Origin of the sequence: Achromobacter marplatensis (assembly GCF_002209535.1) — a bacterium.
In the GTDB taxonomy this organism is placed as follows: Bacteria; Pseudomonadota; Gammaproteobacteria; order Burkholderiales; family Burkholderiaceae_B; genus Achromobacter; species Achromobacter marplatensis.
Genome location: NZ_NJIG01000019.1, coordinates 1 through 103,824 on the forward strand (window position 1 = coordinate 1; position 103,824 = coordinate 103,824).

General features: G+C 66.6%; 94 protein-coding genes, 1 tRNA gene and 1 riboswitch. Of the genes, 49 read left to right on the plus strand and 46 right to left on the minus strand.

Annotated features, from left to right (window positions below):
- Positions 1–863 precede the first annotated feature (863 nt).
- Positions 864–4,472 (minus strand): indolepyruvate ferredoxin oxidoreductase family protein, encoded by a 3,609-nt coding sequence (locus CEY09_RS27065; RefSeq protein WP_088590972.1) that lies wholly within the window; start codon positions 4,470–4,472, stop codon positions 864–866.
- Between the two features lie 197 nt (positions 4,473–4,669).
- Between CEY09_RS27065 and mutY the strand changes: the two genes are divergently transcribed.
- The gene (gene mutY / locus CEY09_RS27070; RefSeq protein WP_088590973.1) at positions 4,670–5,749 is read left to right on the plus strand and encodes an A/G-specific adenine glycosylase; all 1,080 of its coding nucleotides are present in this window, start codon (positions 4,670–4,672) and stop codon (positions 5,747–5,749) included.
- Here mutY and CEY09_RS27075 read toward each other — a convergent pair.
- Entirely contained in the window at positions 5,746–6,579 is an 834-nt protein-coding gene (locus CEY09_RS27075) for a helix-turn-helix transcriptional regulator (RefSeq protein WP_088590974.1), read from the minus strand. The two genes, mutY and CEY09_RS27075, sit on opposite strands and share 4 nt — an antisense overlap.
- A 93-nt stretch (positions 6,580–6,672) precedes the next feature.
- On the opposite strand from CEY09_RS27075, the gene CEY09_RS27080 reads away from it, so the two are divergent.
- The gene (locus CEY09_RS27080) at positions 6,673–7,443 is read left to right on the plus strand and encodes a class I SAM-dependent methyltransferase (RefSeq protein ID WP_088590975.1); all 771 of its coding nucleotides are present in this window, start codon (positions 6,673–6,675) and stop codon (positions 7,441–7,443) included.
- A 12-nt stretch (positions 7,444–7,455) separates the two neighbouring features.
- On the opposite strand, the gene CEY09_RS27085 is transcribed toward CEY09_RS27080, so the two are convergent.
- The 9 genes from CEY09_RS27085 to CEY09_RS27125 all read right to left on the minus strand — a co-directional run bounded on the left by CEY09_RS27085 (position 7,456) and on the right by CEY09_RS27125 (position 16,162).
- Positions 7,456–9,009: a mannitol dehydrogenase family protein gene (locus CEY09_RS27085; RefSeq protein ID WP_088590976.1), complete on the minus strand. Its 1,554-nt coding sequence runs from the start codon at positions 9,007–9,009 to the stop codon at positions 7,456–7,458.
- Entirely contained in the window at positions 8,997–10,208 is a 1,212-nt protein-coding gene (gene manD, locus CEY09_RS27090; protein WP_006227995.1) for a D-mannonate dehydratase ManD, read from the minus strand. The genes CEY09_RS27085 and manD overlap by 13 nt, the downstream gene beginning before the upstream one ends.
- A gap of 69 nt (positions 10,209–10,277) precedes the next feature.
- Positions 10,278–11,090 carry an amino acid ABC transporter ATP-binding protein gene (locus CEY09_RS27095; RefSeq protein WP_088590977.1) on the minus strand — a complete coding sequence of 271 codons (813 nt, stop codon included), beginning with the start codon at positions 11,088–11,090 and terminating at the stop codon, positions 10,278–10,280.
- Positions 11,087–11,746 (minus strand): amino acid ABC transporter permease, encoded by a 660-nt coding sequence (locus CEY09_RS27100; RefSeq protein ID WP_006227993.1) that lies wholly within the window; start codon positions 11,744–11,746, stop codon positions 11,087–11,089. The genes CEY09_RS27095 and CEY09_RS27100 overlap by 4 nt, the downstream gene beginning before the upstream one ends.
- Entirely contained in the window at positions 11,743–12,408 is a 666-nt protein-coding gene (locus CEY09_RS27105; RefSeq protein WP_088590978.1) for an amino acid ABC transporter permease, read from the minus strand. Before CEY09_RS27105 ends, CEY09_RS27100 begins: the two co-directional genes overlap by 4 nt.
- A gap of 26 nt (positions 12,409–12,434) precedes the next feature.
- Positions 12,435–13,472, minus strand: coding sequence for an L-idonate 5-dehydrogenase (locus tag CEY09_RS27110; protein WP_088590979.1), 1,038 nt, complete (start codon positions 13,470–13,472; stop codon positions 12,435–12,437).
- A 10-nt stretch (positions 13,473–13,482) separates the two neighbouring features.
- Positions 13,483–14,331 carry a transporter substrate-binding domain-containing protein gene (locus CEY09_RS27115; RefSeq protein WP_006227990.1) on the minus strand — a complete coding sequence of 283 codons (849 nt, stop codon included), beginning with the start codon at positions 14,329–14,331 and terminating at the stop codon, positions 13,483–13,485.
- A 139-nt stretch (positions 14,332–14,470) separates the two neighbouring features.
- Positions 14,471–15,337: a substrate-binding periplasmic protein gene (locus CEY09_RS27120; protein ID WP_088590980.1), complete on the minus strand. Its 867-nt coding sequence runs from the start codon at positions 15,335–15,337 to the stop codon at positions 14,471–14,473.
- Positions 15,338–15,433: 96 nt separating this feature from the next.
- Complete coding sequence (locus tag CEY09_RS27125; protein ID WP_088590981.1) at positions 15,434–16,162, minus strand: FadR/GntR family transcriptional regulator; 729 nt, start codon at positions 16,160–16,162, stop codon at positions 15,434–15,436.
- A gap of 216 nt (positions 16,163–16,378) precedes the next feature.
- Here CEY09_RS27125 and iaaH point away from each other — a divergent pair, with 216 nt between their 5' ends.
- A complete protein-coding gene (iaaH, locus tag CEY09_RS27130; protein ID WP_088590982.1) occupies positions 16,379–17,845 on the plus strand; it encodes an indoleacetamide hydrolase in 1,467 nt (488 codons plus the stop codon).
- A gap of 77 nt (positions 17,846–17,922) precedes the next feature.
- Here iaaH and metH read toward each other — a convergent pair whose 3' ends face one another.
- Positions 17,923–21,696 carry a methionine synthase gene (gene metH / locus CEY09_RS27135; RefSeq protein ID WP_088590983.1) on the minus strand — a complete coding sequence of 1,258 codons (3,774 nt, stop codon included), beginning with the start codon at positions 21,694–21,696 and terminating at the stop codon, positions 17,923–17,925.
- 452 nt (positions 21,697–22,148) lie between these two features.
- Here metH and CEY09_RS27140 point away from each other — a divergent pair, with 452 nt between their 5' ends.
- The 6 genes from CEY09_RS27140 to CEY09_RS27165 all read left to right on the plus strand — a co-directional run bounded on the left by CEY09_RS27140 (position 22,149) and on the right by CEY09_RS27165 (position 29,238).
- Positions 22,149–24,194 (plus strand): TonB-dependent receptor, encoded by a 2,046-nt coding sequence (locus CEY09_RS27140; RefSeq protein WP_088590984.1) that lies wholly within the window; start codon positions 22,149–22,151, stop codon positions 24,192–24,194.
- 52 nt (positions 24,195–24,246) lie between these two features.
- Positions 24,247–25,158, plus strand: coding sequence for a cobalamin-binding protein (locus CEY09_RS27145; protein ID WP_088590985.1), 912 nt, complete (start codon positions 24,247–24,249; stop codon positions 25,156–25,158).
- A gap of 154 nt (positions 25,159–25,312) precedes the next feature.
- A complete protein-coding gene (locus CEY09_RS27150) occupies positions 25,313–26,122 on the plus strand; it encodes a thiazole synthase (protein WP_088590986.1) in 810 nt (269 codons plus the stop codon).
- Positions 26,119–26,961, plus strand: a complete 843-nt coding sequence (thiD, locus tag CEY09_RS27155) for a bifunctional hydroxymethylpyrimidine kinase/phosphomethylpyrimidine kinase (protein WP_006227982.1) — start codon at positions 26,119–26,121, stop codon at positions 26,959–26,961. The genes CEY09_RS27150 and thiD overlap by 4 nt, the downstream gene beginning before the upstream one ends.
- Positions 26,962–27,146: 185 nt before the next feature.
- Entirely contained in the window at positions 27,147–27,827 is a 681-nt protein-coding gene (locus tag CEY09_RS27160) for a protein-L-isoaspartate O-methyltransferase family protein (protein WP_006227981.1), read from the plus strand.
- Between the two features lie 79 nt (positions 27,828–27,906).
- The gene (locus CEY09_RS27165; RefSeq protein ID WP_006227980.1) at positions 27,907–29,238 is read left to right on the plus strand and encodes a TolC family outer membrane protein; all 1,332 of its coding nucleotides are present in this window, start codon (positions 27,907–27,909) and stop codon (positions 29,236–29,238) included.
- A 316-nt stretch (positions 29,239–29,554) separates the two neighbouring features.
- On the opposite strand, the gene CEY09_RS27170 is transcribed toward CEY09_RS27165, so the two are convergent.
- The 6 genes from CEY09_RS27170 to ubiE form a co-directional block, all read right to left on the minus strand.
- On the minus strand, positions 29,555–30,043 hold the full coding sequence (locus tag CEY09_RS27170; protein ID WP_006227979.1) for an adenylyltransferase/cytidyltransferase family protein: 489 nt from the start codon (positions 30,041–30,043) through the stop codon (positions 29,555–29,557).
- Between the two features lie 111 nt (positions 30,044–30,154).
- Positions 30,155–31,033, minus strand: coding sequence for a ferritin-like domain-containing protein (locus tag CEY09_RS27175; protein WP_088590987.1), 879 nt, complete (start codon positions 31,031–31,033; stop codon positions 30,155–30,157).
- Positions 31,034–31,213: 180 nt separating this feature from the next.
- A complete protein-coding gene (ubiB, locus tag CEY09_RS27180) occupies positions 31,214–32,767 on the minus strand; it encodes a ubiquinone biosynthesis regulatory protein kinase UbiB (protein ID WP_006227977.1) in 1,554 nt (517 codons plus the stop codon).
- A gap of 3 nt (positions 32,768–32,770) precedes the next feature.
- On the minus strand, positions 32,771–33,409 hold the full coding sequence (locus CEY09_RS27185; protein WP_006227976.1) for a ubiquinone biosynthesis accessory factor UbiJ: 639 nt from the start codon (positions 33,407–33,409) through the stop codon (positions 32,771–32,773).
- 186 nt (positions 33,410–33,595) lie between these two features.
- Complete coding sequence (locus CEY09_RS27190) at positions 33,596–34,606, minus strand: Tim44 domain-containing protein (RefSeq protein WP_088590988.1); 1,011 nt, start codon at positions 34,604–34,606, stop codon at positions 33,596–33,598.
- Between the two features lie 178 nt (positions 34,607–34,784).
- The gene (gene ubiE / locus CEY09_RS27195; protein WP_006227195.1) at positions 34,785–35,561 is read right to left on the minus strand and encodes a bifunctional demethylmenaquinone methyltransferase/2-methoxy-6-polyprenyl-1,4-benzoquinol methylase UbiE; all 777 of its coding nucleotides are present in this window, start codon (positions 35,559–35,561) and stop codon (positions 34,785–34,787) included.
- 162 nt (positions 35,562–35,723) lie between these two features.
- Between ubiE and phoB the strand changes: the two genes are divergently transcribed.
- The 9 genes from phoB (at position 35,724) to serA (ending at position 44,886) form a co-directional block, all read left to right on the plus strand.
- Positions 35,724–36,422 (plus strand): phosphate regulon transcriptional regulator PhoB, encoded by a 699-nt coding sequence (gene phoB, locus CEY09_RS27200; protein ID WP_006227196.1) that lies wholly within the window; start codon positions 35,724–35,726, stop codon positions 36,420–36,422.
- A gap of 12 nt (positions 36,423–36,434) precedes the next feature.
- Positions 36,435–37,742 carry a phosphate regulon sensor histidine kinase PhoR gene (phoR, locus tag CEY09_RS27205; RefSeq protein ID WP_088590989.1) on the plus strand — a complete coding sequence of 436 codons (1,308 nt, stop codon included), beginning with the start codon at positions 36,435–36,437 and terminating at the stop codon, positions 37,740–37,742.
- 56 nt (positions 37,743–37,798) lie between these two features.
- A complete protein-coding gene (locus CEY09_RS27210; protein WP_006227198.1) occupies positions 37,799–38,473 on the plus strand; it encodes a heavy metal response regulator transcription factor in 675 nt (224 codons plus the stop codon).
- Positions 38,470–39,870: a heavy metal sensor histidine kinase gene (locus CEY09_RS27215; RefSeq protein ID WP_088590990.1), complete on the plus strand. Its 1,401-nt coding sequence runs from the start codon at positions 38,470–38,472 to the stop codon at positions 39,868–39,870. The genes CEY09_RS27210 and CEY09_RS27215 overlap by 4 nt, the downstream gene beginning before the upstream one ends.
- 72 nt (positions 39,871–39,942) lie before the next feature.
- Entirely contained in the window at positions 39,943–40,431 is a 489-nt protein-coding gene (locus tag CEY09_RS27220) for a cupredoxin domain-containing protein (protein ID WP_088590991.1), read from the plus strand.
- A gap of 19 nt (positions 40,432–40,450) precedes the next feature.
- Positions 40,451–42,163, plus strand: a complete 1,713-nt coding sequence (locus tag CEY09_RS27225; RefSeq protein WP_088590992.1) for a copper resistance system multicopper oxidase — start codon at positions 40,451–40,453, stop codon at positions 42,161–42,163.
- 3 nt (positions 42,164–42,166) lie between these two features.
- A complete protein-coding gene (locus CEY09_RS27230) occupies positions 42,167–43,096 on the plus strand; it encodes a copper resistance protein B (protein WP_088590993.1) in 930 nt (309 codons plus the stop codon).
- 36 nt (positions 43,097–43,132) lie between these two features.
- Positions 43,133–43,591 (plus strand): DUF411 domain-containing protein, encoded by a 459-nt coding sequence (locus tag CEY09_RS27235; RefSeq protein ID WP_088590994.1) that lies wholly within the window; start codon positions 43,133–43,135, stop codon positions 43,589–43,591.
- A gap of 98 nt (positions 43,592–43,689) precedes the next feature.
- On the plus strand, positions 43,690–44,886 hold the full coding sequence (serA, locus tag CEY09_RS27240) for a phosphoglycerate dehydrogenase (protein ID WP_006227204.1): 1,197 nt from the start codon (positions 43,690–43,692) through the stop codon (positions 44,884–44,886).
- 227 nt (positions 44,887–45,113) lie between these two features.
- On the opposite strand, the gene CEY09_RS27245 is transcribed toward serA, so the two are convergent.
- The gene (locus tag CEY09_RS27245) at positions 45,114–45,977 is read right to left on the minus strand and encodes a LysR family transcriptional regulator (protein ID WP_035214059.1); all 864 of its coding nucleotides are present in this window, start codon (positions 45,975–45,977) and stop codon (positions 45,114–45,116) included.
- Between the two features lie 145 nt (positions 45,978–46,122).
- Here CEY09_RS27245 and CEY09_RS27250 point away from each other — a divergent pair, with 145 nt between their 5' ends.
- Genes CEY09_RS27250 through CEY09_RS27265 form a run of 4 tightly spaced genes read left to right on the plus strand, consistent with a single transcriptional unit; the run spans position 46,123 to position 49,084 of the window.
- Positions 46,123–46,554 carry a VOC family protein gene (locus tag CEY09_RS27250; protein WP_088590995.1) on the plus strand — a complete coding sequence of 144 codons (432 nt, stop codon included), beginning with the start codon at positions 46,123–46,125 and terminating at the stop codon, positions 46,552–46,554.
- A 24-nt stretch (positions 46,555–46,578) separates the two neighbouring features.
- Positions 46,579–47,313: a 5-oxoprolinase subunit PxpB gene (pxpB, locus tag CEY09_RS27255; protein WP_088590996.1), complete on the plus strand. Its 735-nt coding sequence runs from the start codon at positions 46,579–46,581 to the stop codon at positions 47,311–47,313.
- Positions 47,310–48,320: a 5-oxoprolinase subunit C family protein gene (locus CEY09_RS27260; protein ID WP_088590997.1), complete on the plus strand. Its 1,011-nt coding sequence runs from the start codon at positions 47,310–47,312 to the stop codon at positions 48,318–48,320. The genes pxpB and CEY09_RS27260 overlap by 4 nt, the downstream gene beginning before the upstream one ends.
- A complete protein-coding gene (locus tag CEY09_RS27265) occupies positions 48,317–49,084 on the plus strand; it encodes a LamB/YcsF family protein (RefSeq protein WP_088590998.1) in 768 nt (255 codons plus the stop codon). Before CEY09_RS27260 ends, CEY09_RS27265 begins: the two co-directional genes overlap by 4 nt.
- Before the next feature lie 42 nt (positions 49,085–49,126).
- On the opposite strand, the gene CEY09_RS27270 is transcribed toward CEY09_RS27265, so the two are convergent.
- The gene (locus tag CEY09_RS27270; RefSeq protein WP_088590999.1) at positions 49,127–49,828 is read right to left on the minus strand and encodes a GntR family transcriptional regulator; all 702 of its coding nucleotides are present in this window, start codon (positions 49,826–49,828) and stop codon (positions 49,127–49,129) included.
- A gap of 126 nt (positions 49,829–49,954) precedes the next feature.
- A complete protein-coding gene (locus tag CEY09_RS27275) occupies positions 49,955–50,593 on the minus strand; it encodes a trimeric intracellular cation channel family protein (protein ID WP_035214041.1) in 639 nt (212 codons plus the stop codon).
- 262 nt (positions 50,594–50,855) lie between these two features.
- Between CEY09_RS27275 and CEY09_RS27280 the strand changes: the two genes are divergently transcribed.
- Positions 50,856–51,713 carry a universal stress protein gene (locus CEY09_RS27280; protein ID WP_006227212.1) on the plus strand — a complete coding sequence of 286 codons (858 nt, stop codon included), beginning with the start codon at positions 50,856–50,858 and terminating at the stop codon, positions 51,711–51,713.
- 173 nt (positions 51,714–51,886) lie between these two features.
- Here CEY09_RS27280 and CEY09_RS27285 read toward each other — a convergent pair whose 3' ends face one another.
- The 3 genes from CEY09_RS27285 to metX form a co-directional block, all read right to left on the minus strand.
- Positions 51,887–53,200, minus strand: coding sequence for a muropeptide transporter (locus tag CEY09_RS27285; RefSeq protein ID WP_272938473.1), 1,314 nt, complete (start codon positions 53,198–53,200; stop codon positions 51,887–51,889).
- A 47-nt stretch (positions 53,201–53,247) separates the two neighbouring features.
- Positions 53,248–53,862, minus strand: a complete 615-nt coding sequence (gene metW, locus CEY09_RS27290) for a methionine biosynthesis protein MetW (RefSeq protein ID WP_006227214.1) — start codon at positions 53,860–53,862, stop codon at positions 53,248–53,250.
- On the minus strand, positions 53,859–55,121 hold the full coding sequence (metX, locus tag CEY09_RS27295; RefSeq protein WP_175216775.1) for a homoserine O-succinyltransferase MetX: 1,263 nt from the start codon (positions 55,119–55,121) through the stop codon (positions 53,859–53,861). Before metX ends, metW begins: the two co-directional genes overlap by 4 nt.
- A riboswitch (SAM riboswitch) is annotated at positions 55,111–55,192 on the minus strand. (Overlaps the previous gene by 11 nt.)
- A 134-nt stretch (positions 55,193–55,326) precedes the next feature.
- Between metX and CEY09_RS27300 the strand changes: the two genes are divergently transcribed.
- Positions 55,327–56,334 (plus strand): Ldh family oxidoreductase, encoded by a 1,008-nt coding sequence (locus CEY09_RS27300; protein WP_088591000.1) that lies wholly within the window; start codon positions 55,327–55,329, stop codon positions 56,332–56,334.
- A gap of 26 nt (positions 56,335–56,360) precedes the next feature.
- Here CEY09_RS27300 and CEY09_RS27305 read toward each other — a convergent pair whose 3' ends face one another.
- Positions 56,361–57,260 carry an AEC family transporter gene (locus CEY09_RS27305; RefSeq protein ID WP_088591001.1) on the minus strand — a complete coding sequence of 300 codons (900 nt, stop codon included), beginning with the start codon at positions 57,258–57,260 and terminating at the stop codon, positions 56,361–56,363.
- 258 nt (positions 57,261–57,518) lie between these two features.
- Here CEY09_RS27305 and CEY09_RS32760 point away from each other — a divergent pair, with 258 nt between their 5' ends.
- Positions 57,519–57,722, plus strand: coding sequence for a LuxR C-terminal-related transcriptional regulator (locus tag CEY09_RS32760; protein ID WP_167390177.1), 204 nt, complete (start codon positions 57,519–57,521; stop codon positions 57,720–57,722).
- Here CEY09_RS32760 and CEY09_RS27315 read toward each other — a convergent pair.
- Positions 57,712–58,269, minus strand: coding sequence for a hypothetical protein (locus tag CEY09_RS27315; RefSeq protein WP_088591003.1), 558 nt, complete (start codon positions 58,267–58,269; stop codon positions 57,712–57,714). The genes CEY09_RS32760 and CEY09_RS27315 overlap by 11 nt on opposite strands.
- Positions 58,270–58,329: 60 nt before the next feature.
- Here CEY09_RS27315 and CEY09_RS27320 point away from each other — a divergent pair, with 60 nt between their 5' ends.
- The 3 genes from CEY09_RS27320 (at position 58,330) to CEY09_RS27330 (ending at position 61,430) form a co-directional block, all read left to right on the plus strand.
- The gene (locus tag CEY09_RS27320; protein ID WP_175216776.1) at positions 58,330–59,223 is read left to right on the plus strand and encodes an alpha/beta hydrolase; all 894 of its coding nucleotides are present in this window, start codon (positions 58,330–58,332) and stop codon (positions 59,221–59,223) included.
- A gap of 32 nt (positions 59,224–59,255) precedes the next feature.
- Positions 59,256–60,827, plus strand: a complete 1,572-nt coding sequence (gene gshA / locus CEY09_RS27325) for a glutamate--cysteine ligase (protein WP_088591005.1) — start codon at positions 59,256–59,258, stop codon at positions 60,825–60,827.
- An 81-nt stretch (positions 60,828–60,908) separates the two neighbouring features.
- Positions 60,909–61,430 (plus strand): lipocalin family protein, encoded by a 522-nt coding sequence (locus CEY09_RS27330; protein ID WP_088591006.1) that lies wholly within the window; start codon positions 60,909–60,911, stop codon positions 61,428–61,430.
- Positions 61,431–61,750: 320 nt separating this feature from the next.
- On the opposite strand, the gene CEY09_RS27335 is transcribed toward CEY09_RS27330, so the two are convergent.
- From CEY09_RS27335 to CEY09_RS27390, 12 genes are all read right to left on the minus strand, one after another.
- The gene (locus CEY09_RS27335) at positions 61,751–62,695 is read right to left on the minus strand and encodes a M14 family metallopeptidase (protein WP_088591007.1); all 945 of its coding nucleotides are present in this window, start codon (positions 62,693–62,695) and stop codon (positions 61,751–61,753) included.
- Between the two features lie 63 nt (positions 62,696–62,758).
- The gene (locus CEY09_RS27340) at positions 62,759–63,751 is read right to left on the minus strand and encodes a Bug family tripartite tricarboxylate transporter substrate binding protein (protein ID WP_088591033.1); all 993 of its coding nucleotides are present in this window, start codon (positions 63,749–63,751) and stop codon (positions 62,759–62,761) included.
- 144 nt (positions 63,752–63,895) lie between these two features.
- Positions 63,896–64,810 (minus strand): LysR family transcriptional regulator, encoded by a 915-nt coding sequence (locus CEY09_RS27345; protein ID WP_088591008.1) that lies wholly within the window; start codon positions 64,808–64,810, stop codon positions 63,896–63,898.
- 52 nt (positions 64,811–64,862) lie between these two features.
- Positions 64,863–65,747, minus strand: coding sequence for an alpha/beta hydrolase (locus CEY09_RS27350; RefSeq protein WP_088591009.1), 885 nt, complete (start codon positions 65,745–65,747; stop codon positions 64,863–64,865).
- Complete coding sequence (locus tag CEY09_RS27355; protein WP_088591034.1) at positions 65,740–66,501, minus strand: GntR family transcriptional regulator; 762 nt, start codon at positions 66,499–66,501, stop codon at positions 65,740–65,742. Before CEY09_RS27355 ends, CEY09_RS27350 begins: the two co-directional genes overlap by 8 nt.
- A 64-nt stretch (positions 66,502–66,565) precedes the next feature.
- Positions 66,566–67,258, minus strand: a complete 693-nt coding sequence (locus CEY09_RS27360) for an ABC transporter ATP-binding protein (RefSeq protein WP_006227228.1) — start codon at positions 67,256–67,258, stop codon at positions 66,566–66,568.
- Positions 67,245–68,015, minus strand: coding sequence for an ABC transporter ATP-binding protein (locus CEY09_RS27365; RefSeq protein WP_006227229.1), 771 nt, complete (start codon positions 68,013–68,015; stop codon positions 67,245–67,247). Before CEY09_RS27365 ends, CEY09_RS27360 begins: the two co-directional genes overlap by 14 nt.
- The gene (locus CEY09_RS27370) at positions 68,005–68,991 is read right to left on the minus strand and encodes a branched-chain amino acid ABC transporter permease (RefSeq protein WP_088591010.1); all 987 of its coding nucleotides are present in this window, start codon (positions 68,989–68,991) and stop codon (positions 68,005–68,007) included. Before CEY09_RS27370 ends, CEY09_RS27365 begins: the two co-directional genes overlap by 11 nt.
- On the minus strand, positions 68,988–69,902 hold the full coding sequence (locus tag CEY09_RS27375) for a branched-chain amino acid ABC transporter permease (RefSeq protein ID WP_006227231.1): 915 nt from the start codon (positions 69,900–69,902) through the stop codon (positions 68,988–68,990). Before CEY09_RS27375 ends, CEY09_RS27370 begins: the two co-directional genes overlap by 4 nt.
- Entirely contained in the window at positions 69,899–71,092 is a 1,194-nt protein-coding gene (locus tag CEY09_RS27380; RefSeq protein WP_175216777.1) for an ABC transporter substrate-binding protein, read from the minus strand. Before CEY09_RS27380 ends, CEY09_RS27375 begins: the two co-directional genes overlap by 4 nt.
- Before the next feature lie 60 nt (positions 71,093–71,152).
- Positions 71,153–72,064: a fumarylacetoacetate hydrolase family protein gene (locus CEY09_RS27385; protein ID WP_088591011.1), complete on the minus strand. Its 912-nt coding sequence runs from the start codon at positions 72,062–72,064 to the stop codon at positions 71,153–71,155.
- 91 nt (positions 72,065–72,155) lie between these two features.
- Entirely contained in the window at positions 72,156–73,280 is a 1,125-nt protein-coding gene (locus CEY09_RS27390) for a cupin domain-containing protein (protein WP_088591012.1), read from the minus strand.
- 197 nt (positions 73,281–73,477) lie between these two features.
- Here CEY09_RS27390 and CEY09_RS27395 point away from each other — a divergent pair, with 197 nt between their 5' ends.
- The gene (locus CEY09_RS27395; RefSeq protein WP_006227235.1) at positions 73,478–73,723 is read left to right on the plus strand and encodes a hypothetical protein; all 246 of its coding nucleotides are present in this window, start codon (positions 73,478–73,480) and stop codon (positions 73,721–73,723) included.
- 55 nt (positions 73,724–73,778) lie between these two features.
- On the opposite strand, the gene prpR is transcribed toward CEY09_RS27395, so the two are convergent.
- Positions 73,779–75,716 (minus strand): propionate catabolism operon regulatory protein PrpR, encoded by a 1,938-nt coding sequence (gene prpR, locus CEY09_RS27400; protein WP_088591013.1) that lies wholly within the window; start codon positions 75,714–75,716, stop codon positions 73,779–73,781.
- Positions 75,717–75,894: 178 nt separating this feature from the next.
- On the opposite strand from prpR, the gene CEY09_RS27405 reads away from it, so the two are divergent.
- The 6 genes from CEY09_RS27405 (at position 75,895) to CEY09_RS27430 (ending at position 80,372) form a co-directional block, all read left to right on the plus strand.
- A complete protein-coding gene (locus CEY09_RS27405; protein WP_088591014.1) occupies positions 75,895–76,875 on the plus strand; it encodes a Bug family tripartite tricarboxylate transporter substrate binding protein in 981 nt (326 codons plus the stop codon).
- Positions 76,876–76,949: 74 nt separating this feature from the next.
- The gene (locus tag CEY09_RS27410) at positions 76,950–77,951 is read left to right on the plus strand and encodes a quinone oxidoreductase family protein (protein ID WP_088591015.1); all 1,002 of its coding nucleotides are present in this window, start codon (positions 76,950–76,952) and stop codon (positions 77,949–77,951) included.
- Positions 77,952–78,029: 78 nt separating this feature from the next.
- On the plus strand, positions 78,030–78,533 hold the full coding sequence (locus CEY09_RS27415) for a hypothetical protein (protein WP_167390173.1): 504 nt from the start codon (positions 78,030–78,032) through the stop codon (positions 78,531–78,533).
- Positions 78,530–78,970, plus strand: coding sequence for a DUF3806 domain-containing protein (locus tag CEY09_RS27420; protein ID WP_088591017.1), 441 nt, complete (start codon positions 78,530–78,532; stop codon positions 78,968–78,970). Before CEY09_RS27415 ends, CEY09_RS27420 begins: the two co-directional genes overlap by 4 nt.
- Before the next feature lie 110 nt (positions 78,971–79,080).
- On the plus strand, positions 79,081–79,440 hold the full coding sequence (locus CEY09_RS27425) for a DUF1294 domain-containing protein (RefSeq protein WP_234818418.1): 360 nt from the start codon (positions 79,081–79,083) through the stop codon (positions 79,438–79,440).
- Between the two features lie 116 nt (positions 79,441–79,556).
- Positions 79,557–80,372 carry an MrpH family fimbial adhesin gene (locus tag CEY09_RS27430; RefSeq protein ID WP_088591019.1) on the plus strand — a complete coding sequence of 272 codons (816 nt, stop codon included), beginning with the start codon at positions 79,557–79,559 and terminating at the stop codon, positions 80,370–80,372.
- Between the two features lie 119 nt (positions 80,373–80,491).
- Here the strand turns inward: CEY09_RS27430 and CEY09_RS27435 are convergent.
- A tRNA-Arg gene (locus CEY09_RS27435) sits at positions 80,492–80,566 on the minus strand.
- A gap of 231 nt (positions 80,567–80,797) precedes the next feature.
- Between CEY09_RS27435 and CEY09_RS27440 the strand changes: the two genes are divergently transcribed.
- On the plus strand, positions 80,798–81,709 hold the full coding sequence (locus tag CEY09_RS27440) for a c-type cytochrome (protein ID WP_088591020.1): 912 nt from the start codon (positions 80,798–80,800) through the stop codon (positions 81,707–81,709).
- A gap of 129 nt (positions 81,710–81,838) precedes the next feature.
- Here the strand turns inward: CEY09_RS27440 and CEY09_RS27445 are convergent, their stop codons facing one another.
- From CEY09_RS27445 to CEY09_RS27460, 4 genes are all read right to left on the minus strand, one after another.
- Positions 81,839–83,362 carry a 3-hydroxyacyl-CoA dehydrogenase gene (locus tag CEY09_RS27445; protein ID WP_088591021.1) on the minus strand — a complete coding sequence of 508 codons (1,524 nt, stop codon included), beginning with the start codon at positions 83,360–83,362 and terminating at the stop codon, positions 81,839–81,841.
- A gap of 97 nt (positions 83,363–83,459) precedes the next feature.
- The gene (locus CEY09_RS27450; protein WP_088591022.1) at positions 83,460–84,689 is read right to left on the minus strand and encodes a CaiB/BaiF CoA transferase family protein; all 1,230 of its coding nucleotides are present in this window, start codon (positions 84,687–84,689) and stop codon (positions 83,460–83,462) included.
- A gap of 238 nt (positions 84,690–84,927) precedes the next feature.
- Positions 84,928–86,076 carry an acyl-CoA dehydrogenase family protein gene (locus CEY09_RS27455; protein ID WP_006227245.1) on the minus strand — a complete coding sequence of 383 codons (1,149 nt, stop codon included), beginning with the start codon at positions 86,074–86,076 and terminating at the stop codon, positions 84,928–84,930.
- Positions 86,077–86,143: 67 nt separating this feature from the next.
- Positions 86,144–86,767, minus strand: coding sequence for a TetR/AcrR family transcriptional regulator (locus CEY09_RS27460; protein ID WP_006227246.1), 624 nt, complete (start codon positions 86,765–86,767; stop codon positions 86,144–86,146).
- Between the two features lie 205 nt (positions 86,768–86,972).
- On the opposite strand from CEY09_RS27460, the gene CEY09_RS27465 reads away from it, so the two are divergent.
- Both CEY09_RS27465 and CEY09_RS27470 read left to right on the plus strand, forming a co-directional pair.
- Entirely contained in the window at positions 86,973–87,944 is a 972-nt protein-coding gene (locus tag CEY09_RS27465) for an NAD(P)H-dependent flavin oxidoreductase (RefSeq protein WP_035214045.1), read from the plus strand.
- A complete protein-coding gene (locus tag CEY09_RS27470; protein ID WP_088591023.1) occupies positions 87,941–88,678 on the plus strand; it encodes an enoyl-CoA hydratase-related protein in 738 nt (245 codons plus the stop codon). The genes CEY09_RS27465 and CEY09_RS27470 overlap by 4 nt, the downstream gene beginning before the upstream one ends.
- A gap of 38 nt (positions 88,679–88,716) precedes the next feature.
- Here the strand turns inward: CEY09_RS27470 and CEY09_RS27475 are convergent, their stop codons facing one another.
- Positions 88,717–89,550 carry an enoyl-CoA hydratase/isomerase family protein gene (locus tag CEY09_RS27475; protein WP_006227249.1) on the minus strand — a complete coding sequence of 278 codons (834 nt, stop codon included), beginning with the start codon at positions 89,548–89,550 and terminating at the stop codon, positions 88,717–88,719.
- Positions 89,551–89,664: 114 nt separating this feature from the next.
- On the opposite strand from CEY09_RS27475, the gene CEY09_RS27480 reads away from it, so the two are divergent.
- From CEY09_RS27480 to CEY09_RS27490, 3 genes are all read left to right on the plus strand, one after another.
- On the plus strand, positions 89,665–90,525 hold the full coding sequence (locus CEY09_RS27480) for an NAD(P)H-hydrate dehydratase (protein ID WP_088591024.1): 861 nt from the start codon (positions 89,665–89,667) through the stop codon (positions 90,523–90,525).
- 139 nt (positions 90,526–90,664) lie between these two features.
- Complete coding sequence (locus CEY09_RS27485) at positions 90,665–90,898, plus strand: hypothetical protein (protein WP_006227251.1); 234 nt, start codon at positions 90,665–90,667, stop codon at positions 90,896–90,898.
- Positions 90,899–91,305: 407 nt separating this feature from the next.
- Positions 91,306–92,919 carry an ABC transporter substrate-binding protein gene (locus tag CEY09_RS27490; RefSeq protein WP_006227252.1) on the plus strand — a complete coding sequence of 538 codons (1,614 nt, stop codon included), beginning with the start codon at positions 91,306–91,308 and terminating at the stop codon, positions 92,917–92,919.
- Between the two features lie 110 nt (positions 92,920–93,029).
- Here the strand turns inward: CEY09_RS27490 and CEY09_RS27495 are convergent, their stop codons facing one another.
- Positions 93,030–93,950 carry a LysR family transcriptional regulator gene (locus CEY09_RS27495; protein WP_088591025.1) on the minus strand — a complete coding sequence of 307 codons (921 nt, stop codon included), beginning with the start codon at positions 93,948–93,950 and terminating at the stop codon, positions 93,030–93,032.
- Positions 93,951–94,130: 180 nt separating this feature from the next.
- Between CEY09_RS27495 and CEY09_RS27500 the strand changes: the two genes are divergently transcribed.
- The 8 genes from CEY09_RS27500 to CEY09_RS27535 all read left to right on the plus strand — a co-directional run bounded on the left by CEY09_RS27500 (position 94,131) and on the right by CEY09_RS27535 (position 102,975).
- Positions 94,131–95,102: a M14 family metallopeptidase gene (locus CEY09_RS27500; protein WP_006227254.1), complete on the plus strand. Its 972-nt coding sequence runs from the start codon at positions 94,131–94,133 to the stop codon at positions 95,100–95,102.
- 96 nt (positions 95,103–95,198) lie between these two features.
- Complete coding sequence (locus CEY09_RS27505) at positions 95,199–96,830, plus strand: ABC transporter substrate-binding protein (RefSeq protein WP_088591026.1); 1,632 nt, start codon at positions 95,199–95,201, stop codon at positions 96,828–96,830.
- 45 nt (positions 96,831–96,875) lie between these two features.
- Positions 96,876–97,853: an ABC transporter permease gene (locus tag CEY09_RS27510; RefSeq protein ID WP_006227256.1), complete on the plus strand. Its 978-nt coding sequence runs from the start codon at positions 96,876–96,878 to the stop codon at positions 97,851–97,853.
- 6 nt (positions 97,854–97,859) lie between these two features.
- Entirely contained in the window at positions 97,860–98,777 is a 918-nt protein-coding gene (locus tag CEY09_RS27515; protein ID WP_088591027.1) for an ABC transporter permease, read from the plus strand.
- Positions 98,778–98,909: 132 nt separating this feature from the next.
- Positions 98,910–99,893: an ABC transporter ATP-binding protein gene (locus tag CEY09_RS27520; protein WP_088591028.1), complete on the plus strand. Its 984-nt coding sequence runs from the start codon at positions 98,910–98,912 to the stop codon at positions 99,891–99,893.
- The gene (locus CEY09_RS27525; RefSeq protein ID WP_006227259.1) at positions 99,890–100,900 is read left to right on the plus strand and encodes an ABC transporter ATP-binding protein; all 1,011 of its coding nucleotides are present in this window, start codon (positions 99,890–99,892) and stop codon (positions 100,898–100,900) included. Before CEY09_RS27520 ends, CEY09_RS27525 begins: the two co-directional genes overlap by 4 nt.
- Positions 100,900–101,805: a prolyl oligopeptidase family serine peptidase gene (locus tag CEY09_RS27530; protein WP_088591029.1), complete on the plus strand. Its 906-nt coding sequence runs from the start codon at positions 100,900–100,902 to the stop codon at positions 101,803–101,805. The genes CEY09_RS27525 and CEY09_RS27530 overlap by 1 nt, the downstream gene beginning before the upstream one ends.
- Positions 101,806–101,844: 39 nt before the next feature.
- Positions 101,845–102,975, plus strand: a complete 1,131-nt coding sequence (locus tag CEY09_RS27535; RefSeq protein WP_088591030.1) for a M20 family metallopeptidase — start codon at positions 101,845–101,847, stop codon at positions 102,973–102,975.
- The last annotated feature ends 849 nt before the right edge of the window (positions 102,976–103,824 follow it).

The window sequence follows — 103,824 nt, forward strand, 5'->3', positions numbered from 1 at the left end:
ATCAACCAGATCTGCCGGGATCGACGGCAATTCCCTCAGGGGAGGTTTCTTCTTTGTGGCCATACATGTGCTCCTTGAGCGGTATGTTAGGCCTCAAACACAAAATTTATGACACTCCCATCGATGATGGGTTACGTGCGGCATACATCCGTGTGCTCAGGCCTATCGGGACGCACTCCACCCATCCTACGACGACGAACACCCCCACCCACCTCAATCGTCAACCGCCACCCGCCAACCGGCAACCGGCAACCGCCGACCGGCGGTCGTAGGATGGGTGAAGCGCGGCAAGTCCGGCATTAGAACGAGCACGTGCATCGCGCGTAACCCATCGTAGAGGCATACGTCGAAAGGGTTCACGTGCGCAATGCGCCCAGAATCCCACCAGCATCCTCACGCCGCAAGACACCGACAAGGGACAACCCCGCAAGTCATCCCCAAACCCAAACCACCCCAACCGAAAAACACCCACAACGCCCCCACACGCGAAGCGCCAAAAGCCTCAACGCAAGACAACGCGTACGCTCCCAAAGGCCGCCCGCGCGGCCGGCCGGGAGCGGGCCCCGCAAGACCTTCCACCCCTCCCCGCCGTGGAGAAGAACCCTAAGCACACCGCCCTCCCCAGCGACCGAGAAATTGCGCTCAACGGAGTCCGGTGGGTTGGTGGCCGGTGGGGCGCGGGGCGTCGATAAGCCCGAGGGAATCTGAAGGCAGCCGCCGTAGGCGGCAACGAAGATGACGACGGGGCAGTCCGGAGCGAAGGCTCCGGACCGCAATCGTTGACCCGCGCCCCACCGGCCACCAACCCGCCGGGCGTCTCAAGAACCACAACCGCCATCACACCACCAATAACAACCACTCCATCAAGCCGCCCGCACCCCAATCGCCACCACCCTCGCACTGAACTCCCTCAGCAACTCCTCCCGCTTCCCAGCCACCTTCTCCATCGCCGCCTCCTTGATATGTCCGTAGCCCCGGATCTCCTCCGGCAGCCCCGCTAACGTCACCGCCTTTTCCAGATTCCCGCGGTTCAATTTCGACAAGATCGCCGTCATCGTCTCCCGGTACTCCCGGATCAGTTCGCGTTCCGCGCGCCGTTCCGCCGTGTAGCCGAACACATCCAGCCGCGTCCCCCGCAACCGCCGCAACTTCGCCAGCACGCCGAACACCTTCAGCATTCCCGGTCCGTAGCTGCGCTTGATCAGATGGCCTTGCTTGTCGCGTCGGGAGAACAGCGGAGGAGCCAGGTGAAAGCGCAGTTTCCAATCACCTTCGAACTGCTCGCCGACTTTCTTCACGAACTCGCCGTCCGAATACAGCCGCGCCACCTCGTATTCGTCCTTGTAGGCCATCAGCTTGAAGGCGTTGCGCGCCACGGCCATCGCCAGGCGGTTCGTTCCCGTGGCTTCCTGTTCCGCTCGGGCCACCTTGTCCACCAGGTCCGTGTACTGCTTCGCGTAGGCCTCGTTCTGGTATTGCGTCAGGAACGCCTTGCGCACCGCCACCAACTGCGCCAATTCGCCAGCGGGTTTCTTCAGTTCGGTCACGGGTGCGGCGCGCGGGCGTTTGATTTCGATGATGTCTTCGGGCGGGGCAATCGGCATGCCGCCGTTGGCCAAGATCCGCATCACATCGGCCATGTCGTGCGCGGCGCGGCGGCCCCAGGCGAAGGCGGCCTGGTTGTTCGCCACTTGCTGGCCGTTGAGCTCGATCGCGCGCAGCAGCGCCTCTTGCGACAGCGGGATCCAGCCCTTCTGGTACGCGTAGCCCATCATCAGGGGGTTGGCGTAGATGGCGTCGCCCAGCAGCACCACCGCCATCGCGGCCGCGTCCACCGTGTGCAAGTTCTCCTTGCCGCAGGCCGCCTGCAGGTCGGCGGTCAGGTTGGCGCCGGGCAGCGTCCAATCAGGATTCGAGACGAAAGCGGCAGTGGGCGCGTTGTCGCGGTTCAGCAGCGCGCGGGTGCGGCCCGGGCGCAGGCGCGCCATGCTGTCCGCGCTGGTGGCAACCACCAGGTCGCCCGCCAGCAGCAGGTCGGCCTCGCCCATGGCAACCCGTGTATTCATCAGGTGCTCGGGCGATTGCGCCAGCACCACGTGCGAATACACGGCGCCGCCCTTTTGCGCCAGGCCGGCCATGTCCAGCACCGAACAGCCCTTGCCTTCCAGGTGCGCCGCCATGCCCAGCAATTGGCTGATGGTGACGACGCCCGTGCCCCCCACGCCAGCGATGAAGACGCCGTAGGGCTGATCCAGCGCGGGCGCGCGCGGGGCGGGCACGGCTTCGTCGATGCCCCCTTCCTGCGACAAGGCCTTGGGCTTTCTCAGCTTGCCGCCTTCCACCGTCACGAAGCTGGGGCAGAAGCCCTTCAGACAGGAGAAGTCCTTGTTGCAGCTGGATTGGTTGATGGCACGCTTGCGGCCGAATTCGGTTTCCAGCGGCTCCACCGACAGGCAATGCGACTTCTGCGAACAATCGCCGCAGCCTTCGCAGACGCGTTCGTTGATGACGACGCGGCGCGCCGGGTCAGGATAGGCGTTGCGCTTGCGGCGGCGGCGCTTTTCGGTGGCACAGGTCTGGTCGTAGATCAGCACCGACACGCCAGGATGCTCGCGCAGTTCTCGCATCACCGCGTCCAGTTCGTCGCGGTGCATTACCGGCACGCCCGGCGCCAGGTCGGTGACGTCGTTGTACTTGTCGGGGTCGTCTGTCACGACGACGATCTTGTCGATGCCTTCGGCGGCCATCTGGCGGCTGATCATCGGCACGCTGATCGGGCCATCGACGGGCTGCCCGCCCGTCATGGCGACGGCGTCGTTGAACAGGATCTTGTAGGTGATAGGCACCTTGGCTGCCACGGCGGCGCGGATAGCCAGCAGCCCGGAATGGAAGTACGTGCCGTCTCCCAGGTTGGCGAAGACGTGCTTTTCCTCGGTGAACGGCGCCTGGCCCACCCAGGGCACGCCCTCGCCGCCCATCTGCGTGTAGACCTCGGTGTTGCGGTCCATCCACCGCACCATGTAGTGGCAGCCGATGCCCGCCATGCCGCGCGAGCCTTCGGGCAGGCGGGTCGATGTGTTGTGCGGACAGCCCGAACAGAACCAGGGCTTGCGCTCTTCGACGACGCGCGGGCGCGCCAGGGCCTGGTCGCGACCGCTGATGAAATCCAGCCGGGCGAGGATGCCGGCGCGCACGTCCTCGGGCAATTCAAACCGCAACAGGCGCGCGGCGATCGCCTTGGCGACCATCGCCGGAGAAAACTCGTAGTGCGCGGGCAGCAGCCAATTGCCTTGCGGGACCGACCATTCGCCGCCGTCCTTGTCGTCGAACTTGCCGGCCACGCGCGGAATCTTCTTGCCGCTGCCGATCCAGCTGAACAGCTCTTCCTTCAACTGGTATTCCAGCACCTGGCGCTTTTCCTCGACGACCAGGATCTCGTCCAGGCCTTCGGCGAACTGCTGCATGCCAGTGGATTCCAGCGGCCACACCATGCCCACCTTGAACAGGCGCAGGCCGATGCGCTGGCAGACGGCTTCGGACAACCCCAGGTCGGACAGCGCTTGGCGCGTGTCCAGATACGCCTTGCCGGAAGTCATGATACCGAAGCGCGCATCACGCTCGGGCACATGCCAAAGTTGGCGATTAAGCTTGTTGGCGCGTGCGTAGGCCAGCGCGGCGTATAGCTTATAGTCGAGCAGCCGAGCCTCTTGCTGCAGCGGCGTGTCCGGCACCCGGATGTTCAGGCCGTCGGCCGGCATCAGAAAGTCTTCGGGCAGCTGAATGCGCACGCGGTGCGGGTCTACATCCACCGAGGCCGACACTTCGACGATGTCGGTGATGCATTTCATGCCCACCCATACGCCGGCGTAGCGGCTCATCGCCCAGCCGTGCAGGCCGAAATCCAGCACTTCCTGGACGCTGGCCGGAAACAGCGCCGGGATCATGCAGGCCTTCAGGATATGGTCGCTTTGGTGCGGCAGCGTGGAGGACTTGGCCGGATGGTCGTCGCCCGCCACCACCAGCACGCCGCCGTGGCGCGAGGTGCCGGCCGCATTCGCGTGCTTGAAGACGTCGCCGCAGCGGTCCACGCCGGGGCCTTTGCCGTACCACATGCCGAACACGCCGTCGTACTTGGCGCCGGGAAACAGGTTGACCTGCTGCGACCCCCACACGGCGGTGGCGGCCAGGTCTTCGTTGATGCCCGGTTGGAACTCGACGTGGTGGGCCTTGAGGTACTTGGCCGCCTTCCACATGTTCTGGTCCACGCCGCCCAGCGGCGACCCTCGGTAGCCCGACACGAAGCCCGCCGTGTTCAACCCCGCCCGCACGTCCCGCACGCGCTGCATCATCGGCAGGCGAACCAGGGCGTGGATGCCGCTCATCCACGCGCGGCCGGATTCCAGGGTGTATTTGTCGTCCAGCTGGACGGATTCAAGCGCGGCGCGCAAGGCGGGCGGCAGGGGGGCATTCATGTCTCGACTCCAAGATCTGGATGCCCCCACCAGCTTCGCGTCGCGCGCCATGCGCGCCCGCGGGCCAACAAGGGCCGTGAAAGTGAAGTGATGGCGCTTTCGCGCTCTAGGTAGGGCCTGGCAACACCCAAAAGCGCGTCGCACAGGCTCTTAGTTGTAACCGGTCGCCCCGACCCCGGCAATAGGGCGATGCGATAATGAGCGCCATGGAATTCGCCCCTCGTATCGTCGCCTGGCAGCGCCAGCATGGCCGCCATGATCTGCCCTGGCAAAACACGCGTGACCCGTATCGGATCTGGCTGTCCGAGATCATGTTGCAGCAGACGCAAGTGGCCACCGTGATCCCCTATTACGACCGCTTCCTGCAACGCTTCCCGGACGTAGCCGCGCTGGCCGCCGCCGCCCAGGAAGACGTGATGCCGTACTGGGCCGGACTGGGCTACTACGCCCGCGCCCGCAACCTGCACCGTTGCGCGCAGGAAATCGCGCGCGACTGGAACGGCCGCTTCCCGCCCACCGCGGAAGCCATCGCGACCCTGCCCGGCATCGGCCGGTCCACGGCGGCGGCGATTGCGGCGTTCGCCTACGGCGAGCGTTCGCCCATCCTGGACGGCAACGTCAAGCGCGTGTTCACGCGCCACTTCGGCATTGCCGGCGATCCCGCCAAGCGGGAAATCGAAACGCGGCTATGGGCGCTGGCCGACGCCCAGGTCGAGGCGGCCCCCGGCCTGGACATGGCCGCCTACACGCAAGGGTTGATGGATCTGGGCGCCACGCTGTGCACGCGCGGCAAGCCCGCTTGCGACAAATGCCCGGTGGCCGACAGCTGCGTCGCCCGCCGCGAGGGCCGCCAGGCCGAACTGCCCACCCCCAAAGTGCGCCGCGCAATACCGGAACGCGAGACCTGTATGTTGGTGCTGCAACACCAAGGGGCTTTCCTGTTGCAGCAACGGCCCGAACCCGGCATTTGGGGCGGCCTGTGGAGCCTGCCCGAATTCGACGTGGCGGGCGACCCCGACGCCGCATCGCGCGCGCTGGGCCTGGAGCCCGAACAACGCTTTGAACTGGCCGCCTTCGCCCACACCTTCACGCACTACCGCCTGCACATCCGGCCATGGCTGGTGCCTGTGCGCGCAGCCAGCCTGCGCGAATCGGCGCTGCCGGAACGCTGGGTCCATGCGGATAAGCTGGCATCCATGGCGCTGCCCGCGCCGGTCAAGAAGCTGCTGCAGGGGCTGGTGGACGCGGGGATGCAGGACAGCTTGTTCCGCGACTAGGCCTCGGCCTGCGCCGCCCCGCTCAGCAGCATCACCAGCTTCAGGTCCGGATGGGTCGCCAGCCGGAACGTGATCTGCTGGAAGGCCAGCTTGCCGTCCCGGGGGTGCTGGAATTCACGCAACCCCCCCTCGCGCTCCACCACGGCGTGGCGCGTCCACCAATGGGCGAACACGGGGCTCTGGCGGCTTAATGTGTCCAGCAGGCCCAGCACCGCTGGTTCGTCCAGGTGTGCGCCGGCGTCCGCGCGAAACTCCGCCACGACGCGGCGGGCGCGCTGGTCCCAATCCACCACCAGTTCGCGCGCGGCCGGGTCCATGAAGATGTAGCGCAGCAGGTTCGGTTCGGGGTCGCGCGTGGGCCAGTCGTCGAACAGGTCGCGCAACGGCTCGTTGTAGGCCAGCACGTTCCAGGCGCGGTCCAGCACGTAGGCGGGCGCGTCGATGGCGTTCACGCATTCCTGCAGCGGACCGGGCGCGGCACCCGCGTCGTCGCGCGCGTGTTGCGGGTCGGCGCAGTCGGCCAGGTCGAACAGGTAGGCCCGCTCGGCGCGGGCCAGTTGCAGCACGCCCGCGATGCGTGACCAGACCGAGGGCGACACCGAAACTTCCCGCCCCTGCTCGATCCAGGTGTACCAGGTGACGCTGATGCCGCACAGTTGGGCGACTTCTTCGCGCCGCAGCCCCGGCGTGCGGCGGCGCATGCCTTCGGGCAGCCCGGCCATCTGGGGGGTGATGCGGGAACGGGCGCTGCGGACGAATTCGCCCAGCGCCTGTCGGCGCAAGGGGGAACCGTCCTGATTGGCGGCGCCGGCAAGGGGGGAAGTAGTCATACCAGGATAAGCAATGGGCTTGTACGTGTATACGGGCCCGCCTATCTTAGCGCCTGCACCCGTTGTTCCGTACCCAGCCCCTTGAGGATATCCATGACCGCCAGTACCCACGACGCCGCCGTCGACCGTCAATTCAGCCCCCGCGCCACCGCCTACCTGACCAGCGCCGTCCACGCCCAGGGCGAAGACCTGCAGCAAATGGCCGGCATTGCGCGCCAGCACCCCGATGCGCGCGTGCTGGACCTGGGCTGTGGCGGCGGCCACGTGAGCTTTCACGTCGCGCCCGAAGTCCGCCACGTCACCGCCTACGACCTGTCGCAGCAGATGCTGGACGTGGTGGCGGCCGAAGCCGCCAAGCGCGGCCTGGCCAACCTCGTCACCTGTCAGGGCAAGGCCGAATACTTGCCGTTCGCCGACGGCGAATTCGACCTGGTGATGTCGCGCTATTCCACCCACCACTGGCAGGACGCCGGACGCGGCCTGCGCGAAGCCTTCCGCGTGCTCAAGCCCGGCGGCATCGCCGTGTTCGCCGACGTGGTCTCGCCCGGCGAGCCGCTGCTGGATACCTGGCTGCAGACCATCGAAGTGCTGCGAGACACCTCGCACGTGCGCGACTACTCGGTGGCGGAATGGACGCGCATGCTGACCGAAGCCGGCTTCACCCTGCAAGGGCTGTCGCCGCGCCGCCTGCCGCTGGAATTCCAGACCTGGGTTACGCGCATGCGCACGCCGGACACGCTGGTGGCGGCGCTGCGCCACATGTTCGGCATTGCGCCGGACGTGGTGCGCGCGCACTTCGACGTGCAGGAAGACGGCTCCTTCACCAGCGACACAGCCACGATCGTGGTGAAGAAGCCGGGCTGATCCGATCCCGGATCAGCGGGGTGTGGCGGCTGCCAGCGCGGCCAGCGCGCCGGCCACGCCCTGGCTGCGCAAGGACTGCGCCGCCTGCGCCACGGCCCGCACGAAACGCGGGTCCTGGCCCAGATCCCCGAACACCGGCGCCAGGCTCGTCATCGACCCGGCCCAGGCCAACATCGCCGCCGGCCCCTCCCCCGATCGCTGCGCCGCCTGTTCCGCCAACGCGTACTGCTGCGCCAGGCGGTCGGCCATGGGGTCCTGGATCTCGTAGCGGCGTCCCGCCTGATCCACGCCCCGCAAGAAGTGCAGCCACCCCGCCACGGCCAGCGCCAGGCCGGGTATGGGCAGATCCGCCGTCAGCCGCGCGCGCACGGTGTCCAAGAGGCGCTGCGGCAGCTTCTGCGAGCCATCCATCGCAATCTGCCGGGTCTGGTGCTTGAGCGCCGGGTTCTGGTAGCGCTGCAGCAAGCGGGCTTGATACTGCGCCAGGTCCAGGCCCGGCAACGCCGGCAGGGTCGGCACGATCTCGTCGCCTATCAGCGCGGCCAGATAGGCTTTCAAGGCAGGATGGGCCATCGCCTGGTCCACCGTCTCCCAGCCGGCCATCACCGACAGATAGGCCAGCGCCGAATGCGCGCCGTTGACCGTGCGCAGCTTCAGCGTTTCGAAGGGCGCGGCCTCGGCCACGAAGCGCGCGCCGCCCGCGGTCCAGTCCGGCCTGCCGGCGGCAAAGCGGTCTTCCATCACCCATTCCAGATACGGCTCGGCCAGCACCGGCCATGCATCGTGTGCGCCCAACGCATCGGCCACCGCGCGACGGTCGTCGTCCGTCGTGCGGGGCACGATGCGGTCCACCATCGAACACGGAAACGCGCAGGACGACGCGATCCATGCCGCCAGGGCGCGGTCGACCTGCTCGGCAAACGCCAGCACCATGCCGCGCAGCAGATGACCGTTGCTGGGCAGGTTGTCCAGCGACATCAGTGTGATGGGTCCAAGCCCCGCCGCGCGCCGCTGTTGCAAGCCCCACGCCAGAAAGCCGATCGTGCTGCGCGGGGCCAACGGCTGCCCCAGGTCGTGCACGATGTCGGGGTGGTCCAGGTTCAGCCGGCCACTGGCCGGATCATGGCAATAACCCTTCTCGGTCACGGTGACGCTGACGATGCGCGTGTCCGCATGCGCGATGCGCGCCAGCACCGCCTGCGGATCTTCCGGCGCGACCAGGGTTTCCAGCAGGCAGCCGATGACCGCGACGTGCTGGCGCGGTTGGCCCGCTGCATCGGCGCTGCGCAGGGCCAAGGCGTACAGCCCGTCCTGCGGCGCCAGCGCATCGCGCGTATCGGCCTGGCGCAGCGAGACGCCGCAAATGCCCCAGCCGCGATCCGCGCCGGCATGCAGCGCGGCTTCGTTGACCGCCGCCAGGTGCGCGCGCGCGAACGCGCCCAGCCCCAAGTGCACGATGCCCGCGCGCAAGGCGGCCCGGTCATAGCCGGGGCGCGCCACCGTGTCCGGCAGCGCGGACAAGCCCGCGGGCGACAGGCGCGCCGCGCCGGCGGCTACCAGTTCCATAGCGTCCCGTCCTGCTGCAAGCGGTTCACCGGCAGGTAGGCGCGCTTGTACGGATACTTGGCGGCCAGCTTCTCGTCGATGTCGACGCCATGGCCCGGCACGTCGCCGGGATACAGCATGCCCTGGTCGAACGTATAGGCGTGCGGGAAAACGGCATCCGTCTCATCCGTGTGGCGCATGTATTCCTGGATGCCGAAGTTGGGCACCCACAGGTCGAAATGCAGCGCCGCGCCCATGCAGACGGGCGACAGGTCGGTGGCGCCGTGGCAGCCGGTGCGCACCTGATATAGCGACGCCAGGTCCGCGATGCGGCGCAGGTGCGTGATGCCGCCCGCGTGCACCACGGTGGTCCGGATGTAGTCGATCAGCTGGTTCTGCACCAGGTCCTTGCAGTCCCAGATGGAATTGAAAATTTCGCCCACGGCCAGCGGCGTGGTGGTGTGCTGGCGGATCAGGCGGAACGCCTCCTGGTTTTCCGCCGGCGTCGCGTCCTCCATCCAGAACAGGTTGTAGGGCTCCAGCGACTTGCCCAGGCGCCCGGCCTCGATGGGCGTCAGGCGGTGGTGCACGTCATGCAGCAGGTGGTGGTCGAAGCCCAGCTTTTCGCGGATGCGTTCGAACAGCTGCGGCGTGTGGCGCAGATACTTCTCGGTGGACCAGTCGTGCTCGCTGGGCAGGTCGGCATCGGCGGGTTCATAGAATAGATTCCCGCGGCCCACGCCGTAGACCTTGTCCAGGCCCGGCACGCCGCTTTGCGCGCGGATGGCACGGTAGCCCATGTCGGCGTAGCGCAGCACTTCGTCCACCGTGTGCTCGATGTCCGACCCGTTGGCGTGCCCGTAGACCATCACGCCGCTGCGGCTCTTGCCGCCCAGCAGCTGATACAGCGGCAGGCCGGCCGCCTTGGCCTTCAGGTCCCACAGCGCGGTGTCCACCGCAGCGATGGCGGTCATGGTGACCGGCCCCCGGCGCCAGTACGCGCCCTTGTAGAGGTACTGCCAAATGTCTTCGATCTGGTGTGCGTCCCGCCCGATCAGGCAGGGGATGACGTGTTCGGTCAGGTAGGCCGACACGGCCAGCTCGCGTCCGTTCAGGGTGGCGTCGCCGATGCCGGTCAGCCCCTGGTCGGTCTCGATTTTCAAGGTCACGAAATTGCGGCCCGGCGAACAAACGATCACGCGTGCGTTCGTAATTTTCATTTTAGATTTCCGTAGAGACAGGAAAAGGTCTTAGGCCCCGTTGATGCCAAAAGGAGCCCCGTTCAGGCCCTAGCCTTCCCAGCCCAGATGGCTGAGGAAGTCGCGGGTGCGGGCGACTTGCGGGTTGTCGAAAATCTGCGTGGGCGGGCCCTGCTCCAGGATGGCGCCGTTCTCGAACACCACCACCCAATTGGCCACGCGCCGCGCAAAGCTCATCTCGTGGGTCACGACGATCATCGTCATGCCTTCCTGCGCCAGCTTCTTCATCACGTTCAGCACTTCGCCCACCGTTTCCGGGCCAAGCGCCGACGTGGGTTCGTCGAACAGCATCACTTCGGGTTCCATCGCCAGCGCGCGGGCGATCGCCACGCGCTGCTGCTGGCCGCCGGACAGGTTGGCGGGAAAGTTGCCCGCCTTGGCAGCCAGACCCACCTTTTCCAACAGCCCCATGGCGCGGGCGCGCGCCGCCTCTGGCGCCATGCCCAGCACCGTGATCGGCCCCATCGCCACGTTGTCCAGCGCAGACTTGTGCGGGAACAGCTCAAAGCTCTGGAACACCATGCCCATGCGCTGGCGCACGCGGCGCACCTCGGATTCGGATTCCGGCAACGCCACGCCGTCTAGCAACACGCGCCCGCCATCCAGTTTTTCCAGCGCGTTGGTGCAACGCAAAAGCGTGGACTTGCCGGAACCGGACGGGCCGATCAGGCACATCACCTCGCCCTTGTTCACTTGCAGCGACACGTCGGCCAACGCCACGAAATCGCCGTAGACCTTGCGCACGTGTTCATAGACCAGCACGGGCGGCTGGTCCGCGCCCTTGCGCGCGGCCGACGCCGTGCGCGCCGTGGCCGGCTCTTGCTCCAGGATCATGTCGTTCATTCCTTGACTCCGTATTTGCGATGGATCCAGTCGACCAGCTTGGCCTGGGGATAACCCATCAGCCAATAGATCACCGCCATCGCGGTCAGCATTTCCAGCACGCGGAAGCTCTGCGCGCGCACCTGCATCGAGGCGTAGGCCAATTCGCTTACCGCGATCACCGACACCAGCGACGTATCCTTGAACAGCGAGATCCAGGTGCTGGCCAGCACCGGCAGGATGCGGCGCCCGGCCTGCGGGATCAGCACCTTGAACATGGCCTGCCGGCGCGACATGCCCATCGCCAGCGCGGCTTCCATCTGCCCCTTGCGAATCGAATTGATGCCGGCGCGGAACGTTTCCGAGTTGTAGGCCGACACGTTCAGCACCAGCGCCACCAGCGCCGTGGTCACCGCCGAGAACTGCACGTCCAGCGCCATGGGCATCACGTAGAACGCCCAATAGATCACCAGGATCAGCGGCAGGTTGCGGAAGAACTCCACGATGGCGACGGCCACGCCGTTGGCCAGCCGGTTCGACGACAGGCGCATCAGCGCCAGCACCATGCCGCCGGGCACGGCAAGCGCCATCGTCACCACCGTCAGCATGATGGTCATCGCGGCGCCTTGCAGCAGCGCGTCGCGCGAATCCCAGATGATTCCCCAGTCCAAGTTCATGAGCGCCCCAGGTGTGCGTAGCGTTGGTACAGCCGGTCCACGCCGCGGGTGACCGGGAACAGGATCACGAAGTACGCCACGATGACGGCGGTGAAGACTTCGATGGGCCGATAGCTCTGGCCCGCGATGGTCTCGGCCTTGTGCATCAGTTCAGGCACCGCGATGACGGTGGCGATGGCCGTGTCCTTGATGGCCACCGTCAGCACGGAGCCGAAGGCCGGCAGCATGCGGATGGTGGCTTGGGGCAGGATGATCTTGCGCAGCGCCTGGGCGCGCGACATGCCCAGCGCCAGGCCCGCGCGCATCTGCCCCGGCCGCACCGATTCGATGCCGGCGCGGATCACCTCGGCCGAGTAGGCCGCGATGTGCAGGGTCAGCGCCACCAGCGCCGCCCAGAAAGGCGCGAAGTTCACGCCGGCCAGCAGCGGGAAAGCGAAGTAGATCCAGACCAGCACCACCAGCACGGGGATGGCGCGCATGCTGTCGATGTAGAACACCAGCAGCCCGCGCAGCCAGCGGGGCCCATACAGGCGCAGCAGCGCGATCACGAGGCCCAGCAGGATGCTGGACACCGCCGTGACCGCACTGAGCGCCACGGTGACGCCGAGGCCGCCGGCGAAGAATCGCCAGTTCTCGACAAGCGGGGAAAAATCGAAATCCATGAAGTCTCCGGGGGACTAAGGGCGCGTCAGAACGTCACCATCACTTTCATGGCCTGGTGGCGGTCGGCCGCCAGCGCGAACGCGTCGTGCACGCGGGCGACCGGCACCGCAGCCGTCAGCAGCGGCGATACGTCGAGCACGCCGCGGCTCAGGTAGTCGACGGCCCAGGCGTATTCGTCGACGAAGCGGAAACTGCCGATGACCGACAGGCTCTTGACCATGATCTGGTTGAAAGGGCATTGCTCGCTGCTGCCACTGAGCGTGCCCACCGTCACGATGACGCCGCGCGGCCGCGTCGCGCGGATGCAATTGGCCAGCCCGGCGTAGTTGCCGGAGGCCTCGAAGCACACGTCAACCGAGCCCTTGCCCGCAGCCAGTTCCTCGATGGCGCCGGGATCGCGGGCGGCATTAATGGTGCGGGTGGCGCCCACGCGGCTGCAGGTGGCCAGCGTCTCGTCGACGATGTCCACCACGATCGCCTGGCTGGCGCCGGCCAGCCGCGCCGCCATCAGGATAAGCGCGCCGATCGGCCCGGCGCCCACCACCATCACCGTCTTGCCCAAGAGGCTGCCCGCACTCTGCACCGCATGCAGCGCCACGGCCAGCGGCTCGCCGAACGCCGCCAGCTCGAACGACAGGCTGTCCGGCACCGGCAGGCACTGCTTTTCCTGCACCACCACCTGTTCGCGCATCGCCCCCTGCATGTGCGGATAGCGGCTGGCGCTGCCGAAGAAGAACACGGCCTCGCAATGGTTGGAGTCGCCCTGGCGGCAATAGCGGCACACCCCGCAGGTGCGCGCCGGATCCAGCGCCACGCGGTCGCCCGGGCGGACGGTGGTGACGGCGGCGCCCACTTCCAGCACCTGCCCCGACGCCTCGTGTCCCGGCGTCAGCGGTTCGCGGATGACGAAGTCGCCCACTTTGCCGTGGCGGTAATAGTGCAGATCGGACCCGCAGATGCCCACGGCCTTGACACCCACCCGCACTTGCGTGGGGCCCAGCGCCTCGGGCTGCTGTTCGTCCAGGCGCAGGTCCTGGGCGCCATGAATTGCGCAGTTCAACATGGTGGCCGCCTTATTTCAGGGTTTGGGTCATGCGGAGCTCTTCAGCCGCCAGTTCCGGATGCATGCGCGCCTCCACCTTGCGCAGCCAGTCCAGATAGACGGCCTGATCCTTGGCGACACCCATGCCCGCGTCGATCGCGAAGATCTTGCTGTCCTGGCAATCGTTCTCTTTGGGGAACACGGCCAGGCCCTTGACCTTCTTGCTGATGTTGGGCCACAGCATGCGGTTCAGCGGCGCCACGTCCGAACGGCCGGCCAGCACTTCCTCGATGGGCGCGACCGAGCCCGAGTTCGTCACGCCGCGCAGCTTGGCGTTGGGAAAGTTCTGCAGCACCAGCGGCTCTTCGCCCGCGCCGGAGAAGTAGGCCATCGTGATGCCGGGCTGGTTGAAGTCCTCGACCTTGGTGGCGTTCGTGAATTTCGGATTCGACGCCAGCCCGAACATGCAGACGCTGGTGTTGGAAAAGGTCACGAAATCGATGATCTTGGCGCGCTCGGCGTTCTGGTTCAGCGGGCCGATCATGATGTCCATCTGATTGGCGATCAGCGCGGGCACCTTGGTTTCGTGGCTGACCTGCACGGGCACAATCTTCACCTCCAGCAGGCGCGCGAACTCCTTGCCCAGCAGCCACGACGACCCCATCCACGGTTCACCCGACCCGGTGGTGTTCTGCACCAGCCAGGGCGGGTTGTTGACCACGCCGACCCGCAGCACGCCCGCCTTGCGGATGGCGTCGATGCGGGGGCTTTCGCCAGGCGCGGGCGGCGTCTGGGCCTGCGCCGTGGCCGCGCCCGCCAACAGCGCGGCGGACAGGAACAGGCGGGCGGCGGGAAGGCGCGAGGAAAATCGGGGTTGCATGCAAAGTCTCCTAAAGGGAACCCGGCCGTCTGCCGCCGATGGCGGCACGCCCGGTACCGGCGTGTTCAAGCACCGGCGGTATCGCCAGATCCGCACGCGCCAGGCGCGTGCCGGTTGAAAAGGGGAATGGCCGGACGGCCTACTGGGTCTGTTCGATGATGCGCATTTCGTCAGCGTCCAACGCGGGCTTCATCGTTGCCGCCACCTGCCGCAGCCAGGCCAGGTAGTCGGGTTGGTTCTTGTCGATGGCCAGGCCAACGGGCGAGGCCTTTTCCGTGCTTTGCTGGCAATTGGCTTCGGCGGGAAACACCACCAGGCCGCGCACCTTGTGGGCGAGGCCCACCCACGGCACGCGGTTGATCGGCGCCGCGTCGGCGCGCTTGGCCATGATTTCTTCGATGGGCGCAGTGGCGCCGGAGTTGGCGACGGCGCGTAGCCGCGCCTTGGGAAAGCGCTCTTTCACCCAGGCCTCTTCGGCGCCGCCCGTGAAGTAGGCGATGGTGATGTCCGGGTGGTTCAGGTCTTCGACGGTCTTGGCGCGGGCCAGCTTGTCGTTGCCCGCGCGGCCGAACATGCAGACGCTGGTGGCCGAATACAGCACGAAGTCCACCACCTTCAGGCGCTCGGCGGTCTCGGCCAGCGGGCTGATCGTCATGTCGACTTGATTGGCGGCCAGCACGGGCACCTTGGTCTCGTGCGACACGGGCACGGCCGTCAATCTGACGCCAAGCTGCCTGGCGTATTCCTTGGCCAGCAGCCAGGCGGGGCCGCTCCACGCTTCGCCGCTTTTTCCGGACAGGTCCTGAATCAGCCAGGGCGCGTTCTGCAATACGCCCACGCGAAGCTCGCCCGACTTGCGGATGGCGTCGATGCGCGGGCTCTGCCCCGCCGCCGGAAGGCCGGCCGCCGTGGCGCCGCCTTGGGCGGATACCGGCAAGGACATCGCCAGCACCGCAGCCGCTGCCCACCGGGCCAACACGCGGCTCCCCTTGTTCTGTTGCTGCATTGCTTGTCTCCTGAACTTGAAAAGCCCGGATCCGGGGCGCGGTATCTTCCGCGCTCTGCCGAGGGGCCGCCTGCCGTACTGCCCTGCGTTACCGCGTCACCGCCACCCCTGCGCGAATTCGCCGATCACGCGTTCAAGGTGAGCGCGCATCGCCTGCCGCGCAGCCTGCGCGTCGCCCGCCACCAGCGCGCTGAAAATGCGCTGATGGTCTTCCTGCGACGCCTGGCGCAGATCCTGCGTATGGAAATGCTGTTCGATCTTTTCCCAGATCGGCCCCTGGGCCTGATCCCACATCGACGTCACCGTGGCCAACAGCACGCTGTTGCCGGTGGACTGCGCGATATACAGATGAAAGCGCCGGTCGGCCTCTTCGTTGGCCGCCTTGTCCATCATCTGCTCGCGCATCGTCGTCAGCGCTTCGAAGATGCGATCCAGATCCGCGTCGTTGCGGGTCGTGGCCGCCAGCGCGGCGATTTCGGATTCGATCAGGCAACGCGCGCGCAGCAGCTCGAAGGGTCCCGCGCCGGCTTCCTGGGTGGCCGGCAAGCGAGCAATGCCGGGCTTGGGCTCACAGACGTAGATGCCCGACCCGCCCCGCACTTCCACGACCCCCTGCAGCTCCAGCGCGATGATGGCTTCGCGCAGCGCGGTGCGGCTGACGTCGAAACGCTCGGCCAGCGCACGTTCGGCCGGCAAGCGCTTGCCGACGGCGAATTCGCCTTGCGCCACCAGGGCCTGGATCTGGGCGGCCAGCCGCACATAGGCGCGGTCCGCCACCGGCTTGCTGGCCGGTTCTTCGGGTTTGGGGATCAGTTGCAGTGTCATGGATCTTAAAAGTGGTTAGACCAAATCATAAGTGGTTTACCAATTTCCACCATAATGGTTTACCACTATCGAAGTGGTAAACCATCGTTGCATAAGGTGGGGCCAAGGCGACGGCCGGGCTCGACAGCGGCGGCAGGAACCCTGTATAGATGGCGGTCCAACAGCATTCATCCGTACAGGAGAGAAAGCGCCGTGCCAGAGACGTCCCAACAGACATTGTCCGCCAAGCCCCGGCCGCGCCCCGCGGGCGACGACGCCCTGACGGCGCTGACCGTCGCCGAAGCCGCCGCCCAGATCCGCGACGGCCGCCTCACCAGCGTGGCGCTGACCCAAGCCTGCCTGGACCGCATTGACGCCCACGGCGTGCTCAACGCCTTCATCACGGTGGACCGCGACGGCGCGCTGGCGCAGGCCCGCGCCTACGACGCCGGGCAACGCCCAGGGGGTCAGGCTGGGCCGCTTGGCGGCGTGCCCATCGCCATCAAAGACAACATCCACGTGGCCGGCCTGCCCAACACCGCCGGCACCCCGGCCTTGAAGCACTTCCGCCCTGCCGAGGACGCGCCCGTGGTGCAGCGCCTGCGCGCCGCCGGCGCCGTCATCGTGGGCAAGACCCACATGCACGAACTGGCCTTCGGCGTCTCGGGCTACAACACCGCCTTTCCCGGTGCGCATGGCCACGGCACGCGCAACGCGTACGACAGCACCCGCATCGCCGGCGGCTCGTCCTCGGGCAGCGGCGCAGCCGTGGGCGCGCGCTTAGCGCCCGCCGCCCTGGGCACCGACACGGGCGCGTCCGTGCGCCTGCCCGCCGCGGTCAACGGCGCCGCGGGCTTCCGGCCTTCGGTCGGCCGCTACGACGGCGCGGGCATCACGCCCATCTCGCACACCCGCGATACGCCGGGGCCCATCGCCAACAGCATGCAAGACATCGTGCTGCTGGACGCCGTGCTGGCTGGCGACGCGCAAGCGCTAACACCCCTGCCGCCCTCGGGCGTGCGCCTGGGACTGGCGCGCTATTTCTGGGCCGACCTGGAACCGTCCGTGCGCAGCGTCATGGATGCCGTGCTGGCCAAGCTGCGCGAGGCCGGCGTGCATCTGGTGGACCTCGACATGCCAGACCTGCCGGCCGTCAACGCCGCGGTCGGCATGCCGCTGTGCCTGTATGAGCAAAAGCCCGACCTGACCGCGTACCTGCAGCGCTACGGCACGGGCGTGAGCTTCGACGACGTGGTGGCGCAGATATCCAGCCCCGACGTCAAAGCCATTTTCGACGGATTGATCGTGCCTGGCGTACTGCCCACGCCCGATGGCCAGGTCCTGGCGCTGCAACCGCTGTACGAACGCGTCATCGCCGTCCAGCGCGACGAACTGATCGAGGTATACCGCCGCGCCTTCCGGGAACACGGCCTGGACGGCCTGCTGTTTCCGACGCTGCCCATCCTGCCGATGGCCGCCACGCCCGAGGCCAGCAGCTTCGAAAGCTTCAGCCGCCTGGCCCGCAACGTCGACCCCGGCAGCAACGCGGGCCTGCCCGGGCTGAGCGTGCCGGCGGGCCTGTCGCCGGAAGGCCTGCCGGTGGGCCTGGAGATCGACGGACTGCCCGGCGACGACCGTAAGGTGCTGGCGATCGGCGTGATGATCGAAGACGTGCTGGGGCGCATCGCGCCGCCTGCGCGCTAAGCCTGCCCGCATCGGGTGGCGGCGCAAAAAAAACCGGCCGACTGGCCGGTTTTTTCATCGCACGCTGCGCGGGCGCATCACCCCAGGTTGGGGGCCAGCGTCCGCTTCAGGTCTTCGATGGTCCGTCCACTGCGCTTGGCGTAGTCTTCCAGCTGGTCCTCGCCAATCACGCCCACGTTGAAGTACTGCGACTCCGGGTGGCTGAAGTAAAAGCCCGACACGCTGGAGGCCGGGTACATCGCGTAGCTGTCGGTCAGCATCATGCCGATGTCGCCGCCGTCCAGCACGCGGAACATGTCGGTCTTGACCACGTGCTCCGGGCAGGCCGGATAGCCAGGCGCGGGGCGGATGCCCACGTACTTCTCAGCGATCATGTCTTCGTTGGACAGGGCCTCGTCGGGTGCGTAGCCCCACAGGTCCTGGCGGACGCGGGCGTGCAGGCATTCCGCGAAGCCTTCGGCCAGGCGGTCGGCCAGCGACTTCAACATGATGCTGGAATAATCGTCCAGGGCACGCTCGAATTCGGCTTCCTTCTTCTCGATGCCGATGCCCGCTGTGACGGCGAACATGCCGATGTAGTCCAGCTTGCCCGACGACTTGGGCGCGATGAAGTCGGACAGCGACTTGTTGCTGACCCCTTCGCGCTTGGCGCCCTGCTGACGCAGGTTGCGGTACGTGAACAGCACTTCGCTGCGCGTCTCGTCCTTGTAGATCTCGATGTCTTCGTCGTTGACGCTGTTGGCCGGGTAGAAGCCGACCACGCCGTTGGCGGTCAGCCAGCGGCCTTCGACGATGCGCTTCATCATGGCCAGGCCGTCGGCGTAGACCTTGCGCGCCTGTTCGCCCACCACCTTGTCGTCCAGGATCGCGGGGAAAGGCCCGAACAGGCTCCAGGTCTGGAAGAACGGGCCCCAATCCACGTACTTCACGATCTCGGCCAGGTCGTAGCTCTTGAACGTGCGACGGCCGATGAACTTCGGACGCGGCGGCGTGTAGTTATCCCAGTCGATCGCCGGGCGCGAGGCGCGCGCGTCCGCCAGCGGCAGGATCGGCGTGGCCTTGCGGTTGGCGTGGCGGCGGCGCACTTCCTCGTATTCCTGGGCCAGTTCGGCCAGATACGTTTCCGACTGCTCCGACATCAGGTTGGTCGCGACGCCCACCGAACGGCTGGCATCCGGCACGTAGATGACCGGGCCTTCGTAGTTGGGCGCGATCTTCACGGCGGTGTGCACGCGACTGGTGGTGGCGCCACCGATCATCAACGGCAGCTTGCGGCTGCGGAAGTATTCGTCGCGCTGCATTTCGCTGGCCACGTACGCCATTTCTTCCAGGCTGGGCGTGATGAGGCCGGACAGGCCGACGATGTCGGCGTTTTCTTCCTTGGCCTTTTCCAGGATCTGCGCGCAGGGCACCATCACGCCCATGTTCACGACTTCGAAGTTGTTGCACTGCAGGACGACCGACACGATGTTCTTGCCGATGTCGTGCACGTCGCCCTTGACCGTGGCGATGACGATCTTGCCCTTGGCGCGCACATCGCCGCCGGCGGCCGCGATCTGGCGCTTTTCCTCTTCGATGAAGGGGATCAGGTGGGCCACGGCCTGCTTCATGACGCGGGCGGATTTCACCACCTGCGGCAGGAACATCTTGCCTTCGCCGAACAGGTCGCCCACGACGTTCATGCCGTCCATCAGCGGGCCTTCGATCACTTCGATCGGGCGGCCGCCACGAGCGAAGATCTTCTGGCGCACTTCTTCCGTGTCTTCCACGATGAAGGCGGTGATGCCGTGCACCAGCGCGTGCGACAGGCGTTTTTCGACTTCGGCGTTACGCCAGGTCAGGTCTTCTTCGCGCTTGGCGCCCGAACCCTTGACCGTGTCGGCAAACTGCACCAGGCGTTCGGTCGGCGTGCGCTCGTCGTCGGCTTCGGTCTTGCCCACCGGCTCGGCCCGGTCCAGCACCACGTCCTCGACCAGGTCGCGCAGCTTGGGATCCAGGTCCGCGTACACGCCCAGCTGGCCGGCGTTGACGATGCCCATCGTCATTCCTTCCTTGACCGCGTAGTACAGGAACACGGTGTGAATGGCCTCGCGCATCGGCTCGTTGCCACGGAACGAGAAGCTGACGTTGGACACGCCGCCCGAGATGCGCGCGTACGGCAGGTTGTCGCGGATCCAGCGGGTGCCTTCGATGAAGTCCACCGCGTAGTGGTTGTGCTCGTCGATGCCGGTGGCGACCGCGAAGACGTTCGGATCGAAAATGATGTCTTCCGGCGGGAAGCCTTCTTCCTCGACCAGGATCTTGTAGGCGCGCGCGCAGATTTCCTTACGTCGTTCCAGCGTGTCGGCCTGGCCCAGTTCGTCGAACGCCATGACGACCACGGCGGCGCCATAGCGACGGCACAGCCGCGCATGATGGCGGAACGGCTCCAGCCCTTCCTTCATCGAAATGGAGTTCACCACCGGCTTGCCCTGCACGCACTTCAGGCCGGTCTCGATGACCTCCCACTTCGAACTGTCGATCATGACCGGCACGCGGGCGATGTCGGGCTCGGAGGCGATCAGGTTCAGGAAGCGGTGCATGCAGGCCACCGAATCCAGCATGGCCTCGTCCATGTTGATGTCGATGATCTGCGCGCCGTTCTCGACCTGCTGGCGGGCAACGGCCAGCGCCTCGTCGTACTTTTCCTCGCGGATCAGGCGGGCAAACATCTTGCTGCCCGTCACGTTGGTGCGTTCGCCCACGTTGACGTACAGCGTCTCTTCGTCGATGTTCAGGGGTTCCAGGCCCGACAGGCGGGTCTTGACCGGAATGTCCGGCACGATGCGCGGCGTCAGCGCGGCGACCTTATCCGCGATGGCGCGGATGTGGTCGGGCGTCGTGCCGCAACAGCCGCCCGACATGTTCACCAGCCCGGCGCGCGCGAATTCCTCAAGTAGCGCCGACGTGTCCGCCGGCGTTTCGTCGAAGCCCGTTTCGGCCATCGGGTTGGGCAGGCCGGCGTTGGGGTACACGCAGACATAGGTGTCGCAGATCTTGGAGAGCTCGGCCACATAGGGGCGCATCAGCGCCGCGCCCAGCGCGCAGTTCAGGCCGATGGTGACCGGGCGCGCGTGGCGTACCGAGTTCCAGAAGGCTTCCACGGTCTGGCCCGACAGGATGCGGCCGGACGCATCGGTCACCGTGCCCGAGATCATCACGGGCAGGCGGATGCCGCGCGCCTCGAACACTTCTTCGGTGGCGAAGATGGCGGCCTTGGCGTTCAGCGTGTCGAAGATGGTTTCGATCAGGACGATGTCGATGCCGCCGTCCAGGAGGCCGTTCAACTGTTCGATATAGGCCACGCGCAATTCGTCGAAGGTGACGTTGCGGGCGCCCGGGTCGTTCACGTCAGGCGAGATCGATGCCGTCTTGGGCTGCGGGCCCAGGGCGCCGGCCACGAAACGCGGCTTGTCCGGCGTACTGAATGCGTCACAGGCCTCGCGGGCCAGCTTCGCGGAAACCAGGTTCAGTTCGTAGGCCAGTTCCGGCAGGTCGTAGTCGCCCTGCGCGATCGTCGTGGCGCCGAACGTGTTGGTCTCGATGACGTCGGCGCCCGCTTCCAGGTATTGGCGGTGGATCTCCGAAATCACGTCGGGCCGCACCAGCGACAGCAGCTCGTTGTTGCCCTTGACGTCCTTGCCGTGGTCGGCGAAACGCTGGCCGCGGAAGTCCGCCTCGCCCAGCTTGTAGCGCTGGATCATGGTGCCCATGGCGCCGTCCAGGATCAGGATGCGCTTGCCCAGCAGGCGGGCGAATTCGCCGCCTTGGGTATAGGCTTCGGGCGGGTACGGCAGGCGGGGATACGACACGGGCAGGTCCGGCTATAGGTTGGCTTCAGTGGCGAAGATGTGGCTAAAACGCCAAAACCACTGGAAAAACAAGCCCTGATCGTAACAAAACCGGCCCCCTCGCGCCCTCCGGTGATACAGTTTCGGCCCCGAACCGGTGCTTTCGGCGCATCGGGCTTGCAAGAACGCAACACTTGCCAGCCGCGCGCGAAAGGTAAACGGGAAACAGGAAGACGGCCCCCGGGCCGCCGCGCCGCCCACAAGGCCGCGTGGCACGCCCCCGCCGTCCAGCCTGTGCTGCCCCCGCAACGGTCCCCATGCGCGCTTGTCTGCGCCCATGGCAGCCCGATACCGGCCAGTTCGCTCGTCAGGAAGTCCACGCATCGCCGCCGGGCCGACCGGCCCGCTGCGCGTGGGCATCCTCCCCATCGTGAATGACCTGCGGGGTCGCGGGTCGCATCGAGGTTACGTAGATGAAAGCCCGCTCCATCCGGCGTTACGCCGGCGCCCTGCTCTGCTCCGCTCCGGCCATCGCCGCCGCCCAGCAAACCGCCTCCGCCCCCCCCGAGCTCGAAACCGTGACCGTCACCGCCCAGCGCGTGCCGACGGACGGCCGCACGCTGCCGGTGTCCATTTCGGTCATCACCGCCGAAGACATCGCCGCCAGCAGCGCCCGAACCATGCAGGACCTGCTGTCGACCCAGGCGGGCATCCACCTGATCAACACCAGCAGCTCCAGCGACAACGCCATCGTCGACCTGCGCGGCTTCGGCATCACCGGCGCCAGCAACACGCTGATCATGATCGACGGCGTCAAGCAGAACACCAACGACCTGTCGGCTCCGGGCCTGGGCGTGGTGCCCCTGGACCAGGTCGAACGCGTGGAAATCGTGCGCGGCAGCGGCTCGGTGCAATACGGCGGCGGCACGACCGGCGGCGTGGTCAACATCATCACCAAGTCAGATTTCTCGAAGGAACCGGTGACCGCCCGCGCCACCGCCACCTTCGGCAGCTACGGCCTGCGCCAGTACGACGCCGCCGTGGCGATGAACAACGAGAAGGTCGGCGTCGATGCCTACCTGCAGTCGCTGCACACCGACGGCTATCGCGACCACAGCGGCGAGCGCCGCGAAGGCGGCGGCGGCGGCATCACCCTGCGCCACGACAACGGCTCCATCCGCCTGTATGGCCGCACCACCACGCAAAAACTGGAACTGCCCGGCCCGCGTCTGATCAGCCCGTCGACCGGTGTGAACGAGTTCCAGGACGACCCGCGCGGTTCGAAGAACGACGTCGACTTCGTCAAGACCACGAGCACCACCTTCGGCCTGCAAGTCGAACAGGCGATCGGCGCCGGCACGCTGTACGCCGACCTGTCGACCCGCGAGAAGAAACTCAACGGCCTGTCTTACGACGGTTTCGGCGACACCCTGCGCGACCAGAAGCTGGAAGAGAACATCGCCAGCGTGCGCTATCGCCTGCCGATCAACGGCGGCCACAGCCTCGTCTTCGGCGCTGACGCGCAAGAATCCAAGACCACCGCCGACCAGAACGCCTACTACGACTTCGAGCCGTCCAAGTGGCAGTCGCGCCAGCACCAGTATGGTCTCTTCGCTGAAGGCCAGATCCGCGCCACCGACACCACCTATGTGACGGCCGGCGTGCGCCGCCAGTATGCGTCCGACGACCTGGACGTGCTGAGCGGGTCGGGCACCGCGTCCGACCGCAGCAACCACCTGACCGCCTGGCAGCTGGGCGTGCGCCAGGACCTGCCCGCCGGCTTCGGCGTATACGGCAAGGTCGGCCGCAGCTTCCGCCTGCCCAACGCCGACGAACTGCTGTCGGTGCAGAACCCGCTGGCCCCGCAGACGTCCACCGACAAGGAAATCGGGGTGACGTGGCAAGCGGCATCGAGCAGCGCCCGCCTGTCGTACTTCCGCTATGACCTGACCAACGAGATCCAGTACAACCCGCTGGCCGACGGCATGTGGGGCCCGGGCACCGGCGCCAACACCAACCTGGACCCGACCCGCCGCCAAGGCATCGAACTGGAAGGCCGCACCGCCATTTCCAGCAGCGTGACGCTGGATGCGAACGTGACCTGGATGCAAGCGCAATTCCGCTCCGGCACCTACGCCGGCGTGGACCTGGCCGGCAAGACCGTGCCGCTGGCCCCGAAGTGGCTGGCCAACGCCGGCGTGACCTGGCGCCCCACCGACGCCTTCCTGTGGAATGTGTCGGCGCAATATGTGGGCAAGTCGCGCATGGACAACGACCAGGCCAACCAGTTCGACAAGGAACTGGACGCCTACGTGCTGTTCAACACGAAGCTGGCCTACAAGTTCACGCGCAACATCGAAGGCGCCATCGGCGTGAACAACATCTTCGACCGCCAGTACGCCACCTACGGCATCCGCGGCGGCGATGCGTCGTTCCAGATGCTGGGCCCCGTCGCCAACTACAACCTGTACCCGGCGCCGGGCCGCAATTTCTACGCGTCGCTCACGCTGCGCTACTGATTGCGGACATCCGATATAGTCGGCGTACTCCGCTGACCTTATCGGCCCCTGCATGACCTTCGCACGCGCCTACCCCCGCATCGCTCCCGGGCTGTTCCTGGCCCTGGGCGCGATGCTGCCCCATCCGCCGGCCGCCGCCGGCGACCCCGCTTCCCCCATCCAGGTCCATGACGACAAAGGCCGCACGGTCTTGCTGGCTGCGCCCGCGCGCCGCGCCGTCACCCTGGCCCCCCACGCCACCGAACTCGTTTATGCCGCCGGCGCGGGAGACCGCCTCATCGCGACCATCCGCGGCAGCGACTATCCCGCCGCCGCCCGGCTACTGCCCGTCATCGGCGACGGCACCCAGCCCGACGCCGAACGCGTGGCCGCCGTGCGCCCCGACCTGCTGATCGCCTGGCAGCCCGCCGCGGCCGAGCCGCTGACGCGGGTCATGGACAAGCTGGGCGTGCCCGTCTTCTACAGCGATCCGCTGACGCTTGCCGCCATTCCCGACGCCGTGGAACGCATGGGCGCGCTGTTCGGCACCGAGGCGCAGGCGCGGCCCGCCGCCGAACAGTTGCGCGCCCGCCTGGCCGCCCTGACGGCGCGCTATGCCGGCCGCCGGCCCGTGCGCGTCTTCGTCCAGGCGGGCCTGGACCCCATCTACACCCTGAACGACAGCAGCATCGTCAGCGACGCGCTGCGCATCTGCGGCGGCGTCAACGTCTTCGGGCAGGCGCCCGTCGTCGCTCCGCAGGTCACGCTCGAAAACGTGCTGGCCGCCCGCCCGGAGGCCGTGCTGGCCGGGGTGGGACGCCCCGAGGACACGCCCAAGAACCTGGCCGCCTGGCAGGCGCTGGGGCTGCCCGCCGCCCGCGCGGGGCATGTCTACGGCATCGACGCCGATGCCCTGTACCGCCCGGGTCCGCGCCTGGTCGATGCAGCCGAGGCGATCTGCGCCGACCTGGACCGGTTGCGCTGAGCTGCCCGCCCCCACAACCATGATCTGCAAATAGTGGAACGCGGCATTTCAATGAACACGCCTGCCGCGCCACGCCGTGCTTTATCATTCGTCTAGCAAAATCAGTCAGCCTCCGCGGGCTCCGCTCACGCGCCCCCGCCCTTTGAACACCGCCATGACCACACAAGACACCCTCACCATCGCCGGACGCGCCTATTCGTCGCGCCTGCTCGTCGGCACCGGCAAGTACAAGGACTTCGAACAGACCCGCGCCGCGCTGGACGCCAGCGGCACCGAAATCGTCACGGTCGCCATCCGCCGCACCAACATCGGCCAGAACGCCGGCGAACCGAACCTGCTGGACTACGTCCCGACGTCGAAATTCACGCTGCTGCCCAACACCGCCGGCTGCTACAGCGCCGACGACGCGGTCCGCACGCTGCGCCTGGCGCGCGAGCTGCTGGACGGCCATGACCTGGTCAAGCTGGAAGTGCTGGGCGACCCGCACACGCTGTTCCCCAACATGCCCGAAACCCTCAAGGCCACCAAGACGCTGGTCGATGAAGGCTTCAAGGTCATGGTCTATTGCACCGACGATCCCATCCAGTGCCGCATGCTGGAAGACATGGGCGCCGTGGCCGTCATGCCGCTGGCCTCCCTGATCGGCTCGGGCATGGGCATCCTGAACCCCTGGAACCTGCGCCTGATCATCGACCAGGCCCGCGTGCCGGTCGTGGTGGACGCCGGGGTGGGCACCGCGTCCGACGCGGCCATCGCCATGGAACTGGGCTGCGACGCCGTCCTGATGAACACCGCCATCGCCGGCGCGCGCGACCCGATCCTGATGGCCAGCGCCATGAAGAAGGGCGTGGAAGCCGGCCGCGAGGCCTTCCTGGCCGGCCGTATGCCCAAGAAACTGTACAGCGGTGCGCCCAGCTCGCCCACCGAAGGCCTGATCACCGGCGGCCCGGGTTCGGCGAAATGAGCTCCCGCCAGCAGGACGGCAACGCCCGTCCCATCCCCCACGCGCTGACCATCGCCGGCGTCGATCCGTCCGGCGGCGCCGGCACGCTGGCCGACATCAAGGCCATGAGCGCGTTGGGCGCCTATGGCTGCGCCGTCATCGCCGCCCTGACCGCCCAGAACACCCAGGGCGTCACCGGCATTTCTCCCGTGCCGCCCGCCTTCGTGGGCCTGCAGATCGACACGCTGTTCACCGACGTGCGCATCGACGCCGTCAAGATCGGCATGCTGGGCCAGCGCCCGGTGATCGAGGTTGTGGCCGAGAAGCTGGCCAAGTGGGCGCCCGCCCACGTGGTGCTGGACCCGGTCATGGTGGCCAAGAGCGGCGACCTGCTGCTGGAAAAGGAAGCCGTGGGCGCCATGCGCGAAGCCATGCTGCCCCAGGCCACCCTGCTGACGCCCAACCTGCCCGAGGCCGGCGTGCTGCTGGAAGAGCGGCCGGTCGAGACCGTCAAGGAAATGCGTCGCGTGGCCGAACGCCTGCGCAACAAGCTCGCGCATTCGGGCGAACGCTGGGTGCTGGTCAAGGGCGGCCACCTGCCCGGCAACGAGACCATCGACCTGCTGCACGACGGCGACCGCATGATCGAGCTGCCCGGCCACCGCATCGAAACCGTCAACACCCACGGCACCGGCTGCACGCTGTCGGCGGCGCTGGCCGCGCTGCTGCCGCAAACCGGGGACGTACCCGAGGCCGCGCGCCGCGCCAAGGCCTACCTGACCGAAGCCATCCGCCACGCGGAACGCCTGTCGGTGGGCTCGGGCCACGGCCCGGTGCACCACTTCCACGCCTGGTGGTAAGCGCCCGGTAGCGCTTGCTGTCCCGCAGCCACCCAGCGGCGCTCTCCGGAGCGCCGCTGTCGTTTGGCGGCCCCTGCGGCGGGCCCGGATTCCCGGCTGAAACATCTACCGGCAGGGCACGCCGTCACAGGACGCTACGAATCGGTACAATGGCCGGCTGATTCCTCTGTTTTTTCCTGACCGTCATGAACGCTTCGACCCTGCCCGACGTAGAACAAGCCCGCTTCAATATGGTGGAACAGCAGATCCGCCCTTGGGACGTCCTGGACGCCAATGTGCTGCAAGCGCTGTTCGATGTGCGCCGCGAACAATTCGTTCCGCCGGCCCTGCGCGCCCTGGCGTTTTCCGACCTGGAACTGCCGCTGGAAATCAATGCGGTGAATACCCGCCAGACGATGCTCGCCCCCAAGGTCGAAGCCCGCCTGGCGCAAGAACTGCAGTTGACCAAGTCCGACTGTGTGCTGGAAATCGGCACCGGCTCCGGCTACCAGGCCGCGCTGCTGGGCTATCTGGCCCAACAGGTCACCTCGGTTGAAATCGACAGCCGCCTGGTGACCTTCGCGCAGCAGAACCTGCAGATGAACAACGTCACCAACGTCAAGGTTGAAACCGGCGACGCCCGCAACGGCTGGGGCTCCACCGAATACGACGCCATCCTGGTGACGGGTTCCGTGCCGGTCGTGCCGGACGCGCTGAAGTACCAGTTGCGCGTGGGTGGCCGCCTCGTCGTGGTCGTGGGCCAGGCCCCGGTCATGACGGCCTGTCGCATCACCCGCACCACGGCCGCCAGCTTCGAAACCGTGAACCTGTTCGAAACGGTCATCAAGCCGCTGCGCGGCGCCACGGTGTCCCAGTTCAAGTTCTAACCCTCCACCTTGCCGCCCTGCGCCCGCCCCCCGATGGGGCGCGCGCCTGTCAAGGCGGCCCGGCGTATCGTTGAAAATCATGCGCGTCCGATTGCTTACGGCTTTACTGGTTTTTACCTCTGCCGCAAGCGTCGGCCCGTCGCCCGCGTTTGCGCAGAACCTGATCCAGGTCTGGCAATCGGCCCTGGGCAATGACCCCACCTACGCCGCCGCGCGCGCCAATTACCGCGCCGGCCTGGAAAAAGAGCCGCAAGCCCGTTCGCTGCTGCTGCCCCTGATTTCCGCCGAAGCCGGCGGCGCCTACCAGGAAACGCGCAGCACCCGCGGCCTGGGCGTGTCCTACAGCGGCGGACGCGGCGTCTGGGACCTGGCGCTGACCCAGCCCCTGTTCGACTGGGGCCGCTGGCAGAACTACGAACAATCCAAGCTGATCGTGGCCGACGTCGAAGTCCAGCTTCAGCAGGCCTATCAAGACCTGCTGCTGCGCGTGGCCGACGCCTATTTCAACGTGCTGTATGCGCAAGACACGCTGACTGCCACCGAAGCCGAAAAGGCCGCCGTGGCCGGGCAGTTGGAGTCCGCCAAGCGCAATTTCGAACTGGGCAACGCCACCGTCACCGACACCTACGAAGCGCAGGCGCGCTACGACTTGGTGGTGGCGCAGGAACTGCGTTTGCAGAACGACCTGGACGTGCGCCGCGACGAGCTGGCCAAGATCATCGGCACGCCGCCTGGCGCCCTGGCCGAACTGCCCTACGGCGTGCAGTTGCCGGCGCCGCAGCCCGCCCGCGTGAACGACTGGAGCACCCAGGCCGAAGCGTCGAGCCTGGAAGTGCTGCGCGCGCAGCTCCTGACCCGCATTGCCGGCCGCGAGATCCAGATCGCCAAAAGCGGCCACTACCCCACCCTGAACCTGCGCGCCACCAGTGGCAGCGCCAGCGACGCCGTCATGCGCAACGCCGCGCCCGGCAAGCCGATCGACAATACGATCGGCGTAGTCCTGTCCATTCCGCTGTACGCGGGCGGCGGCGTGTCGTCGCAGGTGACCGAGAAAGTGCAACTGGAGCAAAAAGCCCGCTACGACTTCGAAACCTCGCGCCGCCAGGCCGTCCAGGCTGCGCGTCAGTACTACACCGGCGTCACCAGCGGCCTGGCCCGCATCCAGGCGCTGGAGGCCGGCGAAAAGTCCAGCCGCGCCGCGGTGGAAGCCAACCGCACGGGCTACGAGGTAGGCGTGCGGATCAACCTGGACGTGCTCAACGCCCAGCAACAGCTCTATGCCACCCAGCGCGATCTGGCGCTGGCGCGCTACAGCACGGTGCTCTCGGGCCTGCGCCTGAAAGCCGTCAGCGGCATCCTGGCCGAGACCGACCTGGAAGCCATCAACCGGCTGCTGCGCGACGCCCGCTGATGGGTGTGGCCAGATAGAGCGGCTTGATGGGTTGCGCGCGATTGGCGTTTATTCATTCATGAGCGCCTTCTCGCGCTCCACCCATCCTACGAACGCCTCGACCTGTAGGATGGGTGGAGCGCGAGAAATACGCCGGAAGAACGCGCATGCCCATCGCGCGCAACCCATCCTACGAACGCCTCGGCCTGTAGGATGGGTGGAGCGCGAGAAATACGTCGGAAGAACGCGCATGCCCATCGCGCGCAACCCATCAAGCCGTGCGCAGGAATAAGAAAAGCGGCCTGCGAGGCCGCTTTTCTTATTCCTGCACGCCGGATCAGGCGCCTTGGATCTTCTTCACCAACGCCGTGGTCGAGCGCTCGAATTCGAAGGGGATCGCCACCGCGCGGCCGCCCCATGTCTTGACGAGCGCGGTTTCGGGCAGCTTTTCCATGTCGTAGTCGCCGCCCTTGACGATCAGGTCGGGCTTGAGCTCGCCGATCAAGGCCTCGGGCGTGTCTTCATGGAAGGACGTGACGACGGTCACGAAACCCAGCGCGGCCAGCAGCGCGGCGCGGTCTTCCATCCGGTTCAGCGGGCGCTCGGACCCTTTGCCCAGGCGGCGCACCGATTCGTCGGTGTTCACCGCCACGACCAGCGTCGCGCCCAGTTGGGCGGCCTGGTCCAGGTAGGTCGCATGCCCGCGGTGCAGGATGTCGAAGACGCCATTGGTGAACACCAGCGGCCGCGGCAGGCGGCCAGCGGCAACGGCGGCGACGCATTCGTCGCGGGACAGGACTTTGGATTCGAAACGGGCGGCGGACATGCGGCGATTATATCCGCCCGCCTGCCGCCCCTCTGCAGGCCCAAAACAACCCGAAAACAACCCGAAATGGGCTGCGGGGCCGCGCCAGGGCCGCCCCGCAACACCTGCCGATCAGGTACCGGCCAGGATGATCTTCTTTTCCTTGGGGACCACCAGCGCGGTCATTTCCTTGCGGTAGCGGTTCAGGTCCTTCACCGTTTCGAAGCTGCGGTCCATCAGCTTGGACAGGATGTGCAGGATGCGCGAGGCGACCTTCTGTTCCCAGATGCCGTCAAAGCGGATCTGCGTGTCCAGCCAGTGCTCCAGCCAGCCCGGTTCGGGCAAGCGCGACTGCACCGTGTCGTTGGGGAACAGGTCCTTGTTCACGTGCAGGTTGGTCGGGTGCAACGCCTGCTGGGTGCGGCCGGCCGACGCCATCAGCACGCCGATCTTCGAGAACGCCAGGCGGGCCTGTTCGCTCGTGTCCTGGCCGCGGTCATGCAGCGCGCGGCGCATGTACTGCAGATAGGCGCCGGCGTGGCGGGCTTCGTCTTGCGCGACGGTCTTGTAGATGGCCTTGATGACCGGTTCCGTATGCCATTCGGCGGCGCGGCGGTACCAGTGGTTCAGGCGGATCTCGCCGCAGAAGTGCAGCATCAGGGTTTCAAGCTCGGGCGCGGCATCGAATTCGAAGCGCACGTTGTGCAGCTCTTCTTCGGTGGGCACCAGATCCGGGCAGAAACGGCGCAGGTATTCGATCAGCACCAGCGAATGCTTCTGTTCTTCGAAGAACCACACCGACATGAAGGCGCAGAAATCGCTGTCGCCGCGGTTGTCGCGCAGGAACATTTCCGTCGCCGGCAACGCCGCCCATTCGGTGATGGCGTTCATCTTGATCGTTTGGGCTTGCTCGTCGGAAAGCTTGCTGCGATCGAAATCCCCCCAGGGGATGTCGTGGGCCATGTTCCAGCGCACGGCTTCCATGGTCTTGAAGAGTTCAGGATAAAGCATGGTCTGCCCTTGTATTCGTCCCGCTTGTGGGGCGATAAAAATTAATGAATGGCGCGCGCGTCTTTTCGGCGTGACGCTGCATTCATCCACCGCAGCGCTATTTTTCGCCGTCTCCCGCGAAGCTATGATGACCGTTTCATGAATGAAACATGACAGGGTTCGTCTAGATCATCGCGCCGCCTACCGGGTCAAGGCCCATATTGCGACCCCGATCGCAAGAGCCAGCACCCCAACCAGCGCTGCAACCAGCCGGTTGTTTTGTTCCTGGGCGCGCCGCAGGTGAACCATCTCGGCCAGCAGGGCGGGCGAGACGTTCGGGCGGCTCAGGTGGTCATGGACCAGCCTGGGCAAAGCGGGCAGCATCTGAGACCACTGCACGGCTTCTTTTTCCAGGCTTTGACGCAGCCCCTTGAATCCGACGCGCTGACGCATCCAGCGTTCCAGATAGGGCTTGGCGGTCTTCCAGAGATCCAGGTTGGGATCGAGCTGGCGGCCCAATCCCTCGACGTTGAGCAACGTCTTTTGCAGCAGCACCAGCTGCGGCTGGATCTCCACATTGAAACGGCGCGACGTCTGGAACAGGCGGAGCAGCACTTGCCCCAGCGATATCTCGGACAACGGCCGGTCAAAGTACGGTTCACACACGGCGCGCACGGCACCCTCCAGCTCTTCTTCGCGCGTATCGGCAGGCACCCAGCCCGACTCGATGTGCAGTTGCGCCACGCGCCGGTAATCGCGGTGGAAGAAGGCCAGGAAATTCTGCGCCAGGTAATTCTTGTCGAACTCGGACAGCGAACCGACGATGCCGAAGTCCAGCGCGATATAGCTGCCCAGCGTGTCGGGGCGGTCCGACACGTAGATGTTGCCCGGATGCATGTCGGCGTGGAAGAAGCCGTCGGTGAACACCTGCGTGAAGAAGATCTCCACCCCTGTGCGGGCCAGCGTCGGGATGTCGATGCCCGCTTCGCGCATGCGCTCGACCTGGCCCACCGGCATGCCGTACATGCGCTGCATGGTGAACACCGTGGACGCCGTGTATTCCCAGATGACCTCGGGCACGATCAGCATGTCGCCGCGGCCCGACTCGGGGCCGAAATTGCGGCGCAGCTGGCTGCAATTGGAGGCTTCGCGCACCAGGTCCAGCTCGTCGTGCAGGTACTTGTCGAATTCGGCCACGACTTCGCGCGGCTTCAGGCGGCGCCCATCGGCGCCCAGGCGCTCGATGATGCGCGCCACGATCTTCAAGAGCGACAGGTCTTTTTCGATGATGCTCAGCATGCCCGGGCGCAGCACCTTCACGGCGACTTCGCGGCCGTCGTGCAATACGGCGAAGTGCACCTGGGCGATCGAGGCCGAGGCCACCGGGTCCACCTCGAACTGCGCGAACAGCTTTTCAGGCGGCGCGCCAAGCGCCGCTTCGATGCAGGCGGCAGCCTGCGCGGACGGGAACGGCGGCACCCGGTCTTGCAGCAAGGCCAGCTCGTTGGCGATGTCGGCGGGGATCAGGTCGCGGCGGGTGGACAGCACCTGCCCGAACTTCACGAAAATGGGGCCCAGTGATTCGAGCGCCAAGCGCAGGCGCTGCCCGCGCGGCTGACGCGGCCGGGTGCCCAGACGGATGACGCGCAGCAGGCAAGTCGCCAGCGGATGGTTCAGGCTGGAGAGCACCAGCTCGTCCAGACCGTAGCGCAGCGAAACCAGGATGATGCGGAACAGGCGCAGCAGGGGAAACATGGATCAGGCGCCCCGCTTTGCGCTGGCAGCCGCCAGACGGGTTTGCAGGGCGGTGGCCGAACGCGCCAGCGCATCGGCGCGGGCATTCAGTTCGGCCAGGTCCAGGCGCCATTGCTCCAGCGCCGGACGGCCCGCCAGCACGCCGCTTTCTTCCGCCAGGTATTCAGACACGTTCTCGGCGAGGCGACGGCCGGCCGTACGCGCGCCGTCAGCCGCGGCCCGGGCGCCGCCCACGATGCGCAGCGCGGCGATATCGCCCACCACGCGGGCCAGGGCGTCTTCCGGGTCCCAGCGCAGTTGCTTGGACAGGTCCGCCACGACTTGCGCCAACGCCGCGTCGCCCGAAATGTGCGTCGCTTCGGCGAAATCGGGCGCCTCGCGGTCCGCGCCCAGCCGCGGCAGGGGCAACTTTTCCGGGGCGACGGTCAGCGTCACGTCGGGCACCACGGCCGGGTCGGCCTGGGATGCCAAGCCCTCGCTGTCGATCGTCAGGCCCAGCGTGAAGCCCCCCAGCGCGAAACGCACGGTTTTGCCAGCGTGGCGCGCCAGGCGCTCGCGCGCCCAGTCCTCGCGCCTCAACAGGGCGTTGAGCGCGCTGACAGCCAGTCGCGAGGGAGTCGGCAGGAACGAAAAAGGCAGCATGACGGTCTGCAACGGCCCCGGTGCCGGGGGTTGCCGAAGTTAATGGCTAAATCGGGAGTGTAACGGGTTAGATGGGTGCGTGTTTTGCGGAAAGGACATGGAAAAACCGGCCCTTGAAGGGCCGGTTCAAGCAGACGCCTTGCGGCATCCGCAACGGAGGCGGGAATCGGACCCGGCCGGCCAGCCTTAGCTGGCGAGATCCACCGGGATCTGCTGGATGCCGGCCAGCAGCCAGCCGCCATTGGCAGGCTTGAACAGGTTCCAGACTTCTTCGAAACGGAAGGCCTCGGTGCCCGGGGCTTCGCGCAGCATGCCGGAGAAGCGCACGCTGGCCAGGTGGCCGTCGGACACGGTCTCGATACCCAGCATTTCGGCGTTCAGCAGGACCACTTCGGTCTTGTTGGGCGCGGCGCCGCGCTCGGCCAGTTGCGGCTTGAGCTCGGTGATCAGGTCGTCGGTCAGGAAGTCGCGCAGGCCATCGGTGCTACCGCTGTCCCACACGGCCTGGATACGGACGAACTGTTCCTTGGCCTGCTTCAGGAAGTTGGGCGTGTCGAAATCACCCGGCACGAACCAGTTGTTGTCTTCACCGGCCTTGGGCAGCACGGCCGGAGGAGCCACGGGCGCGGCGGCCACGGGTGCGGCAGCAGCGGCCGGCGCGGCGGCAGCCGGCTTCAGCGCTTCACGCCACATGGGCTGCTGTTGCTGGCCCGGCGCGTTGTTGGCGCCGTTGAAGGCACCTTGCGTCGCGGTGCGCGGCGCGGCGCCACGCAGGCGGCGGATGATGAACATGACGGCGAACACGACCGCGGCGATCAGCAGCGCGGAGCCGAGGAATTCGGCGAACGCGCCAGACAGGCCCATGCTGGACAGCAGGGCGGCGATGCCCAGGCCAGCGGCGATGCCGGCGATGGGGCCGAGCCAGCGCGACGCGCCGCTCTTGGCGGCGGCACCCGCGGCGCCGGCCGTCGCTGCGCCGGCGGCTGCCGGAGCGGCGGTGGCGCCTGCCGTGTTGTTCGCTGCCGCCGGAGGCGTCGTGGCCTGGCGTTGCTGGGTCACATTGGAGGATTGACGGCCGACGCTGCTGCCGCCGCCTGCACGACGGGCTTCGGCGTCAAAAGACGCCGTCACCAACGCCGCGCCAGAGATGGCGATGAGCGCCGCGGCGACAAACCGCGAAAAACAGAATTTGGTCATAGAGTTTGCTCCCTCGTACTCGCGCCCCCGCTGCCCCGAGCAGCGGGGAGTCCCACGGACAGCGGGACCATAGTCGCGACTTTTCTTACAGTAATCTGAATGACGTAAGAATAACGGACAAGACGCCAGCCCACAAGTTCCCCGTGGGGTGACGAAACATCCTATGGACGGGCCAAGTTCAGCCCAGGCGCACGCCCTCGTGCAGCGCGGCGATGCCGGCGGTCAGGTTGAAGTACTGCACCCGGTCCAGGCCGGCGGTGCGCAGCATGTCCGCCAGGGTTTCCTGGTCGGGATGCATGCGGATGGATTCCGCCAGGTAACGGTAGCTGGCTTCGTCGTTGGCGATCTTCTTGCCCAGCCACGGCAGCACGTTGAACGAATACCAGTCGTAGGCAGGCGACAGCGGCTTGGCCACCCGCGAGAACTCCAGCACCAGCAGCTTGCCGCCCGGCTTGAGCACGCGGGCCATTTCTGCCAGGGCACGGTCCTTGTGGGTCATGTTGCGCAGGCCGAAGGCCACGCTGACCCGATCGAAGTACCCCGTAGGAAACGGCAGGCGCTCGGCGTCGCAGACCGCGGTGGGAAGCAGCAGGCCCGCGTCGGTCAGGCGGTCGCGGCCCACGCGCAGCATGGAATCGTTGATGTCGGTCAGCCAGACTTCACCCGTGGGGCCGGCGCGCTTGGCAAAGGCCTTGGCCAGGTCCCCCGTGCCGCCGGCAATGTCCAGCACCTTCATGCCGGGGCGGATGGCCGCGCGGCCGATGGTGAAGGCTTTCCAGACGCGGTGCAGGCCGGCGGACATGAAATCGTTCATGACGTCGTAGCGCTGGGCGACGGAATGGAAGACTTCAGCGACTTTGCGGGCTTTTTCGCCTTCCGGCACCGTCTGGAAGCCGAAATGCGTGGATTGCGAATTGGAATCCGCGGAATGTTGCGATTCGGAGGGGTTTTGCATGGTGAATTCCCGATATATCGTTCAATGGTAGCCTATCGGGCACCCGGCGGCGGCCAGAGAACCTGCCCCGGCAGCACCCTGCGGTCACATACCTGAAATATTGCGGCCATACTATCGCAATGTTCGCGCCGCGCCGGCGCTCCGAAGTGTGCCAAATTCGCCATGTCCAGCACTATCCTCGTTGTCGAAGACGAACCCGCAATCCAGGAACTGATCGCCGTCAACCTGTCTTTCGCGGGGCACAAAGTGTTGCGCGCCTTCGACGCCGACCAGGCCCAGACCTTGATCCGCGCCGAACTCCCCGATCTGATCCTGCTGGATTGGATGCTGCCCGGCACGTCCGGCCTGGCCATGGCGCGCAAGCTGCGCAACGACGAGCGCACCCGCGCCGTCCCGGTCATCATGCTGACCGCCAAGGGTTCCGAGCAGGACAAGGTGGACGGCCTGGAGGCCGGCGCCGACGACTACATCACCAAGCCTTTCTCGCCCAAAGAGCTGATGGCCCGCATCAAGGCCGTGCTGCGCCGCCGCGCGCCCCAGCTGACCGACGACGTGATCGACGTGGGCGGCCTGAAGCTGGATCCGGTGACGCATCGCCTGTCCGGCAACAGCCAGTCGCTGCAGATCGGCCCCACCGAATTCCGCCTGCTGCACTTCTTCATGACCCACCCCGAGCGCGTGTTCTCGCGCTCGCAACTGCTGGACCAGGTCTGGGGCGACCACGTGTTCGTTGAAGAACGCACCGTGGACGTCCATATCCGCCGCTTGCGCAAGGCCCTGGAACCCAGCGGCCACGACGCGCACGTGGAAACCGTGCGCGGCAGCGGCTACCGGTTTACGGCACAGCTCCCGACGCGGTAAAACTCCCGCACGATGATCTGGCTGCGCACACTTTTCCTGGTCGCCCTGTGGGCGGTGATTTCATTACTGGCGCAATGGCTCATAGGAGACCCGTTGGGCTGGATAGTGTTTTCGGCCGCGCTGACCGCCATGCTGCTTTGGCGTAGCTGGAGGCTGACGCTGGTCTCCCAATGGGCCAACCACCCGGACACCTCTCCCCCCGCCTCCGTCGGGCCCTGGGACGACATCCTCGCCCCCCTCTACCGCTACACCCGCGCCCGTACCCGCGAACTGGCCGAAACCCGCGACACCATGCAAGGCATGCTGGCCGCTGCCCAGGCCTTGCCGGACGGCGCGGTCACCCTGAATGCGGACTTCCAGATCGACTGGTGCAACCGCATGGCGCGCCAGCACCTGGGTCTGCGCCTGCCGGCCGACCGCGGCCATAACCTGTTGAACCTGCTTCGCGCGCCGGAGTTCGTGGAATACGCGCACCGGCCTGCCTGGCCCGAGCCGATCCTGGTGCGCCTGGGCCAGAACGGCCAGGAACGCCTGATGATGATGCAGTTGACGGCCTACGCCAGCAATCAGCGCCTGCTCATCACCCGCGACGTCACGCAGATCGAACGGCTGGAAACCACGCGCCGCGACTTCGTGGCCAACGTCTCGCACGAACTGCGCACGCCGCTGACCGTGCTGGCGGGGTTCCTGGAAACGCTGCGCGACATGCCGGCCGACGCGCTGCCGGAAGAGCAGCGGGCGCAGTACATCGACATGATGCACGAGCAGGCCCAGCGCATGCAGGCCATCGTGGAAGACCTGCTGACCTTGTCCACGCTGGAATCGTCGCCGGGCAGCGATCCGCGCGCCATCAATATGGGCGCGCTGCTGCAGAAGGCGCGCCAGCAGATCGAAGCGCTGTCGGGCGGACGCCATGTTCTGGAGTGGCACATCGACGACACGCTCGACGTGCTGGGCGCCGAAACCGAGCTGACCTCCGCGCTGTCGAACCTGCTGACCAACGCCGTGCGCTACACGCCCGACGGCGGCACGATCACCGTGCGCTGGGAACGCGAAGCCGACGGCGGCGCGCGCTACAGCGTGCAGGACACGGGCATCGGCATTCCCGCACGCCACCTGCCACGCCTGACCGAACGCTTCTACCGCGTGGACCGCGGCCGCTCACGCGCCGTGGGCGGCACGGGCCTGGGCCTGGCGATCACCAAGCACATCGCCATGCGCCACGACGCCGAACTGCTCATCACCAGCGAACCGGGCAAGGGCAGCGTCTTCGCGCTGCGCTTCCCCGCCGAGCGCATCGCCATCGACGAGCCCGCGTAAACGTTGCCACGTTGGAACCCTCCGCGCCGTCCGGCGCGGATGGTAAATTCCGGGCCATGCGCATCCTGGTCATCGAAGACGAACCCAAATTGGCCGACTACCTGAAGAAGGGGCTGTCGGAACAAAGCCATGTCGTGGACCTTGCCCGCGACGGCGTGGACGGCCTGCATCTGGCGCTGGAAGGCGAGTACGACCTGATCGTGCTGGACGTGATGCTGCCGGGCGTCGATGGCTTCGGCATCCTGGCGTCCGTCCGCGCGCAGAAAGACACCCCTATCCTGATGCTGACTGCGCGCGACGCGGTGGAAGACCGCGTGCGCGGCCTGGAAGGCGGCGCCGACGACTACCTGGTCAAGCCCTTCGCGTTTTCGGAATTGCTGGCGCGCGTGCAGGCGCTGCTGCGCCGCGGTCGCACGCAAGAGCCCACCTTGCTGCGCCTGGCCGACCTGGAGCTGGATCTGGCGCGCCGGCGCGCCCAGCGCGGCGGCCGCCGGCTGGACCTGACCGCCAAGGAATTCAGCCTGCTGGCGCTGCTGCTGCGCCGCCAGGGCCAGGTGCTGTCGCGCACCACGCTGGCTGAACAGGTCTGGGATATGAACTTCGACAGCGACACCAACGTCATCGATGTCGCGGTACGCCGCCTGCGCAGCAAACTGGATGACCCGTTCGACGCCAAGCTGCTGCACACCGTGCGCGGCATGGGTTACGTGCTGGAGTCACGCCCGGAATGAAGCCGCCGCGCGTGCGTTCCATGCAGGCGCGGCTGACCCTGTTGCTGGGCGCCATCGCGCTGCTGGTCTCCAGCCTGGCCGGCGCCACCTTGTTCTGGGCGCTCAAGCGCGAAGTCGAGCGCCAGGAAATCACCGAGGTCAACGGCAAGCTGGAACTGATCGACCACCTGATCGACATGCAGAACAGCGCCAGCGGCCTGCAAGACCTGGCCGCCACATTCGACGAGATGCGCGCCGGCCAGGGCCAGCTGGGCATCTGGATCGTGGACGCCCAGGGCAAGGCCGTCTATGGCGGCCCTGCCCCCGAAACGCTGGACACCGTGGACGGCAAGCAGGTCGTGCTGCAGGCGGCAGACGGCGGACGGATGCGAGGCCTGCGGGTCGCCATGAACGACCGCATCCTGCCGGGCGCGCAACTGACCGTGGCGGTCAGCACGCGTACCAGTTCGCAGTTCCTGTATGCCTACGGCACGGCCCTGGTGCTGATCTGCGCGCTATGGGTGGGCGCGACGGTAGTGCTGGCCGCCTGGGCCGTGCGCCGCAGCATGGCGCCCACGCGCCGGCTGTCGGAGCAGGCCGCGCGCATCCAGCCCGACAACCTGGCGCGGCGCCTGCCGCTGGAAGACACCGACCGCGAACTGTACGAACTGGTGCGCTCGTTCAACCGCACGCTGGAGCGCCTGCAGGCGGCCTACCAGCAGATGGAAGGTTTCAACGCCGACGTCGCGCACGAGCTGCGCACGCCGCTGGCCACGCTCATCAACGGCGCCCAGGTCATGCTGTCGTCGCCGCGAGACGCGGCCGAATTGCGCGACGCCCTGGAATCCAATCTGGAAGAGCTTGAAGACCTGAAAAAGCTGGTCAACGACATGCTGTTCCTGGCGCGCGCGGACCGCGGCGAACTGGCCGCCGACCTGGCCCCGGTGTCGCTCGCCGCCGAGGCCCGGCGCGTGGCCGAATACTACGAAGCCACGCTGGAGGAACATGGCGTGCGCCTGCGCTGCGAAGGCGACGCCACGGTGACCGCCAATTCCGGCCTGGTGCGCCGCGCCCTGGCCAACCTGATCTCCAACGCCATCAAGGCCACGCCCGCGGGGCACGACATCGTGTTGCGCTGCTCGGCGTCGCCGTCGGGCGCGCGGGTGGAAGTGCAGAACCCCGGTGCGCCCATTCCGCCCGCCGACCTGCCCCGCATTTTCGACCGCTTCTTCCGGTCGGGCCAGACACGCGCGCCGCGCAGCGAAGGCCACGGCCTGGGCCTGGCCATCGTGCGCGCCATCGCCCGCATGCACGGCGGCGACGTGGACGCGGTGTCCGATGCCCGCGGCACGATCGTGGGCATCACATTGCGCGGGCCCGTGCCGCCGGCAGCCTCCGGGAACATTACAAAACCGTAATCCGGACGACAGAATCGGGTCACCCCGGCTTTCCTACAGTGTCATCACGATCCCCCCTTTCCAAGGATTCTCGTGAAAGACACCCTGATCCGCTTCATCCAAACCGCCGCGCTGGCCCTGCTGGTCGCCGGCACGGCGCAAGCCGCGGGCGAGCACGCCGGCCACGGCATGTCCATGCCGGCCGCGTCCACGCCCATCGGCAAGCCGGGCGACGCCGCCCGCGCCACGCGCACCATCGATGTCGACATGACCGACGCCATGCGCTTCACGCCCGACCGCATCGAGGTCAAGGCGGGCGAGACCGTGCGCATCAACGTGCGCAATTCGGGAAAGATCCGCCACGAGCTGGTGCTGGGCACCGACGCCGACCTGAAGGCGCACTACGACATGATGATGAAAGACCCCGGCATGCGCCACGAAGAGGCGAACGCGGTGTCGCTGGACGCGGGCAAGACCGGCCAGATCGTCTGGCGCTTCGACAAGGCGGGCACGGTGTCCTTCGGCTGCCTGGAACCGGGCCATTACAGCGCCGGCATGAAGGGAGCGGTGTCGGTGCTTTGATGCCCGACGCCTTTCTTCCATGAGCACCCTTCCCCCGCTTGCCCGCCGCCGTTTCGTGCAGGGCCTGGCCGCCGGCGGCGCGCTGGCCGCACTTGGCGGCTGGCGCGCCGCGTTGGCCTCGCCCGCGCCCGCCAACGAATTGCACGGTTCCGAATTCCATCTGGAGATCGGCGAAACGCCCGTGAACTTCACGGGCGCCGCCCGCATCGGCACCACCGTCAACGGCCAACTGCCCGCCCCCCTCCTGCGTTGGCGCGAAGGCGACACGGTGACCCTGCACGTCACCAACCGGCTGCGCGAGCAGACCTCCATCCACTGGCACGGCATCCTGCTGCCGACCGAGATGGACGGCGTGCCGGGCCTGAGCTTTCCCGGCATCGATCCGGGACAAACGTTTACCTACCGCTTCGCGGTGCGCCAAAGCGGCACGTACTGGTATCACAGCCATTCGGGCTTCCAGGAGCAAACCGGCCTGTACGGCGCCATCGTCATCGATCCGCGCCGCCGCGATCCCATCGCATCCGACCGCGACTACACGGTGCTGCTGTCGGACTGGACGGACGAAGACCCGATGCGGCTCTTCAACAAGCTCAAGGTGATGCCCGAGTACTACAACCGCATCCAGCCCAGCGTCCAGAGCCTGGCCGCGGACGCGCAGGAGCGCGGCTGGCGCGCCGCGCTCTCTGAACGGCTGATGTGGGAACAGATGCGCATGACGCCGACGGACCTGGCGGACGTGTCCGGTGCCACCTACACCTACCTGACCAACGGCGCCACGCCCGCGGGCAACTGGACCGGGCTGTTCAAGCCGGGCGAACGCATCCGGCTGCGCTTCATCAACGGGTCGGCGATGACGTACTTCGACGTGCGCATCCCCGGCCTGAAGATGACGGTGGTGGCCGCCGACGGCCAGGACGTACGCCCCGTGGACGTGGAGGAATTCCGGATCGGCGTGGCCGAAACCTATGACGTGATCGTCGAACCGCAGGACGAGCGCGCCTACACGATCTTCTCTCAGGCCATGGACCGTTCGGGCTTTGCCCGCGCCACGCTGGCGCCGCGCGCCGGCATGCAGGCCGACGTTCCCGAGCTGGACCGCGTGCAATTGCTCGGCATGATGGACATGGGCATGGCGCATGACATGGGCGGCATGCCCGGCATGGACCACGGCGGCCACGGGGCTGCACCCGCGGGGCAAGGCGGCATGGTCGAGGTCAAGCATCCCTACCCGACCGAGCGCGGCGTCAGCAATTCCATGCTGCCCGACGTGGTGTCGACGCGGCTGGATGACCCGGGCGTGGGGCTGCGCAACAACGGCCGGCGCGTGCTGACCTATTCAGACCTGCATTCCATCCGTGAACCCGAGGACAACCGCGCGCCGTCCCGCGAAATCGAACTGCACCTGACGGGCAACATGGAACGCTACATGTGGTCATTCAACGGCGTGAAGTTCTCTGACGCCAAGCCCATCGTGCTGCGCTATGGCGAACGCGTGCGCTTCGTGCTGGTCAACGACACCATGATGACGCACCCGATCCATCTACACGGGTTGTGGAGCGACCTGGAGTCGCCCGACGGCACCTTCCAGGTGCGCAAGCACACGATCATCCTCAATCCGGCACAACGGCTGAGCTACCGCGTCAGCGCCGATGCACGCGGGCACTGGGCTTACCACTGCCACCTGCTGTATCACATGGAGGCCGGCATGTTCAGAGCGGTCGTGGTGGAGTAAGCGATGACGACGCAACGCAACCTGCTGGGCGCCTGCGCCCTTGCCCTGACGCTGGGCGCCGTGGGCGCCCACGCGCAACCCGCGGCCATGGATCACGGCGCGATGGACCATTCCAGCATGCCCGGCATGGATCACGGCGCCATGAGCCCCGCGCCGGCGCCCGCCGCCATGGATCACGCCGCGATGGGGCATCGCGCCGCCCCGGCCTCGGACGCGCCGCCCATCGGCAGCCTGCCGACGAGCGATGGCGCGGGCGAACGCGGCTACGACAGCTACGGCATCCACCCCCACATGATGGACAACGCGTCCACCTGGCAAGTGCTGTTCGACAAGTTCGGCGTCACGCGCAACCGCGACGGCGAAAACGCCCTGGACTGGGACGGCCGCTTCTGGGTCGGCTCGGCCACCGACCGCCTGCTTATCAAGAGCGAAGGCGAACGCGAAAACGGCGGCGGCTCGGACGGCAAGGTAGAAGCCTTCTGGAGCCACGCCGTAGCGCCCTTCTGGGACCTGCAGGTGGGCGCCCGCCGAGACATCGGCACCGGCCCCAAGCGCAACTGGGCCGCCGTCGGCATCGAAGGCCTGTTGCCCTACAACATCGAACTGGAGACCACCGCCTATGTGGGATCGTCCGGCCGCACGGCGCTGGCGGTGAAGGCCGAATACGACCTGCTGCTGACCCAGCGCCTGATCTTCACACCGGAACTCGAGGCCAGCCTGTACGGCAAGCGCGACCCCGAACGTGGGATCGGATCGGGCCTGTCGACAGGGTCGCTCTCTTTGCGGCTACGCTATGAGGTCACGCGGGAGTTCGCCCCTTACGTCGGCGTCTCCTTTGAACGGAAGTTCGGCCAGACTGCCAGCTATGCGTCGGACGCCGGAGCCAGCCGGTCCCAGACGGCCGTCATGGCGGGCGTCCGGTTCTGGTTCTGACCCGGCGCCACGCCCCTCATATCAATAAGGAGCCTCATGAACATTTCCCGTATCACGCGCCGCGTGGCCCTGGCCGCGGCCCTTTGCGCCCCCGCCTTCGCCACCGCGCAAACGCCCGCCAAGGTCGAAGTCTGGAAGACGCCCACCTGCGGCTGCTGCGAAGACTGGGTCAAGCACATGCGCGACAACGGCTTTGCCGTCACCACGCACGATGTGCAGGACACCGGCCCCATCCGCCGCAACGCGGGCATGACCGACTACGGGTCGTGCCATACCGCGGTGGTGGACGGCTATGCGCTGGAAGGCCACGTGCCCGCCAGCGACGTGCGCCGCCTGCTCTTGGAAAAGCCCGACGCCGCCGGCCTGGCCGCCCCGGGCATGCCGCTGGGCTCGCCTGGCATGGACGGCCCCGAATACGGCGGCCGCAAGACGCCGCACGACGTGCTGTTGGTGGACAAGCGCGGCGGGGCCAAGGTTTTCCAGGCGTACCGCTGAAACAATTCATCCACACCGCCCCAATGGCTACTCCTTGCACTGCAGCAAAAATGCGCCACAATAAATAAAACGCATTCTTCACCCACCCCTTGGCAGTCATGGCAAAAATCGTCCTGTTCGAGAACATCCATCCGAGCGCGCGCGCGGTCTTCGAAGCCGCCGGCTACACCGACATCGTCACGCACGCCGCGGCCCTGCCGCCGGCGCAAATGCAGGAAGCCCTGCGTGGCGTGCACGTGGCGGGGATCCGTTCTCGCACGCACCTGGACGCCGCCTTGCTGTCCAGCCCGGACCTGCGCGTCGTGGGCTGCTTCTGCATCGGCACCAACCAGGTCGACCTGGATTCCGCCATGCAGCGCGGCGTCCCGGTGTTCAACGCGCCCTTCTCCAACACCCGCTCGGTCGCCGAGCTGGTGCTGGGCGAAGCCATCCTGCTGCTGCGCCGGATTCCGGAAAAGAATGCGCGCGTGCATCTGGGCCACTGGGATAAAAGCGCCTCGGGCGCCTTTGAAACCCGCGGCAAGACGCTGGGCATTGTGGGCTACGGCAATATCGGTTCGCAGATCAGCACCCTGGCCGAAGGCCTGGGCATGCGCGTCATCTATCACGACGTGGAAGCCAAGCTGCCGCTGGGCAACGCCCGCCCCGCCGGGACGCTCAACGACCTGCTGGAGCAGGCGGACGTGGTGACGCTGCATGTGCCGGGCGGCAAGTCCACCGAAAACATCATGAACGCGGAAACGATCGGCCGCATGCGGCGCGGCGCGATCCTGATCAACGCCTCGCGCGGCACGGTGGTGGACATCGACGCCCTGCACGCCGCCTTGAAGTCCGGCCACCTGGCCGGCGCCGCGCTGGACGTGTTCCCCACCGAGCCCAAGGGCGCGGACGAACCGCTGGCCAGCCCGCTGATCGGCTTGCCCAACGTCATCCTGACCCCGCACATCGGCGGCAGCACGCAGGAATCGCAAGAGAACATCGGCCGCGAAGTAGCCGAGAAGCTGGTGCGCTTCATGCAGGCCGGCACGACCAAGGGCGCGGTCAACTTCCCCGAACTGCCCTACCTGGAGCCGGCCGGCGCCACGCGCATCCTGCACGTGCACCGCAACGCCCCGGGCGCGCTCGGCACGCTGGACAACCTGATGGCGCAGCACGGCCTGAACATCGTCAGCCAGACCCTGCAGACCAAGGGCCAGATCGGCTACGTGATCACCGACGTGGAAGGCCAGGTCGACGACGTGGTGATGACCACGCTGCGTAACCACCCCATCACGGTCCGCTGCGACCGGCTGTAGGATGGGTGAAGCGCGGGAGTCCTGATGCAAGGACTCCGCTTTCGAACGCGCGCAACCCATCAAGCGGCGGTTGTGTTCTGGCTGAATCAGATAAGAAATGCGGCGCCGCTTGATGGGTTGCGCGCGCCAGGCATCCGGGTTCTTGGCCGGATGATCTCGCGCTCCACCCATCCTACGTCCACGCCGTATGAATCCTCCATCGGCGCAGCACCCGCAGAGCGGCGCCGCTAGTCGGCCGCCGCCGCCATCAGGCATTCCGCCATTTTTTCGCGCACGCTGCCCGCGTCGAACGGCAGGCGGCCGATGATGCCGATTTCGCGGTGGAAGGCCTGTTCGCCCAGCGGCACAAGCCGCAGGCCCGTCATGTCCAGGCGCCGCAGTTTCGGCAGCAGGGCCACCCCCAGGCCGTGGCGCACCATGTTGGCGATGGCCTCGATCTCATCCAGCTCCACCGCCTCGTGCACGTTCAGTCGGTGCTTTTTCAAGAAAATATCTACCACCCTCCCGCCAAACGACGCCCGGTCGTAGCGGATGAACGGTTGCGCGGCCAGCAGTTCGCGCCAGGGCGCGTCCGGCAAGGATGCCGGCACGGCCAGCATCACGGGCTCGCTCAGCAGGCGGTGCCAGCCCAGCTCGGGCGGCAGCGTGAACGGCGGGCGGATCAGCACGGCCATATCCACTTCGCCGGCATCCACTTGCCCCAGCAGCGATAGCGACACGCCGGGCACGATGCGCACCCGCACCTCCGGGTAGACGGCCCGGAAACGCCCCAGCGCGTCCACCAGCAGGTCCTGCTGCACTGAGGCGATGGCGCCGATGCGCAAGGACCCGCTGACCTGGCCCGCCCCCGCCGTCGTGACCATGCGTTCGGCCATCGCGACCAGCTCTTCGGCCTGCGCCAGCATCTCGCGGCCATGGGCGTTCAGCACGGCGGCCCGCGCCCCGCGGTCGAAAAGCTCGACGCCCAGGTATTCCTCCAGGCGCTTGATCTGGGCGCTGACCGCCGACTGCGTCAGGCCCAGATGGGTGCCTGCGCCGGTGAACGTCCCGTCGCGCGCCACGGCGATGAAGGTTTTGAACTCTTTGATCACGATCAATATTTTTGATGCTAAGGCACAAAAAATATCGTTTTTCAATCAAAAAAACAATACCTAAACTATGGCCTGGTGCTAAAAGCCGTCCGCCACCGCGGCAGCCGCAAGCCATCACCTTTTTTTGAACGCCCCGGAGTTTTTCATGACCGCCCAAACCAATCTGCCGCCGTTCCACCTGGCCTTCCCGGTCCGCGACCTGGCCGAAGCCCGCGCCTTCTACGGCGAAAAGCTGGGCTGTCCGGAGGGCCGCAGCTCGCCCGAATGGATCGACTTCAACTTCTACGGCCACCAGATCGTCGCCCACCTGGCGCCCAGCGAATGCGGCCACAAGGCCACCAGCGCCGTGGACTCGCACAACGTGCCGGTTCGCCATTTCGGCGCCGTGCTTTCCATGGAACAATGGGAAGCCATGTCCAAGCGCCTGATCGACGCAGGCACCGAATTCGTCATCGAGCCCTACATCCGCTTCAAGGGCGAAGTGGGCGAGCAGGCCACGATGTTCTTCCTGGATCCGTCGGGCAACGCGCTGGAATTCAAGGCCTTCAAGAACATGGATTCCTTGTTCGCCAAGTAATCCTCCCCTAGAGGTTTCGCGCCGTTGAACGCTCTTTCAGAACCCCCTTCTTCGGCCGAAACCCCTTGGCGCATCCTGCCTCAGGGCGACCGCTGCCTGATCATTTCCTTCGGTGACCGGATCGACGCCGCGATCGGCCGGACCTGTCTGGCCGCGGCGCGCAAACTGCGCGACGCGCGATTGCCCGGCGTCACCGATGTGGTGCCCTCGTTCGTCGCGGTGGCGGTGCATTACCGGCCCGACGGCCTGGGCAACGGCCCCACCTGTGCCAGCCTGACCGCCCGCATCGGCGCCTTGCTGGCCGACGGCGTCACGGCAGACGCCCTGGACGGCCGCCAGATCGACGTCCCCGTCTGCTACGGCGGCGAGCACGGCCCCGACCTGCCCGATGTGGCGCGCGCGGCCGGCGTGACGCCAGACGACATCATCGCCCTGCACAGCCAACCCCGCAGCATGGTGTTCATGCTGGGCTTTGCGCCCGGCCACGCCTACCTGGGCGTACACGACGAAAAACTGAATATCCCGCGCCGCCCCTCGCCACGCACTGCGGTGCCCACCGGCGCCGTGGCGGTGGCCAACCGGCAGACTGTGATCTACCCGAACCGGCTGCCCGGCGGCTGGAACATCATCGGCGCCACGCCGTTGACGCTGTTCGACCCCGCCCGCGAGCCCGCCTCCCTGCTTCAACCCGGTGATTCGGTCCGATTCGTGCCGATCAGCCCGCAGGAATTCGACCGCATCCGGGAAGCCCGGCCATGAGCGTGACCGTGATCAAGCCCGGCATGCTGTCCAGCTTCCAGGACCGCGGCCGCGACGGCTACCAGCATGAAGGCATCCCCGCCGCTGGCGCCATGGACGAACGCGCGCACCGCCTGGCCAACGCCCTGGCGGGCAACGCCGGCGACCCGGCCACGCTGGAAATGACCCTGATAGGCCCCACGCTGCGTTTTGACGCCCCGGCGTGCTTTGCGCTGGCTGGCGCCGACCTGGGCGCAACCCTCAATGGCCAGGACATCCCCGTGCACCGCCCGCTGGTGGCCCACGCGGGCGATACCCTCGCTTTCGGCGCCCGCCCGGCCGTGGGCGCGCGCGGCTATCTGGCGGTGCACGGCGGCTTTGCGCTGGCCGCCGTCATGGGCAGCGAAACCACCTACCTGCGCAGCGGCTTCGGCGGATTCCAGGGCCGCGCGCTGGCCAAAGGCGACCAGATCCCGCTGCGCGCGCCGCTCACCGAACACGACCTGGACGCGCTGCAGTCGGCGCTATGGGATATCGGCGCCTATCTGCCCGGCACGCTGCGCGGGCAGCGCCGCGGCGCCATCCGTTTCCTGCCGGGCAGGCACTGGGACGCATTTTCGGCTGCCGCTCGGCAGGCTTTCACCGACGCGGAATTTCGCATCAGCCCCCAATCCGACCGCATGGGCTACCGCCTGCTGGGCCCGGCGCTGACGATGGACACGCCGCGCCAGATGCTGTCGGAAGCCGCCAGTTTCGGCACCGTGCAGGTGCCTGCAGGCGGCGAAGCCATCATCCTCATGGCCGACCGGCAGACCACGGGCGGCTATCCCAAGATTGCGCAGATCGCCACCGTGGATCTGCCCGCGCTGGCGCAGTGCGCGCCCGGCCAGGCCCTGCGCTTCCAGCTGATCGAACTGGACGAGGCGCAACGCCTGGACGGCGAGCGCGAACACGCATTCACCCAACTGCAAGTGGCGCTGGAACCCCTGCGCGCGCTGCTGGCCCCGGCAACAAGGAAACCGCAATGACCTCCCGCATCGATATGAACTGCGACATGGGCGAAAGCTATGGCGCCTGGACCATGGGCAACGACGCGGCGGTGCTGCAATACGTCAGCTCCGCCAACATTGCCTGTGGCTTTCACGGTGGCGATCCCGCCACCATGCGCAAGACGGTCGCGGCGGCCTTGAAGCAGGGCGTGGCGCTAGGCGCGCATCCCAGCCTGCAGGACCTGGCGGGCTTTGGCCGCCGCGTCATCCAGATCACGCCGGACGAAGCGTATGACATCGTGATCTACCAGATCGGCGCGCTGGCCGGCGTGGCGGCCTCGCAAGGCGCGCGGCTGCACCATGTGAAGGCGCACGGCGCGCTGTACAACATGGCCGCCCGCGACGAGGGCCTGTCGCGCGCCATCTGCCAGGCGGTCAAGGATGTGGACGCCTCGCTGATCCTGTACGGCCTGGCGGGCAGCAAGCTGATCGACGCGGCGCGTGCCATCGGCCTTGCGGCCGCCAGCGAGGTGTTCGCCGACCGCTCCTACCAGGACGATGGTTCGCTGACGCCGCGCACGCGCGCCGGCGCCATGATCGAAGACCTGGACCGCGCGGTGGCGCAAGTGCTGGGGATGGTGCGCGAGGGCAAGGTGCGTTCCATCGACGGGCGCGACGTGCCGGTCCAGGCCGACACGCTTTGCATCCATGGCGACCAGCCCAACGCGCTGCTGTTTGCCGACGGCATCCGCCAGGCGCTGGAACAAGCGGGCATCGAAGTCTGCACGCCAGCCCGGGTTTGAATCCCGCCGGCCGGTCGACTGGGGTTGAACTGGGCGGCCGGATCAGGCCCGGCCGTAGCGCGGCGCCAGGTCTTCGGCAGCCTGTTCGGCCGCGTCGCGGTACGACTGCAGGATGCCGGGCAGCACCTCCACGACGTAGCTGCGCGTCAGCTCGGCCGCGCGCTCGAAATCGCGGCCGGCCAGGGCTTGCGTGATGCCCTGCGTGTAGACCTGCAGGGTGTTGGTTTCCATCGAGCGCCTGGCCAGCAGGTAACGCAGCGGCTCCACCTGTTCGTAGAGCTTGCTGAGCATGCTGGTCAGCGGCGTATTGCCCGTGTAGCGGGCCCCCGCCAGATAGAACTCGCGCGAGGCCGCGATGCAGGCGCGGACGTCGCGCTTGGCCACCGCCGCCGCAATGGCGTCGTCATAACTGCGCAATTCAGCCACCAGCGGCGCCAGGTCGCGCATGTCCGCCAACTGGCGGATGCAATACGCCTCCAGCTCCGCGCGCAACATGTACAGATGGCGGATCTGCGTTTCGGTATAGAGGGTGACCCTGAAGCCCTTGCGTTGGATATGCGTGACCAGGCCGCTCAGTTCCAGCAGCCGCAGCGCTTCCCGGATGGGGCTGCGGCTGGTGCCGAAACGCTGCTCTAGTTCTTGCTCCCGCAAGGGCTGCCCGGGCCGGATAGTGCCATCCACTATCAACTCACGAATCTGTTCCTGAAGGAAATACGGAATCGTGGCGGGCGCTTTGACGTCCAATCGGCTCCCCTTGTACTGCGCGATGCATGTATGAGACAGCGAGAAGATACTAGAAATCTATTGAAACACAAATAAGAATATTGTTGCAGAGGCGAAACCGCGCTCTGATAGGCCTTTGAGGGCGGTTCAGTGCCAATCGTCGCGGTAGACGAACTTCGGCATCTGCCAATTGAAGCGCAGGGCCAACAGGCGCAAGGCCAGGCCGACCGCCAGCGCCAGGGGTACCGCGGCATTGGCCGACAGGCCGAGCGACTGGCCGCCCAGGTACAGCGCCCCGGTCACGACCGATACGCTGGCGTACAGCTCCTTGCGGAACAGCAGCGGCACTTCGTTGCACAGCACGTCGCGCAGCACCCCGCCTGCGCAACCGGTGATCATGCCGCTGATCAGCACCACCGTGATCGGCAGCTGCATCAGCTGCGCCACCTGGCAGCCGATGACGGTGAACGCCACCAGCCCCAGCGCGTCGGCCAGCAGGAACACACTGCGCAGGCGCCGCATGACGGGTGCAATCAGCGCGGTCAGGATGGCGGCGCCGCCCGTCATCCACAGGTATTCGGGGTGGACGACCCAGGTCAGCGGGTAATGCCCCAGCAACACGTCGCGCAGCGACCCGCCGCCCAGCGCCGTCACGCAGGCGATGATGCAGACGCCCATCCAGTCCATGTCGCGCCGGCCCGCCGACAGCGCCGCGGTCATGGCTTCGGCCACGATGGCGACGAGGTACAGCGTGTGCAGCAAGGCGGGTGAAATATCGGAGAACATGGGGAAAGGCAGGGATAAGACAGTAATCGGGCCGGAACGGGCCGGGCTCAGGATACGGCAGGCCCCATTGTATTGATCCTGATCTGGCGCAAGCTGCCATTGCCTGCGGGCGCCCCATCCCGTACGCTGGACCGTGCGTTGATATCAATCAATCCCCGGCCCGCGTCGCGGCGGGACAATGGGGACATGCCCTGACGGGCGGTAACAGCCAGGCGACGCGGACGCGGGAGCCGACAGCCTGGCGTCAACCGGGAGATAACGTATGACACAGCAAACTGGCCCCATCCTGTTGGCCACGGACCTGAGCGCGCGGGGCGACCGCGCCCTGGACCGCGCGCTGCAGCTCACCAAAGCGCTCAACACCAAGCTGATCGTCCTGCACGTCATGGAAAGCCATTCCACGTCGGCCCGCCTGACCACGCCGGTCTGGCGGCGCCTGTCCTCCGACCACAAGGCCCTGGCCGAACGCGAGCTGGCCGAAGACCTGGCCGCAGCCGACGTGCCGTTCGAAGTCGTCGTGGTGTCCGGGGATCCGCTGGCGCACATCATGGAAACCGCCGACAGCTTCGGCTGCTCGCTGATCGTCACCGGCACCGCCCGTGACGAGACGCTGGGCCGGCTGCTGCTGGGCACCACCGTCGAAAAGCTGGCCCGCCAGGCGCGCCAGCCCGTGCTGGTGGTCAAGACGCGTCCGCGCAAGCCCTATCACGACGTGCTGGTCGCCACCGACTTCTCACCCGGCTCTCGCCAGGCCCTGCGCGCGGCGCTGCAACTGGTGCCCGATGCCAACCTGACGCTGTTCCACGCCTATGACGTGCCGTTTCAGGGCAAGACCGTGCCCGACGACGCCATCACGCGCAGCTTCTACAAGGGCGCCGAGCAAAGCGCGCGGGAATTCACGGCCGACACGCCGGAACTCGCCGGCCTGACCCCCAACATCGTGCTGGAACCCGGCCAGCCCGAAACGGTGCTGTCGGAATACTCGTTCAACCACCGGTCCGATCTGGTCGTGACAGGCACCCACGGCCGCACCGGCATCCTGCGCACCGCAATCGGCAGCGTGGCTGAACGGCTGCTGGAATCCCTGCCCAGCGACGTGCTGATCGTCCGGCTGACGTAGGATGGGTGAAGCGCGCGCAAACCGCCACGAGAAGCAAACCTTCCAGCGCGCGCAACCCATCGGGCGGTGATGTTTTGGCGATTCTGGGTGCAGCGTTTGGGGGCTTGCGCCAGGACGTTCTTGGCGGCGCCCACCATCGCGCGTAGGCGGCTCGATGGGTTGCGCGCGTAGTTTTATGCCTGGTCGCCCTGCCGTTCCATGGTGTCGATCGTGCCGCGCAGGACCTTCAGCAGCACCAGGCCGGGCAATGCGATCAACACGGTCAGCAGGAAAAAGCCCGGCCAACCCATGTATCCGACCAGAGGCGGGGTGAGCGGTCCGGCCAGGTAGGTGCGGCCCACCGCCGACAGCGCTGACAGCAGCGCAAATTGCGTGGCCGAGAACCGCTGGCGGCACAGCGCCATCAGCAATCCGACGAAAGACGCGGTGCCCAGCCCGCCGCACAGGTTCTCGATACCGACGCCCGTCGCCATCAGCCACAAGTTCTTCGGGCTGATGGCGATCAGCCAGTACGCCAGGTTCGATACGGCCTGCAGCAGGCCGAAGACCATCAGCGACCGGTACAGGCCCCAGCGCGACATCAGCGATCCACCGGCCAGCGCGCCCACGATGGTGGCGGCCAGCCCCAGCACCTTGTTCACCGTGCCGACTTCGGTCGGCGTGAAGCCCGCGCCGCGAATCAAGAAGGTGGTGGACAAGGCACCGGCGAAGGCATCGCCCAGCTTGTACAGCACGATCAGCAGCAACACCGCCAGCGCACCGCGCCGCGTGAAGAATTCGTGCAGCGGTTCGCCGACCGCCGCGCGCAGGCTGCGCGGCGCGCGGGCGACGTGTTCGGGTTCGGGCGCCAGCAAGGTGGCCACCGAGCACAGCAGCATCAGGCCGCCCATCAGCACATAGGTGTAGCCCCAGCCGATCCACTGGTCCGCCAGGATCAACGCCAGCCCGCCCGAGGCGATCATGGCCAGCCGGTAGCCCATTACCTTGATGGCGGCGCCGGCGCCGCGTTCCTCCTTGCGCAGCACGTCCGTGCAATAGGCGTCGAACGCAATGTCTTGCGTGGCGGACAGGAAGGCCACCAGCACGGCCAGCATGGCCAGCGGCATCAATGCCGCCGACGGCGACAGCATGCCCATTGCCATGATGGTCACGGCCAACAGCAATTGCGTCACCAGCATCCAGCCGCGGCGCCGCCCCAGCAAAGGCGGCACAAACCGGTCGACCAGCGGGGCCCAGAGGAATTTGATGGTGTAGGCGGTGCCTACCAGGGTAAGGAAACCGATTTCCTGCAGCGGCACGCCTTCGACGGTGGCCCAGGCCTGCAAGGTTCCGCTGGTCAGGGCCAACGGCAGTCCGCTGGCAAAGCCCAGGACCAGCAAGGGGGCCACGCGGGGGCTGGTGTAGACGTTGGATACAGCGGTAATGACGGTCTCCTGAAACTCAGCCGGCGCGGCGCAACAGGCATTGCGCCGCGGGCTTCCCGGCATTTTAGGGCCAGTCGGTCCGCGCCGTCAGGACGATCGGTGTCGGAATGTCAGGGGGACGCGAAGCGGTACACCGCCAGCGTGCTGCGCCAGCTGGGGAACAGCTTCACCTCGCGGCCTTCGTTGAAGGTCGCGCGTTCCAGGATGCGCACGTCCACGACGCCGGCCAACTGTTCAAAGTCGCGCAGCGTGCACAGGTGGATGTTCGGCGTGTTGTACCACTGGTAGGGCATCTGGCCCGTCACCGGCATGCGGCCGCGCAGGATGGCCCAACCATGCGGCCAATAGCCGAAGTTGGGAAACGACACGATGCCGTAGCGCGCCACGCGCGCCATTTCCCGCAGGATGTGCTCGGTGCGGTGCATGGACTGCAAAGTCTGCGACAGCACGACGGTATCGAACTGCTTGTCGTCGAACAGCGCCAGGCCGTCTTCCAGGTTTTGCTGGATCACTTCGACCCCGCGGCGCACGCAGGCGATCACGCAGGTGTCGTCCAGTTCGACGCCCGCGCCGCGCACCTGGCGGTGGTCGCGCAGGTGCGCCAACAGCGCGCCGTCGCCACAGCCCAGGTCCAGGACGCGGCTGCCGGGTTCGATCCAGCCGGCGATGCGCGCCAGGTCGGGCCGCAGCGCGCTGTGGGCATAGCGGGGGGTCACAGGGGTCATTCGGAGCGTCCTTCGGTCGGGGCGGCAGCGCCGCCAAGCCCAAGCTCGCGCGCGATGCGTTCGTAATAGCCACGAACCACGGCATGGTAGCGCGCGTCTTCCAGCAGGAAGGCGTCGTGGCCATGCGGCGCGTCGATTTCGGCGTAGGTCACGGGGCTGGCGTTCTTCAGCAGCGCGCGCACGATCTCGCGCGAACGCTCGGGCGGAAAGCGCCAATCGGTCGAAAACGACACCAGCAGGAAGTCGGACTTGGCCGGCGCGAGCGCGCGCGCCAGATCGCCGCCGGTCGTGCGGGCCGGATCGAAATAGTCCAGTGCGCGCGTGATCAGCAGATAGGTGTTGGCGTCGAAGTATCGGGTAAATTTTTCGCCCTGATAGCGCAGGTACGACTCCACCTCGAACTCGACGTCGTAACCGTAGTGGTACGCGCCGTTCTCGGCGGGCGCACGTTGCGCGCGGCCGAATTTCTCGGCCATGTCGTCGTCCGACAGGTACGTGATGTGGCCGATCATGCGCGCCACCGACAGGCCGCGGCGCGGCACGGTGTCTTGCGCATAGTAGTCGCCGCCGTGGAAATCCGGGTCGGTGATGATGGCGCGGCGCGCGACTTCATTGAAGCCGATGTTCTGCGCCGACAGGCGCGGCGTGCTCGCGATCACCACGCAATTGGCCACGCGATCGGGCAAGGTGATGGCCCAGCTGAGGGCCTGCATGCCGCCCAGGGATCCGCCCATCACCGCCGCGAAGCGTTCGATGCCGAAGTGATCTGCCACGCGGGCCTGCGCGCGCACCCAGTCTTCCACCGTCAGCACCGGAAACGCGGCGCCCCAGGGCTTGCCAGTGGCGGGGTTGATGCTGGCCGGGCCCGTCGACCCGAAGCACGAGCCCAGGTTGTTGACGCCGATCACGAAGAAAATGTTGGTGTCCACCGGCTTGCCGGGGCCCACCATGTTGTCCCACCACCCCACGTCGCTGGGGTTGTCCGCCGCTTGCCCCGCCACGTGATGCGAGGCATTGAGCGCATGGCAGATCAGGACCGCGTTGGTGCGCTGGGCGTTCAACGTGCCGTAGGTTTCCACGGCAAGTTCGTAGGCGGCCAGCGACTGGCCGCTAAGCAACGGCAGCGGCTCATCGAAACGGATGAAAGTGGGTGCGACAAGACCGACGGAACCGGGATCAACGGAGTCGGAAGTCGTGACGGTTGCGGGAACGAACCCGCTGGCCGAATCACCGGCCAAATGTTGGGCAGGAGTGGTCATACGGACCTCTTTAGCTGGATTTATTGGAAGGCGCCCGCAAGCGGATCAGGCAAATCGGCGCCGAAATATGGGTAATGCAATCTGTACTGCGAAAAGAATTCTAGCACTGCTTGCGAACGCGGCCATAGCCCGCCAGCCGGTGGGACAATAGCTTTACCGGCGGCGCCCCCCACACAACGCGGCGCGCCCCCCTGACAGGAAGGATATGGCTCACATCTATCTGGACGAACTTCAACACCTGGCGGCGGCCGGCCTGGCCGCCGCTGGCGCCAACCCGGCGATGGCCGACAGCACCGCTCGCGCGCTGGTCTTCGCGGAAAGCCAGGGCCTCAGTTCCCATGGCCTGTCGCGCGTGCCGTTTTACGCCGGCCACCTGCGCGCGGGCCGCGCCATCGGTTCGGCCGTGCCGCGCATCGTGCACGAGCGCGGTGGCGCCGCGCTGATCGATGCGGGTTCGGGCCTGGCGTTTCCGGCCTGCGCCCTGGCCGTAGAAGAGGCCGCCACCCGCGCCCGCGAACACGGCATCGCCTTCATCGGCGTCGCCAACAGCCACCATTTCGGCGAAGCCGGCTACCACCTGGAAGCCTTGGCCGATGCCGGGCTGGTGGCGCTGGCGCTCAGCAACTCGCCGGCCGCCATGCCCGCCTGGGGCGGCAAGCGGCCGCTCTTCGGCACCAACCCTATCGCCGCGGTCTTTCCCCGCCGTAACGGCGCGCGCCTGGTGATCGACCTGTCGCTGTCGCAAGTGGCGCGCGGCAAGCTGATGATCGCCGCGCGCGACAACCAGCCCATTCCGCTGGGCTGGGCGCTGGACGCGGACGGCCAACCCACGACCGACCCCAAGGCGGGCTTGGCGGGCAGCATGCTGCCCGCCGGCGGCGTCAAGGGCGCGATGCTGGCGCTGATCGTCGAACTGCTGGCCTGCGCCCTGACCGGCGCACACTTCGGTTTCGAGACGGAATCGTTCTTCGTCGATGCGGGCGGCCCTGCCCGGCTGGGCCAGGCTTTCATGGCGATCGACCCCGGCGCGCTGGCCGGCAACAACACCTATCTGGAACGCGTCGAAACGCTGGTCGACGCCATGCTGGAGGACGATGGCGTACGCCTGCCCGGCGACCGCCGCCGCAAGCTGCGCGACGAAGCGGTCAAGCACGGCGTGGACATCCCCGACGCGCTCATGGCGCAACTGCGGACGATGGCGGGCGTGGCCTGACGCGCCCCTGGGTTGAACGCCCGCGCCTATGCCCCGGCGCGGGTGAACCACAGCATCAGCGGCGCCAGCAGCAGGAACACCACCGTGGACACCAGCACCGCGCCCGCCGCGGTGTCGCCCAACGGGGTGTAGCGCTTGGCGTACATGTAGCTGACCACCGCGCAGGGCATCGCCATCTGCAGCGTCAACGCCCCCGCCAGGACGGGCTCCAGATCCAGCGCCCACACCACCGCCAGCCCGGCCGCCAGGCCAACGCCTAACCGGATCGCGCCCACCTTGGCGCCGTCGCGCAGGCCGTTGGACGGGATCAGCGCCAGGGCGTGGCCCAGGCTCAGCAACATCAGCGGCACCGTTACCGCGCCCAGCATCCGGGCCGTCTCGATCAGCCATTCCGGCACGGGGATGTGCAGCATGCGCAGCCCCACCGCCACCACGGACGCCAGCAGAATGGGGCTTTTCCAGCTGCCCTTGGTGTTCACCCCGGGCAGCAGCCGCACGGCGATCGTGTGCATGACGAACGAGTTCACCGCAAAAAACGCCACCGCCACCGACAGGCCGGCGTCGCCGAAGGCCAATTGCGAAATCGGCAGGCCCAGGTTGCCGGCGTTAGGCAGGAAGGCCGTGGGCAGCAAGGTGCGCACGGGCAGCTTGCACACCTTCAGCAGCAACGCGGCGACCAGCGCGCACAGCAGCAGCGCCAGCAGCGTGGCCGCGGCCACGTCGGCCAGCGCGCGGTCGTCCAGCTGGGTCGTGACGAAGGTATGGAACACCAGGGCCGGCGTGGTCACCGACGTCACCAGCGTGGTGATGAACGCGCCGCCGAAGGGAATGTCGCGCTTGCCCCAGAACACCCCGATGCCGACGCAGAACAGCAGGGGCAGCATCAGCACAATGGCCGAGAGGTAGAACTGGGTGATGGCCAACATACGACTATTCCGTCAGAGATAAAGAATTTGATGCGCTGCGGCATCAATGCTTGCCTGCCGGCGGCGCGAGCCGCAGCATGGGGACGACATGTTAACTACCGGGCGTCCCCGCCCCCAGCCGCCATGACCGCCATCCGCCGCTTGTCCGCGTACCGCCCGTTGTTGCAGGCGTCTCTGCAAGTGACGTCCCAGCCCATGTCCGCCCTGAACCCGCCGATCTCTCCGCTGACCTCGCTGTCTGCGCCACCGGTTGCCAAAATGCTGTCCGACCGCCAGGCCGCCTGCCTGTACTGGTCCGCCGCGGGCAAGACCAGCTGGGAGACCGCCCGCATCTTGGGCGTCAGCGAAAGCACGGTGAACTTCCATTTGCGCAACGCCTGCGCCAAGCTGGGCGTGCGCGGCCGGCGGGCCGCGGTGGTCGCGGCGTTGCGCCAGGGCTTGCTGGACGCCGTCACGGCTTGATGGGCTTGGCCGGATTGATCACCACTGACCGCAGGAACTCGCGCGCCCGTTCGGCCGGCAAGCTTTCCTGCGTGCCTGCGGCCACCGCCTCGATCAGCATGGTGTCGGTCACCCAGACCTTGGCCTGCAGCCACCCCGGCTTGCCCATGGCCTTGCCGTGTACCTCGATTTCCTGCCCGTAGGCCGGCCATTCCGTGGGTGGCGGGGCCTGCATGTTGACGTACAGCGAAGTCATCAGCGCCCGGCCCAGCGCCTCTTTGGCGCTGGGGTCTGCCGCGATCTCCGGCGGCAACGGGGCCGACCCGACCGCGAACACGGCTTCCCCCACGGTGGCGGTCGCCAGGGTAAAACGCAAGGTATGGGTATCCAGGCGCAGGTCGCGGGAGTCCGTCGTGACCCGGTCCGGGAATGCCGCGCGCACGTGGCCGTCTGCCACATCGACTTCCCGCCAGTTGTAACGCGGCGAGCAGGCGGCCAGCACCAGCGCCAACCCCACAAAGAGGCCGGCTTTCTTGAACATGAAACGAAACAGCGATGAAATCGTCATTACCCGAGGACCTGGACGGTCTATCCATTTCAAGGAATGCAGAAATTGTCGCCGATTTCCATGACCCCAGCGCCCGACGGCACCCCATTGGCGAATTATGTCTGGCCTGCCGCCCCGAATGTACCTCCGCCGATCGCGGGTCCAGGCACGCCCAGCGTCTATCTGATGCATGGGCTGAGCGAGCACGCCGGGCGCTATGACCGCCTGGCCCGCTGGCTGGCCGCCCGCGGCTGGGCCGTGGGCGCGCACGACCATCGCGGCCATGGCCGTTCGGGCGGCCCGCCCGCCACGCTGAGCCACCAGGAAGACCTCGTCACCGACGCCGTCGACCGGCTGCGCGCCTGGACCCAGGCCCAGGGCCGTCCGCCGATCCTGCTGGCCCACAGCCTGGGCGCGCTGGTGGCGGTGCGGATTGCACTGCGCCGCATGGCGGAGCTGGACGCCCTGGTGCTGAGTTCACCGCCATTCGTGGTTCACGTGCCACAGTGGGTGCGCCGCACCCTCACCTGGATGTCGCTGCATGCCCCCGACTTGCGGGTTCCCCACGGCTTGGCGCCCGCCCGCATCTCGCACGACCGCGCCGTGGTGAAGGCCTACCGTTCCGACCCGCTGGTGCGGCGCCGCATGACGGGCAGGCTGGCGCGCTTCGTGGACGACGCCGGCCAGGAATCGCTGCGCGAAGCCGGGCTGCTGCCCTGTCGCACCCTGCTGATGGTGGCGGGCGACGACTCCATCGTCGCCGCCGAAGGCAGCCGCCAGTTCGCCCAGCGCGCCCCCGCGGAATTGCTGACGCTGCGCTGGTACGACACCGCCTGGCACGAGATCTTCAATGAAACGGCCCCTATTTCCGATCCGGTTTATGCTGACCTGGACGAGTGGCTGGCGCGCACGGCCCAGGCATTGTCCCTGCGCCCAGTACTGGCTCCCTCGGCACAGGAGGCCGGCACCCCGTAAAATCCCGCGACAGACCCAAACGAGAAGAATCCGTGACTGATACCGCCGCCAACCGCCTCTCCCGCCTAGAGGCCAACCGCTCGCTGCTGACCCAGACGCTGCGAGGCATCGAAAAAGAAGGCCTGCGCGTGGACGAGCAGGGCATCCTGGCCCGCACCCCGCATCCGGCCGGCCTGGGTTCGGCGCTGACCAACGAACACGTCACGACCGACTACTCCGAATCGCTGCTTGAACTGATCACGGGCACGCACACGGATGTGGACGCGCTCTTGGCCGAACTGACCAACACCCACCGCCACGTCTACAGCGTGCTGGACCATGAGCTGATCTGGAATCAGTCCATGCCCGCCACCCTGCCCGCCGAAGCGGACATCCCCATCGCCTGGTACGGCAAGTCCAATACCGGCATGCTCAAGCACGTGTACCGCCGCGGCCTGGCTGAACGCTATGGCAAGACGATGCAATGCATCGCCGGCGTGCACTACAACTTCTCGTTGGCCGAAGACCTGTGGTCCGTGCTGGACACGCAGCCGGGCTCGGTGCAAGACCGCCGTTCGCGCGGCTATATCGGACTGATCCGTAACTTCACGCGCTACTCCTGGCTGCTGATGTACCTGTTTGGCGCGGCGCCCGCGCTGGCCAGCGACTTCCTGCGCGGCCGCGAGCATCCGCTTGACCGACTGGGCGACCACACCCTGTACCTGCCCTACGCCACCAGCCTGCGCATGAGCGACCTGGGTTACCAGAACAAAGCGCAGTCGCAATTAAAGCTTTGCTACAACGACCTGGACACGTTCCTGGGCCGCCTGTACGACGCGGTGACGCAGCCCTGGCCCGATTACCAGAAGCTTGGCACGCATCGCAACGGCGAATGGATCCAGCTGAACACCAACGTGCTGCAGATCGAAAACGAGTACTACTCCAGCATCCGTCCCAAGCGCGCCACCGGCCGCTGCGAACGCCCCATCACGGCCCTGGCCGAACGCGGCGTGCAATACGTGGAAGTGCGCTGCCTGGATATCGACCCGGATTCGCCCGTGGGCATCGACGCCAGCACCAGCCGCTTCGTGGATGCGTTCCTGCTGTATTGCACGGCGTCGGACAGCCCCTTCTTCCCTGCCAACGGCTACTGTCAGCGCAGCGCCGACAACTTCTCCACCGTCGTCAAGGAAGGCCGCAAGCCCGGCCTGATGCTGGACCGCGAAGGCCAGCCGGTGGCGCTGGCGCAATGGGGCCACGAATTGCTGGACCAGATCGCGCCGTACGCCGCGCTGTTCGATTCCGCATTGGGCGGCAGCGCCTACGCCGAGGCCCTGGCCGCGCAGCGCGCCAAGCTCGACGCGCCGGATGCCACGCCGTCGGCTCGCCTGCTGGAATCGCTCAAGCGCAGCGGCCTGTCGTTCCATGACTATTCGCTGCAGCAAAGCCGCAAGCACGCCGAGGCGCTGCGCGCGCAGGCCCTGCCCTCGGACCTGGCGGCGGCCTACGAGCAAGCGGCGGCGCAGTCGGCGATGGAGCAGCAACGCCTGGAGCAATCGGACACGGTGGATTTCGCCACCTACGTCGCGCGCTACCACGAGGCGCTGAAGGCCCCGCGCAAATAAGGCGTATCGTTAGGGTTTTGGTTTGCGGCGCCTGCCTGACCGGCGCCGCGAATCGCGTCCGTCACTCAGGAGGTTTTTTCCATGCGCCGCACTGCAACATTCTTGCTGGCCTTGGCAGCCAGCATGGCGGGAATCGCCCATGCCGCGCCGCCGGCCATGCAGACCGTGGAATCGGTGGACCTGAAACGTTACGCCGGCATGTGGTACGAAATTGCGAATTTCCCCATGTTCTTCCAGCGCAACTGCGTGGGAGACACGACTGCCGAATACACCGCGCATGCCGATGGCACCGTGGGCGTGAACAACCGCTGCCGTACGAAGGATGGCGATGTGGATTCGGCCTCGGGCACCGCGACCGTCGTGGAAGGCAGCAACAACGCCAAGCTTGAAGTGACGTTCGTCAAGCCGTTCAAAGGCGATTACTGGGTGATCGGCCTGGACCCGGAATACCGCTGGTCCGTGGTCGGCACGCCCGACCGCAAGTACCTGTGGATCCTGTCGCGTTCGCCGCAACTGCCCAAGGAAGAACTGGACAAGGCGCTCGCCGCCGCGACGGCGCAAGGCTATCAGCTGGATGAGCTGCGCTACACGCCGCAGAAATAGCGCGGATCCTGTCGAACGCGATAGCACCGGTCGTGTCGACCGCGCTATCCGTACGATGATCCTCATCGCGCAATCCGTAGGATGGGTGGAGCGCGAGAGTCTTCATTCAAGGACTCGACTATCCAGCGCGCGCAACCCATCACGCAGCCGATGCGTTGTGGCTGAACCGGCTAAACACTCACCGTTGCTTGATGGGTTGCGCGCGCTGAGCATTCAGGTGCTTGGCTCGATCCTCTCGCGCTACACCCATCCTACGAGCATCCATCACGAGCGATGAGCGGCAATCAGCCCGACGAGCATCCGTCAGCCATATAAGGCAATCAGCCCGCGTAGTCGCGCGCTAGGCGAACCACCGTCACGCCGGGCTTCAGTTGGCGTAGCGACGGCATGATCAGCGTGCAGTCGTCGTAAGGCGTCACGATCGGCTGGCCATCCGCCCAGCCGATCACGGACCCCGCCTTTGCCAGCGTTTCCAGGCCCGTCCAGGCTTCCGAGAACCGCAGGTCCATCGACGGCGCAACGACCGCATTCGTCACTTCCAGCACGCGCTGCGCGGCAGGGTCCGGCAGCAGCCAGCCGGCCGGCACGTCGGCGGCATCGATCACCCCGGACTCCATCAGCATGCGCGCCACCATGTCGCGCGCCACATCGCGCGAGGCCAGCTCGCCGTGGAACCCGCATTCGATCAGCAAGGCGCAGGCATCTTCGCGCGCGGGGTCGCCGAACTGAGCGAAGTCGCGCATGCGCACGCCGTCTTTGTGGCCCGCGTCCACGATGACGTGTTGCGGCGCCTTCAGGCGGCGCGCCAGCGCGATGTTGCGCGGCAGGACGCCGGTCAGCAGCAAGGGCGCACCCGGCTCATGCATGGAATGCAGGTCCAGCAGCCAGTCCGCGCGCTGCACCCAGGGACGCAGCGCAGCACCACGCTGACGGTCAGGCGTCGTGGGGTTATCCAGGCGCTCGGCGCTCCAGACGCGGTTCATGTCTTCGGCCACGAAACGCGAGGCGTCGTGGTTGGCGTGGTCGAAGCGGTCGAACGCGTCCAGGTTGCAGAAGGCCAGCGTCAGGCTGCCGCGGCGCGGTTTCACGCCGGCGGCCAGCAAGTCCTTCAGTGCCCAGGCGCCGCACAGTTCGTTGCCGTGCACCAGCGCGGACACCATCAGCGCCCGGCCCGGCACGCCCGAATCAAAATGCCAGACACCCGGCGTATCGGTGTTGCCGGCGCGCTCGGCGCTCAGGTCGGGAACGGGAAGCTTGAATTCCATGATGATGTCCGCTTGTCTGCCTGGTCTTGCGATTGATGAAAGCCTGAAATGACTGGGTCTGATTTATTGCGCTTCGATCTTCGCTGCCTTGACCAGCGCGCCGTACTTCTTCGTTTCTTCAGCCTGATAGGCGGCCAGATCGACACCCGGCTTGGCCACTTCGCCACCGGCTTCCTGCATCTTGGCGCGGAACGCCTCGGACTTCAGCGTTTCGTCCAGCACGCCGCGCAGCTTGGCGACGACGGGCTCGGGCAAGCCGGCAGGGCCATACAGTGCGAACCACAGGTTGATGTCGACGGACTCGAAGCCCGGCGTCGCGGCCAGCGGCGCAATCTCGGGCGCGGCCGGCGAACGCTTGTTCTCGGTCAGGCCGAGTGCCACGATGTTGCCGCTGCGCACTTGCGGCAGGCCCGAAGACAGCACCAGCATGCCGTAATCCAGCTGGCCGCTCATCAGGTCCGTCACCAGCGGCGACACGCCGCGGTAAGGCACGTGCTCGGCGCGGGTGCCGGTGGCCTGGTTGATCATTTCGCCCGCCAGGTGCAACGTGGTGCCCACGCCCGACGACCCGTAGTTGAACGTGCCAGGCTCGGCGCCGCGCAGCTTCTTCAGATAGTCGGCGGCGGTCTTCACGCCGGAGTTCTTGCTGGCTGCCAGCAACATCGGCTGCGAGGCCACCAGCCCCAAGGCGGTGAAATCCTTCGCGCTGTCGTACTTGACCGCGGTGTTGATCATGCGGGCGATCACCATTTCATTGGTGGAGCCCAGGAAGATCGTATAGCCGTCGGGTGCCGCGCGCGCCACGCGTTGGGCGCCGATCGTGCCGCCGGCGCCGCCCACGTTTTCCACGACCACGGTCTGGCCCAGGCGCTTGCCCAGCTCTTCGCCCAGCAGACGGGCAGTCAGGTCCAGGCTGCCGCCGGCCGGGTAGCCGACGACCAGCGACACGCTGCGGGCGGGATAGTCTGCCGCCAAGGCGGCGGGAGCGACGGCAACGGCCGAGACGGCACAGAGCGCAACAAGCGCTGCACGCAGCGGATGCAGGAGGGACTTCATGTTTTCTTCCTTGGGGTGCTGAGGGTGGACGGCGTTGCCGTCTCGTTTGAGGTTTAGCGCCACATTTTCACGGGCGGCGCACACGCCATCCGTGCCAAAACGGCACATCTTCGTGCTTATCCAGTTTGGCAGGCTGCCTGCGGATCAGGCCTTGCGGTTGGCGGTGGCTTCCCAGGCGGCTTCGGCCAGGTCCGTCAGCCGGGCCCGCGGACGGTACAGGCGTACCTCGAAGGCGATCTCTTCGCTGCGCCCGCCCAGCGCCGCCAGCGCGCCCCGCCGGCAATCGGCCGCCACCATGGACCACGGCAGCCACGCCACACCCACACCCTTGGCCACCGCGCCATGCGCGGCATCCAGGGAATCGCTGCGCACGAACGGCGTCAGCGCATAAGGCGTGGTTTCCAGGCGGTCGCCGACAATGCGCTCCATCGCCAGGCCGCCCGTATAGGTGATCAACGGCACCGGCGTGCCGCCGTCTTGCAGCGTGTAGCGCGCGCGGCCGCGCGTGTCCACCTGGCTGACCGGCACCAGTTTGTCGGTCGCCAAGGTCATGTAGCGGTAGCGCGCCGGGCTGAGCGGCACGGACAGCGCCGGGTGCTCGTAGCAGCACAGCAGGTCTACCTTCCCCTGCTCCAGCCGCACCACCAGGTCCTGCGCCTTGCCGGTGGACAGCTCCACCTGCGTGCCTTCGGTCAGTACCTTGGGCGTGCGGTGCCGCAGGCGCGCGATCCAGTCCGCCACCAGCGTGCGGGCCAGGCTGCGGCCCGTAGCGATGCGCAGCACCGCCTCGCCGCCGGCGCCCGAACTGCGGATGCGGTGGCGCACCAGCCCCATCTGCTCGACCACCTGGGTGGCGGTCTTCAGCAGCGCCTCGCCTTCCGGGGTCAGCGTGACGGGCAGATGCTGCCGTTCGACCAGCGGCGCGCCCGCCCAGGCTTCCAGCGCGCGGATGCGCCGCCCAAACGCGGGATGCGTCACGTGGCGCAGTTCGGCCGCGCGCACGAAGCTGCCGGTGCGCGCCAGCGCGATCAGGTCTTCAAGGAGTTTCAGGTCGGCCATGAGACGCAAGCTTACGCCATCGACCGACCGCCGGACCGCCGATCCTGCAGGGTCAACGCGCCGCCAGCCCCATCATGGCCAGCGTGGCCCGGGTCAGCTCGCTGTCCGGGTCTTCCAGTTCGTTGACCAGATCGAAGTGGTTGCAGTGCGGCGTGGGAATGCGCGTGGACGCCAGGCCGGCCCCATTCCAGGCGGCTTCAAACGCCGCGGTCTGGTTCTTGAAGCCCTGCGTCTCCAGGCCGCCCACGGCCAGCAGCATCGGACCGGCGCGCTCCGGCAGGTGGAAGATCGGGCTCTGGTGCGCCGCTTGCTCGGGCGTCAGCCGCAGCCAGGTATTCGGCAGGATGTCGCACAGCGGCCGCAGGTCGAACAGGCCGCTTAGCGCCAGCGTCCCCTTGATCACGTCGTCCGGCACGCCATACCGGGCGGGCCAGCCGGGCGCGGCCAGCATGCCGGCCAGATGCCCGCCCGCCGAACTGCCGCCCACATACAGGCGGTCAGGATCGATGCCGTAGGCGGCCGCATTGCGGTACAGCCAGGCCACGGCGGAGCGCACCTCGCGCACGACTTCGCCCAGGGTAGCTTCGGGCACCAGCGTGTATTCCAGCGTCGCGACGGCGGCGCCGGCGGCGTTGAACGCCTCGGCCATCACCGGCGCGTCTTCCTTGCGTTGCGCGCGCCAGTAGCCGCCGTGGATGAAGACGAACAGCGGCGCCGGCGTCTGCGAGGCGGCCGGCAGGAACAAGTCCAGCCTTTCGTCCTGGCCCATGCCGTAGCGCAGGTCCAGCACGCCGGGGCGGCGCGCGCGCACCCGGGCCGACGACTCGGCGTAGCGACGCACGCAGGCGTCGAAATCCGCTACCGATTCGCGCGCGTTGTATTGGACGTCACGTTCGGCGATGGAAGAGAAGAAAAGGTCGATATCCGTGTCATGCATGGCGGGCCTGCGTATCGGGCTGTGAAATGATTCGTTCGATGAACTGCGCGGTCTTGCGGTAATGGGCCGCCAGCATGGCGACCGAGCCTTCGATGTCGCGCGAGATCGCGGCATCCAGCAACTGGCGGTGCTCGTCATCGACATTGCGCTGCGGCCCGTAGGCCGTGGCGCCGGCGCGCGCCGGACGGCGGTAGCGCTCGGTCTGCGCGTAAAGCTGCGTGGACAGGTCCAGCAGCCAGTGCGAGCGGCACGCGCCGATCAACGCATGGTGGAAATCCAGGTGGCGCGCCTCGAGCAGTTCTTCCAGCTCTTCGGAGGGCGGCTGCGCGTCGCCCGCGCGCTGCGCGGCCAGGGTCAGGGCGTGATAGGCGCCGACCAGCCGCGCTTCCCAGGCATCGTCGGCGTTGGCCAGCGAACGGCGCAACGCGTCGCAGTCGATCAGGATGCGGGTTTCACAGGCGTCCCACATTTCCTCGACCGACAAGGGCGCGATGCTGAAGCCGCGCGACGTCGTGTTGATGACCATGCGTTCGCTGCGCAAGCGGTTGAGCGCCTCGCGGATCGGGGAAAAGCTGCTGCCGTAGCGTTGCTTGAGCAGTTCCAGCCGCAGGGACTGGCCCGGCGCGAAGGCGCCGCTCATGATGTCGCGCCGGAGCAGGCGGTAGACCTGCTCGGACAGCGTGATTTCCTCTACTTCAGCGTTCCCGTCCGATCCAGCGTCGTCCTGGCGGGAAGCTTTGATTCTTGGCTTCAACATGCTCTCCAGATGTCAGCGGCTTGCCCGCCGGCCCGCGTACAGGCGGGTCATTCTACCCGCCTCATATCCCCAGATACCGCTGCGCCAGCTCCGGCTGCGCAGACAGTTCCGCCGGCTTGCCCGACCACGCCACGCGGCCCTTGTCCACGATGTAGTGGCGGTCGACCAACGTGGCCATTTCGGGCAGGTTCTTGTCGATAACGAGGATGGTCTGGCCTTCACCCTTCAAGGCGCGCAGGCAGCGCCAGATCTCTTGCCGGATCAAAGGCGCCAGCCCTTCGGTGGCTTCGTCCAGGATTAGCAGCTTGGGGTTGGTCATCAGCGCGCGGCCCACGACCAGCATCTGCTGTTCGCCGCCGGACAAGGTGCGCGACGACTGCGTGCGGCGTTCCTTCAAGCGCGGAAAGAGCGCATAGACGCGTTCCAGGTCCCACCCGCCGGCGGCCGCGCGCGCGGTGGCCACCAGGTTCTCCTGCACGGACAGCGACCCGAACACGCGGCGCCCTTCGGGCACCAGCCCAACGCCCAGCCGCGCCACGGTGCTGGGCGCGGACCGGCCCAGCGTCTGCCCCCGGAACTGCACCGCGCCGCCGGTGGCGGGCAGCATCCCCATCAGGGTCTTGATGGTGGTGGTCTTGCCCATGCCATTGCGGCCGATCAGCGAGATCACCTCGCCTTCGCTGGCCTCGAACGACATGCCGAACAGCACTTTGCTGGACCCGTAACCGCCGGTCAGCCCGTCAACCTTCAACATGTTCTTCTCCCAGATAGGCCGCGCGCACCTCCGGATGCCGGCGCACCTCGTCGGGCGCCCCGCTGAACACCACGCGGCCGTAGACCAGCACGCTGATGCGGTCGGCCAGGGCGAAGACGGCGTCCATATCGTGTTCGACCAGCAAGATGCCGTAGTTGCCTTTCATGCCTTGCAGCAGTCGCGTCATACGCGCCGATTCCTCGGGCCCCATGCCCGCCATGGGCTCGTCCAGCAGAAGCAGGCGCGGCGACCGCGCCAGCGCCACGGCCAGCTCCAGCTGCCGCTTTTCCCCGTGCGCCAGGTCCGCCGAGCGCACATGGCGGCGATCCGCCAGGCCCACGTGCGTGAGCCACTGCATGGCCTCGTCCTTCAGCGCCGCGTCGTGGCGCGGGTTCGACCACGCCCCGAAGGCCGGGCCGTCCTTGAGCATGCGCGACAGGATCACGTTCTCAAGCGCGGTGTATTCGTGGCACAGCTCGGTGATCTGGAACGACCGGCCCAGGCCCAGCCGCGCGCGCTCGAAGGCGCGCAGGGCCGTCACGTCCTTGCCGTCCAGATGGATGCTGCCGGAGTCCGGCCGGATCTCGCCGCAGATCTGCGCAATCAGCGTGGATTTGCCGGCGCCGTTGGGGCCGATGATGGCGTGGATCTCGCCCGCCCGCACATCCAGGTCCACGCCGTTGGTGGCCACCACCGCGTCAAAGGCCTTGCGCAGCTGCGTCAGACGCAACAGGCTCACGCTTGCGTCAGTCGGCATGGCGCGTCTCCAGCAGTTTTCCGAACAGGCCCTTCTGCCCCCACAGCACCACCAGCACCAGGATCGGTCCCATGTACAGCAGCCAGTGTTCGGTCAAGGACGACAGCATCTGCTCCAGCCCCAGGAACACCGCGGCGCCCGCGATCGGCCCCAGCAGCGTGCCCACGCCACCCAGGATCACGATGGCCATCAGTTCGCCTGACTTGGTCCACGCCGCCATGTCCGGCGTCACCAACCCCGCGTAGTTGGCCCACAGCACGCCGGCCAGGCCCGTGCCCACGGCGGACAGCACAAAGGCGCTCAGCCGGTAGGGCGTGGGCGCCACGCCCAGGTTCACCGCGCGCCGTTCGCTTTGGCGCAGCGCTTGCAGCACCATGCCGAAACGCGAGTTGGTGACGCGGATGCAGAACAGCGTCCAGGCGGTCAACAGCGCCAGGCACACGTAATAGAACACCATCGGGCTTTCCAGGTTGATGCCCGGCAGCACGTTGCGCTGCGGAATCATCAGCCCGTCGTCGCCCCCGTAGAACTGCAGCGACACCAGCACGAAATACACCATCTGGCCGAACGCCAGCGTGATCATGATGAACTGCACGCCGCGCGTGCGCAGCGCCAGGTAGCCGAAGATCCAGCCGGCCAGCGCGCAGACCGCCAGCGCGATCGGCCACACCACCAGCGCCGCATTGCTGCCCGCCCAGCCGAAGATCGGCCCCGCTTCGGCGGTATGGAAGGCGATGATGCCCACCGCGTAGCCGCCCAACCCGAAGAACATGGCGTGGCCGAAGCTGACCATGGCGCCGTAGCCGATCACCAGGTCCAGGCTGACCGCCGCCAGCCCGTAGATCAGAAAACGCGTCACCACGCCGATCAGGAATGGCGAGCCCGAGGCCAGCGCCGCGGCCGGCAGCAGGATCAGCACCGCCAGGCCGGCCAGGCCCCAGCGGGCGCGATTAGAAAGTGTCTTAGCCATCATCATCCTCGCGCCGGGAACAAGCCGCCCGGCTTGGCGATCAGCACGATCGCCATCAGCACATAGATACTGGCCGACGCCAGGCCGGCCGCCAGCGGGTCCGCCGTGGCGGGCGAGAACACCGTGGACAGCATCTGCGGCAAGAAGGCCCGCCCCAGGCTGTCCACCATGCCGACCAGCAAGGCGCCAGCCAGGGCGCCACGCACCGAACCGACCCCGCCGATCACGATGACCACGAAGGTGGTGATCAGGATGCGTTCGCCCATGCCGATCTCAACGGCCAGCAGCGGCGCGGCCATCACACCGGCCAAGCCGCACAGCAAGGCGCCCAGGCCGAACACCAGCGTGTAGAGCTTGCGGATGTCGACGCCCAACGCGTCCACCATTTCGCGGTCGTCGGCGCCCGCACGGATCAACATGCCGATACGCGTGCGGTTGACGAGCCACCACAGACCCACCGCCACCAGCGCGCCGATCGCGATGAACGACAGGCGGATCACCGGATACTGGAATCCCGGCGCCAGCGTCACCGCGCCTTCCAGGAACGACGGGATGCCCACCAGCGGCGGGCGCCGCCCGAAGATCAAGCTGACCGCTTCGTTCGAAAACAGCAGCAGGCCGAACGTGGCCAGCACCTGGTACAGGTGATCGCGCTTGTACAGCTTGCGGATCACCAGCACCTCGACCGACACGCCGTACAGGCCGGCACCCAACAAGGCGGCCAGCACGCCGGCCAGGAACGACCCCGTGGTGCCGATCGCGTAGGCGGCGCAATACGCGCCCACCATGTAGAAGGACCCGTGCGTCAAGTTCACCACGCCCATGATCCCGAAGATCAGCGTCAGTCCGGCCGCCAGCATGAAAAGCATGGCGCCGAACTGCAGGCCGTTTAGCAGCTGTTCGAACAGAAGCGTCATGATGGCATCTTGCAGAATTGGGCGTAGGCGTCCTTATCGTCGGACACCAGTTTGCGGACCAGGTGCGGCGACAACGTGCCGTCGCTGTCTTTGCCGATGCGCATCAGGTAGAGGTCCTGGATGGGATGCTGGTTGGTATTCATGCTGAACGTGCCGCGCAGCGACGTGAATTCCGGCTTGCGCAGCGCCGCGCGGAATTCCGCCGCCTTGGACAGGTCGCCGCCCGTGGCCTTCAGGCCCGCGCCGATCAGATTGGCGGTGTCGTAAGCCTGCATCGCGTAATCCGTCGGCACCCGGCCGTAGGCTTCTTTAAAGGCCTTTACGAATGCCTTGGACTGCGGATTGTCGAAGTCCTGCGACCAGATGCCGGTGGTGTAGGACCCGGCCGACGCGTCGCCCGTTGCCTGGATCATGCGCGCATCCATCGAAAAGCTGGGCATCAGCATCGGGATGGTCTTGTTCAAGCCCGCCGCCGCATACTGCTTGACGAAGTTGATGCCGGTGCCGCCCGGATGGAACTGGTAGATGGCCTCGGGCGCCAGCGAACGCAGGCGCGCCAGTTCCACCGAAAAGTCCGACTGGTCCAGCTTGGTGTAGATCTCGGCCACCACCTCGCCCTTGTAGGTGCGCTTGAAGCCTTCGATCGCGTCGCGGCCCGCCTGGTAGTTGGGCGCCAGCAGCACCACGCGCTTGTATCCCAGCTCGTTGGCGGCCACGCCGCCCGCCGTATGGAAGGCATCGTTCTGATACGACGCCACGAAATAGTTGGGATCGCATTTCTCGCCCGCGAAATTCGACGGTCCGGGATTCAGGCTGACGTAGAACGCGCCCGACTTCACCACGCTGGGCACGACGGCGGCCAGCACGTTCGAGAAGTTCACGCCCGTAAAGAGCTTCACGCCCGATTGCAGCAGGCGGTCGGCGGCCTGCTTCGCATTGGCGGGCTTTAAGCCATCGTCTTCGATGACCAGCTGCACCGGCACGCCGCCCAGCTTGCCGTCGCCCTGCTTGATGGCCAGATTGAAGGCGTCGCGCTCGTCTTCGCCGATATAGCCCGCCGGCGTGGACAAGGTGGCGATGAAGCCGATCTTGACGGGGTCTGCGGCATGCGCCGCGCCCATTGCGGCAACCGCGCCCAGCACGGCGGAAAGCGTGGCGGCCACGCCGCCTTTTTTCTGTTTCATGATCATGTTTTTCCCCTTGGAGACTGCGTGGCCCGCCTGGCAGGCGGGGCCGAGTGACTGCTTGCGCTAGACCGCCACTACCGGATGGCGCAGCGTGCCGATGCCTTCCACGCACGCCACCACCACGTCACCCGGCCACAGCCATTCCTGCGGCTTGCGGCCCGCGCCCACGCCTTCCGGCGTGCCGGTGGCGATGATGTCGCCCGGCTCCAGCGTGATGCCGGCGCTGATGTCCGAGATCAGGAACGGCACCTTGAACAGCATGTTCCGCGTGTTGGACCCCTGCTTCTTTTCGCCGTTGACCGTCAGCCACAGGTCCAGCACCTGCGGGTCGGGGATCTCGTCGGCGGTGACGATGCACGGGCCGAACGGCGCGTAGGTGTCCTGGCCCTTCGAATAGATCCACTGGCCGGCGCGGCGGCAGTCGCGCGCACTCATGTCCAGCATCACGCTGTAGCCGAACACGTAGGACAGGGCGTCAGCCTCGGCCACGCGCTGTGCGCGCCGGCCCATGATCACGGCCAGCTCCACTTCCCAGTCCAGCTGCTGCGTGATCTTGGCGTTGTGTTCGATGGCGTCGCCCGGTCCGATGACGGTGGTGGGCGGCTTGGAAAAGATCACCGGCTGCTTCGGCAAGTCGGCCGAGGTGTCCAGCGTGCGGCTGGACTCCGCCACGTGCTCGACGTAGTTCAGGCCGATGCCGAAGATGTTCTTGCGAGGCCGGGGAATGGGCGCCAGCAGCTTCACGTTTTCCTGCGGCAGCGCCGTGCCCACCGGCCAGTTGCCCCGGTAGGACTCCATCAGCCGGCTGGCCTGCGCGACGGCCACGGGGCCCAGGTCGATGAACGCCAGCATGTCGTCGGGCAGGTCCACGCCGCCGGCGCGGCCCAAGAGGGCCAGGTCCACCACGTAGCCTTCGGCCAGCGCGCCAAGGCGTGCGGCGGCGGTGGGATGAGCGCGAAAAGTCACCAAGCGCATAGGAACTCCATAGATTCAGGACGAGTTGAGTCAGGCGCGCGGACTCGGGCCCGCGCGGCGGATGAAAAATTCTGGAAGGGATCGGGCGGCGCTAGATCAGCACTTGATGGCCGTCGTTTTCCTTGACCGCTTCTTCGCGGTAGAGCGCCAGCGAGCGCATCACAGGCAGGTCGTTGAAACAGAACAGGCAGGCGTCGTCGTTGGCCGACAGGTTGGCGTGTTCGTGGATCGCCCAGGACGGCACGCAGAAGATGTCGCGCTCGGTCCAGTCGTAGCGTTTGCCGTCGATGATGGAAAAGCCGCTGCCCTTGGCCACCTGATAGAGGTAGCTGCCGGTATGGCGATGCGCCTTGGTGTGCTCGCCCGCGCGCAACAGCTGCATGCTGGCGCCGATGGTCGGCATGACGGGCCCGCCCGTTGCCGGGTTCACGTATTCCAGCAGGATGCCGTCATAGGGACTGCCGGCGGTGGTGCGCGCATAGCGGCGCAGGGCCTCGTAAGTGGGTTCCCATTCGTACTTGAACAAGGGCGAATAGGGCTTCGTCCAGCCCGACACCTGCGGCCGCAGCGCCGCGTGGCCCCAGGCCCCGCTGGTGTCGTCCACGGGGTACGTCACCGTCTGGTTCAGGTCGGGGTGCACGGCATAGAAGCCGGCTTCCAGGGCGTTGACCAACGGAATATCCAGGCCGTCCTGCCAGATGCAGGTGGTGCCGTCTTCGGACACGCCGTGCTCGTGCCAGGTGCCGTTGGGCGTCAGCACGAAATCGTTCGCGCCCAGCGTCATCTTGTGGCCGTCGACCACGGTGTAGGCGCCCTGGCCTTCCATGATGAAGCGCAGCGCCGAATGCGAATGCTTGTGCGCGGACGCCAGTTCTCCGGGTTGCATCACCTGCAGGCCCGAATACAGCCACCCCACGGCGGCGGCCACGTCGCGCCGGCCGGGATTGTTCAGATAGATGACCCGCCGGCCCGCCTCTTCGGGCGACACCAGTTCGGCCGACCGCAGCACATGGCCGCGCAATTCCTGATAGCGCCACACCACCGGCACCGAGGCGGACCGCGGCGCCCAGGGCTCGATCTTGTTCGCCACCGTCCACAGCGCACCCGTCTCCAGGCTCGCCAGTTCCTTGTAGTAGGCGATGCGCTCCGGCGAATCGGCCACGTTGGCGCGGCCTGCGGTGTCTTCGCGGTAGGCGTCGTACCGGTTGGATTCCATCCCTTGCCCTCTTTTTATAAAAATCAGAAGATTTTCGAAAATAATAGAGGCGAGGCCGAAATCGGGCAATCGTTGCGCGCTAGGGGTTTTCCCGCTGCGCCCTATTTAGTTGGTGCCCCGTCAAAAATACTGTACAAAAACACAGTTCGACGTGATACATTTCGCTCGCCCGAAAAACTGTCGTCCAGGAGAATCCTGTGTCCGAAGCCGCTCATCTTGTTCAGTACATCGTCGTTCCCTACCGCGCCGCCGCCAACGGTGTCGCGCCAGGTGAAATCCGTCCGGCCAGCAGCGAATTCGGAGCCATCCGAATCGCCAATTCCATGGCCTCCAAATTCGCGGGAGTCGCCGCCTATGAAGTGTTGATCGACAAAGAAACCGGCGATATGGAATCTCCGCGCATCCTGATGCAGATCGGCACGGTGCCGTCGCTGGATGATTGACGTCTTGGCGCGGCTCGCCCACTCCCGGGCGAGCCGCGCCAAGACGTTACGGCGGCTAGCTGCCTGAGCCGCGCAATTTGCGCCATAGCGTGCTGCGGCTGACACCCAATTTACGCGCCGCAGCGGCGTGATTGCCCCCGCACTCGGCAAGCACCGCTTGCGCGTACTCCCGCTCCCCCGATCGCCGCACAGACGTCAGCGTGGCGGCGTCATCCACGACCTGCCCGCCCGGCCTGTCCAGCAACGCCCGGATTGCCACCGCATCCAGCGGCGCATCTTGTTCCGCACACGCCATCGCAATCCGCTGCGCCACGTTTTCCAGTTCGCGTCCATTGCCTGGCCAATCATGATCGGCCAGGGCGGCAGGTAAAACGTCCAACACCGCCTGTTCGAACTGGCCCAGGCCCGCGTCGCGCATCGCCTGCGACACGAATCGCCGCGACAACGCATCGACATCGGCCGGCCGCGACTTCAGTGGCGGCACGGCCACGCACAGCACCGCAATGCGGTAGTACAGGTCTTCGCGAAACGTGCCCTCGCGCACCATCGCCAACAGGTCGCGGTGCGTCGCCACGATGACGCGCAGGTCCACTGGCGTGGCGGTGACTGCGCCCACGCGCGTGATTTCGCGTTCCTGCAACACACGCAGCAAGCGGGTCTGCAGCGCAAAGGGTAGCTCCGCGATCTCGTCCAGGAACAAGGTGCCCTGATGCGCGGCTTCGACCAGTCCCGCTTTGCCCGACCGGCGCGCGCCCGTAAATGCCCCTTCCTCATAGCCGAACAGCTCACTTTCCAGCAGGCTTTCCGTCAACGCGCCGCAGTTGACCGCCACGAAGGCATGATGACGGCGCGGACTGGCGTGGTGCATGCCTTGCGCCAGCAGTTCCTTGCCGACCCCGCTTGGCCCGGTGATCAGCACCGTCGCCTCCCCGCGCGTGGCATAGATGCGGCACCGGCCAACCACGGCCTGCATCGGCGGCGACGCCTGCACGATCTGGTCCAGCGTGTAGCTCGCGCCCGCGCCCTTGCGGCGTTCGTGGCGGCGCAGCTTGTGGAATGCCTGCCGCACGTCGTTGGACTCGCGCAAGGTGTAGACCGCGCCTGCCACCACCCCGCCTTCGTGCAGCACCGAACTGTCCACCACCACCTGCCGCCCCTGGAAGGAGTACACGCCCGAACCGCCCCGCGCTGCGTTGCGCAACGCCTGACCGGGATCCAGTTCCGGGACGCCTGCATTCAACGGCGCGCCGATCGCCAAGGGCGGGGCACTGCCCGTCAGCCTCTGCGCAGCCGGATTGGCCGCCACGACACGACCGCGCGCATCGACGGCGACGACCCCTTCATGCAAGTGCTCCAGGACGTTCGCCAAGGTAATGCGGCGCGATTTCTCGGCCTGCTGCGCCACCCCCAGGTTGATCGCGTCTTCCAGCGCCGCGTTGACCGAATGGCGCGAATACAGGAACACGCCGGCCATGCCTTGCTGCTGCGCAAGGTGCACGGCCAGACCAGCGCCAATCACGACCTGCACGCCCTCGGCCCGCAACGCCGCCACGGTATTGCGCGCGTCGTTCTCGGTGTCGTAGGCGCGCACGTCCAGCTTCAGGTCGAACTCCCGGATGAACTGCCGCATTTCCTCGGGCACATGCCGGTACAGCATCAATGCGATGCGGTCTGAAACCTGGCGCGCACGCGCCAACGCGGCCATGACGTCGTACCCGCCCACGCGTACGGCGACGACCGGAACGTCCAACTGCGACCGCAAATAATCGGCATTCGCGCCCGCCGTCAGGATCACGTCGCAAGATTCCGTGCGCAGCTTGGCGCGGATCATGTCTGCGGCGTCATCGAAATGGGCCTTCAGCATCTGCACGCGCGCGCGGTCCGCGTAGTCCGGCGCGCAACGCTGCACCAGGGGCAGCAGCTCATAGGCGCTGACGGCCCAGATTGAAAGCGGGCTGGGAGTCGGGGCCGGGTAAGGCTGGTCGGCTGGCATGGTGATGTCTCATTTTTGAATGCTTGTGTTTCAAATATAGATCAACCGGGATTACCAAAAACGCCTGCCGCTTAAAAAAGCCTTTCTTATCAATGCCCCTGAACGTCCCGCACCACTGGCACGGGTTTTGCATGGCTTGCCTGACTCTGAATGCAGAGCACAAGACCAGGAGACCTCCATGCAACGCAGACATTTTCTTGGGGCGGGGTTGGCATTGCCCGCCCTGCCCGCCTTGTTCAACACCGCCCGCGCCGCCCCTGCCTACCCGGCCTCGCCGATCACCTTGATCGTGGCGTATGTGGCTGGCGGCAGCACGGATCAGCGCGCGCGCCAATTCGGCGCGTTCATGGCGCAGGCGCTTGGCCAGCCCGTGATCGTGCAGAATCGCCCCGGCGCGGCAGGCAATATCGGCACCGAGGCCGTCGCCCGGGCGAAACCCGACGGCTACACCCTGGGCATGGGCAACCTGGCCCCGTTGTCGGTCAATCGCAGCCTGATGCCGGCCGGCGGGTTCGATCCCGTGTCGTCACTGACGATGATCGCGTTGATCGAGCGCGGCCCGTTGATGCTGGTCGTCAATGCGGACTCTCCCCATCGCGACGTCCCGTCGCTGCTAGCAGCCGCCCGCGCTAAGCCTGGCGGTTTTTCCTACGGATCCAGCGGCGTGGGCAGCGCGCACCACCTGTCGGGTGAACTGTTGAAAAGCCTGACCGGTGCGCCTGTGACGCACGTGCCTTACAAGGGCGGCGCCGCGGCGGTCACCGACCTGATCGGCGGCCACCTGGATTTCCTGTTCGAACCCATGTACTCCGCGATTCCCTACACGCGGTCCGGAAAGCTGCGCGCGCTGGCGATCACAAGCGAACACCGCTCGCCGATCGCGTCCGACGTGCCCACCATGGCGCAAGCGGGCGTGCCGGGCTTTCACATGGAAAACTGGCAAGGGCTGATCGGCCCCGCCGGCATGCCGCCCGCCGTGGTCCAGCAGCTGAACGAGGTGGTGAACCGTGCCCTGCAAGACCCAGCCATCCGCGAACAGATGCTGGCCCAAGGCAATGAATTGGGCGGCGGCACGCCCCAGGAATTCACCGACCTGGTGCGTGCTGAATCCATCCGATGGCAGGCACTGATCGCCCGGACGGGCATCGCCGTGAACTAGCGGCGCGCGATTTGAGGGCCAACCGCCCTACCTTTGAACACAGCAAGACTCGACACACAGCAGCGGAAACCATCATGAGAGCCATTTCTATCGAACAATACGGCGGCCCCGAGGTCCTTCAATGGCGGCGGGACGCGCCCGTCCCCGAACCCGGCCCGGACGAGGTCCTGGTACGCGTCGCGTATGCCGGCGTCAACTTCATGGACATCCACACGCGTCAAGGCAAGTACGCCGCGTCTCGCACCTACCCCGTGCGCTTGCCGTGCACCCTGGGCATGGAAGGCGCGGGCCGCGTCATCGCCGTCGGCCACAACGTAACGACGGTGAAGGCCGGCGATCGCATCGCCTGGTGCATCGCCTGGGGCAGCTACGCGGACTATGCGCGCATCCCCGCCGCCCGGTGCGCGCGGCTGCCCGACAGCGTTGCGTACGATGTGGCGGCGGCAGCGATCTTCCAGGGAAGCACCGCCCACTATCTGGTGCAGGACGTCGCGCAACTGCAAGCCGGCGCAACGTGTCTCATCCATGCGGCATCCGGCAGCATCGGGCAGCTATTGGTCCAGTGGGCCAAGCATCTGGGCGCGACCGTCTACGCCACCGCCAGCAATGCGGAAAAGTGCAGCGTCGCCATGGCGCGCGGCGCGGATGCCGCCTTCCTCTATGGTGACGGCCAGTTCGCCGACGACGTCCTGGAAGCGACCGCGGGCCGCGGCGTGGACGTGGTGTTCGATTCCGTGGGCCGCAAGACGCTGCGCGACAGCTTCCGGGCGACGCGCACACGGGGCCTGGTCGTCAATTACGGATCCGTGTCGGGTTCATTGCAGGACCTGGATCCCATCGAACTCGGCGAAAGCGGATCGCTGTTCCTCACCCGTCCCAGGCTGGCCGATCACATGCAGGATGCTCAGACCGTGCAACGCCGCGCCGATGCGGTGTGGGCCGCCCTGGCCTCCGGCGCGTTGACGATGGAAATCGCCGGACGCTACACGCTGGAGACGGTCGCCCAAGCCCACGAACGCATCGAAAGCCGCGTGCAGATCGGCAAAGCGGTGGTGGAAATCGATCGCGGCGCGTAGCGCCGGCCTTGGCGGACGGATGCGGCAGACTGACGGTTAACATTGGCCGACTCATCAGAGTCGAACAACCGGAAAACCATGGAACTCACCCTACCCTCCAGTCTTTTGAAGCCCCTTGAACGCGAGGCCGCCGATGCCCAACGCACGCTGCATGCGCACATCCTGAAGAAGCTGGAAGCCGTCACCCCGCCCGTCGAGGCCATCGACCCCAAGGTGCTGAAGGCGGGCTTGCCGCAATTGGTGGACTATCTGTCGCGGCTGCCCGGAACGACCGTGCTGTCCTCTAAAGTCACGCCCGACGCGTATTGGTGGGTCAAGCTGACCATCGACCTGCAGCACCCGCTGGCCTGGCAAGTCGTGCAGGAGCTGGGGTTCGTGTTGAACGACGCGTCCGTGCATGACAAGCTGCCGACCGTGTTCAAACCCGTATCCCCCCCTCCCTACCTGAACGGCGGTCCGCAGGAGTTCCTGTCCTGGGTGATCGAATCTACCTACAACTACATTGACCCCGCATGGATCGCGCAGACGCTGGAAGGCTATCTGCCCCGTCCGGTGGATGACTTGGCCAAGTGGAACGCATGAGCGAAGACATCGAAGCCGAATTCCAACCGCTGCCCGCCAGCATGCTGGAACACATGCAATCGCGGCGCGCCCTTCTCCATGCGTGGATCGCCCACAGCTTTCCCGGCGACGAACTGCGCCATACCGCCGCAGACTTCGACCTGCTGCAACGCATCGTCGATGCCGGCATCCTGACCGCCGAAGACGTGGCCGACTGGGAAGCCATGGGCATCGCGTTCGGTGATGGTTTGACGACATTGGTCCCCGGCCTGGCCTGGGCGCAGGTCACCGATCAATTTGGCACCGATGCGGTCCTGCGATACCGGCAGACGAGCCTGCAGATCGGCGTCGTCACCATGTTGCTAAAACGTGCCGAGGAAGACGAGGCGATCGACATTGCGCACATGGCGCAATGGCTGCAGGCGTTCATCGAAGAAAAGGCCCACGAGTACCAATAGGAATGCCACAGCCCCCTGCCAAAAACACGAATTCCAGGCAGTTGAATCAGGCGCCAGCCCGACGCGTATCAGAGCGTCCCCCAAGGCGCAAAAACAGCCCGCAATTGCTGGTGGCGGCGGCGTTCGTGTTCGCCTATGGGCTGGCGGCCTTGATGTGGCGGGTGCCGATCGCGGTAGGACTGGGCTATCTCGTGCTGAGTGCGCTCACGTTCACGGTCTACGCCGTCGACAAGGCGGCCGCCCGCGCCAACCGGTGGCGGGTTTCCGAGAAGACATTGCATCTGCTGGCGCTGGCCGGAGGCTGGCCCGGTGCGTTGATCGCGCAGGAATGGCTGAGGCACAAGTCGGTGAAACCGGCCTTCCGCGCCGTGTTCTGGGTCACGGTGGCGGTCAACATCGCGGCCTTTGTGTTTCTGGCTTCGCCCTACGGCAGATCGCTGCTGGCGCCGTACGTGCCGGCGCTGGCCTGACGGCATCTCGCAGGCGGCAATTTTCAGAAAAATCCTACAAAGCCTGATGCGCCATCCGATATGTCGAGGACAGCAAACCCAATACGCTGTGGGCATTTATTGGGTTACGGAAGCGCATGCTCAAACACCTCGACATCCCCAAGGCCGCCTTATTGCTGTTCCTGCTTGTTTTTTGCCACAGCGCTTTCGCCGTGCAGATCGAAACCACTGAAAGCAGATACGAAGCGGGCGGGGTAAGGCATTTCTTTGTCGTGTCCAGCTGGACGGCAGGGGAAGGCACATTCTGCAACGACATGAGTGCCGTAACGTGCACCCTTTACCTCGCAGGAGCAAAACGGCCCGGCGACTACCAAGGCCTGATACTTGGCACCAATTATTGGCGGGTCAAACCCACGACATCGATGGATACCGTGTATTCGCAGATGACGGGGTTCGCCATCCCACACCGAGGCTCCATATTCGTCCCCAAAGGCACTCAGACGACGAGCGAGTTCTGCATTAGCTTTGCCCAGGGATATGCATATTCAAATACGGGAGGCATCATCTTCCCCGTCGGCCCATGCGTCAAAGTCAAGACTCCCGCGCTGCAATGCGACATCACGGGAAATACCTCGATCAATCATCGTGACGTATTTGATGACGCCATCAACGGCAACGAAGCGACGACCCGGTTGCAGCTGACATGCACCGGCATCTCCCAAGCGGTGGCCACCGCAGCCAAAGAAGACGCCTTGGGCGTCAAGCTTAGAAGCGACGGCAGCCTGTACTCGGTTCTCACGATCAACGGACAGCCCGCCGCGGCAGGCGTGAAAATCAAAGTCGACGAAAGCCTGCCCGCGAACATCAATCTGAAATCGACTCTGAGCCAGAAGAAGGAAGTCGCGCCTGGCGAGTTCTCCGGATCAACAGTGCTGACGATATCCCTGCCGTAGGCGGCCTATCTTGCCGCGCGAGACATCGATCCTCACGCGCCGGGCTGAGGTCGGAGTGGTCACTGGGGGCCCAAGGCGGACCCAAACCACTCGCGTCTTTGATCGCGTCTTTGATTTGATGGCGCGCCCGACAGGAATCGAACCTGTATCAAGAGCTTCGGAAACTCTCATTCTATCCATTGAACTACGGGCGCAGCGCAAGGAGGCGACATTGTACCTAGTTTTCGATAGCGTGCATGAAGTGGATCAAATCTTCCGTCAATCTCATCGAAAACCCCCGCAGCTTCATTGGACGTCCGTCCGTGACACCGTTATATAATCCAGCGTTTGCTTGCAGGCGGATGCGTCACCGGTTCGCCGATTTGTGCAGTTACTGATTTTCTGTTGCCGCCGCCAGGCGCCCCACCCGTTAGCAGGATTTGGTCATGAGCAACGAGCAGGAACACATAGAAGAGCACGCCTCCCCCATCAAGACCCCCAAGCAACTGGTCGTCACGATCGTCCTATCTTTCGTGATCCCAATCGCCATCATCATCCTCCTGGTGAACATGGTGGTCTCCGGCACCAAGGTCGGCGCCGGCTCCGATACCCTGACCGAAGAAGCCGTCACCAAGCGCATCGCGCCGGTCGCGGGTTTTGCGCTGGTCGATGCCAACGCCCCCAAGGTCTTCAAGACGGGCGAACAGGTCTTTGCCGCGGTCTGTACGGCCTGTCACACCGCCGGTATCGCCGGCGCACCCAAGATGGGCGACAACGCGGCCTGGGCGCCGTTCATCAAGTCCGGCTACGACACGATGCTGAACGTGGCCTTGCACGGCAAGGGCGGCATGCCCGCCAAGGGCGGCAACCCCACGCTGTCCGACTATGAGGTTGCGCGCGCGGTGGTCTATATGGCCAACAAGTCCGGCGCCTCGCTGCCCGAACCCGCCGCGCCCGCCGAGGAAGGCGCGAAGAAGGAAGCAGACGCGGCGCCTGCTGCCGCGCCCGCTCCTGCTGCGGCAGCGCCTGCTGCCGTCGCGGCTGCCCCGGCTGCTGCGGCACCGGCCGCCGCCGCTCCCGCTGCCGCGCCCGCCGCGCCTCAGGCCGCCGCCGTCAACCCGGCCGGCGAGAAGCTCTACAAAAGCGTCTGTTTCGCCTGCCACGCCACCGGTGTCGCCAACGCACCCAAGTTCGGCGATAAGGCCGCCTGGGATCCCTATATCAAGACCGGCATGGACGCCATGGTCAAGGTCGCCATGCAAGGCAAGCCGCCGATGCCCCCGAAGGGCGGCGCGGCCAACGCGTCGGAAGACGACATCCGCGCAGCCGTGCAATACATGGTGGACGCCGCCAAATAAATCGGCACGCCCAAGAAAAAGCCCCTTTCAAAGGGGCTTTTTCTTTTGCTGCGTGATGGGTTACGCGCGGCAATCGTCCATGTGCGTGGGCAGACCGGAACGCGCTTCACCCATCCTACGGGCGGTGAATTATTCCGCCGAGGTCTTCAGCAGGGACAGGCCCAGCTGCACGCGGCGTTGCAGCCACAAGCTGGGGCGATAGCGGGGGTCGCCCGTCACGCGCTGCATGCTCTTCAAGATTTCCAGGATGCGGTCGGCGCCCAGCTTGTCGCCCAGCGCCAGCGGACCCACGGGGTAACCCAGGCCCAGCGTCACGGCCTGGTCGATGTCTTCCGGCGTGGCGATTCTCTGCTGCGCGATGTCGCTAGCGATGTTGACGATCATGGCCACGATGCGCTGGGCGACGAAGCCCGGCGAATCCTCGATCACCGTGACCGGCACCCCGTCGGCGGCCAGCAGCGCATGGGCGGCGTCGCGCCATTTGCCTTCGGTGGCGGGCGACACCATGATCGTGCGGCGCTTGGCGCCGTCGAACGCGTACAGTGTGTCCAGGCCAACCGTGCGGCCCGCGTTCAAGCCCTGGGCGGAGACCGACGTGGAGACGTCATCGCCGAACGGCGTGACGATGATCAGCGCATCGGCGTCGGGCGTGGCGCCGGTGACGAGCGTCGCGCCCAGCTTCTCGACCAGCGCCGAGGCGCGCGCGTAGCCTTCCGCGTGCTTGGGGCTGACCCACACCTTCAGGCCTTCCGGCAGCGCCGGCACGGGCGGTTCGGCGGGCACTTGCTTCTGGCCGTCGGCGTAGACATAGAAGCCTTCGCCCGCTTTGCGGCCGATCAGGCCACCGGCCAGACGCACGGTGGTGATCGGCGACGGGCGGAAGCGCGGCTCGTCAAAGAACTGGCGGTAGATGGATTCCATCACCGGGTGCGACACGTCCAGCGCGGTCAGGTCCAGCAGTTCGAACGGGCCCATGCGGAAGCCCGCCTGCTCGCGCATGACGGCGTCCACTTGCGCGAAGGTGGCCACGGCCTCCTGCGCCACGCGCAGGCCTTCGGTGTTCATGCCGCGGCCGGCGTGGTTCACGATGAAGCCGGGCATGTCCTTGGCACGCACGGGCGTGTGGCCCATGCGGCGGGCAAGCGCGGCCAGCGCGTCGCCGGCTTCGGGCGCGCTGCGCAGGCCGTCGATCACTTCCACCACCTTCATCAACGCCACCGGGTTGAAGAAGTGGTAGCCCACCACGCGCTGCGGACGCTTGCAAGCGGCGGCGATGGCGGTGATGGACAGCGACGACGTGTTCGACGCCAGGATGCAGTCTTCCGACACCACGCCTTCCAGCGCGGCGAACAGGTCGCGCTTGACGTCCAGGCGCTCGACGATGGCTTCCACCACCAGCTGGCACGCCGACATGTCGGTCAGCGCCGTAGCGGACTCCACGCGCTCAAGCGACGCTTGCGCGTCGGCGGCGGTGATCTTGCCCTTCTGGGCCAGCTTGTCCCACGTCTGGCGCAACGACTCGCGCGCCGCGGCAACCGCATCGGCGCTGGTGTCGTACAGGCGCACGCGCAGGCCGGCTTGCGCCGCGATCTGCGCAATGCCGCGCCCCATGGCCCCGGCGCCCACGACGCCGATGGTTTGAATCTCCGTCATCAACTTTCTCCTGCCTTTATTGGAATGGATCGTGTGCGCCGCGGCGTGGCAGGGCGCATGCGAAAACGGAGCGGCCGCCTGGCCGCTCCGCCTCCGTTCAAGCCTGGCTCTGGGCCAGCGCCTGGATGTCTTCGGCCGACAGCCCCAGCTTTTCAGCCAGGACCTGCGCGGTGTGTTCGCCCAGCATGGGCGGCGCACGGCGGTACTCGACCGGGCTGTCCGAGAACTTCAGCGGGCTGGACGCCATGGGCACGCGGCCGGCCGCCGGGTGCGGCAGTTCGCGCTTCATGCCGCGCGCCAGCACGTGCGGATCTTCATAGACCTGGTCCAGCGTATTGATGGGGCCGGCCGGCACGCCCACGCCTTCCAGCGCGGCCAGCCAGTGGTCGCGCGCGCCGGTCGCCATGCGTTCGGCCAGCAACGGCACCAGTTCCGCGCGATTCTTCACGCGCTGCGGATTGGTCGAGAAGCGCGGGTCCGCCGACAGTTCGGGCAAGCCGATCGCGCCGCAGTAGTTGCGGAACTGGCTGTCGTTGCCGACCGCCACGATCAGATGGCCGTCGGCCGCCGCGAACACCTGGTAGGGCACCAGATTCTGGTGCGCATTGCCCGCGCGCTTGGGCGCCACGCCCGAGGTCATGAAGTTCAGATTCTGGTTGGCCAGCATCGAGACCTGGCAATCCAGCAGCGCCATGTCGATGTGCTGCCCCAGCCCGCTGTTGGCGCGCTCAAGCAGCGCGGCCAGGATGCCCACCGTGGAATACATGCCGGTCATCAGGTCGGCCACCGCCACGCCGGCCTTTTGCGGACCGCCGCCGGGAAGGTCGTCGCGTTCGCCGGTGATGCTCATCAGCCCGCCCATGCCCTGGATCATGAAGTCGTAACCAGGGCGGCTGGCGTACGGGCCGGTCTGCCCGAAGCCGGTGATCGAGCAATAGATCAGGCGCGGGTTGATGGCCTTCAGGCTTTCGTAGTCCAGGCCGTATTTCTTCAGCCCGCCCACCTTGAAGTTCTCGACCAGGATGTCGCTTTGCAGCGCCAGTTCACGCACCAGCTCGGCGCCGCGCGGCGACGCAATGTCCAGCGCCACCGACAGCTTGTTGCGGTTGGCCGACAGGTAGTAAGCGGCTTCGGTGGTGTCGTTGCCCGCTTCGTCCTTCAGGTAGGGAGGACCCCAGGCGCGCGTGTCGTCGCCGGCGCCGGGGCGTTCGATCTTGATCACCTCGGCGCCAAGGTCGGCCAGGTTCTGGGTGCACCAGGGGCCCGCCAGTACGCGGGTGAGATCCAGCACGCGTATGCCGGTAAGGGGAGCGGGACGTTGCGACATCAGTGTTCTTTTCGCTAGATGGGAAATGAAAACGTCTGGGCTGGCGGCCAGCGCAAGCCAGACTGGAGTCCGTCATGCCAGCGGGCCAGGCCGCCAGCGCGTCATATGCGATATTAGCCGTTCAAGCCCCGGGCCGGTCGCCGGCATCGCCGGGCGGCCGGCGCACGGACGCGGGCGTGCGCGGCAGGGGTGGCGTGCAGGCACCCGCAGCCGCAAGCGCCCCCTGACCGGCTTGGCATCAGGAATGGGCCTTGATCGTTTCGCGCGCGATCACCAGCTGCTGGATCTGCGACGTGCCTTCGAAGATGCGGAACAGGCGCACGTCGCGGTAGAAGCGTTCCACCGCGTATTCCGACATGTAGCCCGCCCCGCCGTGGATCTGCACGGCGCGGTCGGCGACGCGGCCCACCATTTCAGTCGAGAACAGCTTCGCGCAGGCGGCCTGCATCGTGGTGTTCTCGCCGCGGTCGCGCATGCGGGCGGCATCCAGCACCATGCAGCGGGCGGCATAGAGTTCGGCCTGGCTGTCGGCGATCATGGCCTGGATCAGTTGGAACTCGGCAATCGGCTGGCCGAATTGCTTGCGCTCCATCGCGTATTTGACGGCGTCTGACAACAAGCGGTCGGCGATCCCCACGCACAGCGCCGAGATATGCAGGCGGCCTTTGTCCAGCACGCGCATCGACGTGCGAAAGCCATTGCCTTCTTCGCCGCCCAGCAAGGCGCTGGCGGGCACGCGGCAGTTGTCGAACACCACGTCGCTCGTCAGGGCGCCGGCCTGGCCCATCTTCTTGTCGGGCTTGCCGATGCTCAGGCCCGGGGTGCCGGCTTCAACCAGGAAGCACGAGATCGAGTTGGCACGGCGCTCGGGCGCGGTGCGCGCCATGACCGAGAACAGGCCGGCGATGGGCGCGTTGGTGATGTAGCGCTTGGTGCCGTTCAGCACGTAGCCGTCGCCGTCGCGTTCGGCGGACAGGCGCAACGCCATCGCGTCGGAGCCGGCATCGGGCTCGGTCAGCGCGAACGAGCCGATCAGTTCGCCGCTAGCCAGCTTGGGCAGGTAGCGGGCGCGCTGGTCGTCCGTGCCGGCCAGCACGATGGCCTGCGAACCGATGCCGATGTTGGTGCCGGCCAGCGAACGAAACGCGGGCGAGGTCTGGCCCAGTTCGAACACCACCCGCACTTCTTCTTCCATCGTCAGGCCCAGGCCGCCGAATTCCGGCGCGATCGACAGGCCGAAGAGACCCAGTTCGCGCATTTCGTTGACGATGGCGGGCGGGACCTGGCCGCTTGAGGCCAGTTCGTCTTCGGCGGGGATCAGGCGCTCGTGCACGAAGCGGCGCACGGCGTCCAGGAGGAGGTTCAGGGTTTCGGTGTCCAGGGCCATGATGGGAGTCTCACAAGGAATGCAGTGCAGGGATGCGGTGTGGGGAAGCGAATATCGGCGGCGGCGCTCAGGCGCGCATGCCGCCCAGCAGGAGATCGAAGTAGCCGGCGGCGATAGTTTCGGCGCTGTCGCCTTGCCCCGGCTTGTACCAGCGCACCATCCAGTTCAGCATGGACAGCACGGCGCGGCCGGTGGCGGCCACGTCCAGCGGGCGGAACGCGCCGTCGGCCACGCCCTGCGCAATCAGTTCGCGCAGGCGCTTCTCGTAGCTGTCGCGCAACCGGGCGGCGTCTTCGCGTTCGGGCAGGGCCATGCCGGAATAGCCGATCAGCATCGTCACGAATTCGGCGTGGTGCTGTTCGAAGTAGCGGGCATGGCCGACCATGAACGCGCGCAGCCGGGCGGCGGCACCCTCGGCGCGGTCGACGTCCTGGCCCACATTCTGGGTCAGGCCGCTCAACACGCCCAGGATGATGGCGTCGTAGATGTCCTGCTTGGTCGTGTAGTAATGGTAGATGGCCGCCTTGGACACGCCAATGGCGGCCGCCAGGTCCGACACGGAGCTGCCGTCGTAACCGCTTTGGGCGAAGAGCTTGGCGGCTTCTTCCAGGATGCGTTCGCGCGGGGCCGCCAACGTAGGAGGCCGGCCGGCGCGGGCGCGCTTCTGGGCAGGAGGGGCGGAGGTCGCCATGACAGCCTTTTCAAAGAGGTTGCGCCGCGGGCGGCCAAGGGGCCGGGCGGGCCTCCATTGACAGCAGTTCGGCGCATGCCGTTAAATAAAGATTAATTAATTACCGGACGGTCGGTAGGTAATTATAGGCACATCCGCCTCGGGGACTCAAGCCTGTCCGCAGGCGGCCTCTTCTGGACTGACCTGAACACAACGCGACGACGCTATGCCCCACTCTCTCGTGACAGATTTGTATGGCCAGATGTCCCTGCCGGTCATCAGCGCCCCCATGTTCATCGTCTCCAACCCGACGCTGGTAGTCGCCCAATGCACCAGCGGCATCGTGGGGTCGTTTCCCGCGCTGAACGCGCGCCCGCAAAGCCTGCTGACGGATTGGCTGGACGAAGTGCAGGCCGGCCTGGCCTCGTACCGTGAAGCGAATCCGGGCGCCGCCGTGGCGCCGTTTGCCGTGAACCAGATCATCCACCAGTCCAACGACCGCCTGGAGCAGGACCTGGCCGTATGCGCCAGCCACCGCGTGCCACTGATCATCACCAGCCTGCGCGCCCCCGGCGACCTGGTCAAAGGCGTGCACGACTGGGGCGGCAAGGTGTTCCACGACGTCACTACCATCCGCCACGCCGAAAAGGCGCTGGAAGCCGGTGTGGACGGGCTGATCCTGGTCTGCGCAGGCGCAGGCGGCCATGCCGGCACGCTGAGCCCCTTCGCGCTGGTATCCGAAGTGCGCCGCTTCTATGACGGCCCGCTGATCCTGTCGGGCGCCATCACGTCCGGCGCACACGTGCTGGCGGCGCTGGCCATGGGCGCTGACTTCGCCTACATGGGCACGCGCTTCATCGCCAGCGAAGAAGCCAATGCCAGCGAAGGCTACAAATCCGCCATCGTCGAGGCCAGCGCGTCCGACATCCTCTACACCCCGTTCTTCACCGGCATCCCCGGCAACTACCTGAAGGCCAGCATCGCGGCCGCCGGGCTGGATCCGGCCAACCTGCCGCAGCCGGACAGCGGCGCGTCCAACTTCGGTTCGTCCCGGGTCAAGCCGTGGAAAGACATCTGGGGCGCGGGCCAGGGCGTGGGCGGCATCGCCAGCATCGAACCCACCCGCAAGATCGTCGACACGCTGCGCCGCGAGTACGACGAAGCGCGCGCGCAACTGGCCGCCAGGACCTACGCATGAGCGCGGGCCTGAAGGTGAAGCGCGACGGCGCCGTCCTGACGCTGACCATCGACCGCCAGGACCGCCGCAACGCGCTGGATACGGCGACGTACGTGGCCTTGACCGAACAGATCTCGCTGGCGTCGGCCGACCTGTCGGTGTCGGCGGTGATCCTCACCGGTGCGGGCGAACACTTCACGGCCGGCAACGACCTGCGCGACTTCCAGGCCGAACGCGGCGCGGGCGACAGCGCCGGCCTGACGTTCCTGCGGGCGCTGACCACGGCGGAGGTGCCGGTCATCGCCGCGGTCGAGGGCTACGCCATCGGCATCGGCGTGACCCTGCTGCAGCACTGCGATTTCGTCCATATCGGCGAAGGCGCCACCTTGCGCATGCCGTTCGTGGCCCTGGGCCTGTGCCCGGAAGGCGCCTCCAGCCTGCTGATGCCGCGCCTGGCCGGACGCCGGGCCGCCGAATGGCTGTTACAGGGCAAGGCGTTCTCCGCCACCGACGCGCACGAGGCGGGTTTGGCGACCTCGGTCGCGCCCCAGGGCCAGGCGCTTGCGGCCGCGCAGGCAACCGCCGCCGACCTGGCGCGCCAGCCGCCCGCGGCGCTGCGCCTGACCAAGGCAATGATGAAACGCGCCGACCGGCAGGCCATCCAGGAAACGCTGGACTACGAAGCCCAGCAATTCCGCGCCCGCCTGCAAACCGAAGAGGCGCAGGCGGCGTTCGCGAAGTTCTTCAAGAAATAGCGGCGTGCGAAGATGGGTGGCGCACGCCACCCAGCACTTCAGAACGGCGAATCGGGCCGGAAATTGGGCGCCCGGCGCTCCCGCAGGGATTTGACCCCTTCTTTGACGTCCGGGCCGCCGAAGCCCATGAATTCCAGCGCCAGCGACGTGTCGAAGGTGGGGCCGGCCATGCGCAGCCAGTTGTTCAGCGAATACTTGGTCCAGCGAATGGCGGTCTGCGAGCCGGCGGCCAGCTTGTTGGCCACCTCGAAGGCGCGGGTGATGAGCTCGGCTTCGTCCACGCACAGCGACACCAGGCCGATGCGCTCGGCCTCCTCTCCCGTGACGGTTTCGCACAACATCAGGTAGTACTTGGCGCGGGCCATGCCGCACAACAGCGGCCAGACGATAGCGGCGTGGTCGCCCGCGGTCACGCCCAGGCGTGTGTGGCCGTCGATGATGCGCGCGTCGCGCGCCGCGATCGAGATGTCGGCCAGCAGCCCGGCCACCAGCCCCGCGCCCACGGCCGCGCCATGCATGGCGGACACAATGGGCTTGCTGCAATTGATGATGTTGTAGACCAGGTCGCGGGCTTCGCGCCAGACGCGGGTTCGCACGTCGAAGTCGTCCGCCATCTGCTGCACCAGGTCCAGGTCGCCGCCGCCGGAAAAGCCCTTGCCTTCGCCGCGGATCACCACCACCCGGGTGTCGGGGTCGGTGTCGATATCGCGCCAGATATCGGCCAGTTCGCGGTGCATGCGGTCGTCCGCCGTGGACAGCTTGCCCGGCACGCCGCCCTTGGCGCCCATGATCAGTTCCAACACGCCGCCGGGATGCCGGCGCAGCTTCAGGGACTCGTAGGCCGAATAGTGTTGCAGCGTGATATCAGTCATTGTCTTCTCCGCGTTGTCTTTACCAGTGGGGCAAGCCTGAGGCCGGCGCGTTTTTGCGAACTATAGTGGATACAACGGCGTCCACCCGCCGACAGCCCGAAGGAGCCTCACCCCATGAACACCCCCGCCCCGTCCGCCGGCGCCCCCATCGACCGCGCCAGCCTGCCCGCTCTGTTCGCCCCCCGCGGCGCGGACACCCACAAGGGCAGCTTCGGCACCGTCGGGATCGTGGGCGGCGGCCCGGGCATGGCGGGCGCGGTGTTGCTGGCGGGCCGCGCCGCGCTGAAGGTGGGTGCCGGCAAGGTGCTGGTCGGCTTTGCCCAGGACGCCGCGCCCCTTGCCTGCGACCCGCTGCAACCCGAACTGATGCTGCGCGACGCCCGGTCGCTGCTGGAGGAAGACTGGGGCATCACCGCCTGGGTCGCCGGCTGCGGCATTGGCACGGGCCCGCTGGCGGCCAATATGCTGTCGGAACTGTTCGTCCTGCGGCATGAAGCCCCGCTGGTGCTGGACGCCGACGGCCTGAACCTGCTGGCCCAGGGCGACATCCAGCCCAATTGGGGCCCCGGCCCCGTCGTGCTGACCCCGCATCCCGCCGAAGCGGGCCGCCTCTTGGGACTGACGGCCGCACAGGTGCAGGCGGATCGGCGGGGCGCGGCCTGGCAACTGGCGCAACGTTTCAATGCCTGGGTGGTGCTCAAAGGCGCCGGCACCATCGTCTGCTCGCCGGACGGCAGCCGGCGGACCAACACCAGCGGCAACCCCGGACTGGCCACCGCCGGAACGGGGGACGTGTTGGCCGGGATGCTGGGATCGTTGATCGGCCAGAAGCTGCCCTTCGACCAAGCCGTGTCCGGCGCCGTCTGGCTGCACGGCGCCGCGGCCGACGCACTGGTGGCCCGCGGCATCGGCCCTATCGGGCTGACGGCGGGAGAGCTCGCGGACGCCGCCCGCGCCCTGCGAAACGGCCGCTAAGGGGCAAACAGCGCGCTAAGTCCCCGTCGCATAAACATTTTTACAACATACTAGGGTTTTCCCCTAAAAGGTCGTTGCTTTTAATTTAGGGTTATCCCTATAATGGTTTACCCCAAGACGAAACGGACTGGAGAAGACCATGAGCGAACTGACCTTGAATAGCACTGCCCGCCTGACCGACGCGCTGGAGCGCGACCTGCTCCGCGGCGCTCTCGAGAACCAACCGAATTCCCACCCGCTGACCAACCTGAAGAAGGCTGGCCAAACCGTGATGGCCGCTGTCGCCAGCGTGTTTGCCTTCATCGACGAAGTTAACGAATCGATGAACAAGGCCCGCGCCGCCAGCTCGCGCTTCTCCGGCTCTCAGTGGTAAGACCAGCTGCGCTGGACTGAATCGCGACCGATCTCCCGCGATTCAGCCCGGCGCGCTGCCGTTGCAACGGCCTGCTTGGCCGGTCCAAGCACCCCGTTCGGCGGACTCCGGCGCCTGCCCCTCACCGGCGCCATCGCGCCGCGCCGGCTCCCCTTCATGCTGTTGGGAGCCCCCGCGACGCCCTCCCGGCCCTGCTGCCGCACCCCTCCTCTCGGCGTTTTCCCTAGCGCCCGATTCGCCGTTCTTCATTGACAGCGCGCGAAGCCCCTACCGATAATCGGCCCCTTGCCGTCGTGCCTGGCGCCAAAACACCGTAAGCCCCCGGCCGGCACCTGCTGCCCGCCCGGCCCGCCCGGTGGTTCTTGCACAGGCTCGATCCGGTTCGTTATCCATCCGGAGTTGTCACCATGAAGTTGCGCACCACCCTGGCCCTTGTGGCCGCCGCCATCCCCTTGGCAGCCGCCCAAGCCCAGACGCTGAAGATCGGCCTGTCGGCCGAACCCACTTCGGCAGACCCCCACTATCACAAGATGACGCAGAACGACGCGTTCTCCGCGCACGTCTACAGTTCGCTGGTGGGCCGCAGCGCCGACATGAAACTGACGCCCCAGCTGGCCACGTCGTGGAAGAACCTGGACGACCTGACCTGGGAATTCAAGCTGCGCGACGACGTCAAGTTCTCCAACGGCAAGCCGTTCACGTCCGAGGACGTGCTGTTCACGATCTGCCGCACGCTGAACAACGAAACCAACGTGTCGCAGTCCTACATGGACATGACCAAGCGCATCACCGACGTCCAGACGCCGGATGCGCACACCGTCATCATCAAGACCGGTGAGCCCTTCCCGCTGATGCCCGCCGAACTGGCCCGTTCGCTGCCCATCGTCTGGAACGGCATCGTCGAGCACGGCAAACTGACGTTCGACCCGAAGAAGGGTTGCGGCGTGACCGGCGCCTGGCCGACGGTGGCCGACTTCAACAACGGCAAGGACGCCATCGGCACCGGCCCGTACACCCTGAAGTCGTACGTGAAGGGCACCGGCATCGAGCTGGTCCGCAACGAACAATATTGGGGCGAGAAGCCCTACTGGAAGGAAGTGAAGTTCGTGCCGGTGCCGTCCGCCGGCCCGCGCCTGACCGGCCTGTTGTCCGGCGACTTCGACATGATCGAAAACCCGGCCGCCCGCGACCTGCCGCGCCTGAAGGACAACCCGAAGTTCGGCTTCGTGGCCACGCCGTCCACCCGCCTGGTGTTCTTCCAGCCGGACGTGGGCCGCAACCCGAGCCCGTTCGTCAAGACGACCGACGGCAAGAACCCGCTGCAGGACCTGCGTGTTCGCAAGGCTATTTCCATGGCCATCGACCGCAAGACCATCACCGCCCGCATCATGGACGGCATGGCCACCCCGGCCTACCAGTTCATGCCCGACGGCATGTTCGGCGCGCTGCCCAAGGCACCGGAAATCAAGTACGACCCGGAAGGCGCCAAGAAGCTGCTGGCCGAAGCCGGCTACCCGAACGGCTTTGAAATGACGCTGTCGTCCACCAACGACCGTTACGTCAACGACGGCCAGGTGGCCCAGGCCGTGGCCCAGTACCTGGCCCGCGTCGGCATCAAGACCAACGTGGACGCCATGACGGCCTCCATCTATTTCCCCAAGCGCGCCAAGCGCGAGTTCAGCTTCTCGATGGGCGGCTGGCCGGCGGAAACGGGTGAAGCCTCGGCGCTGTTCCAGCTGTGGGTCGCGTCCCTGGATTCGCCCAACAGCCTGGGCACCAGCAACTACGGCGGTTTCTCCAACGCTGATTTCGACAAGGTGTACAAGCAGGCCATCGTGACGGTGGACGCGCCGAAGCGCGAAAAGCTGCTGCAGGAATCCACCCAGATCGCCCTGGACAACGTGCCGCTGATCCCGCTGCACTTCGAAAGCAGCATCTGGGCCTTCCGCAAGGGCATCACCTACGAAGGCCGCCGCGACCAGTACACGCTGGCCACCTCGGTCACGCCCGAAAAGAAGTAATCAGGTCCGCCTGAACGACAGAACGGCTGCCTTCGGGCAGCCGTTTTTTATTGCCCAGCCACTAGAGCCGGCGCTGGGAACACGCCTTAGGGCCGCGCCGTGGCCACCCCTTATGGCCGCCCCGCCGGGCCCGCCGCCAGCGCCTGGTCCAGTTCCCGGGACAGCAGTTCGATGAACGCCTCTGCCTTGGGCGGCAGCACCCGCCCCGGCATCACCTGGATCTGCAGCGTGCGCGATTGCAGTTCGGCGTTGGAAATCGGCACGGCCACCAGTTCGTCGCGCCGCAGGCTCCACGCCACCGAGATATAGCCGCTGAGCATGATGGCGTCCGTGCCGAACACGAAACCGTGCAGGGGCGAGGAATCGTTGCAGGTCAGCACCGGGTCCAGTTGCACCGATTCCAGCGCGCAGCCCATTTCGAAGAGCTGGCGCGTGGTGGTGCCCGCCCCGGTCAACGCCAGCGGAAAATCGCTGAGGTCCTGCAGGCTGACGCTGCGGCGGCCGGCCAGCGGATGGTTGGACGCCATGACGGCGTGCACCGGCGCCCGGCGCGAATACCGCACGCTGACCCCGTTGACCCGTTCGGCGATGAACGTCATGCCCAGATCGGCCCCGCCTTCCGCCACCCGGCGGCTTACCTCGGCCGGGGATCCCACGAAGAGGTCGAAGCGGATGTTCGGCCGTTCCTGGTGAAAGCGCGCCATCACCGAAGGCACGAAGATGCGCGCGACGCCTTCGACCGCCGCCACCCGGATCTCGTTGCGCGCCATGCCGCGGGCGGCGGCGATCTCCTGCAAGACCGACTCGGCCTCAAGCATGGTGCGCCGGGCGTGCACCAGCAGCAACTGGCCCGCCGGGCTCAGGACCATGCCCCGGGCGGCGCGCTCGAAAAGTGGCGCGCCCGCTTCCTCTTCCAGCTTGGCAATCTGCCGGCTGATTGCCGACACCGCCACATGCAGGCGCTCGGACGCGCCGCTCAGGCTGCCCGCCTGGGCAACCTCCAGAAAGTACTTCAAGGCGATTCCGTGCATGCTCAAGCCTCGCTGCCGGCGCAGACCTTTGCCTTTTTAGCAAAGCTACCGATAAATATTCTAATTGTAGAGAAAGCTGCCAAACTCCTAGAATTCGCGGGGACCGCATCGCACCGGTGCGCGAATGAAGCTCGCCTGGCCCCAACCCCTATACAATCCCCTCGCTTCATCGGAGTTCCCATGCCCACGTCCCCGTCCGCGCCCCGTCCGCGCCCTTTCCTGCTTGCCTGTCCCGACCTGTCGGCCGAACGCCTGGGCAATACGGATACGCCGGGCGTCTGGCATTTCGATTCGGGCGTGCCAGGCAAGCGGGTCATGCTGAGTGCGCTGATCCACGGCAATGAGCTGTGCGGCGCCTGGGCGTTGAAGGAAGCGCTGGCTGCCGGTCTGCGTCCGCGCCGCGGTTCGCTGACGCTGGCGTTCTGCAACCTGGCCGCGTTCGACCGTTTCGACGCCGCCAACTACGCTCCCGCGCGCTTCGTCGACGAAGACATGAACCGCGTCTGGAGCGACGACAAGCTGGGCCTGCCGATCAGCCAGGAACGCCGCCGCGCCGCCGAGATCCGCCCGTGGGTGGAACAGGCCGACTGGCTGCTGGACTTCCATTCGATGAGCAATTCCGACGTGCCGCTGCAACTGACCGGCATGGAACAGCGCAATATCGACCTGGCGCTCGCGTTGGGCAACCCCGCCACCATCATCGCCGACGCCGGCCATGCCGCCGGCGTGCGCATGCGCGATTACGGCCGCTTCGGCGAAGCGGGCGACAACGGCACGCGTTCCCTGCTGATCGAATGCGGCTTTCACGGCGCACCCGAGGCGCGTGGCGTGGCGGTCGACCAGATGGCGCGCTTCCTGCTGGAAGCCGGCACGGTCGATGCCCAAGACATCCCCGCTGGCTGGGTCGCGCCCGGCGCCCCGGCGCAGCGCGCGCTGCGCGTGACGCATGCGGTGGCCGCCAAGAGCGCCGACTTCCGTTTCGCCGAGCCCTGGAAGGGCCTGGAAACGCTGGCGGCCGCCGGCACCGTGATCGGCTGGTCCGAAGGCGAACCCGTCGCCACCCCCTACGACAACTGCGTACTGATCATGCCGTCCACCGCGAACCTGCGGCCCGGCGTGACGGTCGTCCGCCTGGCCCAGCCTATCGCCTGATCCGCATCCCTGATTCACCACGAGGGAGCGCCCGCCAGAGGCGCCCTTCGGCACGACGAGCACGACCGGCACTACCCATAACAACTAGGGAAAAACATGTCAGCCCAGGTATTCATCCGCAGCGCCTTGCTGGCCTGTACGCTTGCCGCCTGTACGGCGGCCGTCCAGGCCCAGACCCCGCCCTCTACCCTGAAGATCGGCCTGTCGTCCGAACCGACGTCGATGGACCCGCACTACCATCAGGCCACGCCGAACGATGCGATGACCTCGCACATGTTCGAGACGCTGGTGGGGCAGGACGCCAAGATGGATCTGATCCCGCGGCTGGCCACGGCCTGGAAGGCGGTTGACGACACCACCTGGGAATTCAAGCTGCGCGACGGCGTGAAGTTCGCAAACGGTGAGCCCTTCACCGCGCAGGACGTGATCTTCACGTTCTGCCGCGTGATGAACAACGAACAGTCCATCGGCGGCTCGTACCCCGCCGTCATCCAGAAGTTCGCCGATGTGCAGGCGCGCGACGGCAACACGCTGGTCATCAAGACGCACAAGCCCTACCCCCTCTTGCCCAACGACCTGACCCGCACCGCCATGCTGTGGAGCGGCATCGTCCTGCACGGCCCCATCACGTTCGACCTGAAGAACAAGTGCGGCGTGACGGGCCCCTGGCCCACGGTGGCCGACTTCAACGGCGGCCGCGACGTGATCGGCACCGGGCCCTACACGCTGAAGTCCTACGTGAAGGGCACCGCCATCGAACTGGTCCGCAACGACGGTTACTGGGGCGAGAAGCCTGCCTGGCCGGCCGTCAAGCTGGTGCCGGTGCCTGCGGCGGGCCCGCGCCTGACGGGCCTTCTGGCGGGCGATTTCGACCTGATCGAAAACCCCGCCGCCCGCGACGTAAAGCGCATTTCGCAAACCCCGGGCTACGGCTACGTGATCACGCCGTCCGTGCGCGTGGTGTATTTCCAGTTTGACGTGGCCCGCAGCCCCAGCCCCACGGTCAAGGCCGCCGACGGCAAGAACCCCTTGCAGGACGTGCGCGTGCGCCGCGCCATTTCGATGGCCATCGACCGCAAGACCATCGCCGACCGCATCATGGACGGCGCGGCCACCCCCGCCAACCAGTTCCTGCCCGACGGCATGTTCGGCACGCTGCCCCATCCGCCCGAACTGAAGTACGACCCGGAAGGCGCCAAGAAACTGCTGGCCGAAGCCGGCTATCCCAACGGCTTCGAACTGGCCGTCTCGTCCACCAACGACCGCTACATCAACGACGCCCAGATCTCGCAGGCGGTGGCGCAGTACCTGTCGCGCGTGGGCATCAAGACGACCGTCGACGCGATGACGCGCTCGGTGTATTTCCCCAAGCGCGCCAAGCGCGAATTCAGCTTTGCGATGGGCGGCTGGTCGTCCGAAACCGGTGAAGCCTCGTCTTTCCTACAATACTGGGTTACCCGGTTCGACAAAGCGCAAGGCCTGGGCACCAGCAACTACGGCGGTTACGACAACCCCGAGTTCGACGGCGTGTTCAAGCGCGCGCTGATAACCGTGGACCCGGCCGAGCGGGAAAAGCTGCTGCAACAGTCCCTGACCCTTGCACTGGCCGACCTGCCCAGCATCCCCCTGCACTTTGAAAGCAGTATCTGGGCGTTCAAGAAGGGGCTGGCCTACGAAGGCCGGGCCGATCAGTACACCCTGGCCATGTCGGCCAAACCCGCCAAGTAAGCACGCGGCGCCAAGAAACCCTGAGCCCACCAAGGAAATCATCACGTGGCCTTGTTCATCCTACGCAGACTGATACAGAGTCTGTTCGTGCTGCTGGCCGTTTCGGTCGTGGTCTTCTTCGCGGTGTACGCCGTGGGCGACCCGATCGAACTGCTGGTCAGCCCCGAAGCCAGCCAGGCCGCCCGCGAGGCGATGATCGCCCGCCTGGGCCTGGACCTGCCCGTGTGGCAGCAATACACCGGGTTCCTGTGGCGCGCGCTGCACGGTGATCTGGGCACGTCCTTCGTGCACGGCATCCCCGCGGTCGAACTGATCGTGCAACGCATCCCCGCCACCTTCGAGCTCGTCTTCGTGGCCATCATGCTGACCTGTGTGGTCGGCATCCCGCTGGGGCTCGTCGCCGGCCTGTACCGCGACGACTACCTGGGCCGCGGCATCATGGCGTCGTCCGTGCTGGGCTTTTCGCTGCCGAACTTCTGGCAGGGCATGATGCTGATTCTGCTGTTCGCCGTCTGGCTGGGCTGGCTGCCCGCCACCGGGCGCGGCGACACCGTCACCGTGCTGGGCGTGCGCCTGTCCATCCTGACGGCCGACGGCTGGTCGCACCTGATCATGCCGGCCATCAACCTGGCGCTGGCCAACATCGCGCTGGTGCTGCGCCTGACCGCCTCCGGCGTGGTCGAGGCCCGCAGCCAGGACTACGTGAAGTTCGCGCGCGCCAAGGGCGTCAAGCCCGGCCGCATCGTGCGCCGCCACATCCTGCGCAACATCCTGATCCCGGTCGTGACCGTGATCGGCATGGAATTCGGCAGCCTGATCGCCTACTCCACCATCACCGAGACCGTGTTCGCATGGCCTGGCATGGGCAAGCTGCTGATCGACAGCGTCTACCAGCTGGACCGCCCCGTGGTGGTCGCGTACGTGATGCTGGTCACCCTGATCTTCGTGGTCATCAACCTGGTTGTGGACATCCTGTACGCCGCGCTCGACCCGCGCGTGCAGCTCGTGACCCCCGCTCAATAATCCGCCATGGCTAACTCTCCCAATCCCGGCCGCACCCGCACCGTCCAGCCTCTGGCTGAGACGCCGCAGCGCGCCTCCATCCTGAAGAAACTGCGCGCGCGCCCCACGGTGCGCGGTTCGGTGATCGCGCTGGCCATCCTGGTGGTCCTGGTGATCTTCGCCCCGTACTTTGCGCCGCAGAACCCGTATGACCTGGCCAACCTGTCGCTGATGGACGGCCGCCTGGCGCCGCGCCAGGCGCTGATGGACGGCAGCATCGCCTGGCTCGGCACCGACGACCAGGGCCGCGACATGCTCAGCGCCATCCTGTATGGCCTGCGCATCAGCCTGATGGTGGGCCTGTCCGCCGTCGTGCTGGCCACCGCCGTCGGCGGCGCGGTCGGCTTGGTCGCCGCCTATGTCGGCGGCCTGGTCGACACCGTGCTGATGCGCATCGTCGACTTCATCCTGGGTTTCCCGACCATCCTGGTGGCGCTGGTGCTGCTGGTGGTGCTGGGGCGCGGAGTCGACAAGGTAATCCTGGCGCTGGTGCTGGTGCAATGGGGCCACTACGCCCGCATCATGCGCAGCCGCGCGCTGCAGGAGCGCCGCAAGGAATACGTGGAAGCGGCCGCCAACTTGGGCTTTCCGGCCTGGCGCATCATGGTGTTCCACCTGCTGCCCAACTGCCTGGGCCCCGTCATGGTGTTCGCCACCATCCAGATCGCCACCGCGATCGCGCTGGAAGCGACGCTGTCCTTCCTGGGGGTCGGCGTGCCGATCACCGAGCCGTCGCTGGGCCTGTTGATCTCCAACGGTTTCCAATACCTGCTGTCGGGCGACTACTGGATCAGCCTGTTCCCGGGCATCGCCCTGCTGGTGCTGATCCTTTCCATCAACATCGTGGGCGATCGCCTGCGTGAAAGCCTGGACCCCAAGCGATGACGCCCACCCCCGAAGCGCTACGCGCTTCCCCCTCAAGGGGGCATGCCTGCGGACCGGCAAAGCCGGCTCCGCGGCATCCCGATCGGGCGGCGCCCGTTGCACGCGCTGCCAGTGGCGCAATGGACAACTGAAATGAGCGAAACCCTTCTTGATGTGCGCGGACTGCGCACTGCATTCCATACCGAGGCCGGCGCGTATCTGGCGGTCGACGGCGTCGACCTTACCGTGCGCCGCGGCGAAATCGTCGGTCTGGTCGGCGAATCGGGTTCCGGCAAATCCGTCACCGGCTTCTCGCTGCTGGGCCTGATCGACCCGCCCGGGGAAGTCGTGGACGGCGAAGTGAAGTTCAAGGGCACCGACCTGCGCAAGCTCTCGGAAGAGCAGATGCGCCAGTTGCGCGGCAACCGCATCGCCATGATCTTCCAGGACCCGCTGATGACGCTCAACCCGGTGCTGCGCATCGGCGAGCAGATGATGGAAGCCATCCTGACGCACGAGAACGTGTCGCGCGCGCAAGCGGAAGAACGCTGCCGCGAGGCGCTGGCCATGGTCGGCATCCCGTCGCCGGAAAAACGCTTGAAGAGCTATCCGCACGAGTTCTCGGGCGGCATGCGCCAGCGCGTGGCGATCGCCATCGCCATGCTGAACAAGCCCGACCTGATCATCTGCGACGAGCCCACCACCGCGCTGGACGTCACCATCCAGGGCCAGATCCTCTACCGCATGCAGGAGATCTGCCGCGAGCACAACACCGCGCTGATCTGGATCACCCACGACCTGGGCGTCGTGGCCGAACTGGCCGACCGCGTGGCCGTGATGTATGCCGGCCGCATCGTTGAAAGCGGCCCGGTCGAACAGGTGCTGGAATCGCCGCGCCACCCCTACACCAAGGGCTTGCTGGATTCGATGCCCGGCGCCACGCAACCCGGCGCACGCTTGCACCAGATCAACGGCATGGCGCCCAGCCTGGCCGGCCGCCCGTCGGGCTGTGCGTTCCGCCCGCGTTGCACCCGGGTGATCCCGCGGTGCACCGAACAAGCCCCCTCCGTCACCACCGAAGGTCCGCGCAGCTATCGCTGTTACGTGCCGATAGCCCGCGAGGCACAAGAAGCATGAGCCAAGCCGATACCCCCGTCATCGAGCTCAAGAACGTCCACAAGCGCTTCGAGCAGCGACCCGACCTGGCCCAACGCATCCTGGCCCTGACCGGCCGCCCCATCGACCGCCGCACGGTGTATGCCGTCAACGGCGTAGACCTGTCCATCAAGCGCGGCGAAGTGGTCGGTCTGGTGGGCGAGTCCGGCTGCGGCAAGTCCACGCTTGGCCGCGTCGTGGCCGGCCTGCATCGCCAGACCGAAGGCGAACTGCGCTATCTGGGCCAGGACGCCGTGCGCCTGCGCGGCGCTGAAAAGCTGGCCTACACGCTGGGCGTGCAGATGATCTTCCAGGACCCGCAGGCATCCTTGAACCCGCGTCAGCGCCTGCGCCAGATCCTGGGCGAATCGCTCAAGGTCCACAAACTGGCCCCGCCCGCCGAGATTCCCGGCCGCATCGACCAGGCCCTGAAGGAAGTGGGCCTGGACGCCGAATACCGCGACCGTTTCCCGCACCAGATCTCGGGCGGGCAGCGCCAGCGCATCGGCATCGCCCGTGCGCTGATGGTGGCGCCCAAGTTCCTCGTCTGCGACGAACCGGTCGCCGCGCTGGACGTGTCGATCCAGGCGCAGGTGATCAACCTGTTCATGGATCTGCGTGAGCAGCACGGCTTCACCTACCTGTTCATCAGCCACGACCTGGGTGTGGTCAAGCACATCTCGGACCGCGTGGCGATCATGTATCTGGGCAAGATCGTGGAGATCTCCACCGCGGCCGAGATCTTCGCGCGCGCCAACCACCCCTACACCCAGGCCCTGATGGCCGAAGTGCCGGACGTGGCCCGCCGCGGCCGCAAGTTCACGCCGATCAAGGGGGAAATCCCGTCGCCGCTGAACCCGCCCCCGGGCTGCACGTTCAACCCCCGTTGCCCCCACGCCATGCCGCGTTGCCGCGAGCAGGCGCCGGTCCTGAAAGAAATCTCGGCGGGCCATTGGTCGGCCTGTCACCTGAATGAAGCGAGCGCCTGATGAAACCCTCCGACATGTCCAACGTGGACCGCATCGCCATTGAAATGGGCCATGCGGGCCGCAACGCCATCCTGTACGTGGATGAAGACCGCAACTCCGATCGTCCGTTCAAGCTGCAGACGTACCGCCCCTACGGCTACACGCCGGACCGCCCGGTCGTTATCGTGCAGCACGGCGTGCTGCGCAACGGCGACGAATACCGCGACTTCTGGGTCGAGGCTGCCGACAAGCACAAGCTGCTGATCGTGGCGCTGACGTTCTCCAACGAGATCTGGCCCGGCGTCGAAAGCTACAACAACGGTCGCGTGTTCTCGGCCGGTGGCAATCCGCGCCACATCGACGGCTGGACGTATGCGCTGGTGGGCAACGTCATCCGCGACATGATCGACGGCGAAATCACCGACGGCCAGAACATCTACCTATTCGGCCATTCGGCCGGCGGCCAATTCGTGCACCGCCTGATGAGCAGCCAGTCGCATGCACCGTTCAAGGCCGTCGCGGCCGGCAACCCCGGCTGGTACACGTTGCCCACGTTCGATTTCCCGTTCCCGGAAGGCATGGACGGCGTCGGCCTGACCGAAGAACATCTGGTGAAGTTGCTGGCTTACCCGATGACCATCCTGGCGGGCGATCAGGACATCGCGACCGACGACCCCAACCTGCCGTCCGAGCCGGCCGCCATGCGCCAGGGCCCGCACCGCTTTGCGCGTGCGCAGAACTACTACGAGTTCGGCAAGAAAGAAGCCAAACGCCGCGGCGTGCCGTTCGGCTGGACGCTGCAAGTGGTGCCCGGCATCGGCCACGACGGCCGCGCCATGTCGGCCGTGTGCGCCAGCCTGTGGTTCGACGGCAAGATGCCGGATGCCGCCGAACTGGCCCGCCTGGCCGGCCAGCAGGTCGCCTGATCGCCCTCTTCCTTTCCATCGCTGAATACCGATACCGCCATGTCCAACACTCAGAGCACTGAACAGATCGTCGCCGGCATCCAAAGCTGGCTGCAATGCGAATCGCCGTCGAACTTTCCGGAAGGCATCGCCGCGATGGCGCGCATCATCGCCGACTACGCGGCCGCCGCCGGCCTGACGGTGGAACTGTCGTCGCTGGGCCCCACCACGGGCCCGCTGCTGTACACCACCAACCGCGCCCCCGGCGACACGCGCCCCGGCATCCTGATCCTGGCGCACATGGACACGGTGCATCCGGTCGGCACGCTGCTGGAGAACCCGGTGCGCATCGACGGTGACCGCCTCTACGGCCCAGGCAGCTATGACATGAAGGCGGGCATCTACCTGGCGCTGACGGCGCTGGCCGGCGTGGCCCGCCCGGGCGCGACGCAGCTGCCCGTGGACTTCCTGGTGGTGCCCGACGAAGAAACCGGCAGCCACGCCTCCCGCGTGCACATCGAACGCTTCGCCGCCAACGCCAAGTACGCGCTGGTCTGCGAACCGGCCCGCCCCAACGGCGGCAAGTGCGTCACCGCGCGCAAGGGCACGGGCATGCTGAACCTGAACGTCAAGGGCCGCCCGGCCCACGCCGGCATGCAACACGAAAAGGGCCGCAGCGCGATCCGCGAAATGGCACACCAGGTGCTGGCGCTGGAAGCGATGACCGACTACGACCGCGGCATCACGGTCAGCGTCGGCACCATCGCCGGCGGCACGGTCACCAACACGGTGCCGGCCCTGTGCCGTTGCGTGGTGGATTTCCGCGTGCCGGACATGGGGGCCGCGGAAGACGTGCTGCGCCGCATGCGCGAGCTGTGCGCGGTGGGTCCGGATGTGGAACTGGACATCAACGTGGAACTGAACCGCCCGCCGATGGTGAAGACGCAAGCCGCGGCAGACCTGCTGGCACTGGTGCAAGGCTATGCGGACCGGGCAGGTTTCCTGCTGGAAGACGCCCCCATGACCGGCGGCGGCAGCGACGCGAACTTCACATCGGCGATGGGGATTCCGACGTTGGACGGTCTGGGCGCCGACGGCGACGGAGCGCATACCTTGAATGAATATATCCTGGTTTCGACGTTGGAGCAGCGCTTGAAGTTTTGGGAATTGTTGCTTCGGGAATTGGCTTAGGTTTTTTTGTGGCGTTGATGGTTCTTTAGACGCCCGTCACGGCGGTCCCGCGGGAAGTGCGGGTCAACGATTGCGGTCCGGAGCCTTCGCTCCGGACTTCCCCGTCGTCATCTTCGTCACTGCCTGCGGCAGTTCCTTCAGATTCCCTCGGGCTTATCGACTCCCCGCACTCCCCGCGGGACCACCGTGACGGGCTCTGCTGGCTGCAATCTCACCGTCGCTGGGGAGAACCGTGTGCTTGCGTTCTCGTCAACAATTTTGAGGGGCGAAGGATCTTGCGGTGCCCGCTCCCCGCCGGCCGCGCGGGCGGCCTTGGGGCGCTTACGCATTGTCTTGCGTCGTGATGTGGTTCATGGTGCTCCGTAGGATGGGTGGAGTGCGATCCGGCAGGCCCAAGTACACGGGCGTGTGCCGCACGTAACCCATCATCGATGCCCGCCACCATGATGGGTTACGCGCGATGGACGCCCGTGTCCTCATGCCAGATTTGCCGCGCTCCACCCATCCTACGACTCACGATCAGCCGGATCGCATCGACGCCTCGACAATGCGTATGCCGAATGCGGCCGCCTGCGCGGTCGCTTGAGGCGGGCCACGCAAATCTCGTCAGTAAACAGAGGCCTGACTGCGCCGCGATCCAAGACTTCCGTAGCTCGTCGGCGCTGTCGGCGTGACGGCGCGCAACCTTGATGCGCCCGAGGGAATCCGAAGGGAGCCGAAGGCGGACGAGGATTCTATGGTTTGGGTCAACCTACACCCGGACGCAGTTTCCCGGGATCGAAGGGCTGGCCAGTACGCCAGACTCCGTAAGCGATGCGTAGCAGCTTTCGAGCGATCACAACCAGGGCC

Excerpts from the sequence above, each read along its gene's own strand:
- CEY09_RS27445 (WP_088591021.1), bottom strand. The coding sequence starts at position 83,362 with ATGACGGAGATTCAAACCATCGGCGTCGTGGGCGCCGGGGCCATGGGG.
- CEY09_RS27455 (WP_006227245.1), bottom strand. The coding sequence starts at position 86,076 with ATGGCCCTGGACACCGAAACCCTGAACCTCCTCCTGGACGCCGTGCGC.
- CEY09_RS27380 (WP_175216777.1), bottom strand. The coding sequence starts at position 71,092 with ATGATCATGAAACAGAAAAAAGGCGGCGTGGCCGCCACGCTTTCCGCC.
- CEY09_RS27145 (WP_088590985.1), top strand. The coding sequence starts at position 24,247 with ATGACCTTCGCACGCGCCTACCCCCGCATCGCTCCCGGGCTGTTCCTG.
- CEY09_RS27105 (WP_088590978.1), bottom strand. The coding sequence starts at position 12,408 with ATGGATTTCGATTTTTCCCCGCTTGTCGAGAACTGGCGATTCTTCGCC.
- CEY09_RS27530 (WP_088591029.1), top strand. The coding sequence starts at position 100,900 with ATGAAACCCTCCGACATGTCCAACGTGGACCGCATCGCCATTGAAATG.
- CEY09_RS27170 (WP_006227979.1), bottom strand. The coding sequence starts at position 30,043 with ATGTCCGCCGCCCGTTTCGAATCCAAAGTCCTGTCCCGCGACGAATGC.
- CEY09_RS27450 (WP_088591022.1), bottom strand. The coding sequence starts at position 84,689 with ATGTCGCAACGTCCCGCTCCCCTTACCGGCATACGCGTGCTGGATCTC.
- ubiB (WP_006227977.1), bottom strand. The coding sequence starts at position 32,767 with ATGTTTCCCCTGCTGCGCCTGTTCCGCATCATCCTGGTTTCGCTGCGC.
- CEY09_RS27520 (WP_088591028.1), top strand. The coding sequence starts at position 98,910 with ATGAGCGAAACCCTTCTTGATGTGCGCGGACTGCGCACTGCATTCCAT.
- CEY09_RS27360 (WP_006227228.1), bottom strand. The coding sequence starts at position 67,258 with ATGTTGAAGGTTGACGGGCTGACCGGCGGTTACGGGTCCAGCAAAGTG.
- thiD (WP_006227982.1), top strand. The coding sequence starts at position 26,119 with ATGAGCTCCCGCCAGCAGGACGGCAACGCCCGTCCCATCCCCCACGCG.
- CEY09_RS27365 (WP_006227229.1), bottom strand. The coding sequence starts at position 68,015 with ATGCCGACTGACGCAAGCGTGAGCCTGTTGCGTCTGACGCAGCTGCGC.
- CEY09_RS27265 (WP_088590998.1), top strand. The coding sequence starts at position 48,317 with ATGACCTCCCGCATCGATATGAACTGCGACATGGGCGAAAGCTATGGC.
- CEY09_RS27385 (WP_088591011.1), bottom strand. The coding sequence starts at position 72,064 with ATGCGCTTGGTGACTTTTCGCGCTCATCCCACCGCCGCCGCACGCCTT.
- CEY09_RS27075 (WP_088590974.1), bottom strand. The coding sequence starts at position 6,579 with ATGACTACTTCCCCCCTTGCCGGCGCCGCCAATCAGGACGGTTCCCCC.
- CEY09_RS27250 (WP_088590995.1), top strand. The coding sequence starts at position 46,123 with ATGACCGCCCAAACCAATCTGCCGCCGTTCCACCTGGCCTTCCCGGTC.
- CEY09_RS27095 (WP_088590977.1), bottom strand. The coding sequence starts at position 11,090 with ATGAACGACATGATCCTGGAGCAAGAGCCGGCCACGGCGCGCACGGCG.
- CEY09_RS27285 (WP_272938473.1), bottom strand. The coding sequence starts at position 53,200 with ATGCCGGGAAGCCCGCGGCGCAATGCCTGTTGCGCCGCGCCGGCTGAG.
- CEY09_RS27210 (WP_006227198.1), top strand. The coding sequence starts at position 37,799 with ATGCGCATCCTGGTCATCGAAGACGAACCCAAATTGGCCGACTACCTG.
- CEY09_RS27535 (WP_088591030.1), top strand. The coding sequence starts at position 101,845 with ATGTCCAACACTCAGAGCACTGAACAGATCGTCGCCGGCATCCAAAGC.
- CEY09_RS27300 (WP_088591000.1), top strand. The coding sequence starts at position 55,327 with ATGGCTCACATCTATCTGGACGAACTTCAACACCTGGCGGCGGCCGGC.
- CEY09_RS27415 (WP_167390173.1), top strand. The coding sequence starts at position 78,030 with ATGGAACTCACCCTACCCTCCAGTCTTTTGAAGCCCCTTGAACGCGAG.
- CEY09_RS27460 (WP_006227246.1), bottom strand. The coding sequence starts at position 86,767 with ATGGCGACCTCCGCCCCTCCTGCCCAGAAGCGCGCCCGCGCCGGCCGG.
- CEY09_RS27275 (WP_035214041.1), bottom strand. The coding sequence starts at position 50,593 with ATGTTCTCCGATATTTCACCCGCCTTGCTGCACACGCTGTACCTCGTC.
- CEY09_RS27230 (WP_088590993.1), top strand. The coding sequence starts at position 42,167 with ATGACGACGCAACGCAACCTGCTGGGCGCCTGCGCCCTTGCCCTGACG.
- CEY09_RS27140 (WP_088590984.1), top strand. The coding sequence starts at position 22,149 with ATGAAAGCCCGCTCCATCCGGCGTTACGCCGGCGCCCTGCTCTGCTCC.
- CEY09_RS27410 (WP_088591015.1), top strand. The coding sequence starts at position 76,950 with ATGAGAGCCATTTCTATCGAACAATACGGCGGCCCCGAGGTCCTTCAA.
- mutY (WP_088590973.1), top strand. The coding sequence starts at position 4,670 with ATGAGCGCCATGGAATTCGCCCCTCGTATCGTCGCCTGGCAGCGCCAG.
- CEY09_RS27120 (WP_088590980.1), bottom strand. The coding sequence starts at position 15,337 with ATGCAGCAACAGAACAAGGGGAGCCGCGTGTTGGCCCGGTGGGCAGCG.
- CEY09_RS27080 (WP_088590975.1), top strand. The coding sequence starts at position 6,673 with ATGACCGCCAGTACCCACGACGCCGCCGTCGACCGTCAATTCAGCCCC.
- phoR (WP_088590989.1), top strand. The coding sequence starts at position 36,435 with ATGATCTGGCTGCGCACACTTTTCCTGGTCGCCCTGTGGGCGGTGATT.
- CEY09_RS27315 (WP_088591003.1), bottom strand. The coding sequence starts at position 58,269 with ATGACGATTTCATCGCTGTTTCGTTTCATGTTCAAGAAAGCCGGCCTC.
- CEY09_RS27235 (WP_088590994.1), top strand. The coding sequence starts at position 43,133 with ATGAACATTTCCCGTATCACGCGCCGCGTGGCCCTGGCCGCGGCCCTT.
- CEY09_RS27375 (WP_006227231.1), bottom strand. The coding sequence starts at position 69,902 with ATGACGCTTCTGTTCGAACAGCTGCTAAACGGCCTGCAGTTCGGCGCC.
- manD (WP_006227995.1), bottom strand. The coding sequence starts at position 10,208 with ATGAAAATTACGAACGCACGCGTGATCGTTTGTTCGCCGGGCCGCAAT.
- phoB (WP_006227196.1), top strand. The coding sequence starts at position 35,724 with ATGTCCAGCACTATCCTCGTTGTCGAAGACGAACCCGCAATCCAGGAA.
- CEY09_RS27350 (WP_088591009.1), bottom strand. The coding sequence starts at position 65,747 with ATGCATGACACGGATATCGACCTTTTCTTCTCTTCCATCGCCGAACGT.
- CEY09_RS27215 (WP_088590990.1), top strand. The coding sequence starts at position 38,470 with ATGAAGCCGCCGCGCGTGCGTTCCATGCAGGCGCGGCTGACCCTGTTG.
- CEY09_RS27100 (WP_006227993.1), bottom strand. The coding sequence starts at position 11,746 with ATGAACTTGGACTGGGGAATCATCTGGGATTCGCGCGACGCGCTGCTG.
- CEY09_RS27475 (WP_006227249.1), bottom strand. The coding sequence starts at position 89,550 with ATGACTGATATCACGCTGCAACACTATTCGGCCTACGAGTCCCTGAAG.
- CEY09_RS27470 (WP_088591023.1), top strand. The coding sequence starts at position 87,941 with ATGAGCGCGGGCCTGAAGGTGAAGCGCGACGGCGCCGTCCTGACGCTG.
- CEY09_RS27150 (WP_088590986.1), top strand. The coding sequence starts at position 25,313 with ATGACCACACAAGACACCCTCACCATCGCCGGACGCGCCTATTCGTCG.
- CEY09_RS27495 (WP_088591025.1), bottom strand. The coding sequence starts at position 93,950 with ATGCACGGAATCGCCTTGAAGTACTTTCTGGAGGTTGCCCAGGCGGGC.
- metW (WP_006227214.1), bottom strand. The coding sequence starts at position 53,862 with ATGACCCCTGTGACCCCCCGCTATGCCCACAGCGCGCTGCGGCCCGAC.
- CEY09_RS27110 (WP_088590979.1), bottom strand. The coding sequence starts at position 13,472 with ATGTTGAACTGCGCAATTCATGGCGCCCAGGACCTGCGCCTGGACGAA.
- CEY09_RS27175 (WP_088590987.1), bottom strand. The coding sequence starts at position 31,033 with ATGCTTTATCCTGAACTCTTCAAGACCATGGAAGCCGTGCGCTGGAAC.
- CEY09_RS27185 (WP_006227976.1), bottom strand. The coding sequence starts at position 33,409 with ATGCTGCCTTTTTCGTTCCTGCCGACTCCCTCGCGACTGGCTGTCAGC.
- CEY09_RS27340 (WP_088591033.1), bottom strand. The coding sequence starts at position 63,751 with ATGAAGTCCCTCCTGCATCCGCTGCGTGCAGCGCTTGTTGCGCTCTGT.
- CEY09_RS32760 (WP_167390177.1), top strand. The coding sequence starts at position 57,519 with ATGCTGTCCGACCGCCAGGCCGCCTGCCTGTACTGGTCCGCCGCGGGC.
- CEY09_RS27335 (WP_088591007.1), bottom strand. The coding sequence starts at position 62,695 with ATGGAATTCAAGCTTCCCGTTCCCGACCTGAGCGCCGAGCGCGCCGGC.
- metX (WP_175216775.1), bottom strand. The coding sequence starts at position 55,121 with ATGACCACTCCTGCCCAACATTTGGCCGGTGATTCGGCCAGCGGGTTC.
- CEY09_RS27345 (WP_088591008.1), bottom strand. The coding sequence starts at position 64,810 with ATGGCCGACCTGAAACTCCTTGAAGACCTGATCGCGCTGGCGCGCACC.
- CEY09_RS27515 (WP_088591027.1), top strand. The coding sequence starts at position 97,860 with ATGGCTAACTCTCCCAATCCCGGCCGCACCCGCACCGTCCAGCCTCTG.
- CEY09_RS27125 (WP_088590981.1), bottom strand. The coding sequence starts at position 16,162 with ATGACACTGCAACTGATCCCCAAACCCGAAGAACCGGCCAGCAAGCCG.
- CEY09_RS27085 (WP_088590976.1), bottom strand. The coding sequence starts at position 9,009 with ATGGAACTGGTAGCCGCCGGCGCGGCGCGCCTGTCGCCCGCGGGCTTG.
- CEY09_RS27490 (WP_006227252.1), top strand. The coding sequence starts at position 91,306 with ATGAAGTTGCGCACCACCCTGGCCCTTGTGGCCGCCGCCATCCCCTTG.
- CEY09_RS27465 (WP_035214045.1), top strand. The coding sequence starts at position 86,973 with ATGCCCCACTCTCTCGTGACAGATTTGTATGGCCAGATGTCCCTGCCG.
- CEY09_RS27260 (WP_088590997.1), top strand. The coding sequence starts at position 47,310 with ATGAGCGTGACCGTGATCAAGCCCGGCATGCTGTCCAGCTTCCAGGAC.
- CEY09_RS27305 (WP_088591001.1), bottom strand. The coding sequence starts at position 57,260 with ATGTTGGCCATCACCCAGTTCTACCTCTCGGCCATTGTGCTGATGCTG.
- CEY09_RS27420 (WP_088591017.1), top strand. The coding sequence starts at position 78,530 with ATGAGCGAAGACATCGAAGCCGAATTCCAACCGCTGCCCGCCAGCATG.
- CEY09_RS27280 (WP_006227212.1), top strand. The coding sequence starts at position 50,856 with ATGACACAGCAAACTGGCCCCATCCTGTTGGCCACGGACCTGAGCGCG.
- CEY09_RS27525 (WP_006227259.1), top strand. The coding sequence starts at position 99,890 with ATGAGCCAAGCCGATACCCCCGTCATCGAGCTCAAGAACGTCCACAAG.
- CEY09_RS27370 (WP_088591010.1), bottom strand. The coding sequence starts at position 68,991 with ATGATGATGGCTAAGACACTTTCTAATCGCGCCCGCTGGGGCCTGGCC.
- CEY09_RS27065 (WP_088590972.1), bottom strand. The coding sequence starts at position 4,472 with ATGAATGCCCCCCTGCCGCCCGCCTTGCGCGCCGCGCTTGAATCCGTC.
- CEY09_RS27190 (WP_088590988.1), bottom strand. The coding sequence starts at position 34,606 with ATGACCAAATTCTGTTTTTCGCGGTTTGTCGCCGCGGCGCTCATCGCC.
- prpR (WP_088591013.1), bottom strand. The coding sequence starts at position 75,716 with ATGCCAGCCGACCAGCCTTACCCGGCCCCGACTCCCAGCCCGCTTTCA.
- CEY09_RS27440 (WP_088591020.1), top strand. The coding sequence starts at position 80,798 with ATGAGCAACGAGCAGGAACACATAGAAGAGCACGCCTCCCCCATCAAG.
- CEY09_RS27480 (WP_088591024.1), top strand. The coding sequence starts at position 89,665 with ATGAACACCCCCGCCCCGTCCGCCGGCGCCCCCATCGACCGCGCCAGC.
- CEY09_RS27430 (WP_088591019.1), top strand. The coding sequence starts at position 79,557 with ATGCTCAAACACCTCGACATCCCCAAGGCCGCCTTATTGCTGTTCCTG.
- CEY09_RS27165 (WP_006227980.1), top strand. The coding sequence starts at position 27,907 with ATGCGCGTCCGATTGCTTACGGCTTTACTGGTTTTTACCTCTGCCGCA.
- ubiE (WP_006227195.1), bottom strand. The coding sequence starts at position 35,561 with ATGCAAAACCCCTCCGAATCGCAACATTCCGCGGATTCCAATTCGCAA.
- CEY09_RS27485 (WP_006227251.1), top strand. The coding sequence starts at position 90,665 with ATGAGCGAACTGACCTTGAATAGCACTGCCCGCCTGACCGACGCGCTG.
- CEY09_RS27320 (WP_175216776.1), top strand. The coding sequence starts at position 58,330 with ATGACCCCAGCGCCCGACGGCACCCCATTGGCGAATTATGTCTGGCCT.
- CEY09_RS27500 (WP_006227254.1), top strand. The coding sequence starts at position 94,131 with ATGCCCACGTCCCCGTCCGCGCCCCGTCCGCGCCCTTTCCTGCTTGCC.
- CEY09_RS27330 (WP_088591006.1), top strand. The coding sequence starts at position 60,909 with ATGCGCCGCACTGCAACATTCTTGCTGGCCTTGGCAGCCAGCATGGCG.
- CEY09_RS27160 (WP_006227981.1), top strand. The coding sequence starts at position 27,147 with ATGAACGCTTCGACCCTGCCCGACGTAGAACAAGCCCGCTTCAATATG.
- CEY09_RS27115 (WP_006227990.1), bottom strand. The coding sequence starts at position 14,331 with ATGCAACCCCGATTTTCCTCGCGCCTTCCCGCCGCCCGCCTGTTCCTG.
- serA (WP_006227204.1), top strand. The coding sequence starts at position 43,690 with ATGGCAAAAATCGTCCTGTTCGAGAACATCCATCCGAGCGCGCGCGCG.
- CEY09_RS27505 (WP_088591026.1), top strand. The coding sequence starts at position 95,199 with ATGTCAGCCCAGGTATTCATCCGCAGCGCCTTGCTGGCCTGTACGCTT.
- CEY09_RS27225 (WP_088590992.1), top strand. The coding sequence starts at position 40,451 with ATGAGCACCCTTCCCCCGCTTGCCCGCCGCCGTTTCGTGCAGGGCCTG.
- CEY09_RS27390 (WP_088591012.1), bottom strand. The coding sequence starts at position 73,280 with ATGGAATCCAACCGGTACGACGCCTACCGCGAAGACACCGCAGGCCGC.
- CEY09_RS27405 (WP_088591014.1), top strand. The coding sequence starts at position 75,895 with ATGCAACGCAGACATTTTCTTGGGGCGGGGTTGGCATTGCCCGCCCTG.